At 63.7% G+C, this 115,343-nt stretch carries 95 protein-coding genes, 4 tRNA genes, 2 other RNA genes and 2 pseudogenes (1 of these 103 only partly in view); 62 read left to right on the forward strand and 41 right to left on the reverse strand.

The genetic code is table 11. The annotated features are described in order from the left end of the window. The 17 genes and pseudogenes from rlmE to M3O59_RS08650 all read left to right on the forward strand — a co-directional run. Nucleotides 1–484 carry the 3' portion of a 23S rRNA (uridine(2552)-2'-O)-methyltransferase RlmE gene (rlmE, locus tag M3O59_RS08570; protein WP_057678235.1) on the forward strand. Its footprint begins 149 nt before the window's first position, so only the last 484 of its 633 coding nucleotides appear in the window; its start codon lies off the left edge, out of view; its stop codon occupies nt 482–484. A gap of 58 nt (nt 485–542) precedes the next feature. Beyond that, nucleotides 543–2,483 (forward strand): ATP-dependent zinc metalloprotease FtsH, encoded by a 1,941-nt coding sequence (gene ftsH / locus M3O59_RS08575; RefSeq protein WP_010365695.1) that lies wholly within the window; start codon nt 543–545, stop codon nt 2,481–2,483. 128 nt (nt 2,484–2,611) lie between these two features. Continuing rightward, on the forward strand, nt 2,612–3,514 hold the full coding sequence (folP, locus tag M3O59_RS08580) for a dihydropteroate synthase (protein WP_116906260.1): 903 nt from the start codon (nt 2,612–2,614) through the stop codon (nt 3,512–3,514). Further along, the gene (miaA, locus tag M3O59_RS08585) at nt 3,514–4,497 is read left to right on the forward strand and encodes a tRNA (adenosine(37)-N6)-dimethylallyltransferase MiaA (protein ID WP_116906261.1); all 984 of its coding nucleotides are present in this window, start codon (nt 3,514–3,516) and stop codon (nt 4,495–4,497) included. The genes folP and miaA overlap by 1 nt, the downstream gene beginning before the upstream one ends. 77 nt (nt 4,498–4,574) lie before the next feature. Then, nucleotides 4,575–4,853, forward strand: coding sequence for an RNA chaperone Hfq (hfq, locus tag M3O59_RS08590; RefSeq protein ID WP_005915027.1), 279 nt, complete (start codon nt 4,575–4,577; stop codon nt 4,851–4,853). Nucleotides 4,854–4,864: 11 nt separating this feature from the next. Then, nucleotides 4,865–6,184, forward strand: coding sequence for a ribosome rescue GTPase HflX (hflX, locus tag M3O59_RS08595; protein WP_064628748.1), 1,320 nt, complete (start codon nt 4,865–4,867; stop codon nt 6,182–6,184). Between the two features lie 417 nt (nt 6,185–6,601). After that, on the forward strand, nt 6,602–7,096 hold the full coding sequence (locus M3O59_RS08600) for a CinA family protein (RefSeq protein ID WP_064628750.1): 495 nt from the start codon (nt 6,602–6,604) through the stop codon (nt 7,094–7,096). A 263-nt stretch (nt 7,097–7,359) separates the two neighbouring features. Next, nucleotides 7,360–9,909, forward strand: coding sequence for a TonB-dependent receptor (locus M3O59_RS08605; protein ID WP_116906263.1), 2,550 nt, complete (start codon nt 7,360–7,362; stop codon nt 9,907–9,909). Between the two features lie 243 nt (nt 9,910–10,152). Beyond that, the gene (gene ubiB / locus M3O59_RS08610) at nt 10,153–11,829 is read left to right on the forward strand and encodes a 2-polyprenylphenol 6-hydroxylase (RefSeq protein ID WP_249047074.1); all 1,677 of its coding nucleotides are present in this window, start codon (nt 10,153–10,155) and stop codon (nt 11,827–11,829) included. 87 nt (nt 11,830–11,916) lie between these two features. Next, a complete protein-coding gene (lexA, locus tag M3O59_RS08615) occupies nt 11,917–12,558 on the forward strand; it encodes a transcriptional repressor LexA (protein WP_064628756.1) in 642 nt (213 codons plus the stop codon). Nucleotides 12,559–12,731: 173 nt separating this feature from the next. Next, entirely contained in the window at nt 12,732–13,766 is a 1,035-nt protein-coding gene (recA, locus tag M3O59_RS08620; RefSeq protein ID WP_064628758.1) for a recombinase RecA, read from the forward strand. Nucleotides 13,767–14,036: 270 nt separating this feature from the next. Then, nucleotides 14,037–14,525: a recombination regulator RecX gene (gene recX, locus M3O59_RS08625; RefSeq protein WP_116906265.1), complete on the forward strand. Its 489-nt coding sequence runs from the start codon at nt 14,037–14,039 to the stop codon at nt 14,523–14,525. Nucleotides 14,526–14,626: 101 nt separating this feature from the next. Further along, on the forward strand, nt 14,627–17,275 hold the full coding sequence (gene alaS, locus M3O59_RS08630; RefSeq protein WP_116906266.1) for an alanine--tRNA ligase: 2,649 nt from the start codon (nt 14,627–14,629) through the stop codon (nt 17,273–17,275). Nucleotides 17,276–17,413: 138 nt separating this feature from the next. After that, a complete protein-coding gene (csrA, locus tag M3O59_RS08635; RefSeq protein ID WP_064628764.1) occupies nt 17,414–17,626 on the forward strand; it encodes a carbon storage regulator CsrA in 213 nt (70 codons plus the stop codon). Nucleotides 17,627–17,709: 83 nt separating this feature from the next. After that, a tRNA-Ser gene (locus M3O59_RS08640) sits at nt 17,710–17,802 on the forward strand. Between the two features lie 334 nt (nt 17,803–18,136). Continuing rightward, nucleotides 18,137–19,288 (forward strand): annotated as a pseudogene (locus M3O59_RS08645) (methyl-accepting chemotaxis protein); the annotation flags it as partial. A 162-nt stretch (nt 19,289–19,450) separates the two neighbouring features. After that, a non-coding RNA gene (locus tag M3O59_RS08650) (sX9 sRNA) lies at nt 19,451–19,524 on the forward strand. An 18-nt stretch (nt 19,525–19,542) separates the two neighbouring features. Here the strand turns inward: M3O59_RS08650 and M3O59_RS08655 are convergent. Beyond that, nucleotides 19,543–20,244 (reverse strand): pirin family protein, encoded by a 702-nt coding sequence (locus M3O59_RS08655; RefSeq protein WP_116906267.1) that lies wholly within the window; start codon nt 20,242–20,244, stop codon nt 19,543–19,545. A gap of 136 nt (nt 20,245–20,380) precedes the next feature. Between M3O59_RS08655 and M3O59_RS08660 the strand changes: the two genes are divergently transcribed. Together M3O59_RS08660 and M3O59_RS08665 are read left to right on the forward strand one after the other, a co-directional pair. After that, a complete protein-coding gene (locus M3O59_RS08660) occupies nt 20,381–21,328 on the forward strand; it encodes a LysR family transcriptional regulator (protein ID WP_064628768.1) in 948 nt (315 codons plus the stop codon). Between the two features lie 44 nt (nt 21,329–21,372). Continuing rightward, a complete protein-coding gene (locus M3O59_RS08665) occupies nt 21,373–22,365 on the forward strand; it encodes a DedA family protein/thiosulfate sulfurtransferase GlpE (protein WP_116906268.1) in 993 nt (330 codons plus the stop codon). Between the two features lie 167 nt (nt 22,366–22,532). Here the strand turns inward: M3O59_RS08665 and M3O59_RS08670 are convergent. From M3O59_RS08670 to M3O59_RS08710, 9 genes are all read right to left on the reverse strand, one after another. Beyond that, nucleotides 22,533–22,609, reverse strand: a tRNA-Arg gene (locus M3O59_RS08670). A 94-nt stretch (nt 22,610–22,703) separates the two neighbouring features. Continuing rightward, nucleotides 22,704–22,780, reverse strand: a tRNA-Arg gene (locus M3O59_RS08675). Nucleotides 22,781–22,820: 40 nt separating this feature from the next. Next, a complete protein-coding gene (locus tag M3O59_RS08680) occupies nt 22,821–23,708 on the reverse strand; it encodes an alpha/beta hydrolase family protein (protein ID WP_064628773.1) in 888 nt (295 codons plus the stop codon). Beyond that, entirely contained in the window at nt 23,705–24,514 is an 810-nt protein-coding gene (thiD, locus tag M3O59_RS08685; protein WP_181920601.1) for a bifunctional hydroxymethylpyrimidine kinase/phosphomethylpyrimidine kinase, read from the reverse strand. The genes M3O59_RS08680 and thiD overlap by 4 nt, the downstream gene beginning before the upstream one ends. 83 nt (nt 24,515–24,597) lie before the next feature. Continuing rightward, entirely contained in the window at nt 24,598–25,080 is a 483-nt protein-coding gene (locus tag M3O59_RS08690) for a hypothetical protein (protein WP_064628777.1), read from the reverse strand. After that, nucleotides 25,080–26,477 (reverse strand): PhoH family protein, encoded by a 1,398-nt coding sequence (locus tag M3O59_RS08695; RefSeq protein WP_116906270.1) that lies wholly within the window; start codon nt 26,475–26,477, stop codon nt 25,080–25,082. The genes M3O59_RS08690 and M3O59_RS08695 overlap by 1 nt, the downstream gene beginning before the upstream one ends. An 82-nt stretch (nt 26,478–26,559) precedes the next feature. Beyond that, entirely contained in the window at nt 26,560–27,042 is a 483-nt protein-coding gene (locus M3O59_RS08700; RefSeq protein WP_116906271.1) for a peroxiredoxin, read from the reverse strand. Between the two features lie 37 nt (nt 27,043–27,079). Then, on the reverse strand, nt 27,080–27,430 hold the full coding sequence (locus M3O59_RS08705; RefSeq protein ID WP_064628782.1) for a ribonuclease E inhibitor RraB: 351 nt from the start codon (nt 27,428–27,430) through the stop codon (nt 27,080–27,082). Between the two features lie 13 nt (nt 27,431–27,443). Continuing rightward, nucleotides 27,444–28,070 (reverse strand): glycine cleavage system transcriptional repressor, encoded by a 627-nt coding sequence (locus M3O59_RS08710; RefSeq protein WP_002813792.1) that lies wholly within the window; start codon nt 28,068–28,070, stop codon nt 27,444–27,446. A 93-nt stretch (nt 28,071–28,163) separates the two neighbouring features. Between M3O59_RS08710 and dapA the strand changes: the two genes are divergently transcribed. Beyond that, complete coding sequence (dapA, locus tag M3O59_RS08715) at nt 28,164–29,072, forward strand: 4-hydroxy-tetrahydrodipicolinate synthase (protein WP_116906272.1); 909 nt, start codon at nt 28,164–28,166, stop codon at nt 29,070–29,072. Nucleotides 29,073–29,088: 16 nt separating this feature from the next. Continuing rightward, the gene (locus M3O59_RS08720) at nt 29,089–29,604 is read left to right on the forward strand and encodes a hypothetical protein (protein WP_064628786.1); all 516 of its coding nucleotides are present in this window, start codon (nt 29,089–29,091) and stop codon (nt 29,602–29,604) included. Between the two features lie 123 nt (nt 29,605–29,727). On the opposite strand, the gene fdxA is transcribed toward M3O59_RS08720, so the two are convergent. Further along, nucleotides 29,728–30,051 (reverse strand): ferredoxin FdxA, encoded by a 324-nt coding sequence (gene fdxA / locus M3O59_RS08725; RefSeq protein WP_039404267.1) that lies wholly within the window; start codon nt 30,049–30,051, stop codon nt 29,728–29,730. Between the two features lie 404 nt (nt 30,052–30,455). Here fdxA and M3O59_RS08730 point away from each other — a divergent pair, with 404 nt between their 5' ends. After that, complete coding sequence (locus M3O59_RS08730) at nt 30,456–31,376, forward strand: IS110 family RNA-guided transposase (protein WP_249062522.1); 921 nt, start codon at nt 30,456–30,458, stop codon at nt 31,374–31,376. A gap of 209 nt (nt 31,377–31,585) precedes the next feature. On the opposite strand, the gene M3O59_RS08735 is transcribed toward M3O59_RS08730, so the two are convergent. From M3O59_RS08735 to M3O59_RS08750, 4 genes are read right to left on the reverse strand one after another with little or no spacing between them, the layout of a single operon-like run. Next, nucleotides 31,586–32,464, reverse strand: a complete 879-nt coding sequence (locus tag M3O59_RS08735; RefSeq protein WP_116906958.1) for a 2-dehydro-3-deoxygalactonokinase — start codon at nt 32,462–32,464, stop codon at nt 31,586–31,588. Further along, a complete protein-coding gene (locus M3O59_RS08740) occupies nt 32,461–33,372 on the reverse strand; it encodes an SMP-30/gluconolactonase/LRE family protein (RefSeq protein WP_116906957.1) in 912 nt (303 codons plus the stop codon). The genes M3O59_RS08735 and M3O59_RS08740 overlap by 4 nt, the downstream gene beginning before the upstream one ends. After that, a complete protein-coding gene (gene dgoD / locus M3O59_RS08745) occupies nt 33,366–34,514 on the reverse strand; it encodes a galactonate dehydratase (RefSeq protein WP_064628793.1) in 1,149 nt (382 codons plus the stop codon). Before dgoD ends, M3O59_RS08740 begins: the two co-directional genes overlap by 7 nt. Then, complete coding sequence (locus M3O59_RS08750) at nt 34,511–35,143, reverse strand: 2-dehydro-3-deoxy-6-phosphogalactonate aldolase (RefSeq protein ID WP_116906956.1); 633 nt, start codon at nt 35,141–35,143, stop codon at nt 34,511–34,513. Before M3O59_RS08750 ends, dgoD begins: the two co-directional genes overlap by 4 nt. Nucleotides 35,144–35,557: 414 nt before the next feature. On the opposite strand from M3O59_RS08750, the gene M3O59_RS08755 reads away from it, so the two are divergent. Beyond that, a complete protein-coding gene (locus M3O59_RS08755; protein ID WP_064628795.1) occupies nt 35,558–36,529 on the forward strand; it encodes a LysR family transcriptional regulator in 972 nt (323 codons plus the stop codon). Between the two features lie 232 nt (nt 36,530–36,761). Here M3O59_RS08755 and M3O59_RS08760 read toward each other — a convergent pair whose 3' ends face one another. The 6 genes from M3O59_RS08760 to M3O59_RS08785 all read right to left on the reverse strand — a co-directional run bounded on the left by M3O59_RS08760 (nt 36,762) and on the right by M3O59_RS08785 (nt 41,912). Then, nucleotides 36,762–37,331 carry a relaxation protein gene (locus M3O59_RS08760; RefSeq protein WP_116906954.1) on the reverse strand — a complete coding sequence of 190 codons (570 nt, stop codon included), beginning with the start codon at nt 37,329–37,331 and terminating at the stop codon, nt 36,762–36,764. Nucleotides 37,332–37,361: 30 nt separating this feature from the next. Next, complete coding sequence (locus M3O59_RS08765) at nt 37,362–38,918, reverse strand: T6SS phospholipase effector Tle1-like catalytic domain-containing protein (RefSeq protein WP_116906953.1); 1,557 nt, start codon at nt 38,916–38,918, stop codon at nt 37,362–37,364. A 25-nt stretch (nt 38,919–38,943) separates the two neighbouring features. Continuing rightward, on the reverse strand, nt 38,944–39,519 hold the full coding sequence (locus M3O59_RS08770; protein ID WP_116906952.1) for a hypothetical protein: 576 nt from the start codon (nt 39,517–39,519) through the stop codon (nt 38,944–38,946). 142 nt (nt 39,520–39,661) lie between these two features. After that, a complete protein-coding gene (locus tag M3O59_RS08775) occupies nt 39,662–40,672 on the reverse strand; it encodes an IS630 family transposase (protein WP_082925906.1) in 1,011 nt (336 codons plus the stop codon). A 263-nt stretch (nt 40,673–40,935) separates the two neighbouring features. Next, a complete protein-coding gene (locus M3O59_RS08780) occupies nt 40,936–41,511 on the reverse strand; it encodes a hypothetical protein (protein WP_116906275.1) in 576 nt (191 codons plus the stop codon). 197 nt (nt 41,512–41,708) lie between these two features. Continuing rightward, a complete protein-coding gene (locus M3O59_RS08785) occupies nt 41,709–41,912 on the reverse strand; it encodes a hypothetical protein (RefSeq protein ID WP_147308522.1) in 204 nt (67 codons plus the stop codon). Between the two features lie 79 nt (nt 41,913–41,991). Here M3O59_RS08785 and M3O59_RS08790 point away from each other — a divergent pair. The 11 genes and pseudogenes from M3O59_RS08790 to M3O59_RS08840 form a co-directional block, all read left to right on the forward strand. Continuing rightward, nucleotides 41,992–42,150 (forward strand): annotated as a pseudogene (locus M3O59_RS08790) (galactose-binding protein); the annotation flags it as partial. Nucleotides 42,151–42,419: 269 nt separating this feature from the next. Next, nucleotides 42,420–45,353 carry a TonB-dependent receptor gene (locus M3O59_RS08795; protein WP_116906276.1) on the forward strand — a complete coding sequence of 978 codons (2,934 nt, stop codon included), beginning with the start codon at nt 42,420–42,422 and terminating at the stop codon, nt 45,351–45,353. Nucleotides 45,354–45,692: 339 nt separating this feature from the next. Beyond that, nucleotides 45,693–48,431, forward strand: a complete 2,739-nt coding sequence (locus M3O59_RS08800; RefSeq protein WP_116906277.1) for a TonB-dependent receptor — start codon at nt 45,693–45,695, stop codon at nt 48,429–48,431. 111 nt (nt 48,432–48,542) lie between these two features. After that, on the forward strand, nt 48,543–50,801 hold the full coding sequence (locus M3O59_RS08805; protein WP_116906278.1) for a beta propeller repeat protein: 2,259 nt from the start codon (nt 48,543–48,545) through the stop codon (nt 50,799–50,801). Between the two features lie 106 nt (nt 50,802–50,907). Further along, a complete protein-coding gene (locus tag M3O59_RS08810; protein ID WP_116906279.1) occupies nt 50,908–52,824 on the forward strand; it encodes a sialate O-acetylesterase in 1,917 nt (638 codons plus the stop codon). Nucleotides 52,825–52,835: 11 nt separating this feature from the next. Continuing rightward, nucleotides 52,836–54,578, forward strand: coding sequence for a GH35 family beta-galactosidase GalD (gene galD, locus M3O59_RS08815; protein WP_181920602.1), 1,743 nt, complete (start codon nt 52,836–52,838; stop codon nt 54,576–54,578). Between the two features lie 69 nt (nt 54,579–54,647). Then, nucleotides 54,648–57,551 carry a TIM-barrel domain-containing protein gene (locus tag M3O59_RS08820; RefSeq protein WP_116906280.1) on the forward strand — a complete coding sequence of 968 codons (2,904 nt, stop codon included), beginning with the start codon at nt 54,648–54,650 and terminating at the stop codon, nt 57,549–57,551. 91 nt (nt 57,552–57,642) lie between these two features. After that, complete coding sequence (locus M3O59_RS08825) at nt 57,643–60,003, forward strand: glycoside hydrolase family 95 protein (RefSeq protein ID WP_181920603.1); 2,361 nt, start codon at nt 57,643–57,645, stop codon at nt 60,001–60,003. Continuing rightward, the gene (gene xylB / locus M3O59_RS08830) at nt 60,000–61,493 is read left to right on the forward strand and encodes a xylulokinase (RefSeq protein ID WP_116906282.1); all 1,494 of its coding nucleotides are present in this window, start codon (nt 60,000–60,002) and stop codon (nt 61,491–61,493) included. Before M3O59_RS08825 ends, xylB begins: the two co-directional genes overlap by 4 nt. 50 nt (nt 61,494–61,543) lie before the next feature. After that, entirely contained in the window at nt 61,544–62,881 is a 1,338-nt protein-coding gene (gene xylA / locus M3O59_RS08835; protein ID WP_116906283.1) for a xylose isomerase, read from the forward strand. An 87-nt stretch (nt 62,882–62,968) separates the two neighbouring features. Then, complete coding sequence (locus M3O59_RS08840) at nt 62,969–64,396, forward strand: sugar porter family MFS transporter (RefSeq protein ID WP_249047070.1); 1,428 nt, start codon at nt 62,969–62,971, stop codon at nt 64,394–64,396. A gap of 124 nt (nt 64,397–64,520) precedes the next feature. Here the strand turns inward: M3O59_RS08840 and M3O59_RS08845 are convergent, their stop codons facing one another. Beyond that, nucleotides 64,521–64,766, reverse strand: coding sequence for a hypothetical protein (locus M3O59_RS08845; RefSeq protein WP_116906285.1), 246 nt, complete (start codon nt 64,764–64,766; stop codon nt 64,521–64,523). A gap of 99 nt (nt 64,767–64,865) precedes the next feature. After that, nucleotides 64,866–65,968 (reverse strand): IS3 family transposase gene (locus tag M3O59_RS08850; protein ID WP_373418981.1). Its coding sequence is split into 2 segments (ribosomal slippage): nt 64,866–65,719 and nt 65,719–65,968, totalling 1,104 coding nucleotides; the frame shifts between segments, so codons are not numbered across the junction. 24 nt (nt 65,969–65,992) lie between these two features. Between M3O59_RS08850 and M3O59_RS08855 the strand changes: the two genes are divergently transcribed. Next, nucleotides 65,993–66,844, forward strand: coding sequence for a hypothetical protein (locus M3O59_RS08855; protein ID WP_373419002.1), 852 nt, complete (start codon nt 65,993–65,995; stop codon nt 66,842–66,844). Here M3O59_RS08855 and M3O59_RS08860 read toward each other — a convergent pair. Next, nucleotides 66,789–67,259 (reverse strand): hypothetical protein, encoded by a 471-nt coding sequence (locus M3O59_RS08860; protein WP_116906287.1) that lies wholly within the window; start codon nt 67,257–67,259, stop codon nt 66,789–66,791. The two genes, M3O59_RS08855 and M3O59_RS08860, sit on opposite strands and share 56 nt — an antisense overlap. A gap of 215 nt (nt 67,260–67,474) precedes the next feature. After that, nucleotides 67,475–67,699: a hypothetical protein gene (locus M3O59_RS08865; protein ID WP_116906288.1), complete on the reverse strand. Its 225-nt coding sequence runs from the start codon at nt 67,697–67,699 to the stop codon at nt 67,475–67,477. Nucleotides 67,700–67,924: 225 nt separating this feature from the next. Between M3O59_RS08865 and M3O59_RS08870 the strand changes: the two genes are divergently transcribed. Together M3O59_RS08870 and folE2 are read left to right on the forward strand one after the other, a co-directional pair. After that, a complete protein-coding gene (locus tag M3O59_RS08870) occupies nt 67,925–69,082 on the forward strand; it encodes an N-acetylmuramoyl-L-alanine amidase (RefSeq protein WP_116906289.1) in 1,158 nt (385 codons plus the stop codon). A gap of 37 nt (nt 69,083–69,119) precedes the next feature. After that, nucleotides 69,120–70,037, forward strand: a complete 918-nt coding sequence (gene folE2, locus M3O59_RS08875) for a GTP cyclohydrolase FolE2 (protein ID WP_116906290.1) — start codon at nt 69,120–69,122, stop codon at nt 70,035–70,037. Nucleotides 70,038–70,529: 492 nt separating this feature from the next. Here folE2 and M3O59_RS08880 read toward each other — a convergent pair. Beyond that, a tRNA-Glu gene (locus M3O59_RS08880) sits at nt 70,530–70,604 on the reverse strand. A gap of 49 nt (nt 70,605–70,653) precedes the next feature. On the opposite strand from M3O59_RS08880, the gene pcnB reads away from it, so the two are divergent. The 8 genes from pcnB to M3O59_RS08920 all read left to right on the forward strand — a co-directional run bounded on the left by pcnB (nt 70,654) and on the right by M3O59_RS08920 (nt 77,525). After that, entirely contained in the window at nt 70,654–72,021 is a 1,368-nt protein-coding gene (gene pcnB, locus M3O59_RS08885) for a polynucleotide adenylyltransferase PcnB (RefSeq protein WP_116906291.1), read from the forward strand. Nucleotides 72,022–72,024: 3 nt separating this feature from the next. Then, complete coding sequence (gene folK, locus M3O59_RS08890; RefSeq protein WP_064628842.1) at nt 72,025–72,510, forward strand: 2-amino-4-hydroxy-6-hydroxymethyldihydropteridine diphosphokinase; 486 nt, start codon at nt 72,025–72,027, stop codon at nt 72,508–72,510. A 35-nt stretch (nt 72,511–72,545) separates the two neighbouring features. Next, nucleotides 72,546–73,361, forward strand: a complete 816-nt coding sequence (gene panB, locus M3O59_RS08895; RefSeq protein WP_116906292.1) for a 3-methyl-2-oxobutanoate hydroxymethyltransferase — start codon at nt 72,546–72,548, stop codon at nt 73,359–73,361. Beyond that, the gene (panC, locus tag M3O59_RS08900) at nt 73,358–74,200 is read left to right on the forward strand and encodes a pantoate--beta-alanine ligase (protein WP_116906293.1); all 843 of its coding nucleotides are present in this window, start codon (nt 73,358–73,360) and stop codon (nt 74,198–74,200) included. Before panB ends, panC begins: the two co-directional genes overlap by 4 nt. A 177-nt stretch (nt 74,201–74,377) precedes the next feature. Beyond that, nucleotides 74,378–74,758: an aspartate 1-decarboxylase gene (panD, locus tag M3O59_RS08905; RefSeq protein ID WP_003481969.1), complete on the forward strand. Its 381-nt coding sequence runs from the start codon at nt 74,378–74,380 to the stop codon at nt 74,756–74,758. Then, nucleotides 74,755–76,269 carry a glucose-6-phosphate isomerase gene (gene pgi / locus M3O59_RS08910; protein WP_116906294.1) on the forward strand — a complete coding sequence of 505 codons (1,515 nt, stop codon included), beginning with the start codon at nt 74,755–74,757 and terminating at the stop codon, nt 76,267–76,269. The genes panD and pgi overlap by 4 nt, the downstream gene beginning before the upstream one ends. Before the next feature lie 281 nt (nt 76,270–76,550). Continuing rightward, nucleotides 76,551–76,895, forward strand: coding sequence for a type II toxin-antitoxin system prevent-host-death family antitoxin (locus M3O59_RS08915; protein WP_064628854.1), 345 nt, complete (start codon nt 76,551–76,553; stop codon nt 76,893–76,895). A gap of 3 nt (nt 76,896–76,898) precedes the next feature. Next, nucleotides 76,899–77,525: an AAA family ATPase gene (locus tag M3O59_RS08920; RefSeq protein WP_116906295.1), complete on the forward strand. Its 627-nt coding sequence runs from the start codon at nt 76,899–76,901 to the stop codon at nt 77,523–77,525. A 380-nt stretch (nt 77,526–77,905) separates the two neighbouring features. Here M3O59_RS08920 and M3O59_RS08925 read toward each other — a convergent pair whose 3' ends face one another. Continuing rightward, nucleotides 77,906–79,861 carry a PhoX family protein gene (locus M3O59_RS08925; RefSeq protein ID WP_116906296.1) on the reverse strand — a complete coding sequence of 652 codons (1,956 nt, stop codon included), beginning with the start codon at nt 79,859–79,861 and terminating at the stop codon, nt 77,906–77,908. Nucleotides 79,862–80,295: 434 nt separating this feature from the next. Between M3O59_RS08925 and M3O59_RS08930 the strand changes: the two genes are divergently transcribed. Together M3O59_RS08930 and M3O59_RS08935 are read left to right on the forward strand one after the other, a co-directional pair. Continuing rightward, nucleotides 80,296–82,908 carry a glycoside hydrolase family 3 protein gene (locus M3O59_RS08930; protein WP_249047069.1) on the forward strand — a complete coding sequence of 871 codons (2,613 nt, stop codon included), beginning with the start codon at nt 80,296–80,298 and terminating at the stop codon, nt 82,906–82,908. A gap of 258 nt (nt 82,909–83,166) precedes the next feature. Then, a complete protein-coding gene (locus M3O59_RS08935; RefSeq protein ID WP_064628862.1) occupies nt 83,167–84,729 on the forward strand; it encodes a sodium/sugar symporter in 1,563 nt (520 codons plus the stop codon). A gap of 103 nt (nt 84,730–84,832) precedes the next feature. On the opposite strand, the gene M3O59_RS08940 is transcribed toward M3O59_RS08935, so the two are convergent. Together M3O59_RS08940 and M3O59_RS08945 are read right to left on the reverse strand one after the other, a co-directional pair. Next, nucleotides 84,833–84,909: non-coding RNA, sX9 sRNA (locus M3O59_RS08940), on the reverse strand. Between the two features lie 61 nt (nt 84,910–84,970). Further along, nucleotides 84,971–86,827 (reverse strand): putative bifunctional diguanylate cyclase/phosphodiesterase, encoded by a 1,857-nt coding sequence (locus M3O59_RS08945; RefSeq protein ID WP_116906299.1) that lies wholly within the window; start codon nt 86,825–86,827, stop codon nt 84,971–84,973. 695 nt (nt 86,828–87,522) lie between these two features. On the opposite strand from M3O59_RS08945, the gene M3O59_RS08950 reads away from it, so the two are divergent. Next, a complete protein-coding gene (locus M3O59_RS08950; protein WP_116906300.1) occupies nt 87,523–88,509 on the forward strand; it encodes a glycoside hydrolase family 5 protein in 987 nt (328 codons plus the stop codon). Nucleotides 88,510–88,971: 462 nt separating this feature from the next. Here the strand turns inward: M3O59_RS08950 and M3O59_RS08955 are convergent, their stop codons facing one another. Beyond that, a complete protein-coding gene (locus M3O59_RS08955; RefSeq protein WP_064628868.1) occupies nt 88,972–89,550 on the reverse strand; it encodes a response regulator transcription factor in 579 nt (192 codons plus the stop codon). Next, a complete protein-coding gene (locus tag M3O59_RS08960) occupies nt 89,547–90,773 on the reverse strand; it encodes an ATP-binding protein (protein WP_064628870.1) in 1,227 nt (408 codons plus the stop codon). The genes M3O59_RS08955 and M3O59_RS08960 overlap by 4 nt, the downstream gene beginning before the upstream one ends. A 120-nt stretch (nt 90,774–90,893) precedes the next feature. Here M3O59_RS08960 and ispG point away from each other — a divergent pair, with 120 nt between their 5' ends. After that, nucleotides 90,894–92,159 carry a flavodoxin-dependent (E)-4-hydroxy-3-methylbut-2-enyl-diphosphate synthase gene (gene ispG, locus M3O59_RS08965; RefSeq protein ID WP_249047068.1) on the forward strand — a complete coding sequence of 422 codons (1,266 nt, stop codon included), beginning with the start codon at nt 90,894–90,896 and terminating at the stop codon, nt 92,157–92,159. Next, nucleotides 92,140–92,871 carry a phosphatase PAP2 family protein gene (locus M3O59_RS08970; RefSeq protein WP_116906943.1) on the forward strand — a complete coding sequence of 244 codons (732 nt, stop codon included), beginning with the start codon at nt 92,140–92,142 and terminating at the stop codon, nt 92,869–92,871. The genes ispG and M3O59_RS08970 overlap by 20 nt, the downstream gene beginning before the upstream one ends. Here M3O59_RS08970 and M3O59_RS08975 read toward each other — a convergent pair. From M3O59_RS08975 to amaB, 7 genes are all read right to left on the reverse strand, one after another. Beyond that, on the reverse strand, nt 92,868–94,166 hold the full coding sequence (locus tag M3O59_RS08975) for an MFS transporter (protein WP_064628876.1): 1,299 nt from the start codon (nt 94,164–94,166) through the stop codon (nt 92,868–92,870). The genes M3O59_RS08970 and M3O59_RS08975 overlap by 4 nt on opposite strands. Before the next feature lie 174 nt (nt 94,167–94,340). Then, nucleotides 94,341–95,252, reverse strand: a complete 912-nt coding sequence (locus M3O59_RS08980) for a DMT family transporter (RefSeq protein ID WP_064628878.1) — start codon at nt 95,250–95,252, stop codon at nt 94,341–94,343. Continuing rightward, nucleotides 95,246–96,298, reverse strand: a complete 1,053-nt coding sequence (gene murB / locus M3O59_RS08985; RefSeq protein WP_064628880.1) for a UDP-N-acetylmuramate dehydrogenase — start codon at nt 96,296–96,298, stop codon at nt 95,246–95,248. The genes M3O59_RS08980 and murB overlap by 7 nt, the downstream gene beginning before the upstream one ends. Continuing rightward, complete coding sequence (locus M3O59_RS08990; RefSeq protein ID WP_064628882.1) at nt 96,295–97,350, reverse strand: quinone-dependent dihydroorotate dehydrogenase; 1,056 nt, start codon at nt 97,348–97,350, stop codon at nt 96,295–96,297. The genes murB and M3O59_RS08990 overlap by 4 nt, the downstream gene beginning before the upstream one ends. Nucleotides 97,351–97,355: 5 nt before the next feature. Beyond that, entirely contained in the window at nt 97,356–98,123 is a 768-nt protein-coding gene (locus M3O59_RS08995) for a class I SAM-dependent methyltransferase (protein WP_162841551.1), read from the reverse strand. Between the two features lie 2 nt (nt 98,124–98,125). Further along, the gene (locus tag M3O59_RS09000) at nt 98,126–98,410 is read right to left on the reverse strand and encodes a DUF4190 domain-containing protein (RefSeq protein ID WP_064628888.1); all 285 of its coding nucleotides are present in this window, start codon (nt 98,408–98,410) and stop codon (nt 98,126–98,128) included. Nucleotides 98,411–98,983: 573 nt separating this feature from the next. Next, nucleotides 98,984–100,516 (reverse strand): L-piperidine-6-carboxylate dehydrogenase, encoded by a 1,533-nt coding sequence (amaB, locus tag M3O59_RS09005; protein WP_116906944.1) that lies wholly within the window; start codon nt 100,514–100,516, stop codon nt 98,984–98,986. Nucleotides 100,517–101,031: 515 nt separating this feature from the next. On the opposite strand from amaB, the gene M3O59_RS09010 reads away from it, so the two are divergent. From M3O59_RS09010 to M3O59_RS09055, 10 genes are all read left to right on the forward strand, one after another. Continuing rightward, on the forward strand, nt 101,032–101,361 hold the full coding sequence (locus tag M3O59_RS09010) for a hypothetical protein (protein ID WP_283160965.1): 330 nt from the start codon (nt 101,032–101,034) through the stop codon (nt 101,359–101,361). Nucleotides 101,362–101,568: 207 nt separating this feature from the next. Next, nucleotides 101,569–102,367 (forward strand): IS5 family transposase gene (locus M3O59_RS09015; RefSeq protein ID WP_373419007.1). Its coding sequence is split into 2 segments (ribosomal slippage): nt 101,569–101,840 and nt 101,839–102,367, totalling 801 coding nucleotides; the frame shifts between segments, so codons are not numbered across the junction. A 24-nt stretch (nt 102,368–102,391) separates the two neighbouring features. After that, the gene (locus tag M3O59_RS09020; protein WP_116907047.1) at nt 102,392–104,239 is read left to right on the forward strand and encodes a KAP family P-loop NTPase fold protein; all 1,848 of its coding nucleotides are present in this window, start codon (nt 102,392–102,394) and stop codon (nt 104,237–104,239) included. A 282-nt stretch (nt 104,240–104,521) separates the two neighbouring features. After that, complete coding sequence (locus tag M3O59_RS09025) at nt 104,522–104,881, forward strand: hypothetical protein (RefSeq protein ID WP_181920694.1); 360 nt, start codon at nt 104,522–104,524, stop codon at nt 104,879–104,881. A 10-nt stretch (nt 104,882–104,891) separates the two neighbouring features. After that, nucleotides 104,892–105,655 (forward strand): IS5 family transposase gene (locus M3O59_RS09030; protein ID WP_330462227.1). Its coding sequence is split into 2 segments (ribosomal slippage): nt 104,892–105,207 and nt 105,207–105,655, totalling 765 coding nucleotides; the frame shifts between segments, so codons are not numbered across the junction. A gap of 218 nt (nt 105,656–105,873) precedes the next feature. Then, nucleotides 105,874–107,160: a Qat anti-phage system QueC-like protein QatC gene (gene qatC, locus M3O59_RS09035; protein WP_116907043.1), complete on the forward strand. Its 1,287-nt coding sequence runs from the start codon at nt 105,874–105,876 to the stop codon at nt 107,158–107,160. Nucleotides 107,161–107,183: 23 nt separating this feature from the next. Beyond that, nucleotides 107,184–107,885: a Qat anti-phage system TatD family nuclease QatD gene (qatD, locus tag M3O59_RS09040; protein WP_249047201.1), complete on the forward strand. Its 702-nt coding sequence runs from the start codon at nt 107,184–107,186 to the stop codon at nt 107,883–107,885. Nucleotides 107,886–108,195: 310 nt separating this feature from the next. Further along, nucleotides 108,196–109,041: a MobA/MobL family protein gene (locus tag M3O59_RS09045; RefSeq protein ID WP_116907041.1), complete on the forward strand. Its 846-nt coding sequence runs from the start codon at nt 108,196–108,198 to the stop codon at nt 109,039–109,041. A 119-nt stretch (nt 109,042–109,160) separates the two neighbouring features. Continuing rightward, nucleotides 109,161–110,519, forward strand: coding sequence for an IS5 family transposase (locus M3O59_RS09050; protein WP_330462507.1), 1,359 nt, complete (start codon nt 109,161–109,163; stop codon nt 110,517–110,519). Nucleotides 110,520–110,670: 151 nt separating this feature from the next. Continuing rightward, nucleotides 110,671–111,773, forward strand: a protein-coding gene (locus M3O59_RS09055; protein WP_330462444.1) for an IS3 family transposase whose coding sequence is annotated in 2 segments (ribosomal slippage) — nt 110,671–110,920 and nt 110,920–111,773 — 1,104 coding nt in all. Because the reading frame shifts where the segments join, the coding sequence is not laid out codon by codon here. 13 nt (nt 111,774–111,786) lie between these two features. Here the strand turns inward: M3O59_RS09055 and M3O59_RS09060 are convergent. The 3 genes from M3O59_RS09060 to M3O59_RS09070 form a co-directional block, all read right to left on the reverse strand. Then, a complete protein-coding gene (locus tag M3O59_RS09060; protein ID WP_116906819.1) occupies nt 111,787–111,969 on the reverse strand; it encodes a hypothetical protein in 183 nt (60 codons plus the stop codon). A 66-nt stretch (nt 111,970–112,035) separates the two neighbouring features. Beyond that, nucleotides 112,036–112,428, reverse strand: coding sequence for a hypothetical protein (locus M3O59_RS09065; RefSeq protein ID WP_116906818.1), 393 nt, complete (start codon nt 112,426–112,428; stop codon nt 112,036–112,038). Nucleotides 112,429–112,477: 49 nt separating this feature from the next. Beyond that, nucleotides 112,478–112,795, reverse strand: a complete 318-nt coding sequence (locus tag M3O59_RS09070) for a hypothetical protein (RefSeq protein WP_181920665.1) — start codon at nt 112,793–112,795, stop codon at nt 112,478–112,480. Between the two features lie 236 nt (nt 112,796–113,031). Here M3O59_RS09070 and M3O59_RS09075 point away from each other — a divergent pair, with 236 nt between their 5' ends. Further along, on the forward strand, nt 113,032–113,373 hold the full coding sequence (locus M3O59_RS09075; protein WP_017172667.1) for a helix-turn-helix domain-containing protein: 342 nt from the start codon (nt 113,032–113,034) through the stop codon (nt 113,371–113,373). Nucleotides 113,374–113,538: 165 nt separating this feature from the next. Further along, nucleotides 113,539–115,236 (forward strand): type IV secretory system conjugative DNA transfer family protein, encoded by a 1,698-nt coding sequence (locus tag M3O59_RS09080; protein ID WP_147308584.1) that lies wholly within the window; start codon nt 113,539–113,541, stop codon nt 115,234–115,236. Nucleotides 115,237–115,343 lie beyond the last annotated feature (107 nt).

Here is a 115,343-nt window from a genome sequence, read left to right on the forward strand (position 1 = left end):
CATGGTGGTGGTCGATCTGGGCGCGGCGCCCGGCGGCTGGTCGCAGCAGGTGCGCAAGTCCATGGGTGACAGCGGCCGGGTGGTGGCGCTGGACATCCTGGACATGCCGGCCCTGGCCGGTGTGGAGTTCCTTCACGGCGACTTCAGGGAGCAGGCCGTCCTATCGCAATTCGAAGCGATGCTGGGCGATGTGCCGGTGGACCTTGTTCTGTCCGATATGGCCCCCAATAAGAGTGGCATGGATGCGGTCGACCAACCGCGGATGATGCACCTGGCGGAACTGGCGATGGAATTTGCCGACACCCACCTCAAGCCGGGCGGGGCGTTCCTGATCAAGCTGTTCCAGGGTGTTGGGTCCGACGACTACATTCGCGAGCTTCGCCGCCGCTATGACAAGGTGACGATTCGCAAGCCGGCGGCCTCGCGCAAGCGCTCCCCGGAAGTTTATGCGCTCGGTCAGGGCAAGCGTGTCCAGATCAAGTAAGCTGCCAACGACCACCGTATTTCAAGCATAAGAGTAGAGGGCACCGGAGCCAATGAGGATGAACGACTTGACCAAGAATCTGCTGCTGTGGGTGGTCGTCGCAGTTGTGCTGATGGTTGTCTTCCAGAGCTTCTCGCCGCGGATGGCAGGCGGCGTCGGCCCCGACTCGATCACCTACACCCAGTTCCTGAAAGAAGTGGACTCCGGGCGCGTCAAGTCGGTGGACTACACCGATGAGACCAACCTCGCAGTCAATGCGATCCGCTTCAAGCGCACCGACGGCAGCGAAGCCACCGTTTACGGTCCGCGCGACGACAAGCTGGTCGACGTGCTGTACAGCAAGAACATCGAAATGACCCGCCAGAAGCCGTCCACCGGGCCGGGCTTCTGGTCGCTGGTGCTCAACTTCCTGCCGGTCATTCTCATCATCGGCTTCTGGCTGTTCATCATGCGCCAGATGCAGGGCGGTGGCGGCGGTGCCAAGGGTGCGATGAGCTTCGGCAAGTCGCGCGCCAAATTGCAGGGCGAAGACCAGGTCAAGATCACCTTTGCCGACGTCGCCGGTTGCGATGAGGCCAAGGAAGAAGTCGGCGAGCTGGTCGACTTCCTGCGCGACCCGACCAAGTTCACCAAGCTGGGCGGCAAGATTCCGCGCGGCGTGCTGATGGTCGGCCCGCCGGGTACCGGTAAGACCCTGCTCGCCAAGGCGATCGCAGGCGAGGCCAAGGTGCCGTTCTTCAGCATCTCCGGCTCGGACTTTGTCGAAATGTTCGTCGGCGTCGGTGCCAGCCGCGTGCGCGACATGTTCGAGCAGGCCAAGAAGCATGCGCCGTGCATCATCTTCATCGACGAAATCGATGCGGTGGGCCGTCATCGCGGCGCCGGTCTGGGCGGCGGTCACGACGAGCGCGAGCAGACCCTGAACCAGTTGCTGGTCGAAATGGACGGCTTTGAAGGCGGCGAAGGCGTGATCGTGATCGCGGCCACCAACCGTCCCGACGTGCTGGACCCGGCGCTGCTGCGTCCGGGCCGTTTCGACCGCCAGGTTGTGGTCGGGCTGCCGGACGTCAAGGGTCGCGAGCAGATCCTGCGCGTGCATATGCGCAAGTTGCCGCTGGCCGACGACGTGGTGCCGATGGTGATCGCCCGCGGTACTCCCGGCTTCTCGGGCGCCGATCTGGCCAACCTGTGCAACGAAGCGGCATTGTTCGCGGCACGCGGCAGCGAGAAGGAGGTCCGTATGGACCACTTCGACCGTGCCCGCGACAAGATTTTGATGGGCGCCGAACGTCGTTCGATGGCCATGAGCGAAGACGAAAAGACGCTGACCGCGTATCACGAAGCCGGCCACGCCATCGTTGGCCGCCTGGTGCCGGAGCACGACCCGGTCTACAAGGTCACGATCATTCCGCGCGGCCGCGCACTCGGCGTGACGATGTATCTGCCGGAAGGCGACCGTTATTCGATGAACCGCGTGGCGATCGAGTCGCAGCTGTGCTCGCTGTATGGCGGCCGTGTCGCAGAAGAACTGATCTTCGGCGGCGACAAGGTCACCACCGGTGCGTCCAACGACATCGAGCGGGCCACCAAGATGGCGCGCAACATGGTCACCAAGTGGGGCCTGTCGGATGAGCTTGGCCCGGTGGCCTACGGCGAGGAAGAGGACGAGGTGTTCCTGGGCCGTTCGGTGACCCAGCACAAGAACGTGTCCGACGAGACCGCGCGCAAGATCGACGAAGTGGTGCGTTCGATCCTGGACAAGGCCTACAGCAAGACCAAGACCATCCTTACCGAGAATCTGGACAAGCTGCATGCCATGTCGCAGCTGTTGCTGCAGTACGAAACCATCGACGTGCCGCAGATCGACGCCATCATGGAAGGCCGCGAGCCGCCGCCGCCGGCGGGTTGGGGCAAGTCCGACAAGGACGGTGGCAACAACAACGACAAGGGCAGCCCGCGTCCGTTGCCGCCGATCGCCGGCCCCGCCGAGCAGATCTAAGCCGGTCAAACGCTGATCTGCACAGGCATCCGTCAAGGCCGGGAAGCGATTCCCGGCCTTGATGCGTTATCGGGCCGCGCCAGCGCCCGCGTGCGAGCGATCGCAACCACCCCAGGAGACACTGCCCGATGTTCGATACCGCCCTCACACTCGATTGCGCCGGCCGCAGCCTGCGACTGGATGCGCCGCAGGTGATGGGGATCGTCAATGTCACGCCCGACTCGTTCTCCGACGGCGGCCAGCATGCGACCTGCGAAGCGGCGATTGCGCATGGGCTGTTGCTGGTGGAACAGGGCGCCGCGGTGCTGGATATCGGCGGCGAATCCACGCGCCCGGGCGCTACAGCGGTGTCGATTGAAGAGGAGCTACAGCGGGTGATTCCGGTGATCGCGGCGCTGGCGCAGCGTACCGGCGTGCCGATCAGCGTGGACACCTTCAAACCGGACGTCATGCGCGCAGCGGTCGCGGCCGGCGCCGGCATGATCAACGACGTCCATGCGTTGCGTTCGCCCGGCGCGTTGGAAGCGGCCTCGGAACTGCGCGTCCCCGTGGTGCTGATGCATGCGCGCAGCGCACCGCACGCCATGCAGGACACGCCGCACTATGAGGATGTGGTCGGTGAGGTACACCGGTTTCTGGCCGAACGCATCTTCGCCGCCGAGATGGCCGGCATCGACAAACGCCGGCTGGTACTGGATCCGGGTTTCGGCTTCGACAAGACCACCACGCATAACCTCACCTTGCTGGCGCAGCTACAACGACTGCAGGAATTCGGCCTGCCGGTGCTGGCGGGGCTGTCGCGCAAGCGCAGCATCGGCGAGTTGACCGGCCGCGAGATCGCCGCCGAACGCATCCACGGCTCGGTGGCTGCACATCTGATCGCCGCACAGCACGGTGCGCTGCTGCTGCGCGTGCACGATGTGGCGGCGACCGTGGATGCGTTGAAGGTGTGGAACGCGATGGCGGCCATTCCCGTCCCGCGTGTCAGCGCCCCGGCCGCGCCGACGATCCGTTGGCCGGACGAGGACTGATGCCTGCCGACCAACGCCCCTTGGCGATCGCCCTGATGGGCCCCACTGCCAGCGGCAAGACTGCGCTGGCGCTGGAAGCTGCACAGCGCTGGGATGGGGAAATCGTCAGCGTCGATTCGGCATTGGTGTATCGCGGCCTGGAGATCGGCGCGGCAAAACCGGACGCGGCGATGCGCGCAGCAGTTCCGCATCATCTGCTCGACCTGCGCGATCCCTGGCAGGTCTACTCGGCCGCGGAGTTCGCCACCGATGCGCGGCGGGCGATCGCGCAGATCGTGGCGCGCGGCAAGTTGCCGATTCTGGCTGGCGGCACCGGGCTGTATTTTCGTGCGCTGCTGGACGGCCTATCGCAATTGCCAGAGGCCGACCAGGCGGTGCGCGCGTCCATCGCGGCCGAGGCCGAGCAACTCGGTTGGGCCGGCTTGCACGCGCAGCTGGCACGCGTGGACCCGGTCGCGGCGGCACGCATCCACGCCACCGACCCGCAGCGGATCCAGCGGGCGCTGGAGGTCTACCGCGTCAGCGGGCGGCCCATCAGTTATTGGCAGGCGCTACCGCCGGGGCCGCGGCTGCCGGTGCGGGTGTTGAAGGTGGTCCTGGCGCCACGCGAGCGTGCGGTGCTGCATGCACGCATCGAACACCGCCTGGACGCCATGCTGGCGCAGGATTTTCTGGCAGAGGTGCGGCAGTTGCGGGCGTTACCACAGATGCAGGCGGTGGCCGCACCGCTGGATCTGCCGGCAGTGCGCGCGGTGGGCTATCGGCAGGCCTGGGAGTATCTGGACGGCGCCGGCAGCCTGTCCGAGTTCCGCGATAAGGCGGTGCAGGCGACCCGGCAACTGGCCAAACGGCAACTCACCTGGCTGCGTGGCGAGCTCGACGCACGCTGGTTCGACCCGGAGCGTGATCGCCATCAATTGGAAGACGCACTTGTCGGCTTCCTCGGTGATCGTCCCGCTGTGCGGCAGGCTTCAGGCGTGTAACATCCCGTTTCCGGGGCCGGCTGGGGATGGCAGGTGTCGACCGGGACAATAAGAACAATAATGAAGAGGATTTTTCGATGGCTAAGGGGCAATCTTTACAGGACCCATTCCTCAATGCGCTGCGGCGCGAGCGGGTGCCGGTGTCGGTGTATCTGGTCAACGGCATCAAGCTGCAGGGCACGATCGAGTCGTTCGACCAATTCGTGGTCCTGCTGCGCAATACCGTGAGTCAGATGGTGTACAAGCACGCCATTTCCACGGTGGTGCCGGCGCGCAACGTGCGCGTGGGCCCGGGTGGTGGGTATGTGCAATCCAATGAAGGCAATCAGGCGGAAGATGACGACGTCGAGCAGTAACGGAGTAGTGCGTGTTTGATCGGTCCCGCAAGGGTGAACACGCGTTGTTGATACAGACCCACTCCGGTGGGCCTGCCGAAGACGATGTGCTTGAGGAGTTCGCCGACCTTGCAAAGTCGGCGGGCGCCACGGTGGCGGCCACGCTCACCGCGCGCATCGATAAACCTAGCCCGTCGACCTTGATCGGTAGCGGCAAGCTGGAAGAGGTCAAGGCCGCTGCCGAGGCCACCGGCGCGGATCTGGTGTTGGTCAATCACACCTTGTCGCCCGGCCAGGAGCGCAACCTCGAGCGGTATCTGGAGCGGCGCGTGATCGACCGCACCGGGCTGATCCTGGACATCTTCGCGCAACGCGCGCGCAGCCACGAGGGCAAGCTGCAGGTGGAGCTGGCGCAATTGCGTCACATGGCGACCCGCCTGGTCCGCGGCTGGACCCACCTGGAGCGTCAGCGCGGCGGCTCGATCGGCCTGCGCGGCCCCGGCGAAACCCAGCTGGAAACCGACCGCCGCCTGCTGCAAAAGCGCGTCGAGCAGTTGCAGGCGCGGCTGGAAAAAGTCGAGGTGCAGCGCACCCAGATGCGTCGCGCGCGGATGCGCAGCGAACTGCCGCGCATTGCATTGGTGGGTTACACCAATGCCGGCAAGTCGACGCTGTTCAATGCGTTGACCGGCGCAGGGGCTTACGTGGCCGATCAATTGTTCGCCACGCTCGATCCCACCGTGCGCCGCATCGCGTTGCCGGGCGGTAGCGCGATTCTTGCCGACACGGTCGGCTTCGTGCGCGATCTGCCGCACGAACTGGTTGCCGCATTCCGTTCGACGCTGTCCGAAGCGCGCGATGCCGATCTGTTGTTGCATATCGTCGATGCGGCCGACCCGCTGCGCGAAGAACGCATCCTGCAGGTGGATGAAGTGTTGCAGGCCGTTGGTGCCGGCGATCTGCCGCAGCTGTTGGTGTTCAACAAGATCGACAAGATCGACGGCGCCGAAGTGCGCCACGATGCGCAGGACGGCATTCCGGACCCGGCACGCCGCGAACGTGTCTGGGTGTCGGCGCGCGACGGGCGTGGGCTGGAAGAATTGCAGCATGCGCTTGGTCAGCGGCTGGACCTGCGCCATCTGACCGGCCAGCTGCGGCTACCGCCATCAGCCGGCCGCCTGCGTTCCAGGCTGCATCAGCTGGAAGTGGTGCGCAACGAGCAGTCCGACGAGGAGGGTTGGTTGCTCGATGTCGATCTGCCGATGGTCGAAGCCGAACGGCTGGCCGCTGGCGAGGACGGCGCGCCCTTGCGCGCGATGCTGCCGGATCGCCGCGAAGACTGGGAAGCCTGATGGACGCAGCACAGTCGGCATGGCGCCACTGTGCTGCTGCTTCGATGTAACAGGCAGGCAGGGCGTGCGTGTCTCCGTGCGGTAGTTGCGACCTCCGGTCTTGGTCTGGCCGGGCCGGTGGACCTGGGCGCTGCGGCAGATTCCATGCGTAACGGCGCCTCGAGCGCAGGTTTCCTCAGCAACGCTCCGCCATGGATGCGGCGCTCAAGTGACTTGGACGTTGCGGCCCTGCAGTGCAACGGCGTGCCGCAGGTAGGTCGCTGTACATCCGATGCCCACTGGTTTCGAACCGCCGCCGGTCGGCCGCACAGTGCCACTGAACCTGGGCCACCTTGCAGCACGCTGGAATCGACGCCAGCCGCAGACAGCGACGACGAATTGGGCTAAAACGTCCGCTGCTCCTCGATTACCGTGCCCATGTCCGTCTCCGCCGATTCCGAACTGCAGCAGCTGGCCGAAGTCCTCGGGCAGCAATTGCTTGGCGCGCGCGAGCGCCTGGTTACTGCCGAGAGCTGTACCGGCGGCTGGATTGCCAAGGCGGTGACCGATGTCGCTGGCTCCTCGCACTGGTTCGATTGCGGCATGGCCGCCTACAGCTACGAGGCCAAGCAAGCCTTGCTCGGCGTCCGCCCGCAGACCCTGGAAGTGCACGGGGCGGTCAGCCGCGAAACCGTGATCGAAATGGTCTCTGGCGCGTTGGTCAATTCCGGCGCGAGCATCGCGGTGGCGGTGACCGGCATCGCCGGGCCTGGTGGCGGCAGCGACGATAAGCCGGTCGGCACGGTATGGATCGGCTGGAAGCGCCGCGGCGGCTATGCCACGGCGCAACTATTTCAGTTCAACGGCGACCGCGATGCGGTGCGTCGTCAGACCGTGGCCGCCGCATTGCGTGGGTTGAGCGCACTGCTCTAACAGCCACGCACAGATGTGTCGGCACGCATTGGCGCGTTGCACAGAGTGTGCCCCTCAACGCTGCCATTCTCTCGTTCGGCTGAGTGGGGCGTGGCGTTGATGCATGTCTGCAATGCACGATCGGTTGCGGTGCATTCGTCGTGCGCGGCGCATGTTCTGCTGTTTGTGCTTTTTCGATGCGCTCAACCCGGTAAGGTGTGATCTCACGCGTGCGGTGGCGCTTGACGCAGCACGTCGCGTTCGCTCTCTTTCGGGGTACAAGCATGAGCACGGAACACCATCGCCGTGGCGCGCTCGCGCTTGCACTGTTTGCCGTTGCGCACGCAGCGCCGCTGTATGCGCAGACCGCAACGCAGGCAGGGCCGGAGGAACCGGCCACTTTGGCGGCGCTCACCGTTACCGCGCAAAAGCGCGAGGAATCGCTGCAAAACGTGCCAGTGGTGGTGTCAGTGCTGCCGGAGCAGCTGCTGCAGGACAGTGGCGTGCACGACATCAAGGAACTGCAGGTGCTGGTGCCGGGCCTGATCGTGACCAGCAGTCAGAGCGCTGCGCAAACCACCGCGCGCATTCGCGGCATCGGCACCGTTGGCGACAACGCCGGGCTGGAATCCTCGGTGGGCGTGGTCATCGACGGCGTGGCACGCGCGCGGAATGGCGTGGGTTTTGCCGATCTTGGAGAACTCGAACGTATCGAAGTCCTGAAGGGGCCGCAGGGTACGGTGTTCGGCAAGAACACCTCGGCCGGCGTCATCAGCGTGGTCACCCGGCGCCCCAGCTTCACCCGCAGCGCCGATGCGGAAATCACCGTTGGCAACTATGGTGCACGTGGTCTTGCTGCCGCGTTCAACGATGCCTTGGGCGACACCAGCGCCTTGCGGGTATATGCCGCCAGGCGGCAGCGCGATGGCTTCGAACAGGTGGTGACCGGCCCCGGCCCGCGTACCGCTGGCGACGACGGCGACCAGAATCTGCGCACCGCACGGGTGCAACTGCTGTGGGAGCCTAGCGACGATCTCGACATCAACCTGGCTGCCGACTACACCACGCGCGATGAAAACTGCTGTGTCACCGTGACCACCGAACGCGGGCCCACCGCCGCGTTGATCGATGCAGTGACGCCGGGCGGGCAGGGCACGATTGCGCGCGCCGACCCGCAACGCCGGCGCGCCTACAGCAATCGCAGCACTGGGCAGCGGATTGAGGACAAAGGCATTTCGGCGCATGTCGACTGGACCACGCCCTGGCTTGGCGAGGCGGTCCTGACCTCGATCACCGCCGTGCGCGACTGGAAGTCCGTCAATGGCCTGGATTTCGACTACGGCACCGCCGATATCCTGTACCGCGCCCCGCGCGAAGACGAAATGCTGACCGGCTTCAAGACCGTGAGTCAGGAGCTGCGCCTGGCCGGGACGAGCGCGCGTGTGGACTGGATGGTCGGTGCGTTTTATGCCGACGAAACCCTGCACCGCAACGAGTCGTATCGCTTCGGTACTGCCTACGAGCCTTACCTGTCCAGCGTGCTGCTTGCGCGCATCAACCCGGCGCTGGCAGCGCGTGCGGATGCACCGCGCTTTCTGGCCGATACCACCGGATTGCCGGCCGGCACGCTGTTTCGCGGCCAGGGCAGCCAGGACCGTTTTCGACAGGATGGACGCAGCATCGCGTTGTTCACCAACAACACCTGGCATGCCACCGATGCGCTGGATGTCCTGGTGGGGCTGCGTTACACCTACGAAAACAAGGCATTGCAGTCGGCATTTCAGAATCCTGACGGCAGCCCCGCCTGTGCGAGCTATTTCGCGCCCAATGGTCAGGTCAGCCCGCTCGCCGTGCAGCGGATTGGCGCCGCGCTGGTCGCACGCGGCGTGCCGGCATCGGCGGTGCCGGCATCGGCGGTGCCGGCCATCGCCCCGCAGGTGATCGGGTTTACCTGTCTGCCATGGGCCAACGTCGCCCAGGCAGGTCGCCTGACCGAACAGGAACGCACCGAGCGTGAGTGGTCCGGAACGGCCAAGCTGGCATACCGCTGGAACGATGCGCTGATGACCTATGTGTCGGCCGCGCGCGGCTACAAGGCCGGCGGTTTCAATCTGGATCGAGTGCAGTCGTCCAATGGCTTGTCCAGCGGCGTGCAAGGCATCCTGCCGGTCGACGACACCGCGTTCCCGGGCGAGTTCGTCAATAGTTACGAACTTGGCGCCAAGACCACCTGGCTCGGCGGCAACCTGCTGTTGAACGCCACGCTGTTCTATCAGGATTTCAGCGATTTCCAGCTCAACAATTTTCTCGGCACCAGTTTCGTGGTGCGCGCCATTCCCAGCGTGGTGTCGCGCGGTGTCGATACCGAACTTCTCTGGCAGGGCGCCGTGCCCGGCCTGATGCTGCAAGGCGGGCTCAGCTACACCGATACCGCGTACGGCGATGACCCACTGCCGGACGCGGACCTGGCCCTGCTGCCCGGCAGCCGTCTGAGTTTCGCTCCGCGCTGGTCGGCCAACCTGTCGGTGACCTACGAGCACGCGCTGGGCAATCAGCTGACCAGCCGTTTTCACCTGGGGGCAAAGTACAGCTCCGACTACAACGCAGGTACCGATCTGGATCCGCAAAAGGTGCAACCGGGCTACACCTTGCTCAATGCGCGGTTGGGCCTGGGTGCCGACAACAAGCGGTGGCTGCTGGAAGCGTGGGCGGAAAATTTGACCAATGAAACCTATCGGCAGGTCGTCATCGATGCGCCGCTGCAGGCCGGTTCGTGGAATGCATTTCTAGGCGCGCCGCGCACCTATGGCGTGACGCTGCGCTTGCGCTACTGAGGTGCGCGCATCTGGCTGATGCGCGCTGCAGATTGCGTAAGGCGTTGCAACCTGCGCTGAGCTTCGAACGGGCGAAGGCGCGACAGCGGCAGGCAGATCGGCTACAAACAAGGCCTCGTTGCCAACCAGTGTGCCAATGCGTTCGTTGCTTGCTCCCGTCTCATCTTCTCCAGCGCTGCGGGCCGCTGCGCAGTGCAGTGTCACGCCGCGTCTTAGTGCAACGCGTCTGCGGGCGGTGCGCTGATGTGGGAAGCGCTTGGCACTGTGCGTGATCTTGGGCGTCTGCAGGAAATCGCCTCGGTCCTGATTCGTTATGGCTTCGGCGATGTGGTGCGGCGTATCGGCCTGGCCGATGTGCTCGAACGCGCCGGCAGGTTGTTGCACTGGCATAACGCCGAGGGCCGGTTGCGCATGTCCGCGGCGATGCGGGTGCGGCGTGCACTGGAAGAGCTCGGCCCGACCTTCGTCAAACTCGGGCAGGTGCTGGCCACGCGCGTGGACCTGCTGCCGCCGGAGTGGATCGAGGAATTGAGCGAGCTGCAGAACGCGGTGCCGGCGCTGCCGTTCGAGCAGATCCGCCCGCAGTTGGTTGCCGCGCTCGGCATGCAACCGGAGAGCGTGTTCGCGCGCCTGGACGAACAGCCGCTGGCGGCCGCATCGCTGGCACAGACGCATCGCGCGTGGCTGGCCGATGGCACGCCGGTGGTGCTGAAGATCCGCCGCCCCGGGATCGGCGACACCATCGATGCGGACCTGCGCCTGCTCGCCCGGCTTGCCGAAATCGTCGAGACCCGCGCGCCGGATCTCAAGCGCTATCGCCCCGCCGAAGTGGTGCAACAGTTCACCGTCTCGTTGCGACGCGAGCTGGATTTCGCTGCCGAGTGCCGCAACGCCGAACGCATCGCAGCCAACTTCGCGCACGATGCGCAGGTGGTGGTGCCGGCGGTGTACTGGGAGTGGACCTGCGAGTCGCTCAACGTGCAGGAATTCATCGACGGCATTCCAGGCCGCGATCTGCTCGCCGTCGATGCGGCCGGCCTGGACCGCAAGGCGCTCGCACGTGCCGGCGCCGGCATCGTGCTGAAGATGGTGCTGCAGGACGGCTGCTTCCACGCCGACCCGCATCCGGGCAACATTTTCTATCTGCGCGACGGGCGCATCGCCGTCATCGATTTCGGCATGGTGGGGCGTGTCTCCGAGCAGCGCCGATTCCAGGTGGCGCAACTGCTGCACGGCATGGTCAGCTACGACGCCGAAGCGGTGATCGACGTGCTGCTGGAATGGGCTGGAACCAGCCTGGATATCGACGAATCGCGCTTGCAGCAGGACATCGGCGCATTTGTCGACGAGTATCGCGGCGTGCCGCTGAAAGAGCTGCGCATCGGCGCCATGCTGGGCGACGTCACCTCGATCCTGCGCGACCACGGGCTGACGCTGCCGTCGGATCTGGCGCTGATGATCAAGGCTTTTCTTACTCTCGAAGGCATGGGGCGTCAGCTCGACCCGGATTTCGACATGGCTACCGAGGCGCGCCCGTATCTCGAACGCGTGGTGCTGCAGCGCTATGCGCCGCGCGCAATCGTGCGGCGTGGCCGGCGTACCGTGCCTGGCGCGATCGATCTGCTTGGCGACCTGCCGCGCGATCTCAAGCGCCTGCTGCAGGCCGCACGCCGCGGCAAGCTGCAATTGCAGATCGAGACCCGCGCATTGCGCGAATTCGGCGAGCAGGTCGACCGCGCCGCCAACCGGCTCACGATGGGCATTGTCACTGCCGCACTGGTGATCGGCTCCTCGATCGTGATGAATAGTGTCGGCGGCAGTGCCAGCCGCTGGTTGCTGGCGCTGGGCGTGGGCGGCTTCATCGGCGCGGCGCTGTGCGGCATCTGGATCCTGTTCTCGATCTGGCGCAGTCGGCGCTAGGACGCTGCGCAAGGCACCTCGGGGCCATGTAACCAGGAAGTGGCCCAGCGCTTGCGCAGGCGCTCGTTAGTAGTAATACTACTAACCATGGACCTGACCGATACCCAGCAAGCAATCCTGGCCTTGATCGCCGAGCGCATCGATGCCGATGGCGTTCCGCCTTCGCAGACCGAAATCGCACGCGCGTTCGGCTTCAAGGGCGTGCGCGCCGCGCAGTACCACCTTGAGGCGCTGGAACAGGCCGGTGCGATCCGCCGCGTCCCAGGTCAGGCCCGCGGGATCCGGCTGGCCGGGCAGGGCGCGCATGCGCGCACAGCGCCGGTGAGCGAGCCGGTACGCGACGATGTGCTGCGTCTGCCGGTGTTGGGCCGCGTTGCAGCGGGGTTGCCGATCGGTGCCGACATCGGCTCGGACGATTTCGTGGTGCTGGATCGGGTGTTCTTCTCGCCCTCGCCGGATTACCTGCTCAAGGTGCAGGGCGATTCGATGCGCGACGAGGGCATCTTCAACGGCGATCTGATCGGCGTGCACCGCACCCGCGACGCGCGCTCGGGGCAGATCGTGGTGGCGCGGATCGACGAGGAGATCACGGTCAAGCTGCTGAAGATCGGTAAGGACCGGATCCGGCTGCTGCCGCGCAACCCGGATTACGCGCCGATCGAAGTGCTGCCGGATCAGGATTTTGCCATCGAAGGCCTGTATTGCGGGCTGTTGAGGCCTAACCGCTGAAGTCTGTGCCGATGGCAGCGCTGGCTTTTTCCCGAGCCGGCATTGCAGGATTTCCCGCTGCCGCGCGATATTTCGCCCCCCTTAATCTGAGTGTGTCGCCTGCAGTCTCAGCCTGTGCGATACACCGCCGCTACATTAGCCCCACACCGAAATCACTGACGAGGATCACCCAGATGGACGAGAACAAGAAGCGCGCCCTTTCCGCCGCACTGAGCCAGATCGAAAAGCAATTCGGCAAGGGCTCGGTCATGCGTATGGGCGACCGCGTCATCGAGGCGGTCGAAGTCATTCCGACCGGCTCGCTGATGCTGGACATCGCCCTGGGGATCGGCGGCCTTCCGAAGGGTCGCGTGGTCGAAATCTACGGGCCGGAATCCTCGGGCAAGACCACCCTGACCCTGCAGGCGATTGCCCAGTGTCAGAAGCTGGGCGGCACCGCAGCCTTCATCGACGCCGAGCATGCGCTGGACCCGATCTATGCGGCCAAGCTGGGCGTCAATGTCGACGACCTGCTGCTGTCGCAGCCGGATACCGGCGAGCAGGCGCTGGAAATCGCCGACATGCTGGTGCGTTCGAGCTCGGTGGATATCGTGGTGATCGACTCGGTCGCCGCACTGACCCCGAAAGCAGAAATCGAAGGCGAAATGGGCGACCAGCTGCCGGGCCTGCAGGCACGTCTGATGAGCCAGGCGCTGCGCAAGCTCACCGGCAACATCAAGCGCTCCAATACGCTGGTGGTCTTCATCAACCAGCTGCGCATGAAGATCGGCGTCATGATGCCGGGCCAGAGCCCGGAAGTGACCACCGGCGGCAATGCGCTGAAGTTCTACGCCTCGGTGCGTCTGGATATCCGTCGTATCGGCGCGATCAAGAAGGGCGACGAGATCATCGGCAACCAGACCAAGATCAAGGTCGTCAAGAACAAGCTGGCGCCTCCGTTCAAGCAGGTCGTGACCGAAATCCTCTACGGCGAAGGCATCAGCCGCGAGGGCGAACTGATCGACATGGGTGTGGAGGCCAAGCTGGTCGACAAGGCCGGCGCTTGGTACAGCTATGGCGATGAGCGCATCGGTCAGGGCAAGGACAATGCGCGTACTTACCTGCGCGACAACCCGCAGGTTGCAGTGCGGCTGGAAGCCGAGCTGCGCGAGAAGTTCCAGCCTGCCGAAGCGCCGCGCGAAGCCGGCGACGACGCAGAGAAGGAATAAGTTCTCGCTGCTAGACATCGTCCGTCGCCGGGAGTCGGCGATGGTGATGGATGGATCTTCGCGTGCCAGTGGTAGGCGACGCTTCCAGCAACCTCCGTTTGCACCCGGTGCCAGCGCTTGGGGCAGACGACATTTCAAGTTTTTCTATCGCGAGGACGGCGGAGTCAGTGCCGTCGCTTCTCGCGGTAGATCTATCGAAGGTCAGGAGGGCAGGCGCCAAGGATGGCGCATGTGCTGCTGTGTGATTTTGGCGATTCAGGACACCACACGATGGACGAGCAAGAGCCCGCACCGAAGCGGGGGCGACGGTTCAAGGAGCAGACGCCGGTCCAGCGCGCACTCGGTCTGTTGGTGCGGCGCGAGCATTCGCGCAAGGAATTGAACCGCAAGCTGCTGGCACGCGGGATCGAGCCGGACGCAGCGCAGGCTGCCGTCGACCGTCTCAGCGATGAAGGCTGGCAGGACGACACCCGTTTCGCTGCCGCCGTGGTGCGGAATCGCGCCGGCTCGGGTTATGGCCCGCTGCATATCCGTGCCGAACTTGGAACCCATGGCCTGGATAGCGACGCCATCAGTGCCGCCATGGCGACCTTTGAGGGCGATTGGACCGAAAATGCGCGCGATCTGATCCGCCGCCGGTTCGGTGAACACGGCCCGGTGGACCTTCCACAGCGGCGCAAGGCTGCCGATCTGCTGGCCCGGCGTGGTTTTGATGGCAACAGCATTCGCAGCGCCACGCGCTTCGACCTTGAGGACTGAGGGCGTCAGGCCTGCTACCCTTCGCGGATTCAGGTTGTTCCGCTCATCTGCGCCCACATCTCATTGGGTGACCGGGACTGCCGCCCGCCCAATGCCAGCTCATGAACGCACCTGCCAAATTCAGCACATCCCAGATCCGTAGTGACTTCCTCGCGTTTTTCGAGGGGAAGGGCCACACCATCGTGCCATCCGCGCCGCTGGTGCCGGGCAACGACCCGACCCTGCTGTTCACCAATTCCGGCATGGTCCAGTTCAAGGATGTCTTCCTCGGCGCGGAAAAGCGCAGCTATGTGCGCGCTGCGGATGTGCAGCGCTGCTTGCGTGCCGGTGGCAAACACAACGATCTGGATTCGGTGGGCTACACCGCACGTCACCACACCTTTTTCGAAATGCTCGGCAATTGGTCGTTCGGCGACTATTTCAAGAAAGATGCCATCGCCTGGGCGTGGGAGCTGCTGACCCAAGTCTGGAAGCTGCCGGCCGACCGCTTGCTGGTCACCGTCTACCACACCGACGAGGAAGCCTTCGCGTTGTGGCGCGACATGATCGGCATTCCGGAAAGCCGCATCGTGCGCATCGGCGACAACAAGGGTGCGCCGTACGCGTCGGACAATTTCTGGCAGATGGCCGATACCGGCCCATGCGGCCCGTGTACCGAAATCTTCTTCGACCACGGCGATCACATCGCCGGTGGTCCGCCGGGTTCGCCGGACGAAGATGGCGACCGCTTTATCGAAATCTGGAACCTGGTCTTCATGCAGTTCGATCGCCAGCCCGACGGTACCCTGGTGCCGCTGCCTGCGCCGTGCGTGGATACCGGCATGGGGCTTGAGCGCCTGGCCGCGATCCTGCAGCACGTCCACACCAACTACGAGATCGACCTGTTCCAGGCGTTGATCGGCAAGGCCAGCGCGCTGACCGGCATCACCGATCTGGAGAACAAGTCGTTGCGGGTGATCGCCGATCACATCCGTGCCTGTTCGTTCCTCATCGTCGACGGCGTGCTGCCCTCCAACGAAGGGCGCGGTTATGTGCTGCGCCGGATCATCCGGCGTGCGCTGCGTCATGGCTGGATGCTTGGCGTGCGCCAGCCGTTCTTCAGCAAGATGGTGCCGACGCTGGTCGAGCTGATGGGCGAAGCCTATCCCGAGCTGGTAGTGGCGCGGGACACCGTGGCGCGCGCGTTGCTGGCCGAGGAAGAACGTTTTGCCGAGACGCTGGATGCCGGCATGAAGATCTTCGACGAAGTCGCATCGCGCTCGCAGGAAGTCATTCCCGGTGCCGATGCGTTCCGCCTCTTCGACACCTACGGTTTTCCGGTCGATCTGACGTCGGACATTGCGCGCGAGCGCGGCTTGCGCGTGGACATGGAGGGCTTCGAGTTCGCCATGGAACGCCAGCGCGAAACGGCGCGTGCGGCTGGCAAGTTCGGCGGCGGCGTGGCATTGCCGGCCGACCTGGTTGCGAGCATGTCGCCGACGGTGTTTCTGGGCTACGAAGCGCACGATGCCGATGCACTCAAGGTCGTGGCATTGCTCAAGCAGGGCCGCCCGGTCGAACGTGCGGAGGCGGGCGACGAGGTAATCGTGTTCACCGACCGCACCCCGTTCTACGCCGAGTCGGGTGGCCAGGTCGGCGATAGCGGCCAGCTGAGCGGCCCCGGCGTATCGATCGAAGTCGCCGACACCCAGAAGTTCGCCGGTCAGTTCCATGGCCATGTTGGCCGCATCGGCGAAGGCGCACTCGCGCTTGGCGATGTGCTGGCGGGCGGTATCGATGCGCAACGTCGCGGCAAGACCATTCTCAACCATTCGGCCACCCACCTGTTGCACGCCGCGCTGCGCGAAGTGCTGGGAACGCATGTGCAGCAGAAGGGCTCGCTGGTCGCGCCCGATCGCCTGCGCTTCGATTTCTCGCACTTCCAGCCGATCAGCGCTGATGAGCTCGCTGTCATCGAGCGCAAGGTCAACGCCGAAGTGCGCACCAATCACGGTGTGGAAGTGCACAACATGGCCATGCAGGAGGCGCTGGATTTTGGCGCGATGGCGCTGTTTGGCGAGAAATACGGCGAAAACGTCCGCGTGCTGAAGATGGGTGGTTATTCCACCGAGCTGTGTGGCGGCACCCATGTCACCCGCACCGGCGATATCGGTCTGTTCAAGATCACCTCCGAAGGCGGCGTGTCGTCGGGTGTGCGCCGTATCGAAGCGGTGACCGGGCAGGGCGCGCTCGATTATGTGGCCGACGAAGAACGCCGCTTGTTCGAGGCAGCCCATCTGCTTGGCGGGAATGCCAACGAGGTGGTGGACAAGGTGCGCGCACTGACCGAGCGTCAGAAGCGGCTGGAGCGCGAGCTGGAATCGCTCAAGGCCAAACTGGCGTCCGGTGCTACGGCTGATCTGGGCGCTGGCGCGATCGAGGTGGCTGGGGTCAAGGTTGTCGCGGTGCGGCTGGAAGGCTTCGATGCCAAGGCGCTGCGCGATGCGATGGATCGCCTCAAGCAACAGCTTGGCGATTCGGTGATCGTGCTGGCGGGCGCGTCTGGCGGCAAGGTCGCGCTGGTCGCCGGCGTGAACGGCAGCCCAACCGGCAAGGTGAAGGCAGGGGAACTCCTCGGCCATATCGCCAGTCAGATCGGGGGCAAGGGCGGTGGCCGTCCGGATCTCGCCCAGGGTGGTGGCGAGGACGGGCCCGCCCTTGCGACCGCACTCGACGGTGTGCCCTCCTGGGTCAAGCAACACTTGGGCTGAACACTTGTCCTGCTATGCCTTGCTGGCTGGCAGGATGTCCCGCTACCATTTCCGGTCTATTCCCTTACCTAGGGCGCGTCTCACTCAGGAGGCCGTCGATGCTGGTGGGAAACCCACCGGTTCCAGGAGATTTGTAAAATGTTGATCCTCACTCGCCGGGTAGGCGAAACCTTGATGATCGGCGACTTGGTCACCGTGACCGTTCTCGGCGTCAAGGGCAATCAGGTGCGCATCGGTATCAACGCACCCAAGGATGTGGCTGTGCATCGCGAAGAAATCTATCAGCGCATCCAACGTGGGGATGAGCCGGTTGCCTCCGGCGCGCATCACTGCGACGATTCTTCGAATTGATGGTTGTAAAGGGTTTACGTTAGCCCCTCTTACCCGGTATTCTTCGCGGCCTGCCACGGACATCGCGGCAGGCAGCAAAAACTGGAGCGATGCCCGAGCGGCTGAAGGGGCTCCCCTGCTAAGGGAGTATAGGGTCAAAAGCTCTATCGAGGGTTCGAATCCCTCTCGCTCCGCCAGTGTTTTAGGCGCCCGCAAATCCCTGATTTGCGGGCGTTTTTATTTGTGCTGCAGGCACTTTCGTGGTGGCCGCATTGGCGGCTGCCGCACAGCATCCTGATGGCGGCAACCGTCGCCAACGCCGCTAGTGGACCCGCTGATACGCGCTGACGTTGGCGCATTTCTGCCAGTGTGTTCCGGGACCGTGCTCAGCTCGCTGCGTGCACAGCAACGTGGTCGTGCTCTTGCTTCGCGCGGCATCGTTTGTCGATAGCGCGTCTGGGCAACTTGATCGTTCGAACTGGCTGCGCTACGCGCTTGCATCGATTCTTTCCTGCGACGCTCGAGTCCTACATCGAGTTCTCGCTGGACGGCACGGTGCTCGCGGCCAATCAAAATTTCCTGCAGGTGATGATGGGTTACCGGCTGGAGGACATTCGCCGAAAACACCACGGCATGTTCGTGGATGCGAGCATGCGCCAGTCGCCTGCGTATCGCGCGTTCTGGGGTTCGCTCGGACGTGGCGCCTTCGATGCGGGCCGTTACCGGTGCATCGGCAAGGACGGCAGGGAAGTGTGGATCCAGGCGTCCTACAACCCGGTGCTCGACGAGCTCGGGCGGCCCTACAAGGTGGTCAAGTGCGCGACCGACGTGACCGATCAGGTGCGCTCGGCCGAGCGTATGCGCGATCTGATGCGGCAGACCATGAGCATTGCGCAGAACGTCCAGCGCGAGGCGCACCATATTTCGGCCAGCAACCAGGAGTTGGTCGGCCGCATGTCGCTGCAGTCCGCCGCGGTGGCGCAGACCTCAAGCACGATCGATCAACTGGCTGCGACCGTGCGCACCAATGCTGAAAATGCAGGTTCCGCGCGCCGCATGGCCGAAGAATCGGCCACGGTCGCGTGGCGCGGTGCCGATGTCATCGCCGATGTGGTCAAGACCACTGCCGGCATCCGCTTGGCGACCGATCGCATCGGGCAGATCATCGAGGTGATCGACGGCATCGCGTTCCAGACCAACATCCTGGCCTTGAACGCAGCGGTGGAAGCGGCGCGTGCCGGCGAGCAGGGACGTGGTTTTGCCGTGGTGGCGACCGAGGTGCGCAGCCTGGCGCAGCGTTGCAGCGTGTCAGCCAGGGAGATCCGCTCGCTGATCGACAACGCGACCGATCAGGTGGGCGATGGCTCGCGCCTGGCCGAGCAAGCCGGTGTGGTGATGCAGGACATGGTGACCTCGGTCCTGCGCGTTACCGCGACCGTCGAGCAGATTGCCGCTGCCAGCCATGACCAGGCCCAGGATATTTCCACCGCGAACACCGCGTTGCAGTCGATCGGTGTGCAAGCGCGCGACCAGGCGCAGATGGTCGACGATCTTGCGCGCTCGGCGTGCGTGCTGGAAGGCGATGCGGATGCGCTGTTCGCCTTGGTCAATGGCGATGCGGGCGGCGCTGCGGTGCATGTGGACGCGCCGGCTGCGCAGCATGCAGGCTCGAAGGCGGCGTGATTGCGTCGCGCGCACAAAACAAAACCCGTATACGCGGGCTTTGTCCGTTTCAGTGTCAGCTGGCGCATCGCGCACCAGGGCTGTGCACTGCGCGATTACCTTGGGCGGCTGACTAAGCTACTGCGCAGCGACCATGCGGGTGCGGCCGGTGCCCGGAGGTGCATGCACCCTGTGTGCACTGCGGTTCCTGTGTGCCGTCCACGCCCGCCTGATGATTGCGCGCTACGTTGGTAGCCGCTCCTGGCCGCAGGCGCTTACTTCGGCAGGTCGAACACCAGTACTTCGGCATCGCGGGCATCGGCTAGCACGATTTCCGGCTCGCCGAGGATCTGGACGGCATCGCCGGCCGCCAGTGCCTGCCCATTGACGCTCAGGCTGCCGCGGGCCACCTGCACGTAGCAGATGCGACCTTCCGCCAGCGGCTGCTGCAGGCGCACCTCGCCGTCGAGGATCGAGGCGTACAAGCGTGCATCCTGGTGCAGGCGCAGCGAGCCGGCGTCGCCATCGGGCGAGGCGATCAGGCGCAACTGGTTGCGCTTGCTGTCGGCATCGAAGTGCTTTTCTTCGTAGCTCGGCTCGATGCCGGCGCGATCGGGCATCACCCAGATCTGCAGGAAGTGCACCGGTTCGCTGGCCGAGTGATTGAACTCGCTATGGGTCACGCCGCTGCCGGCGCTCATGCGCTGCACATCGCCGTAGTGCAATACCGAGCCGGTGCCCATGCTGTCCTTGTGCTCCAGCGCGCCGCCCAGGACATAGGAAATGATCTCCATGTCGCGGTGGGCGTGGGTGCCGAAACCTTCGCCCGGCTGCACCTTGTCTTCGTTGATCACGCGCAGCGGGCCGATGCCCATGTGGCGCGGGTCGTGGTAGCTGGCAAAGGAGAAGGTGTGGCGCGAGGACAGCCAGCCGTGTTCGGCGCGGCCGCGGGTTTCGCTCTTGCGGACATTCAACATGCTGCTTCTCCTTGAAAGATTCGAATTGGCGCTGGGGGGGTAATCAGTGTCCCAGCGGCTTGATGCGTAGTCTCTGCCTCTGCGGGCCAGACAAAAAGCGAGTAGATTTGGCCGCTATCATCGAAAAAATCGAACAATGAAAATCAGCCTGGAAGCGCTGCAGATCCTGGATGCCATCGACCGCCGCGGCTCGTTTTCCGCGGCAGCCAAGGTGCTGTTCAAGGTGCCTTCGACGATTTCCTACACCGTGTCCACGCTGGAAGAGGATCTGGGCGTGCAGCTGTTCGAGCGGGTGGGGCCTAAAGCCATGCCCACCCAGGCGGGGCGCGAACTGTTGCGCGAAGGACGCCATCTGCTGCGTGCCGCGCAGGAGCTGGAGGTGCGCGTGCGGCGAGTGGCCTCGGGCTGGGAATCGGATTTCGCGATCGGGCTGGATGCGGTGTTGCCTGCGAGCCTGCTGCAACCCCAGATCCTGGACTTCTACACGGTGGCCGACAGCACGCGGTTACGCGTGTTGAGCGAATCCTTGTCTGGCGGCTGGGAAGCGCTGCTGGACAGGCGCGTGGACCTGATCGTGGCGGCGGGCGAAGGCCCTAGCGGCGGCGGCTATGTCGCCGAGCCGATCGGTCGCTTGCGCTTCGTGTTTGCGGTGGCGTCCACGCATCCGCTGGCGAGCGCCGGCGGCGTGCTGGGCGCGGCCGAGCTGGCCGAACACCGGGCGATCGCGGTGGCAGATTCGGCGCGGCGCCTGCTGCCGCGTACCGTCGGGCTGCTGTCCGGCCGCGATGTCCTCACCGTGCCGGACATGCGCAGCAAGCTGCTGCTGCAGTTGGCCGGTGCCGGCTACGGCTTCCTGCCCGAGCCGTATGCGCGCGGGGCGCTGCAGGATGGCCGGCTGCGCGAGGTGCAGGTGGAAACCCGCAAGCCCGACGAAACCTTCTACCTGGCGTGGCGGCCGGGCGAAGAGGGCGAAGCGCTGGGGTGGTGGCGGCGTGCCTTGCGCGGCGAAGGCCTGTTCGACCGCTGGCTGGATGCTTTGGCCGCAACGTATCGTTCCGCTGCTGCCGGGCGGTCGCAGTTGTGACGGAAGGCGGATAATGGCCGCTCGCCGTCGCGCAGGGTCGTCGCATGCAAGGCTTGATCGAGCAGTACGGATTGGCGCTGGTGTTCGCCAACGTGCTGGCATTGTCGCTCGGGCTGCCGGTGCCGGCCTTGCCGACCCTGGTGCTGGTGGGAGCCGGCTACGCCTTGCAGGGCGGTAGCGACGCCTGGCTGGCCGGGCTTGCAGCGTTGGCGGTGTCCGTGGCCGCCAGTCTGTTGGGCGATCTGGCCTGGTATCTGGCCGGGCGTCGCTTCGGGAACCGCACCTTGCAGTCGCTGTGTCGGCTGTCGCTGTCGCGCGATACCTGCATGAAGCAGACCGAGCGCTTCTTTTCGCGTTGGGGTGTGCGGGTGCTGGCAGTCGCCAAATTCGTGCCGGGCTTGTCGATGGTGTCGGTGCCGATGGCCGGTGCGATGCGGGTGCGCCCTGCGGCGTTTCTGCGCTACGACGCCTTCGGTGCATCGCTGTGGGCGCTGGTCGGCTTGAGTGTGGGCGCTGTGTTCGCGCATCAGGTGCAGGACGTGCTGGCCTTTCTGTCCGAGCTCGGTTCGGGCGCGGTGGTGGTGCTGGCGGTGTTGCTTGCCGGCTATGTCGGTTGGCGCTGGTGGCGGCGGCACAGCCTGCTGCGATCGCTGGAGCATGCGCGGATCGGGGTGGATGAGCTGGTGCCGTTGCTGGACGGCGACGAAAGCCTGCGGCCGACCGTGCTGGATATCCGTGCGCCGGGTTATCGCGACCTGCAGCCGTACACGATTCCTGGCGCCGTGTTTGCCGACGAGCGCCAGCTGGCGCAGATCCTGGCCAGCGTGCCGCGCGATCGCAGTGTGGTGATCTATTGCGCGTGTCCGGACGAGGTGTCTGCGGCGTGGCTGGCCGGGCGGATGCGCGAACGCGGATATGGCGATGTGCGGCCGTTGCTGGGCGGTCTGGATGCATGGCGCGACGCCGGGCATCCGGTGACATCGCTGTTGCCGGTGGTGGTGGTGGCCGAGGCGAGCGCGGTTGCGGCCACGGTTTGATTGCGCTGCATGCAGTGCCCGCGGCGGCGTAGGCGAGCGTTTTGCTATGGCATCGGTACCGTGCGATGGAGCGCCACCATGCGATGCAACGCGATTGCGCAGCCATCTGCATCAACAAAAACCACAGGCAAAAAAAAGACCAGCAAGCTGGTCGTTTTCTTCAAGATTGGTGCGCCCGGAGAGATTCGAACTCCCGACCGCCTGGTTCGTAGCCAGGTACTCTATCCAACTGAGCTACGGGCGCATATCTTGTTTGGCTTGCAGATCTGAGGCAGTGCGATCGGATCTTTTTGACTGAAAAAACCGCGGTCGATTGCCGTCTTTTCGTATTCTGAAGATGGTGCGCCCGGAGAGATTCGAACTCCCGACCGCCTGGTTCGTAGCCAGGTACTCTATCCAACTGAGCTACGGGCGCCTCGTCAGGAGCGGAATTATGCGCATGGCCAGCGTGCCCGTCAATCCCTTTGTGAACTTCGATCGCCGTTGACGGCATCGCCAAGCGCACTGCGCAGCGCAGCGGCCACGGCCGCAGGCGTTTTCATCCAGGCGAAATGATCGCTGCGTGTTCCCAGTTGCATGGCATCCAAGGTCACGCTGTTTGCGCGTGCCCGCGGCATCTTGTCGAGCAGTGCACGCAGCGCAGCTGCCGGGCCGAAATTGTCGCGCGCAAGAGTGACCGCGCGGATCGGCACGCGCAGCGCACCCAGCGCCTGTTCCAGATCCCAAGGTGCGCCTGCCGCGCGATAGCGGTTGCTGCGGCCGACCTGCGCCCAATCGGCAATCAAGCTGCGTGCTTCGGTGCCGCCGAAGCCGAGCTGGCGGCCGTGCAGAACTCCCTGCATGCGTGCCAGCCACGGCAACAACCGAAACGCCACGGGCAGGCCGTAGCGCATTGGCGCGGGAAAATTGCGCCAGTACGGCGAGCCGCTGGCAACCAGCCAAAGCTGGGCAAGCTGCGCCGATTGCAGTGCGGCATGGCAACACGCGAGCTGGCCGCCAAGGCTGTGTCCGCCCAGCACGCGCGGCAGCTGCGGGTCGTGCCGATCGAGCAGGACATGGCTGGCGGGGAGATCGTCGGCAAGCAGCGTGCGATAGCCCCAATCGTGCTGACGCGATGGGCGCAGCGTGCTGCTGCCATTGCCGCGCCATTCGTGCAGATACACCGCGATGCCGGTGGAGGCGAGCGCCTGTGCGAAGGGGTGGTAATGCCGTGCGGCCACGCCCAGCGCCGGCAGCCACAGCAGCGCTGCAGTTGGCTGCAGTGGCGCGCAACGGATCACCTGCCAGCGATGTCCATCTGCAGCGCTGGCGAGCAAGCTGCCGGTGTGCACGTGCTCGCTCATGCGCCGGGCGCAGCGCCGAAGTGGTCGAGCACCAGCACATCGCCATGGCCGGGGCGCTGGCCGAGACGGATGGCGCATGCAACGTAATCGATCGCCGCTTCGCAGGCATTGAGCAAGGACAAGCCCTGACACAGCTGCGCGGCGATGGCCGCCGACAGGCTGCAGCCGGTGCCGTGCGCGTCGACCTGCAGGCGCGGATGCATGAACACATCCTGGGTGACGCCGTCATCGAAGCGGTCGATCACGCGTGTGCCTTCGTGCAGATGTCCGCCCTTGAGCAGCACTGCGTTGGCGCCCAGCTCGAGCAAGGCGGCGGTGGCGTGTTCGGCGGCATCGGCGCTGTCGATGCGGCGGCCGGTCAGCAGCTCCGCTTCGGGCGTGTTGGGGGTGATCAACGTGGCCAGCGGCAGCAGGCGCGTGCGCAACGCGTCCAGCGCAGTATCTTCGAGCAGGCGCGCGCCGCTGGTGGACACCATCACCGGGTCGAGCACCACGAACGGCGGGCGATGGCGTTCGAGCAGGTCGGCCACGCAATGGATAACCTCGGCATTGGCCAGCATGCCGAGCTTGACCGCCTGGATCTCGAAATCGGCAAAGCACGCATCCACCTGCGCCTGCAGGAACGGAAGCGGCGGGATGTGTACGGCGGTGACGGCGCGGGTGTGTTGGGCGGTCAGTGCGGCGATGGCAGACAGCCCGTGCACCCGATGCGCGGCGAAGGTCTTGAGGTCGGCCTGGATACCGGCACCACCGCCGGAATCGGAGCCGGCGATGGTCAATGCGGACAGCGTGCTGGGCGTGGTCATGCGCCGATTCTGCACTGCCCGATTGCGGCTGTGCAGACTCGGTATCTCAACGCTGCCCGCACCTGCCGGTGCTTACCGCGGCGTCACGGCGATCCATTCACCGCAATCTGCGAAAACGCACCGGTCTGCGGGTCGTACAACGCGCCCCAGAAGGCACCGCCGCCGTCGCAGACCTTGATCGCTTCGCGCGCCGGTTTCACCGGCGGGTCGTTGGGCAGCTTGAACGCATTGATGTAGATCAGTTGCTGGCCCTGGATCACCACGCCCACGTACTGGCGGTCGAACTCGCGCGGCTCGGCAATGGTTGGCGTCAACGCATCCTGCCGGGATTCGAGCTGCTCGATCTGTTGATGGCTCGGCTCCCAGTAGCCGGTGATCCGGCCCGGATGACGCGCCGGACTATCGCGCGAGCAGGTGTCCAGCACCTGCTCGGCGACGCTCTGGCGGGTGATGATCCACGACTGCCCGTTCTTGAGATTGGTCGGCACGCTGGAGGGACCCTGCGTGGTGGCGCAGCCGGCCAGCGCGAGCACGGCCAGCGCCACCGCACCGCGAAGTGCGCGCATCACAACACCTCCGAGGCGAAGTCGGCCAGACGCGAGCGCTCGCCGCGCCGCAGCGTGATGTGCGCGCTATGCGGCCAGGCCTTGAAGCGGTCCACCGCGTAGGTCAGGCCCGAGGTCGTTTCGGTGAGGTAGGGCGTATCGATCTGTTCGACGTTCCCCAGGCACACGATCTTGGTGCCGGGGCCGGCACGGGTGATCAGCGTCTTCATCTGCTTCGGGGTGAGGTTCTGCGCCTCGTCCAGAATCAGATATCGCGACAGGAAGGTGCGGCCGCGCATGAAGTTCATCGAACGGATCTTGATGCGGCTGGCGAGCAGGTCGTTGGTGGCCGCGCGGCCCCAGGAGCCGCCATCCTGATTGTGGGTCAGCACTTCCAGGTTATCGGTCAGCGCGCCCATCCACGGGGTCATCTTTTCTTCTTCGGTGCCGGGCAAAAAGCCGATGTCTTCGCCAACGCTGACGGTGGCGCGGGTCATGATGATTTCGCGGTAGCGCTGCTGGTCCATCGTCTGCGCCAGGCCCGCAGCCAGCGCGAGCAGGGTCTTGCCGGTGCCGGCGGTGCCCAGCAAGGTGACGAAATCGATCTCCGGGTCCATCAGCGCATTGAGTGCGAAGTTCTGCTCGCGGTTACGCGCGGCGATGCCCCACACCGCATGCTGGGTGTGGCGGAAATCGTCCACCAGGCACAAGGTGGCCTTGCCGCCGCCGATCCTGGCCACGCGCAGTTCCACTTCGTCCTCGCCCGGCAGATACAGGTACTGGTTGTGATGCCAGTCTTCGTCGTCGGCCAGCACGATTTCGTAATGGGTGCGGCCACGCTCGTTCCAGCTGCGCAAGTCTTCGTTGTGCTTCTGCCAGAAGTTTTCCGGCAGCTCGATGGCGCCGGTGAACAGCAGGCTGAAATCGTCCAGCGCGCGATCGTTCTGGTAGTCCTCTGCATTCAGGCCGCTGATGTAGGCCTTGATGCGCAGGTTGATGTCCTTGGACACCAGGATGACCGGCATGTCGGGGTGTTCTTCGCACAGCGCCAGCACCGAGGCCAGGATCTTGTTGTCCGGAATCATCGCGCCGAAAGTGCGGCCCGGGTCGATCGGCTTGATCTGGAAATACAGCCGGCCGATCGCGGCCTGGCCCTTGAGTTGGATGCCCTGCGGATGGCTGAGCAGGATGCCGGCCTGGATCTGCTCGGCGTTGGTGTTTTCCAGCAACTCATCCAGGAAACGGCTGACCTGGCGCGCGTTGCGGCTGACCTCGGAGGTGCCCTTCTTGGCGTTGTCGAGCTCCTCGATCACCTGCATCGGCAGGAATACATCGTGTTCCTCGAATTTGAACAGCGCGGTGGGATCGTGCATCAGCACGTTGGTGTCCAGCACGTAGATGCGCTTGCCTCGGGTCATTGGGTCTTCCAAGTGATGGAGCAGGGGCGAGCCATCACGCCTGCAGGTGCAGGGTGATGGAGGACGCGGGAAGCGAGGGGTGTCACTGTTTGGCGCGCGCCTTTACTGCGGCCAGCACGGCCTCGGCATGGCCGGCCACCTTGACCTTGCGCCAGGCCTGCACGACATGCCCCTCGGGCGACAGCAGGAAGGTGCTGCGCTCGATCCCGAGCACCTGCTTGCCGTACATGTTTTTTTCCTTGATGACGTCGAAGGCGCGGCACAGCGCTTCATCGCCGTCGCTGATCAACGGGAAGGTGAAGCCTTGTTTGGCGCAGAAATTGTCGTGCGACTTCACCGAATCGCGCGAGACACCCAACACCACCGCGCCGGCTTTCTTGAACTGCGGCAGCAATGCGTTGAAGTCCAGGCCTTCGGTGGTGCAGCCCGGTGTGCTGTCTTTCGGATAGAAGTACAGCACCATCCAGTTGCCGGCATAGTCGCGCAGGGTGGTCTGGGTGCCGCCGGACAGCGCCAGCGGCAGATCGAAGGTTGCAGCGGGCAATTCCAGTACAGCGTCGGTCATCGTTGCTCAGCCCAAAGTGGAGGGGCGTACGGCGCGGTCATGCCGGGCCGACGTCCATCCCATCATAAGCAGCCACATGGAAACGTTTGGCAAGTGCGTCGAACTGCGCATTGCGCTGATTCAGCGACTCGATGGTGTGGTGCTCTTTCTTGTCCACATGCAGGAAATACGACTCTTCATCGTCGCCATCGTCTTCGTCGCGTTCGCCGAGAAAGATGTCGATGACGCGGTAGCCGTCCTGGGTCAGCTGCTCGGCAAGTTTCTGCAACGGTTGCTGCGCCGGGTCGGCGAAGAAATATTCCCAGCGCAACGGGCCGTCGAGATTCCAGTCGGTCTCGGAGCGGATGTGGTCGAACATCTGTTTCAGCGCGGATTGGGCGATGGCCATCGGTGCGTCTGCCTTAGAACTTCATCGGGTCCATGATCGCGTCGAGATTGAGGTGATCACAGAATTCAAGGAAATCATCGCGCAACGCGGCGATGTGCATGTTGGCCGGCACCCCGATGGTCACCTGCGCAGAGAACATCTCCGCGCCGGTCTGCATGGCGCGGTAACGCGTGCTCTGCAGGTTTTCGATGGTGATGCCCTGGCGGTCGAAGAAATCGGCCAGCTGGAACAGGATGCCGGGCTTGTCGGCGGCAATCACTTCGACGATGTAGGGCAGCAGATTGGATTGGGTCTGCTTGGGGCCGGTGCGGTACCACACCAGCTTGAGGCCTTCCTCGCGTTCGAGCCGGGTCAGCATGGCTTCGAGCTTGGCGACCGAATCCCAGGAGCCGGTCGCCAGTGCGGTGACCGAGACATCGCGTCCCACCGTGGCCAGGCGAGCGTCCACGAGATTGCAGCCGCTGTCGGCGATGCGGCGGGTGACGGGCAACAGGGGGGACTCCGGATGCGTCGTGTAGGCGTTGATCAGGAGGTGATTTTCGGTCGGCGAAGGCCGGGGTGTAGAGTCGGTCAAAGGGGCTTCCGGCATTGCATCAGGCTGAATGGCCGCCCGGGCAGGCGCCCTGGCGGTGACCAGCATACTTGCCCGTGGTTTCGCGCCGCAAGTAACATGCAGGCGTTAGCAACCCGCGCGTGCGCGGGCCTTTTCCCGTCACGTAAGAGCAACAGAATCTTGTCCCTTTCCGGCATCATCACCGCGCTGGCGAGCCCCTTCGGGCCGGACGGCGCACTCGACCTGGATGCCTGGCGGCGGCTACTGGAGCAGCAGCTGCATGGTGGCGTGCAGGGACTCGTGGTTGCCGGCTCCACCGGCGAAGCCGCCGCATTGAGTGACGACGAATACGACACGCTGCTGCGCGCGGCGGTGGCCCAGGTGGCCGGCCGCGTGCCGGTGCTGGCCGGGACCGGCCTGTCGGGCACGGCAAAAACCATTGCGCAGACACGCCGCGCCGCCGCGCTGGGCGCGCAGTACGCGCTGGTGGTGACGCCTCCATACGTGCGTCCGACCCCGGCCGGCTTGAAGGCGCACTTTCTGGCGGTGGCCGATGACGGTGGGCTGCCGGTGGTGCTGTACAACGTGCCCGGCCGTACCGGCTGCGATCTGCTGCCGGAGACGGTGGCCGAACTGGTCGATCACCCGAATATCGTCGGCATCAAGGAAGCGCGCAGCGAGCCCGAGCGCGTGGCTGCGCTGGTCGCGTTGCGCAGCGACAGCTTCGTAGTGCTCAGTGGCGACGACGGCAGCGCGGCGCAGTCGATGCTGTCCGGCGCTGCCGGGCTGATTTCGGTGGCCTCCAATGCGCTGCCGGCGGCGTACCGGCGCCTGTGCGATCTGGCCCGCGACGGCCAGCGCGACGCCGCCCTTGCCTGGGACGCGCGTCTGAGCGAGTACCACAGCTTTTGCGGGATCGAATCCAATCCCATCCCGGTCAAGGCGCTGCTGCAGCGCGCCGGGATCGGCCACGGCCTACGTTTGCCGTTACTGCCCCTTTCTGCGGCGCACCAGCCTGCCGCCGACCGCCTTGCCGCCGACGCGATTGCGTTGGAAGCGCTTTCCAGCCGCGAAATGCTCGCGGCCTGACTCAGGAGATCTATCGATGCGTCATTCCGTTTCCCCCGTCCGCGTGCTGTCGCTCGCGTTGCTGGCGACCGCCACCGTCGCCGCCACGAGTGGTTGCAGCTGGTTTCACAAGGGTGCGCGCGGCGACTATGCGCTGGCCCCGGAAGCCCGCCCGCTGGAAGTGCCGCCGGATCTGAACCTGCCCGACACCTCCGGTGCGATGAAGGTGCCAACCCTGGCATCGACCACCCAGCAGAACAACACGCCGCCATCGGCAAGCGCCAACAGCGGTTTCACCGTGCCGGGCGAACGCGATGAGGTGTTCGGCAAGGTCGGCACGGCGCTGGCCGAGATTCCCGGCCTGACCATTGCCAGCAAGGCGCAGATGCTCGGTTCCTACGACGTGAGCTACGAGGGTTCCAGCTTCCTGGTGCGCGTGGTCAAGGTCGATGCCGGCAGCTATGTGTCGGCCGTGGATCCGCGTGGCATGCCGGCCACGGCGGCGGCGCCGGTGGCGGTGATCAGCTCGCTCAAGAGCAAGCTTGGCGGCTGAGGCTGGTTCAGTTCGCTGGATAGCAAAATGGGCGCCGTGGGCGCCCGTTTTGCGTTATGCGGTGCTGGTTGCGGCTGCGCGTGAAGCGCTGCGTCGGGGCGACGCTGGGGCTGATCGCTTCGGTCAGCGCTGCAGCAGCGGCAACTTGTTCGGTTTGCCATCCCATTCGGCGGCATCGGGCAATGGTTCCTGGCGCACGGTCAGCACCGGCCAGGCCTTGGCGAGTTCGGCATTGAGTGCGACGAAGGCTTCCTGGCCTGCCGGGACGTCGTCTTCGGGATAGATCGCGTTGGCCGGGCATTCCGGTTCGCACAGGGTGCAGTCGATGCACTCGTCCGGGTCGATGACCAGGAAGTTCGGGCCGACGTGGAAGCAATCCACCGGACAGACCTCGACGCAGTCGGTGTATTTGCACTTGATGCAGTTTTCGGTGACAACAAAAGGCATGGCGGAATCCGGCGTTTAGCCTATCAATTCTAAAGCAGTCGGGTGATGGGTGTGGGGTTGACGCGCTTCTGCGTTGGGCTGATTCCTTCTCCCGTCGGGGGACGGTGGCGCGCAGCGCCGGATGAGGGTGCGCGCGAAGCCTCCGGGTTATCCACCATTCTTAGAGGCTTCGCCCCCGTACCCTCACCCCAACCTCTTATCTCTTGGCGATCTGCCAGATTAGGTGTCGAGAGCCGGCGTGGTCGACCGATAACCCACAGGTCTAAACAACCGCGGGAGAGCGAGGTCGCCACGCCGGGATCTCCTGGCAAACGCCCGAACAGTTGCTGGAGTTGGCACTCGTAACGATCAGGCTGGGCAGCCCAGGAGAGCTCTCGACCCTTCGAGCATAGCGGAGTTTTTCCATGGCATACGGCGTAGGTATCGATGTCAGCAAGCAGTGGTTGGATGTGCATGTGCATGGCTGCAAAGGCGAACGGCGCTTCCCCAACACGGCGGCAGGTCTGCGCCAGCTGCGCAGCTGGCTGGGACACATGGAGCTGCACCAGGTGGTGCTGGAGGCCACGGGCGGCTACGAACTGGCAGCGTTGGATGCGCTGCATGCGGCCGGCCTGCCGGTGGCGCGTGTGAACCCTCGCCAAGCGCGTGACTTTGCCAAGGCCATCGGCCAACTGGCCAAGACCGACACCTTGGATGCGCGTGTGCTGGCGCAGATGGCGATGGTGGTATCACTCACGCCCTACCAGCCGCTGGAAGGCTGGCGCCGTCAGCTGCGCGAGTACCAGCAGCGCCGCACGCAGGTGTTGGCGACGGTGCAGCAGGAGCGCCAGCGGCTGTCTCAACTGACCGATGCGTGGCTGCGCAAGCGGGCGCAAGCCGGCGTGCGGCAATGGCAAAAAGAGCTGGCGGAGCTAGATGCGCGCATCGCCCAACAGGTGGCTGCACGTGCCGAGCTGGAGGTGCTGGTCCAGGTCAAGGGCGTCGGCCCGGTGCTGGTCGCGACCTTGGCGGCGCAGCTGCCCGAGCTGGGCCGTCTCACCGGCAAGGCGATCGCCAAACTGGTCGGGGTGGCGCCGCTGGCACGCGACAGCGGCACGTTGCGCGGTGCCCGCAGCATCTGGGGAGGACGCGCCTGCGTGCGGCAAGTGCTGTACATGGCGGCGCTGGTGGCGGTGCGCTTCAACCCGGCCCTGCGCGAGTTTTACCAGCGGCTACGCACGCAGGGCAAAGCGGGCAAGGTCGCCCTCGTGGCGGCGATGCGCAAATTATTGGTCATCCTCAACGCCAAGATGCGAGATCAACTGGCGGCTAGCGCCGCCAGTTGATCAAGACAGTTGCTCTCCCGGCGGGAGAGGGGCTTTAGTTCCTTCTCCCGTCGGGAGACGGTGGCGCGCCAGCGCCGGATGAGGGTACGGGCGAAGCCTCGTGCAGCTGAAAACACGATGGCGGGCTGCGATCACCTGCGTCTCCCCCGCGGCCTCCTCCAGCCCCTTCCGCAAGCGAAGCCGGGGGCTTCATGCATCGGGATTGCCGGTCAAACCAGCCCGCGCTGCCTGGCCAGCGCGAACAACCCTGCCGCAGCCAGATCTTCCGGATGCCGCTGGCTTTCGACGCCCAGATGCTGCAGCCCCACTGCATAGCGCTGGGCCAGGGCGGGGCTGCCGACCAGGTGCACGGTGGCGTGATCGCCGCGGTGTTCGCGCAGTTCGTGGCCGATCAACAGGCCCGAGAGGTAGGACGGCAATGCCTTGGAGGACAGGCGTTCGAACAGGCCGAGCGTGCGGGTGCCGAACAGGTGGTGGCTGAGGCCGCCGGGAGCGGCGCTGCGCTCGACACCGTGCAGGAATGCAGCGGTGTCCAGCTCGGCGTGATCGTCGTCCATCAGCTTGCCGAGAATGCTGTGTTGACGCAGCACGGCATACAGCTCGCCGGTCATGACGGTGGCGAAGCCGGTCAGTTGGCCGTTGCCGATCCGCGCCCACTTGCTGTGCGTGCCTGGCAGGCAGGCAACATGCTCGCCGTCGCCAAGTGCGGCGATCAGGCCGACCAGCTGGGTTTCTTCGCCGCGCATCACGTCCGGCACGCCGTCGTATTCGCCGGTGCTCACGCCCGGCACGAACCACAACATACGGCCGGGCAGCAGGCTGTCTTCGCGGCGCATGGCCTGGGCGAGCGCGGCGGTGTCGGCCGGGCAGGGCAGGTAGGCCTGTTCGACCCAGCCGTTGCGGCTGCCGATCATGCCCGAGAGCAGCAGCGGGCCGTCCCAGCCGGCGATCAGGGGGGTGAGCACCTCGGCGAAGCGGCCCTGACAGGCCAGGATGCCGTCGCTCCCGCGGCGCTGTTCCAGCACGGCGCCGGTCGCGTCGAGCAGGTAGGCGCGCAGGCTGCTGGTTCCCCAATCGATGGCGATCATGCGCTGGCCACCCGGCTTTCGGGCAGGCCGGCGATGGCGACGTCGCAGACGAACAGGCTGCCGGCTTCGGGCATGCGTGCGAGTTCTTCGGCGCTATGGTCCAGTCGCGAGCTGATCACGTGCAGACGGTCCAGCGCGGCGCCACCGAATGCGCTGCAGGTGGGGTGCTTGACCGGCAGTTGCACGATGCGCTCCACGCTGCCATCGGGGCGATAGCGCACCACCCGCCACGCACGCCATTGCGCATTCCACAGGTGGCCTTCGGCATCGATGATCGAGCCGTCGGGTTCGGCATCGTCGCGGTCCAGTGTGGTGAACACGCGGCTGTTGCTGGTCTGCGCGGTTTCGGCGTCGTAGTCGCAGCACAGGATCTGCGGGCGCACCGAATCGCAGTAGTACAGCGTGCGGCCGTCGGGGCTGAAGCAGATCGAGTTGGGGATCGATACGCCCGGCAACGGCAATGCCCGCAAGCCATGCTGCAGCGAGAACTGGTACATCGCTCCGCGTGCGGCCTTGGCGTCGTGCTCGTCCATGGTGCCGAACACGAAGTTGCCGTTGCGATCGGCGCGGCCATCGTTGCTGCGGGTGAGCGGGTTGTCCGCTTCCACATCGGCCAGTTTTTCGAAGGGCAACGCGTCGGCTTCGGTATTGTCCGGATCGACAAGACCAATCGCCTTGGCCAGCGCGATCAACACGCGGCCATCGTCCATCAGGCCGATGCAGCCGGGGCGGTCGGGCAGGGTCCAGTAGCGCGTGTGCGCACTGGCCGGATGCTGCCGCCACAGGCGTTTTTCGCTGATGTCGACCCAGTACAGCGCCTCGCGCTGTGCGCACCACAGCACGCCTTCGCCATGCGTGCAGCGGCTGTCGACCGCCAGCACGGCGGTGTGTTCGGGCGTGCTCACCATTCGGCGATGCTGCCATCGGCGTGGCGCCACACCGGGTTGCGCCAATCGGGCGGATTTTCGTTTGCGCGCTTGAGCATGTCTTCGTTGATTTCCACACCGAGCCCGGGCTTGGGCAGGGCGGCAATGCTGCCATCGATACACTGAAAATCGTCTTTATTGATGACGTAATCGAGCAGATCGGCGCCTTCGTTGTAATGGATGCCGATGCTCTGTTCCTGCAGCACGGCGTTGTGCGAGACGAAGTCCACATGCAGGCACGCAGCCAGCGCGATCGGGCCGAGCGGGCAGTGCGGGGCGAAGCCGACATCGTAGGCTTCGGCCATCGCGGCGATCTTGACGCATTCGGTAATGCCGCCGGCATGCGAGAGATCGGGCTGCACCATGCCGATACCGCCGGCGCACAGCACGTTCTTGAATTCGAAGCGCGAGAACATGCGCTCACCGGCCGCCAGCGGAATCGAGGTGCTGGCGGCCAGGCGCGGGTAGTACTCGGCCTGTTCGGCCAGCACCGGTTCTTCGACGAACAGCGGTTTGAACGGTTCCAGCTCGCGCAGCAGCGCCTTGGCCATCGGCGCGCCCACGCGGCCGTGGAAGTCGATACCGAAGTCGATGGTGTTGCCGAAGGCTTCGCGGATTTCGGCCACCTTGACCACGGCAGCGTCGACCGCGCGCGCGCTGTCGATCAGCTTCATTTCTTCGGTGCCGTTGAACTTGAAGGTGTCAAAGCCCAGCGCGCGGTAGTCGGTGATCTGCTGGATGATGGCGCCGGGGCGGTCGCCGCCGACCCAGCGATAGGTCTTCATGCGGTCGCGCACCAGCCCGCCCAGCAACTCGTACACCGGCACGCCCAGCGCCTTGCCCTTGATGTCCCACAACGCCTGGTCGATACCGGCGATGGCGCTCATCAGGATGGCGCCGCCGCGATAGAAGCCGGCGCGGTACATGGTCTGCCACAGGTCGTTGATGCGCGCCGGGTCCTTGCCGACGACGTAGCCCGCCAGTTCGTGCACGGCAGCTTCCACCGAGCGCGCGCGGCCTTCGATGACCGGTTCGCCCCAGCCGGTGATGCCCTCGTCGGTTTCGACCTTGAGGAACAGCCAGCGTGGTGCGGCGTGGTAGGTGGTAAGGCGGGTGATCTTCATCCTTGCAGTTCCTGGTAGGCCTGCACGAAGGCGCGTGCATGCGTCTGGGTTGTTTCGAGCGATTGCGCAGGTTTGTACAGTTCGCCGCCGATGCCGGCGCCGGCCGCGCCCTGGGCGAGGAAGCCGGCCAGGGTCTGCGGGCTGACGCCGCCGACCACGTACACCGGGATGTGCTTGGGCAGCACCGAGCGCAGTGCGCGCACATGCGCGGCGCCATAGGTCGCTGCCGGGAACAACTTGAGAATGGTGGCGCCGGCGTCGATGGCGTCGAACGCCTCGCTGGCGGTGGCAAAGCCCGCCACCACGGTCAGCCCGCGCGATACCGCATGGCGGATCAGCGAGGGGCGCGTGTTGGGGGTGACGATGAAGCGCGCGCCGATCTCGGCCAGGGTGTCGACATCCTCATTGCGCAGCACGGTGCCGGCGCCGATCCAGGCGCGTTCGCCATACGTCTGCTGGGCCAGCGCAATGCTCTGCTCCCAGCGCGGCGAGTTGAGCGGGATCTCGATCGCATCGAAACCGGCGTCGATCAGCGCGCCGACGTGGGCTAGCGTTTCTTCCGGCGTGATGCCGCGCAGGATGGCGACCAGGGGCAGGGCGAACGGGCTGGCGGTGGTATCTGAAGTCATGCGGTTACTCGCGGTAGAGCCGGAAGCGGCCGTTGGCGACCGGGTGGCCGGCAACGTCGGGGGAAGTTGCGCGAACGCGCGGCGCAGCATGCCGGGCTGGCGCGCAGATCGTGGAGAAGAGTGGGGCCACAAAGATGGTGGTACGGGCAATGACGGCGCGCCATCGAGACAGGCGTGCGCTGTCCTACAGCCTGCAACCGGCGGGCAAGATGCCGTCATCGTCGTCCACCTCCGGATATAGGGCGTGCGTGTTGCCACCCGATGCCGGGCAGGTCACGTCTGTTCTGGCCGCGCCCGGGAGGTAGGGGCTCCTGCTGCGGCGTTCGATAGCCTCGCGCGGAGAGATATGTGCTGCAAATGAAATTTTCGGCATATTCTATTCCTCCGACGAATACACGGCCGCAATCGCACTCCATGGCAAATTCCGGTACTCCCTGGTTCAACGCAGCCCGGCTCAAGACGCGCCAGCTCCTGCTACTGCTGCATCTGCACGAACAGCGCTCGGTCCTGCGTGCGGCCGAGGCCGCCAGCATGACCCAGCCGGCGGCCTCCAAGCTGCTGGCAGAAATGGAAGACATGCTGGGGGTGAAATTGTTCGAGCGGCACGCGCGCGGCGTGGAGCCGACCTGGTACGGCCATGTGCTGATCCGGCGTGCCCGTGCGGCGATGTCGGAGATCGGCCGGGCGCAGGAAGAAATCGCCGCGTTGCGCGCCGGGCGGATGGGCCAGGCCTCGATCGGAACCGTGGTCAACCCCGGTACCAACCTGGTGCCGCAGGCGATCGCCGAGGTCAAGCGCGAATTCCCCGACATCCTGGTGCGGGTGGAAATGGACTACAGCCGCCCGCTGGTGGCCAAGTTGCTGGACGGGCAGCTGGACATCGTGATCGGCCGCATCCTGGGGCCGGAAGGCGTGGGCGAGCTGGAATTCGAACCGCTGGCCGACGAGCCGCACTCGGTGATCGCGCGCGCCGGCCACCCGCTGGCCAGCCGTGCCGGCCTGCAACATGCCGATCTGGTGCGGCATGGCTGGATCCTGCCGCCGGCCGACAGCGTGCTGCGTGCGCGGCTGGATTCGATGTTCATGGAGCATGGCGTGCAGACGCCGACCAACGCCATCGAGACCTCGTCGCTGCCGGTGACCTCCACGTTGCTGCGTGGTACCGACATGCTGACCGCGTTGCCGGTGGAGTCGGTGGCGCCGCTGATCCAGGCCAAATTGCTAACCGTGTTGCCGATCGAACTGGGGGTACGGATGGAGTCGTTCGGCATCATCCGCCGGCGCGATTACATTCTTCCGCCGGGCGCTGAGCGCATTTTGCAGGCGTTGCGTACCACTGCCCGACGTTTGTATCCGGGGCTGCGGGCGCCGGAGTCGTCGGTCTAGTCGGTATCTTCTTCGCGCCGGCCTAATTGAAAATCCGCTTCATCGGGCGACGATGGCAACCGGTGCTGATGCTTACACCGGGGCCGCAGCATGAGCGGCCTGAGCCAGACTCGCAGCAGTGCGATCCGGCGCAGCAGCCAGCGCAAGATGTCGCCGACTGCCGCGCGACGGCGCGCAAGGCATCGCCCTGGTCCTTGAGACGATAGGGGGCATCGTGTACTTGCCGTCGGAGTCAGCGCGGTTTGACCTGCCGATACTGGCGGCGATCGCCGTAGGCCGGGCCCTTGGTCTCGACATTGGCGCATAGCCGGCCGTTGCACAGGGTCACGTCGGCGGCGTTGTAGGCGCGCAACAACTCCGCACGCAACTGGTTATCTTCGATTTGCTGGCGATAGTGGGCCAGCAACCATCCGCCGCCGCCCAGCAACACCAGCAGGCTTCCGACCACGACGGCCGCGCCTTTCCACAGCAACAGCCGCTGCGCACGTTCGATGCGCTTGAGTTGATCGGACAGGGACTGCGCACCTCCCCCGATCAAGCTACCGGCGTGCTGCAGCCGTTTCTCGAACCCGGCCACCGACTGGTCCATCCCCTGTTGGACATTTCTCACCAACGTATCGGGGACGCGCTGCAAGGTCTGCTCTGCCGAACGGGTCATCACCCCGGGCAAGGACTGCGCCACCTGTTCCAGCTGCTGCGCAAGGCGGCGTTGCTGTTGCTCGATTTCACTGCAGCGGCGCTCAAACTGCTCCATGAGCGCGGCGGCCTTGCTGACCGGCGTCAGTGGATCTTTTGCATCCATTGTGCCTCCTGCCTTTGCTGCTGCCAGTTGTTACATGCTGCGCCCACCGATGCGCATCGTTTCTTGCTGCTGTTGCTGCTGTGCCTGCATCGCCTGCTGCGCTGCCTGTTGTTCCTGCTGGTTTACCGTCTCGATGGCCTCTGCGCGCAACGCGCGGCCGGGTGGTTCACTGGCCAGGATCTGCGTCATCTGACGGAATTGATCGCGGTCGCCGCTCTGTGCGGCGATAAGCATGCGGTCCAGGAAAGCCTCCGGGTCGTCACGCAGGGAGGGCGGCTTGTCGGCCGCTGCCCGCGCCTGCGGTGCATCCGCCTTCATCGGCGCATACCACTGCTCAGGCGCATGGCTGCGCTCGCGCTGTTGCTGCAATTGCTGCATCTGCTGCTGCCAGCTTTGCGGCTCGGGAGCGCCGTTGTATCGCGCGAACGACGGCACCGAGGGATCGGTGCGTTCCGGCGACACCGCCACCGGGCGCAACGGAAACTGTGCGTGCAAACCGGTATCCAGGGCCTGGGCATCGGTGCGATTGACGCTGCCCGTGGTACCCGCCAGGTCCTTCACATGTGCGCGTTGGCCCAGCGTGGTCGCCACTGCGGTGGTGTAGAAGGACTGGTGCTGCTCGGACTGGTGGATGACGTTCATTTCAGGGGCGGTGGACACGGTGCGCGGTGTCAGGAACGGAGTGTCACTGAGGGTGTTGACGTAATCGGTGAGCAGGTTGCCGTTGCGCACGGACAGGCCATCGAGCCGGTAGGAACCGCCGATATCCGAATGCGCGCCCGGATTGACCAGATTGAGCAGGCGGCCATCCCGGGTGCGGCCCGGATCGATGATGTCCTTGGCCGGGAAGAGATCGCGGCGCTCGTCGCGGGCGGTGAGTTGCAGGCCCGACACCACCGACGGCGGCAGGCGCGTGTCGCGCAGGTTCATGTCGCCGGTAGCCACCGGGTCCATCAAGCCCACCACCTGCGCGGTCCGGCCGGGCGGCACCAGCGGCGGGTGGGTTGGGGTGAGTTTTAGGATTTCGCCGTTCGGGCCTTTTTCGATCTGCATGTCCCTTGGGTTTTGGATCCCACGCTCGTGGACCATGCGCGTGAACATAGCGGCGGTGACAGCGCCACGGCTGAAGCCGGTGGAGACGATGCTGATCTCGGCTTGGGGGTCTTCCTTTTTCCAGTCGTTGGCTTGATTGATGAATTCCAAATACATTTTTTCCATGCGTGGCCCATAGCTGTAGCCCAGACCACCGTCGAGATTGCGAGTGAAGGCATCGTCCTGGGTGCCCACTCCGGGGACATAATAGCCGCCGATATTGCGATTATTGGCTTTTTTTGCAGCCTGTACCTGATCGTGCAGAATGCCGATATTAGTGATGTGCTCAGGGTCCTTGTACTTATCATTGCCGGTGCCATCGAAGCTGGCTACGAACAAACGGCTGTGCGGATTGTTCTGGCTGACAAGCAAGGGAGTCTTGAACTGTGACAGCGCATCGCGGCTTTTTTGGTAAGCAGCCAAATCCTGCGCAGTCGCCAGATAGGTTTCCACACCATCGGCCCATTTCTTCTCGTCACTACGATCGTTAGCCATTACATGCTCCCTGGCGAAGACGCCATCAGTAGGTCTTGGTGTAGGCGAGGATCAGGTCGTTGCGAAAATAACTATATTCGTTGCCCGGCTTCTGTTGCACAGTCGTCTGCACCATCGCCTTCATATACACATTGATAGTGCGGTCATTCACTTCGAGGATGATATGCGGAGAGATATCCGCCTGCAGGATTGCCGGCAACTGCTCCTGCGGCACATGATGCAGTACCACCTTTTCCTTGAAGATGGCATTGAGGTCGACGAGGGCATAGTGCGGCTGGCCGTCCTTGGAACGCCACGTCACCTCAGAGGGAGGAGGGAAGCTCGGGAAGTTGCGAATGCCTATGGTGCCGGCGTCAAGGTTATTAGGGTAACCGTCTCCCACTGACGCCGACGAAATTTGTTTGACATCGTCGGGATCGTTTGCCTCATACCTGCCGTCGTACAGCACCTTGCAACCATAGGTGTCGTAGCAGAACGCGCCGAACGCATGGTTGCTAAACGGAATCGGTTTGCGGGTATCGATATGCACGGTGTTATGCGCATCGACCGGGATATTCTCAATAAGATGGGTGGCGGATGAATCGTAGGCAGGCGTGTTCATGCGTGAACATCCAGTCAGAGGGTGGGCAAAGACAGCGCACAACAGCAGGGGAAGCGCTGCACGGTGCTGCGGGATGCTGGGAGGTCGCATAGCCATGAAGCCACCTGTGGAAACGAAAGAACAGCCTACTATCCGCAGTGTGCTAGTGCACTGAATCCGAGGAATCGGATGTGATGCGTCGAGTTGGATCAGCGAAGGTCCATTTCAGCGGTTTTGGGTTTTTGTTGTACTGGCGGATGTAGCGCATGAGCTTCTTATCGAGGTCTTTGACTGAGGAGAAAACCCCGCGTGTGATGACATCACGCTGGATGCGGGCGAACCAGTTCTCGACCTGGTTCAGCCATGACGAGTAGGTGGGGGTGTAGTGCATATGAACGCGGGGGTACTCGGCCAGGAACGCATGCACGAGCGGCGTCTTGTGGCTGCTGACGTTATCGCAGATGACATGGATGTCCCGGCCGTTGGACTGACTGGCGACAACCTCTTCGAGGAAGGTCACGAACTGCTCGCTGGTGTGACGAGCTGCCGTTTTGCCCAGCACTTCGCCAGTGCCCGTATTGAGCGCGGCGAACAGGCTCAGTGTGCCATTACGCTTGTATTCGAATCCGTGGCTTTGCGCGCGTCCGGGTGCCAATGCAAGCATCCGGTCCTTGCGGTCCAGCGCCTGGATCGCGGTCTTTTCGTCCACGCAGAAGACCACCGCGTGCGCAGGCGGGTCCAGGTACAGGCCGATCACGTCTGCGGCCTTGGTCTCAAACTCCGGGTCGTTGGAGACCATGTGGGTGTCCAACCGATGCGGACGCACGCCGTGTTTGCGCCAAATGCGCTGGACGGCCGAGAACGACACATTGCCCAGCTCGGCAGCCAGCTTGCGACTGCTCCAGTGCGTCGAACCGTCCTTGGGCTTGTGCTTGAGCGTGCGGTTGAGCACACGCGCTTCCAGCTTGGCCGTCGGTATCTTCGGCGCACGCCCAGGATGCACCGACACCAGCCCGGCCAGTCCTTGCGCCTCAAACGCCGCCGTCCACTTCGAGACGAATGCGTCGTTGCAGGCAAGCTTAGTGCGTATGTGGACTCGACGTTCTCCATCGCTCCAAAGCACAACACACCGCGCGCGGCGCACCAAAGCGGCGTTGCCGTGACGCTTGCGCATCACCGCCTCCAATTCAGCACGCTGTTGGATCGTCAACTTCGTTCTTTGCATGACACACTACCTGGGGATCATGCATCCGATTTCAATGATTCAGTGGACTAGTGGTAGTGCGGAACCGTCGTGGAGCGGCTCAACGCATGGCGGCTGTGTTGGTGGTCTGCCAAAAATCCCGTGCAGTCGCCGGATAGGTTTCCACACCATCGGCCCAAGTCTTTGCAGTATCCCGATCACTACCCATTACATGCTCTCAGTCGAAGACGCCATCAGTAGGTTTTGGTGTAGGCGAGAACCAGATCGCTACGGAAATCGCTGTTAGGGTTGCCTGGCTCCGGTAACACCCTCGTCTGTACAAATGCCTTCATATACACATTGATAGTGCGGTCGTTCACTTCCAGGATGATATCCGGAGGGATATCGGCCTTCAGGATCGGCGGCAACTGCTCCTGCGGCACTTTGTGCAGCACTACCTTGTCCTTGAAGATGGCACCGAGGTCGACCAGCGCATGATGTGGCTGGCCATCCTTGGAGCGCCAGGTCACCTCAGCGGGAGGAGGGAAGTTCGGGAAGTTGCGAATGCCGATCGTATTGGCTTTAAGATTGCCAGGGTAGACGTCACCCAGCGAAGCCGATGAAATTCGCTTCTCATCTTCGGGAAAATTGGCTGCATACCTGCCGTCGTATAGCACCTTGCAGCCATAGGTGTCGTAACACATCGCCCCGAACGCGTGGTTGCTAAATGGAATCGGCTTGCGGGTATCAATATGCACGATGTTATGCGCATCGACCGGGATATTCTCAATCAGATGGGTGGCGGATGAATCGTTGGCAGGCGTGTTCACGCGTGAACATCCAGTCAGAGGGTGGGCAAAGACAGCGCACAACAGCAAGGGAAGCGCTGCACGGTGCTGCGGGATGCTAGGAGGTCGCATAGCCATGAAGCCACCTGTTTGAAGGGAACAGTAGCCTAGTGCAGCTTGCTTTCCGGCATGTGTTCAGCACACGCGGTTGCCCTTGTATTGCTGTGACCTGCCAGGCGTTACGTGGCAGTTCGCTCCCTCGCTTCCATCTGTGGGCCATCGCTATAGCTCAGGCCACCATCGAGGTTGCGGATCAAGGCGTCGTGCTGAGTGCCTATGCCTAAAACGGAGTAGCTGCCGATGTTCTCAACGCCGTCACGCATTACAGTCTGCACCTGATCATCCAGAGTGCCGATATGCTCGGGCTCCTTGCACTTGATCATTGCCGGTACCATCGAAGCCTGCCGCGCACAAGCAGGTGTAGGGATTCTTTTTGCTGACGGCCCAGTACCTCTACAGCACGTCCTGCCGATCGAACTGGGGGTGCGGATGGAGTCGTTCGGCATCATCCGCCGGCGCGATTACATTCTTCCGCCGGGCGCTGAGCGCATTTTGCAGGCGTTGCGCACTACTGCCAGACGTTTGTATCCCGCGTTGCGCGGGCCGGAATCCCGTACGTAACCGGGCTCTTCCATTCGTATTCCCTCACGGAATACTGGCCTGTGAATTTTTCATTGGTTGACGGTGGTGCGCACGCCTATATGTGTGCACCAGATCCCATGCTGAAGCGTACGTGAAGTCGGGCGGGTGATCGGTGGCCAAGCCGCCATGGAGTGAGCGGGTGGAGCGGGCGTCAGCGCCCGACCCCCACATGATCCTGCGGGTCGTTCGCATCATGCGACACCGCGACAACCTGTCTTCAGTCGTCTTGCGTCCTGGGAGGGATTCAGATGCATCAGTTTTCAAGCCATGCCCCGGCAGGTACGGGCGTGCGCGCGCGTCGTACCCCACGTCTGCATCATTCCGCCATGGCCATCAGCATCGGTTTGCTGCTTGCCGCACCGGTGTATGCACAGCAGGCGCAATCGTCCCAGAAGGCGTCTTCCAGTACCGCTGGCAGCAGCGCGGTGGACCTGGACACGGTGGAAGTGCGCGGTGTGCGCGCCAGCCTGATCAAGTCGCAGGTGATCAAGCGCGATTCCACCCAGATCGTGGATTCGGTCAGCGCCGAAGACATCGGTGCGTTGCCCGACCGCAGCGTCACCGAAACCCTGCAGCGCGTCAGCGGTGTGACCATCGACCACTTCGCCGCGCGCAGCGACCCGGATCACTTCTCGGCCGAAGGCAGTGGCGTGATGATCCGCGGCCTGACCCAGGTACGCGGCGAGCTCAATGGGCGCGACATCTTCAGCGCCGCCAGCGGCCGTGGCCTGAGCTTCGAAGACGTGCCGGCCGAGTTGATGGCCGGTGTGGACGTCTACAAGAATCCCTCGGCAGAAATCATCGAAGGCGGCCTGGGCGGCACGGTCAACCTGCGTACGCGCATGCCGTTCGACAACCCGGGGCGCATCGTCGGCGGCAATGTCGATTACAACTACGGCGACATGAGCAAGACGTACAAGCCGTCGGCCTCGTTCCTGTTCAGTGATCGCTGGCAGACCGGCATCGGCGAAATGGGCTTCATGATCGATATCGCCCATTCGGAGCTGGCGACCCGCTCGGACGGTATCCAGGTCGAGCCGTATGTGCGCCGCACCGACGACGCCGTGCTGGCCGGCAGCGGGCGCAGCGAAGTGTTCGTGCCGGGCGGGGTGAACTGGCGCCAGCTGGATTTCGAACGCAAGCGCGACGGCATTGCGGCCGCGTTCCAGTGGAAGCCGAGCGATCAGACCGAGATCTACGCGCAATACCTGCGCTCGCGCTACGACATGAACTGGCAGGAGCGCGCCGCGTTCTTCAACGACAGCAACAACAGCATCAGCCCGGCGCCGGGCACCACCTTCGAATACGACGACAACGGCGTGTTCCAGCGCGGATCGCCGGTGTCCAACTCGTGGCGCGGGCTGCTCACCGGCGATGGCGTGCGCTTCAATACCGACAACCGCTATTCCGAGCAGCGCACCACCACCTCGGACCTGTCGGTGGGTTTCAGCCACTATTTCAACGACAACCTGCAGATCAAGGGCGACGTGCAGCTGGTGCAGTCGGAGAACGACCAGCTGGATTTCACCGTGTTCAGTGCGACCTATCTGCCTGGGCTGACCTATGACGTGTCGGGCAAGTATCCGAGCGTGCAGATCGCCAACCAGGGCTTCACCCAGGACCCGTCCAATTACTTCTGGGCGGCGGCGATGGATCACCTGGGGCATAACCGCGGGCGGCAGCTGTCCACGCGGGTGGATCTGGAATACACCTTCCAGGACAGCAGCTGGTTGCGCTTCATGCGCTTCGGTATGCGCGCCACCGACCGCAACCAGACCAACAAGAACTCCGGTTACAACTGGGGCGTGCTGTCGGACAACTGGGCGGCCATTCCTGGCAGCGCGAACGGCTTGGCCAACATGTCGCAGTACCTGCCCAACGAGTCGTCGCAGTTCACCTTTTCCGACTTCTTCCGTGGCGGCGTGAACGTGCCCACCACCCTGGTGGTGCCCAACGGCAGCCTGGTCACCAACTACCGGCGCGCCTCGCAGCTGCTGCAGCAGCAGATCGTGGCGCTGCGTGGCTCTGGCTGGGCGCCGGACCAGTACCAGCCGCAGGACACCAACCGTCAGTTCGAACGTACCCAGGCGGCGTACGCGGCGCTGTACTTCGGCAATGACGAGGCCTTGGGCGTGCCGGTGGACGGCAATATCGGCGTGCGCCTCGTGCAGACCAAGACCCAGGCCGAAGGTTTCGGCCAGTTCCAGAATCTGGCCGGGCTCAATGTCTCGCCGGAATTGCAGGCCCGCTATACCGGCCAGTATTTCGACAACAACTCGCAGGGCAGCTACACCAACGTGCTGCCGAGCCTGAACCTGCGCTTCCGCTTCACCGACACGCTGCAGTGGCGTATTGCCGCCTCCAAGGCGATGGCGCGCCCGGATTACACCCAGCTGCAGCCCTTCGTGCTGTTGAACGTGGAAACCGACGACGCCGGCAACGCCACCAACTTCGTTGGCACCGCGGGCAATCCGACCCTCAAGCCGATGACCGCCAACCAGTTCGATACCGCGCTGGAGTGGTACTTCGACACTAGCGACATGCTGTACACCACGCTGTTCTACAAGAAGGTCAAGGACTACTTCTCCACCCAGACCCGCAGCGAGACCTACGACAACCGGCAGTGGCTGGTGACCCGGCCCTACAACACCGACGAGGGCACCATTCGCGGCGCCGAAGTGGGCTACACGCAGTTCTTCGACGAACTGCCGGGCTGGATGAGCGGGTTCGGCATCAATGCCAACTTCACCTTCGTCGACAGCAAGGGCGGGGCCAACACCGCCATCGACCCGTACACCCGCACCACGGTGGAAGGCGTCGAGCTGCCGCTGGAAGGTCTGTCGCGGCGCAGCTACAACCTGGCCGGCATCTACGAGAAGGGCCCGTTGTCGTTGCGGCTGGCCTACAACTGGCGCTCGCGCTACCTGCTGACCACCAGCGACGCGGCTACCCGGTTGCCGACCTGGGCCGACGACTACTGCCAGCTGGACGGCTCGTTCTTCTACCGCTTCAACGAACACCTGCAATTGGGTATCCAGGCCAACAACCTGACCAATACCGAGACCAAGGTATTGATGGGGCCGACCTCGTATGAGGGGGGCGAGGTGGATACGCGGCTGTACACCCGCAGCCAGTTCGTCAACGACCGGCGCTACTCGCTGGTGCTGCGCATGAATTGGTAAGTGCGGGCGATCACGCCGGCAGCGTGCGCGGGCTCGCAGAGTTGAGCCCGCCATGTCCAGCTCGGTCGCTTGGCCCCGCAATGCCAGAGCGGCCGGGTTTCCTGGTGTTGCTATAGCTTTAATGTATACCCTTCCAGGAATATTTCATTGGTGTGGCGTGATGGCTGCGCCCTATGCTCCGGCCGCAGCCGCCAGGTACGCCTCTTCGGGATTACCACGCATCCAGTCAGCCCCGGCCCTTGCCGTGGCCGGATGCCAGGCCAGCAACAACGACGGGCAGGGCGTTCGCGCACCGGCTCGCTAAAAACAAGCAGTACATGCGTCCTGGGAGGGAGCACCATGTCAGTGCAACATCGCCACATTCCGGCAGGCCGGGCTGTGGGTCAGCGTTCAATCCGTGATTTCCGCCGCTCCGTGATGGCCATCAGTGTGGCCACGCTGCTGAGCGCGCAGGCTTATGCGCAGGATGCGACCACCACTGCCGCACCGGCGTCGGATGCGACCACCCAGCAGCTGGACACGGTGCAGGTCACCGGCACCCGCAGCAGCGTCACCAAGGCGCAGCTGGTCAAGCAGAACGCCGAGCAGATCGTCGATTCCATCGTTGCCGAAGACATCGGCAAGCTGCCCGACAACAACGTCGCCGAGGCGCTGCAGCGCATCTCCGGCATCCAGATTTCGCGCAACTACGGCGAAGGCAGCTCGATCGCCATCCGCGGCCTGACCCAGGTGCGCACCGAGCTCAATGGCCGCGACATCTTCACCGCCAACGACGGCCGTGGCCTGAGCTTCGAAGATGTCTCGGCCGAGTTGCTTGGCGGCGTCAACGTGTACAAGAACCCGTCCGCCGACATGATCGAAGGTGGCCTGGGCGGCACCGTCGACCTGCGCACGCGCCTGCCGTTCGACTATGAAGGCCGCAAGATTGCCGGCAGCGTCCAGTACAACTATTACGACCTGGCCGACGACGGCAAGCCGGCGTTCTCGGGCCTGTTCAGCGACCGCTGGCAGACCGGCATCGGCGAGATCGGCATCCTGGTGAACTACTCGCAGCAGAAGAGCCCGTTCCGCCAGGACACCATCTCGATCGAGCCGTGGTACACCCAGACCGACCTGCCGGGCTATGAAGGCCAGGAAATCTCGGTGCCGCACGGTGCCGGTATCAACACCACCGTCGGTGAGCGCGAGCGCAAGACCGGCGCGTTTGCGATGCAGTGGCGTCCGAACGATTCGGTGGAGGTCTATACGCAGGTACTGCGTTCGGACTACGACTTCAGCTGGCACGACTATTCGTTCTTCGCGTTGACCGGCGCCAACCCGATGCAGGGCACGCCCGGCATCCAGGTCAACGACCGCAACGAGTTCGTCAACGGCACCTTCCAGAACGTGCCGGCCGACTCCAACACCAGCCTGACCGAGCGTCATTCGGTGACCACCGATTACTCGCTGGGCGCCAAGTGGACGGTCAACGAAAAGCTGACCCTGAGCACCGACTTCCAGTATGTCGATGCCACCACCACCGGCACGCGCTACATTGTGGCCACCGGCTTGAACAACACGCCGTTCTTCAACGTCGACTTCCGTGGCGACCTGCCCAAGTTGTCGGTGACCGACGCCAGCGGCGCCGAAGGCTTCCTGGCCGACCAGAACAACTACAACGGCTGGCGCTGGCACCTTGACAACAAGGATGACAACACGGGCACCGAGTTCGCCTGGCGTTCGGACATGGATCTGGCGTTCGACAGCGATTTCGTGCGCAGCTTCAAGGCCGGTGTGCGTTACACCGACCGCGATGCCGAGACCAAGGGGGGCGTGTTCCGCTTCATGTGCATCAACGGCTGCGCGGGCACGCCGTTCTCGCAGTTCCCCACCGTGGGCGTGGTAACCAACCCGATCACCGATTTCTTCCGCGGCGAGAGCAGCACCTTCGGCCCGACGCTGACCGCTTCCGATGCGGCCGTGGCCAACTACGAGCAGACGCTGGCCACCTTCGGCGGCACGCCCCTGGAGTTTGCGCCCAACAACATCAACACGCAGAACGAGAAGACCTACGCGGCCTACGGCGTGCTGCGCTTCGGCGTGGATGGCGACATCCCGTTCGACGGCAACATCGGCGTGCGCGTGGTGCGTACTGAGGTGAGTTCCATTGGTGTGCGTACCGGAACTGCTGGCGAAGGCGGTGGCTTGATTCCGGTGAGTGCGCAACAAACCTACACCGACGTCCTACCAAGCTTGAATCTGCGTTGGATGCTAAGCGATCAGTTGCAATGGCGCTTTGCTGCCTCACGCGGCATTTCGCGACCCACATTCGATCGGCTCAATCCTAATTTGACGTTGAGTAGCGGAACCTCCAATACAGGTACCGCAACGCGCACCGGCACTGCTGGTAATCCTGAGTTGGAGCCGGTCAAAGCCGACCAATTCGACACCGCGCTGGAGTGGTACTTCGGCCAGGGCTCGATGATGTACGGCACCTTGTTCTATAAAAAGGTCGAAGGCTTCATCGCCAATGCAGTTTTTAATGAGGACTATCTCGACGAGAACGGCAGCCCTGTTCCTTGGCAGATCACCCGTCCGGTCAACGGCGATGCCGGCAAGATCCGCGGTGCCGAACTGGGCTACACGCAGTTCTTCGATTTCCTGCCGGGCTGGCTGAGCGGCTTCGGCCTGCAGACCAACTACACCTATGTCGACAGCGAGGCGCCGAGCCCCACTGCCACCGACACCAACGGGCAGGCGCTGACGGTGCCGCTGGAAGGCCTGTCCAAGAACAGCTACAACGCGATCCTCAGCTACGAAACCGCGCGCTTCCAGGGCCGTGTGGCCTACAACTGGCGCAGCGACTGGCTGGTGACCACCGCAGGCAACGGCACCGGCAACCTGCCGGTCTACAACAAGGGCTTCGGCCAGCTGGATGCCTCGCTGCGTTTCAACATCAATGACACCTGGTCGATCTCGCTGGATGGCGTGAATCTGCTCGATACCCGCCGCGAGAGCTATCTGGGTAACGAGTCGCGCTACCGCGACTTTGTGATCAACGATCGTCGGTATGGCCTGACCTTGCGGGCCAGCCTGTAGAACGCGCCGTAGGAAGTGCGTCTCCGGTCCGGCGAGCTGTGCAGGCAGCTCGTTGGGCCGGTGTTTTTCCTATCGATGGCCAGGCCATCGATCGCGAAGGGAGCCGGAGGAATGATCGCCATGATCGATCCGCCTACTAAGCGCCGTCTTTCCGCAGCAGACGCATGCCAGGCCACGCTGGCCCTGATGCTGCTGTTGCTCTCCGCCACGTCCTGGGTGCGTGCGGCCGAGCCCGCCACGCAGGGTCCGTATCACTGGCGTAGCGTCGCCATTGGCGGTGGCGGTTTTGTCACCGGCGTGCTGTTTCATCCCGCCGAACGCGATCTTGCCTATGCCCGTACCGATGTCGGTGGTGCGTACCGCTGGGATGCGCAGGCGCAGCAGTGGGTGGCACTGACCGATTGGTTGGGTGCCGACGACTGGAATCTGATCGGGATCGATGCCTTTGCCGTCGATCCTGCCGACCCGAGCGCGCTGTATCTGGCCGCGGGTACCTATATGCACGAACGCGCCGGCAATGCAGCCCTGCTGCGCTCGTTCGACCGCGGCCGCAGTTTCGAGCGCGCCGATCTGCCGTTCAAGCTCGGTGGCAATCAATTGGGCCGCGCCAATGGCGAGCGGCTGGCGGTGGACCCGCACGATGGCCGTGTGGTGTTGCTGGGCTCACGTGATGCAGGCCTGTGGCGCAGCGACGATCGCGGCGCGCACTGGGCGCGGGTGGACGCATTTCCTGCCGATGCACTGGCTGGCGCCACAGCGCGCAACCATGTCGGACGCGAGCAGGCGGTGGGGATCGCCTTTGTCGTGTTCGATCCCGCCAGCGGCCGCGCTGGCAACCCGACACCGCGCATCTATGTGGGCGTTTCCACTGCGCAAACCAGTCTGTATGTTTCCGAAGATGCCGGCCGCAGCTGGTCGGCGGTGGCCGGGCAACCTGGGGGGTTGCGTCCCAGTCACATGGTCGGTGGCAGCGACGGGCAGTGGTATCTGAGTTATGGCGACCAGCCCGGCCCGGACCTGATGGCCGGCGGCGCGTTGTGGAAATACACCTCGGCGCAACGCCGTTGGCGCGAGATCAGCCCGATCCCGCAACCGGCCAGTGGCGATGGTTTCGGCTGGGGTGCAGTGGCGGTGGATCCGCAGCAGCCGCAGGTGTTGCTGGCCAGCACCTTCCGCCGCCGTAGCCCGCGCGATGAGCTGTTCCGTAGCAGCGATGGCGGGCGCAGCTGGACACCGTTGCTGGCGGGCGCGCAGTTCGATCACAGCGCAGCGCCGTGGACCGCGCAGGCCACGCCACACTGGATGGGCGCGCTGGCGATCGATCCGTTCGACAGCAACCACGCGCTGTTCGTCACCGGCTACGGCATCTGGGCCTCGCGCAACCTGCAGGATTTCGCTGCGCGCCAGCAGCCATTGCAGTGGTGGTTCCAGGACCGTGGGCTGGAAGAAACCGTGCCGCTGGATCTGCTGAGCCCGATGGCCGGGGCGCATCTGCTCAGTGCGCTGGGCGATATCGATGGCTTCCGCCACGACGACCTGGACAGCGCGCAGCTGCAATATGCAGGCCCGCGTCTGACCAATGGTGAGAGCATCGATGCTGCGGGCCAGGCGCCGCAGTGGGTGGTGCGCAGCGGCACCGTGCGCGATCGCCGCAACAACGAGATCCGCGCGCTGTATTCGCAGGATGGCGGCATGCACTGGGCCGCCCTCGCCAGCGAGCCACCGGGCGGGCAGGGCGCCGGCACGATTGCCATCGCGGCCGACGCGTCGCACGTGGTGTGGGCGCCGGAACACGGCGGCCATTGGCGTACCGTCGATTTAGGCAAGCACTGGTTGCGCGTGCAGGGGCTGACCGCTACCGCGGTTGCGGTGGCCGACCGCGTCGATGCGCAGCGCTGGTACGCGGCCGATCGCGTGAGCGGGCATCTGTACGAGAGCCGCGATGGCGCGGCCAGCTTTCGCGATACCGGGCAGCAGGTCGGCAGCCCGGCACGCGATGAACGCGCGCGCCCGCAACTGCGGCCCGACCCTTGGCATGCGGGCGTGGTGTATCTGGCCAGCCCGACCCTGGGCGTGATGCGCTGGCAGAACGGCCAATTGCGCTCGCTCTCCAAGCCGGACGAAGCGCGCTCGCTGGGCATCGGCAAGCCGCTGCGCGCGGGCGCGCCACCGGCCCTGTATCTGGCCGGGCGCGTGGAAGGCGTGGATGGCATCTTCCGCTCCGATGACGAGGGCGCCCACTGGCTGCGCATCAATGACGACGCGCATCGCTTCGGCAGGCCGTATAGCGTGACCGGCGACCCGCGTATTGCTGGCCGCGTGTATTTCGCCACCGGCGGCCGTGGCATCTTCTATGGCGACCCACGATGAGCGCTGCATGCCTGCGCGCGTCATCGCGCTGGCCTACTGTGTACGGCGGCGCATGCCGTCGCCTTGCTGCGCGCCGATTGGCTGCGCCGACTCTGGAGATCACTGCATGACCGTTTCTTTCGTTTGTCGTAGCTGCTTGCTGGGCCTGGTGCTGGCCAGCCCGGCCGCGTGGGCATTACCGACACTGCCACTGCTGTTCGCCGATGGCGCGGTGCTGCAGCGCGATCAACCGATGCCGGTGTGGGGTTGGGCGTCCCCGAATGCGGCGATCACCGTCAGCTTCGATGGCAAGCGCGCCACCACCAAGGCCGATGCGACAGGGCAATGGAAGGTCAAGCTGCCCGCGCACACAGCCGGTGGCCCCTACATGCTGCGTGTGCAAGGCGACGGTGGCGACGTGCAGGTGCGCGATGTGCTGGTCGGCGATGTGTGGCTGGCCAGCGGGCAATCGAATATGGAATGGCCGCTGGCCCAGGCCAGCGACGGTGCGCAGGCGGTGGCCGCGGCCAACGATGCGCAGCTGCGGCATTTCAAAGTGCCCAAGTCGTGGTCGGTGCAGCCGGAGGCACGCCTGACCGGCGGCGACTGGAAGGCGGCCACGCCGGCCAATGCCGGTGAATTCACTGCGGTTGGTTACTTTTTCGCCAAGGAGCTGCGTGCCAGCACCGGCGTGCCGATCGGTATCGTCAACAGCACCTGGGGCGGCAGTGCCATCGAAGCGTGGATGGATGCGGCGTCGCTGGGTTTGAATGCCACCCAGAATCAGGGCGCGATCGAAGCGATCAAGCAACGCGACGCTGCCGCGCAGGCCGCCACCGGCAAGCGCATCGCGCGCTGGCCCAAGGTCGATGGCGATATGCCGCAATGGCGCGAAGCGACGTTCGACGACAGCGATTGGGACAGCATCCCGACCACCCAACAATGGGAATCCAGCGGCTACGACGGCATGGACGGCATGGCCTGGTACCGCACCACGATGACCCTGAGCGCTGCCGAGGCCAAGGCCGGAGTATCGCTGGGCGTGGGCCAGATCGACGACTCGGACATCACCTACGTCAACGGCCAGCAGGTCGGCACGACCGAGAAGCAATGGAACCTGCCGCGCGTCTACCGCGTGCCGGCGTCCGCGTTGCATGCCGGTGTGAACCACATCGCGGTGCGCGTGGAAGACCTCAGCGGCGGTGGCGGCATGCATGGCCCGGACGAGCAGCGCTTCGTGCAGACCAATGCCGGCGACAAGCGCGCGTTGAGCGGGTGGAAGTTCCGTCCCGCCGCGGTGCGGGTGTCGTTGACCGACAACAAGAACCAGCTGCCCACGCTGCTGTACAACCAGATGATCCACCCGCTGCAGCCGTTCCCGGTCAAGGGCGTGATCTGGTACCAGGGCGAAACCGATGCCACCGACAGCGGTGCGGTGAAGTATCGCGAGCAGTTCGCGGCGATGATCCAGCAATGGCGCGCCGAACGCGGCGACAAGCAACTGCCGTTTTTGTGGGTGCAGCTGGCCAACTTCAAGGCCGGCGGCGACAAGGGTGAGCTCAGCCCGTGGGCGCTGTTGCGCGAGTCGCAGTCCAAGACCTTGGCACTGCCGGCGACCGGGCAGGCGGTGATCATCGATATCGGCAACCCCACCGACATTCACCCCACCAACAAGCGCGATGTCGGGCATCGCCTGGCGCTGGCCGCGCGTCATGTGGCCTACGGCGAAAGGCTGGTCTACAGCGCGCCGCTGTTCACGCAGGCACGTTTTGACGGCGGCAAGGCGGTGTTGCGCTTCGACCTGCAGGGCAGTGCGCTGCAGGTGCGTGGTGGCGGTGCGGTGCAGGGTTTCCGCATTGCCGGCGCCGATCAGCGCTTCCATCCGGCCACCGCGCAGATCGAAGGCGACCGCGTGACCGTGCGCAGCGATGCGGTAGCCGTACCGGTGGCGGTGCGCTACGGCTGGAGCGAGAACCCCGACGACGCCAACCTGATCAATCGCGACGCCCTTCCTGTTTCCCCCTTCCGCACCGATACCTGGTGACACGGAGTCTTATGTCCATGCATTCCCCCGTTACGCGTGTGATCCCTTCGTCCACTGCACGCCGTTGTTTGCGTCCGCTGCTGCTGTCTGCGTTGACGCTGGCACTGGCGGCCTGTCAGTCCGGCGAGCAGGACACCGCTGCAACATCCGCCGCAACCACGCCGGCCGCCAATACCGCCGCCACGCCGGCAAGCGGCGCAACAGCGCCGGCCGCGCAGACGCCGATGCCGCAGTTCGTCAGCAAGGACGGCAAGCATGCGTTGATGGTCGACGGCGCGCCGTTTTTGATCCTCGGCGCGCAGGTCAACAATTCCAGCAACTATCCGGGCGTGATGGACAAGGTGTGGCCGGCGATCCAGGTGCTGGGCCCCAACACCGTGCAGGTGCCGATCGCCTGGGAACAGGTGGAACCGGAAGAGGGCAAGTTCGATTTCTCCTTCGTCGACACGCTGCTCACCCAGGCGCGCGAACACAAGGTGCGCCTGGTGCTGCTGTGGTTTGCGACCTGGAAGAACAATGGCCCGGCCTATGCGCCGCTGTGGGTCAAGGCCGACAACCAGCGCTTCCCGCGTGTGGTGACGCGCGAAGGCAAGTCGATCGGCTCGCTGTCGCCGCATGCGCAGGCCACCCTGGATGCCGACCGCAAGGCGTTCGTCGCCTTCATGCAGCACCTGAAGAAGGTGGACCCGCAACGCACCGTGATCATGATCCAGCCGGAAAACGAGCCGGGCACCTACGGCAGCGTGCGCGACTTCTCGCCGATGGCGCAGAAGCTGTTCGACGGCCCGGTGCCGGAGGAACTGCTCAAGCGCCTGAACAAGCAGCCCGGCAGCTGGGCGCAGGTGTTCGGTGCCGATGCCGATGAATTCTTCCATGCCTGGTCGATCGGCCGTTACATCGACCAGGTGACCGAAGCCGGCAAGGCCGAATATCCGTTGCCGATGTACGTCAACGCCGCGCTGCGTGGCCCGTTCAATCCGGGCCAGCCCGGCCAGTACGCCAGCGGCGGCCCCACCGACAACGTGCTCGATGTGTGGAAGGCCGCCGGCCCGCATATCGACCTGCTGGCGCCGGACATCTACATGCCCGAATACCGCATGTACACCACGGTGCTGGAGCGCTACGCGCGGCCGGACAATGCCTTGTTCGTCGCCGAAACCGGCAACCGCCCCGAGTACGCGCGCTACCTGTTCCCGACCTTGGGCCACGACGGCATCGGCTGGTCGGCGTTCGGCATGGATTACACGCGCTATTCCAACTACCCGTTGGGTGCCAAGCACGTCAACGAAGAAACCCTGGCACCGTTTGCGCTGGGCTTTGATCTGGTCAAGCGCGGCATGCGCCCGTTCGCCAAGGCCGCGTCCGAAGGCAAGCTGCACGGCACCGCCGAAGAACCCGGCCAGGCCGTGCAGGAGCTCAAGCTCAACGACCGCTGGAGCGCCACCGTCACTTACGGTGTGCCGCAGTTCTGGTTCAAGGGCGAGCCGCCGGGCAACCCCGAGCCGATCGGTGCTGCGCTGATCGCCGAGCTGGGCCCGGACGAGTTCCTGGTCACCGGCTACCACGCGCGCGTGACCCTGCACCCGGCCAGCGAAGCGACCGCCAACATGATTTACGACCGCGTCGAAGAGGGCGTTTACGAAGGCAATGACTGGAAATTCGAGCGCAACTGGAATGGCGACCAGACCGACTACGGTGTCAATTTCTCCAGCGCCCCGCAGCTGCTCAAGATCAAGCTCGCCACCTACAAATAAGCAGAAAAAAACAGAAACCCATGCGCTGCCGCCCCCGCGGCAGCGCCTCGCAATTCAAAGGGAGTGACCATGCAAACCACCATCCGTTCCGCCGGCACCGTGCCTGCCAACCGGCGTACACCGCTGGCCCATTGCCTGGCGTTGTCGCTGGCCCTGCTGGCCAACGCCGCGCATGCGCAGGAAGTGCGCAAGGCCGCCGATGGCGTCACCGTGGTGCCGAGCGCCAAGGGCGCCGCACCGGTGCGCCTGCAGGTGGTCGATAGCGGCATCATCCGCGTCAGCGCGGACCCGGACGGCGACTTCGCCCGCAGCCCCAGCTTGATGCGCGTGCCGGTGCAGGGCGACACCGCCTTCCAGGTGGCCGAGCAGGGCGACAGCGTGCAGCTGAAGACCGGCAAGGTCACCGCCACCGTCTCCACTGTCGATGGCCATGTCAGCTTTGCCGATGCCAATGGCAAGCCGGTGCTGGCCGAAGTGGCCGGCGGGCGCAGCTTTGCCCCGCTCAAAGTGGAAGGCAAGCAGTACCTGAGCGTGCGTCAGCGCTTCCAGTCGCCCGATGACGAAGCGCTGTACGGCTTCGGCCAGCACCAGCAGGGCTGGATGAATCAGAAGGGCCGCAACGTCGAGTTGCAGCAGAACAACATCGACATGGCGGTGCCGTACCTGGTGTCCAGCCGCAACTACGGCCTGCTGTGGGACAACAACTCCATCAGCCGCCTGGGCGACCCGCGTGGCCTGCAGCCGTTGCCGAAGACGCTGAAGTTGTATGACGCCAAGGGCAAGGCCGGTGCGCTGACCGCGCGCTACGCCATCAATGGCAAGCAGATCGTCGAGCGCCGCGAGAGCGAGGTGAACTACCAGTACATCAGCGACCTGACCAAGTACCCGAAGAAGGCGATCACCAAGGACAAGAACAGCCGCATGCAGGTCACCTGGGAGGGCGAGATCGAAGCGCTCACCGGTGGCGAGCACACCTTCTCGCTGTATTCGAGCGAATATGCCAAGTTGTATGTGGACGGCAAGCTGGTGGTCGACCGCTGGCGCCAGAACTGGAATCCGTGGAATCACGAGTTCAAGCTCGATCTTGAGCCGGGCACGCGCCACACCGTCAAGATCGAGTGGGACCTGATCGACCCCAGCTACATCGCGCTGCTGCACCGCGACCCGCTGCCAGCTGCCGAGGCAAAGGACCTGTCGCTATGGTCCGAAGCCGGCCAGATGATCGACTATTACTTCGTGTCCGCCGATTCGTACGACCAGGCCGTGGCCGGCTATCGCGAACTCACCGGCAAGTCGGTGATGCTGCCCAAGTGGGCCTACGGCTTCTGGCAGAGCCGTGAGCGCTACAAGAGCCAGGACGAGCTGGTCGGCGCAGTGGCCGAGTACCGCAAGCGCAAGCTGTCGCTGGACAACATCGTGCTCGATTGGTCGTACTGGCCCGAAAACGCCTGGGGCTCGCACGATTTCGACCCGAAGCATTTCCCGGATCCGGATGGCATGGTCAAGGCCGTGCATGACATGCACGCCCAGATCATGATTTCGATCTGGCCCAAGTTCTATCCCACCACCGCCAACTACAAGGAACTGGATGCCGCCGGTTTCATGTACAAGCGCAACGTGGAAGTGGGCGAGCTGGACTGGATCGGCAAGGGCTACAAGAATTCGTTCTACGACCCGTATTCGGAAAAGGCCCAGGCCATCTACTGGCGCCAGATCAACGAAAAGCTCAACAGCAAGGGCTTCGATGCGTGGTGGATGGACGCCGACGAGCCGGACGTGCATTCCAACCTGGACATCGCCGAGCGCAAGGCACGCACCACGCCGAACGCGCTGGGCTCGTCCACCGAGTACTTCAACTCCTACCCGCTGCCGCATACGCACGGCGTGTATGCGGGCGACCGTGCGGCCGACGACAAGCGCGTGTTCATCCTTTCGCGCAAGGGCTATGCCGGCACCCAGCGCAATGCGGTGGCGGTGTGGAGCGGCGATATCGTCTCGCGTTGGGACGACATGCACGACCAGATTTCTGCCGGCGTGAACATGGCGCTGTCGGGCCTGCCCAACTGGACCTTCGACATCGGCGGCTTTGCAGTGGAGAAGCGCTACGAGAACCAGGACCCGGCGCATCTGCCGGAATGGCGCGAGCTCAATACGCGCTGGTTCCAGTTCGGTGCGTTCGTGCCGATCTTCCGCTCGCACGGCCAGTTCCCGTATCGCGAGATCTGGAACATCGCCCCCGAAGGCACGCCGTTCTACGACAGCATGGCCTACTACAACCGCCTGCGTTACGCGTTGCTGCCGTACATCTACAGCCTGGCCGGCGATACCTACCAGCGCGATGGCGTGATCATGCGCGGCATGATGATGGACTTCCCCAACGACGCGAAGGCGCGCGACATCAACGACCAGTACCTGTTCGGCCCGGCGTTCCTGGTCGCACCGGTGACCCGCTTCGGCGCCACCTCGCGGCAGGTGTATCTGCCGGCCGGCACCAGCTGGCTGGATTTCGCCACCGGCAAGCGCTACGAGGGCGGCCAGAGCATCGAAGCTGCCGCGCCGATCGAACGCATGCCGCTGTTCGTGCGTGCCGGCTCCATCGTGCCGACCGGCCCGGTGCAGGAGTACGTGGACCAGATCCCGGATGCGCCGCTCACCGTGGTGGTCTACACCGGTGCCGATGGCCAGTTCTCGCTGTATGAGGACGATGGCAAGGGCTACGGCTACGAGAAGGGCGAGTTCAGCCGCATTCCGCTGGCCTGGAACCAGGCCAAGGGCGAGCTGAGCATCGGCAAGCGCGAAGGCAGCTGGACCGGCATGCAAGCCAAACGCACCATCAACGTGCGCTTCGTCGATGGCCCGCGCGACGACGCCGGCGCACTTGCGCCCAAGACCGACACCAGCATCCAGTACGACGGCAAGCCGGTCAGCGTGTTGCAGCGCAAGATTGCGTCTGGCAAAGCACGTCGTCGATGATTGCAGGTTGTGGTCAGTCGATGAGCAAGCAGATGCCGGAACGCCGCAAGGCAGTCGCGGGCGGTTCCGGTGATGCAGCACGGCGGTGGCCGTGCTGACCCGTCGTGAACTGTGCAAGGCAACCGGGGCCGCGCTTGCGGTCCTGGGTGCTGCACAGGCGGCGGGCCCTGCAAAGGCCGGCGGTTTGCCAGCGGTGGCGCCCGCCGATGCCTTGCAGCTGTGGTATCGCGAACCGGCCAGCGAATGGGTGGAGGCCTTGCCGGTGGGCAATGGCCGTCTGGGTGCGATGGTGTGGGGCGGCATCGCCCACGAGCGCCTGCAACTCAACGAAGACACCTTGTATGCAGGCGGGCCCTACGATTCCACCAACCCGGAGGGATTGGCGGCGTTGCCGCAGGTGCGCGCGCTGATCTTCGCCGGGCGCTATGCCCAGGCCGAGCAACTGGCCGATGCCAAGCTGCTCTCGCGCCCGCTCAAGCAGATGCCGTATCAACCGCTGGGCGATCTGCTGCTGGATTTCGATCGTGCCGATGGCATCAGCGAGTACCGGCGTCAGCTGGATCTGGATACCGCCGTGGCCACCACCACGTTCCGCTCCGGCGGCGCGGTGCACACGCGCGAGGTGTTCGTCTCGGCGCAATCGCACTGCATTGTGGTGCGCTTGTCGTGCGACCGGCCACGCGCGATTTCCCTGCGCGTGGGCATCGACAGCCCGCAAAGCGGCGAGGTCACCGCGGAGCAGGGCGGGCTGCTGTTCAGTGGCCGCAACGGCAGCTTCGCCGGCATCGAAGGCAAGCTGCGGTTTGCCTTGCGGGTATTGCCGCAGGTGAAGGGCGGCACGGTTACCGCGTTGCGCGACCGTCTGCGCATCGAAGCGGCCGATGAAGTGGTGCTGCTGCTCACCGCCGCCACCAGTTACCAACGCTTCGATGCGGTCGATGGCGAACCGCTTGCATTGACCGCAGCAAGTTTGAAAAAAGCCGCCAAGCTGGATTTCCCGGCGCTGTTGCGTGCGCATCTGGCCGATCATCAACGCCTGTTCCGGCGTGTGGCAATCGACCTGGGCAGCAGCGACGCGGCAAGCCTGCCCACCGGCGAACGCGTGCAACGCTTCGCAGGCGGCAACGATCCGGCACTGGCCGCGCTGTATCACCAATACGGCCGTTACCTGTTGATCTGCAGTTCGCGGCCCGGCACCCAGCCGGCCAACCTGCAGGGCATCTGGAACGACCTGATGCAGCCGCCGTGGGAAAGCAAGTACACCATCAACATCAACACCGAGATGAACTACTGGCCCAGCGAGGCCAACGCGCTGCACGAGTGCGTTGAACCGCTGGAATCCATGCTGTTCGATCTGGCCAAGACCGGCGCGCACACCGCAAGAGCGCTCTACGACGCGCCCGGTTGGGTGGTGCACAACAACACCGATCTGTGGCGCCAGGCCGGCCCGATCGATGGCGCCAAGTGGAGCCTGTGGCCGATGGGCGGGGTGTGGTTGCTGCAGCAGCTGTGGGACCGCTGGGATTACGGCCGCGACCGCGCCTATCTGGGCAAGATCTATCCGCTGTTCAAGGGCGCGGCGGAGTTCTTCGCTGCCACCCTGGTGCGCGACCCGCAAACGGGCGCAATGGTCACCAACCCCTCGATCTCGCCGGAAAACCAGCACCCGTTCGGCGCGGCGGTGTGTGCCGGGCCCACCATGGATGCGCAGCTGTTGCGTGATCTGTTCGCGCAGTGCATCGCCATGAGCAAGCTGCTCGATGTGGATGCGGATTTCGCCCGGCAGCTGACCACGCTGCGCGAGCAGTTGCCGCCCAACCGCATCGGCAAGGCCGGCCAATTGCAGGAGTGGCAGCAGGATTGGGACATGCAGGCGCCGGAGATGCAGCACCGGCATGTTTCGCATCTGTATGCCCTGCATCCGTCCAGCCAGATCAACTTGCGCGATACGCCCGAGCTGGCCGCCGCCGCCAAGCGCACGCTCGAAATCCGTGGCGACAACACCACCGGCTGGGGCATCGGTTGGCGTTTGAACCTGTGGGCGCGGCTGGCCGATGGCGAGCATGCGTATCGCATCCTGCAATTGCTGATCTCGCCCGAGCGCACCTACCCGAATCTGTTCGACGCGCATCCGCCGTTCCAGATCGACGGCAATTTCGGCGGCACCGCCGGCATCACCGAAATGCTGTTGCAAAGCTGGGGCGGCAGCGTGTTTTTGCTGCCCGCATTGCCCGGCGCCTGGCCGCGCGGCAGCGTGCGCGGTCTGCGTGTGCGCGGCGGTGCCAGCGTCGATCTGGAATGGGATGGCGGTCGCTTGCAGCAGGCACGGGTGCACAGCGATCGTGGCGGGCGTTATCAACTGTCCTACGCAGGGCAGACCCTGGACCTGGAACTGGGCGCAGGCCGCACCCAGCAGGTGGGACTCAACAACAACCGATTGGTGAAGCAATGAGCTTGTACGTAGGATTGGACGTGGGCACGCAGAGCGTCAAGCTGGTGGCCTACGACGCGCAGGACCGCGCCGTGGTCGCCACCATCGCAGCGCCGATGGAGCTGATCAGCCGCGACGACGGCACCCGCGAGCAACAGGCGCAGTGGTGGATCGACGGCATCGTGCGTTGCTTTGCGCAGCTCGATGGCGAGCAGCGTGCGCGCGTGCGCGGCATTTCCGTGTCCGGCCAGCAGCACGGCTTTGTGCCGGTGGCCGCCGATGGCAGCGTCACCGCACCGGTCAAGCTGTGGTGCGACACCAGCACCGCGCTGGAATGCGACGAGATCATGGATGCGGTCGGCGGTGCGGCAGGCAGTGTCGCAACCGCAGGCAACCCGATCATGGCCGGCTATACCGCCTCCAAGTTGCCGTGGACGCGCAAGCACCGTCCCGAGGCGTACGCCGCAATGACCACGGTGATGCTGCCGCACGACTACATCAATTTCTGGCTCACCGGCGAGCGCTTTGCCGAAGTCGGCGATGCCTCCGGCACCGGCTGGCTGGATGTGCGCACGCGCCAATGGTCCGAGCGCATGCTCGGCGCGGTGGATGCGCAGCGCGACCTGCGTGAGGCATTGCCGCCACTGGTGGAAACCGGCGCGGTCTACCCATTGTCCGATGCCGCGGCCGAGGCACTGAACCTGCCGGCCGGCGTACGCGTCACCACCGGCGGTGGCGACAACATGATGGCTGCCATCGGTACCGGCAACGTGGTGCCGGGCCGCCTGACCATGAGCCTGGGCACCAGCGGCACCTTGTTCGCCTACGCCGATCACCCGGTGGTGGATGATGACGCACGCTGGGCGGCGTTCTGCTCGTCCAGCGGCGGCTGGCTGCCGTTGATCTGCACGATGAATTGCACCGTCGCCACCGAAGCGGTGATGCGCATGTTCGCCATCACCCGCGAGCAGACCGAAGCGATGATCGCCGACACCGCGCCGGGCGCCGATGGCCTGGTGTTGCTGCCGTTCTTCAACGGCGAGCGCACGCCCAACTTGCCCGATGCACGTGGCTGCCTGTTCGGTATGGATCTGCACAACACCACCGCTGCGCATTTCTATCGTGCCGCGATGGAAGGGGCGACCTACAGCCTGCGCAACGGCTTCGACGCCTTCGTGGCGGCCGGCCTGCAGTTCGACACCATCCTGCTCACCGGCGGCGGCAGCAAGAGCGCGCAATGGCGGCAGATGGTGGCCGACGTGTTCAACCTGCAGGTCGTGGTGCCGACCCAGCCCGAAGGTGCGGCCTTCGGTGCGGCGCTGCAGGCCCTGTGGGCCTGCGACCGCGACGATGGTGGTGATGCCGCGCTGTCGGACGTGGTGCTGGAGCACCTGCAGGTGGACGATGCGCTTGCCGCGCAGCCCGACCCGCAGCGCGTGGCCCAGTATCAGCAGCACTACCAGACTTTTCTCAAGCACCTGCAGGTCGTCAGCCCGCTCTACGCCGGCTGAGCGACACGCCTTTTTCTACAACTCCCCCAGCAGCAAGGACATCACACCCCATGAGCAACACCGTTTACATCGGCGCCAAGGAATATTTCCCCGGCATCGGCAAGATCGGCTTCGAAGGCCGCGACTCCGACAACCCGCTCGCGTTCAAGGTCTACGACGCCAACAAGAAAATCGGCGACAAGACCATGGCCGAGCATCTGCGCTTTGCCGTGGCTTATTGGCACAGCTTCTGCGGTAACGGTGCCGATCCGTTCGGTCCGGGCACGCGCGCGCATCCGTGGGATATCGGCAACAGCGCGCTCGATCGTGCCGAAGCCAAGGCCGATGCCGCGTTCGAATTCTTCACCAAGCTCGGCGTGCCGTATTACTGCTTCCACGACATCGACCTGTCGCCGGATGCCGACGATATTGGTGAGTACGAGCGCAACCTCACCCACATGGTCGGTATCGCCAAGCAGCGCCAGGCCGACACCGGCGTCAAGCTGCTGTGGGGCACCGCCAACCTGTTCTCGCACCCGCGCTACATGAATGGTGCGTCCACCAACCCGGACTTCAACGTGGTGGCGCGTGCCGCCGTACAGGTCAAGGCCGCGATCGATGCCACCGTTGAATTGGGCGGCGAAAACTACGTGTTCTGGGGTGGCCGCGAAGGCTATGCGTGTTTGCACAACACCCAGATGAAGCGCGAGCAGGACAACATGGCGCGCTTCCTCACCCTGGCACGCGACTATGGCCGCGCGATCGGCTTCACCGGCAACTTCCTGATCGAGCCCAAGCCCATGGAGCCGATGAAGCACCAGTACGACTTCGACAGCGCCACGGTGATCGGTTTCCTGCGTCAGCACGGCCTGGACCAGGATTTCAAACTCAATATCGAAGCCAACCACGCCACGCTGTCCGGTCACAGCTTCGAGCACGACCTGCAGGTCGCCTCCGACGCCGGCCTGCTGGGCAGCATCGACGCCAACCGCGGCAACCCGCAGAACGGCTGGGATACCGACCAGTTCCCGACCGACCTGTACGACACCGTCGGCGCGATGCTGGTGGTGCTGCGCCAGGGCGGGCTGGCACCGGGCGGGTTGAATTTCGATGCCAAGGTGCGCCGCGAATCGTCCGACCCGCAGGATCTGTTCCTGGCCCACATCGGTGGCATGGACGCGTTCGCACGCGGGCTGGAGGTGGCCAACGCATTGCTGACGTCTTCGCCGTTGGAGCAGTGGCGCGCCGAGCGTTACGCCAGCTTCGACAACGGCGCCGGTGCAGACTTTGCCAACGGCACCAGCACGCTGGTGGATGTGGCCAAGCACGCCGCCGGCAATGCGCCCAAGCAACTCAGCGGCCGCCAGGAAGCCTACGAAAACCTGATCAATCAGTATCTGACGCGTTGATGTCCCGTGGCCGGCGGCGCACTGCGCGTCGTCGGCCGATGTCGGCCACCCCCGTGGCCGCTCCTTTGCATGCTTCCAGGTGAACCCATGTCCAGTGTCTCCGTAAACGGCGCCCCCGATGCCGGTGAGAACACCCGTTTTATCGTCCTGATCAGTTGCGTAGCCACGATCGGCGGATTCTTGTTCGGTTTCGATAGCGGCGTGATCAACGGCACTGTCGACGGCCTGAAGCAGACCTTCAATTCCAGCGCCGCCGAGACCGGGTTCGAGGTCGCCTCGATGCTGCTGGGTTGCGCCATCGGCGCCTTCTTTGCCGGCCGCCTGGCCGACCGCTGGGGCCGCCGCGCGGTCCTGATCATTTCTGCGGCGCTGTTCCTGCTCTCGGCCATCGGTGCCGGTGCCTCGCACAGCTCCGGCTTCTTCATCTTTGCGCGCGTGATGGGCGGCTTTGCCGTCGGCGCGGCAAGTGTCATTTCGCCGGCGTATATCGCCGAGGTTGCTTCGGCGCGCTATCGCGGCCGGCTCGCCACGATGCAGCAGATCGCCATCATCAGCGGGCTGTTCTGCGCGTTCCTGAGCAATTACCTGCTGGCCAACGCCGCTGGCGCGTCCACCGAGCCGCTATGGGGCGGGCAGGCCGCATGGCGCTGGATGTTCTGGATGCAGGCGATTCCGTCGCTGGCATTTTTGCTGCTGCTGCTGGTCATCCCGGAAAGCCCGCGTTATCTGGTGGTCAAGGGCCGTCGCGAGCAGGCGCTGGTGGTGCTCAAGCGCCTGTACGGTAACGCGGCTGCGCAGACCAAGCTGAGCGAAATCTCCGGCTCCATGTCGGCCGACCAGCACAAGCCCAAGTTCTCCGACCTGATCAACAAGGCCACCGGCAAGGTGCGCCCGATCGTCTGGATCGGCGTCGGCCTGGCGGTGTTCCAGCAGCTGGTCGGCATCAACGTGGTGTTCTATTACGGCGCGGTGTTGTGGCAGGCGGTCGGCTTCTCCGAACAGGACGCCTTGCTGATCAACGTGCTCTCCGGCGGCCTCAGCATTGGCGCCTGCCTGGTCACGGTGATGCTGGTCGACAAGATCGGCCGCAAGCCGCTGCTGTGGATCGGCTCGGCAGGCATGGCCGTCTCCCTGGCCCTGGTGACCTACGCGTTCGCCACCGCCTCGCTGGACCCCAACGGCAAGCTCGCCATGACCGACGCGATGGGCATGCTCGCGCTGGTCGCCGCCAACGTCTACGTGGTGTTCTTCAACGCCTCGTGGGGCCCGGTGATGTGGGTGATGCTGGGCGAAATGTTCCCCAACCAGATCCGCGGCTCGGGCCTGGCCATCGCCGGTGCCGCGCAGTGGACCTCCAACTTCGCCATCACCGTCAGCTTCCCGATCCTGCTCGGCAGCATTGGTTTGGCCGGCGCATACGGCATCTATACGGTCGCCGCCTTCATCTCGGTGTTCTTCGTCCTCAAGTACGTCTACGAGACCAAGGGCAAGGAACTGGAACAAATGGAGGGCTGATCGCCTCTGTATGCCGATATCGGCATGGAAAACGAAGAAGGCCGCGCACTGCGTGGCCTTTTTTGTACTTCGGAGTTGCTATCTCAGCAGCCTGCTACATCTCTTGGCGGCGCAATCCCCGGTATCAGACCTGGGGCGCCAAGTACAGGGCGCTGCATCCGCCACCGACGAACTCGGCAATTACTTCATGTAACTCGCCTCGTCGCAAGGCGCGCAGCAACTTGATTTTAGAGGCGCTGTCGCGTACTGAAAGCAACATCACCAGAGGCCGCCATGCCATCGCAGCCGCCACCTTGAAATCCACGTCGCTTTCGGCCTCGCGCAGGAAGCCGGTGACCTGCCCGTCGGTCAAACGCTTGTTTACTTCCAATCTCCTTCGGGGTAGGGAATTGGACTCCAAACTGGGGTGCTACTCAAAATCGGGGGGACGTCGCTATCGACGTCCCCCCATCCTGAGTAGCGGCCGGGTCTAGAGTCCGGGGTTGATGATATCGGTGTTGGCCAGCTGTTGGGCATACGCGGACGGGGTCATGCCGCCAATTGCTTTCTTGGGTCGCTCCTCGTTGTATTCGCGTCGCCAGCGCTCGATCTCGGTGCGTGCGTGCAGCAGTGTCGGGAACCAGTGCTCGTTGAGGCATTCATCGCGCAGCCGGCTGTTGAACGATTCGACATAGGCGTTCTGATTCGGCTTGCCGGGTTGGATGAGTCGCAACTGCACGCCACGCGCATGCGCCCAGGCCACCATTGCCTTGCCGCAGAACTCCTTGCCGTTGTCGGTGCGGATCACCTGCGGCAAGCCGCGGCTGATGGCCAGCCGCTCCAGCACACGCGTCACGCCATGGCCCGAGATTGCACGCTCCACCTCGATGGCGACCGCCTCATGTGTGGCGTCGTCCACGATCACCAGGCACTTGATCGCCCGGCCGTCGGCGGTGCGGTCGAACACAAAGTCCATCGACCACACCTGGTTGGCCTGCGATGGCCGCAGCAGCGGCTGACGCTCGCCCACTGGCACTTTCTTGCGCTTGCGGCGGCGGACTTGCAGCTGCTGCTCGCGGTACAAGCGCTCCACACGCTTGTAGTTCACCAGGCGTCCTTCCTGGCGCAGCTTGAGATAGATCATCCCCACGCCGTAGCGCTTGTGGCGATGCGCCAGTTCCACGATGCGCTCGCGTAGCGCAACGTTGCGGTCCTCGCGCGGGCAATAGCGCAGCGCACTGGCGCTCATGCCGATCGCGGCCAACGCGCCACGCTCGCTGGCCCCTCGCCCGATCCACTCGCGCACCAGCGCACGACGCGCCGGTGCGCTCACCATTTTTTTTGCAGCGCCTCCTTGATCAGATCGTTCTGGAACACCTGCTCGGCGAGCAGCTTCTTCAGGCGCGTGTTCTCTGCCTCCAGGTCCTTGAGTCGCTTGGCATCGGGCACGCTCATCCCGCCAAACTTGCTGCGCCACAGGTAGTAGGAGGCCTCGCTGAAGCCATGGCGCCGGCACAGGTCCTTGATCGCCACGCCGCTTTCGGCCTCACGCAGAAAGCCGATGACCTGCTCGTCAGTAAAACGCTTCTTCACGTCCAATCTCCTTCGGGTAGGGAATTGGACTCCAAACTGCGGCGCTACTCAAAATCGGGGGGACGTCGCTATCAGGCCGGATTCTTTGATCAACAGGTCTACAATGTCCAATTGCTCTATGGGGTCATAACGACGGTTCTTTTTGTCTTCAACGCGCGCTTGCGTGATTTTGCTCGCAAGAATGTCTCAAATCTCGCGAATGACGACCAGTTTCTATTTGCTCGCGCGAGCTATTCCAGTGCAGAGCGCCTGTTGCGCAACCGCGTACTTGAATATTCTGATATCAATGTACAGATCAACAGGATGCGAAAAGACGTCGTGGCTGATTTGAGGGCGAAAGGACAGCACGCGGTTGCGATGGAAATGACACGGGTTGGTGTGCTCGAATCGCAGTTATTGCAGCAATACGTAGCCGCACTTTATCCTTTGGAAATCGAGACGCATGGGCTCTATCAAGCCTTGCGTTCGCCAGCACTTGAGCGTTTCTGTCAATCTCGGTTTCAACACGTGTTTCGCGGAGATTGCAAGAATCTGTCGTTGGAGTTACAGCTGAGCGCTTATCGCAGTGTGCTCAACTGTGTCGAGATATTGCCATCAGCTAGCAAGCATTTCATCCAGGCGCGTGCGTGGACCGGAAAAGGGGCTAGAGGAGTTGTGGTGCGCGTTATTGCGGATTCTTCGTCAGCTGAGCCGGCTGGACGCGACTCGGACGATGTCGAAGCCGAACTGGATGCGCGATTGAAAGCGCATGGCGGCACGAGTCGCCGCCGCCATGCGTTAGTGGTGACGTTCTTTGTTGCTGAGCCTGATTCCGTGGAGGTCAGGGGGAGACTATCCACCGGTCCCCAGTTGCTTCGCGCCGGGTTAGTACCGTGAAGTTCTTTGTTTTATAGACGAGTCGTGCTTGATCGCGTTGGATTGCATCAGGTGTTGCCGGGTCATTTGAGCGGGTGCTTGCAGAAATCTTGTTTGCTGAAGGCAACACGACGCGCTCTACATCCTTGCCCATTGGCAAGGTCCAGAGGGCGTTGTCCACTCTTGCAACTACCGCGCGGACTATGCCGGTGACATCGTTGATTTGCAAGTAGGTGACTCCATCGCGATGGAGTTCATATATGGCAAGAGATGAGTCAATGGCGAGGTTGGCGGCTTTGGGGTTGCTATCGCCAAGCCCTGTCATTGCATATGCGCCGATACCGCCAGTTCCACAGCATTGAGCCATCGCCGCGCTTGATACAAAAAGTCCGGCGATTAAGCAAAAACCCTTAAGCCAATTGGTTGCGTTTTTCATGATTTGCCTTCCCCCTGTACGGGGCAACTCCGCCTGCGATTCAGGCTCTTATACGTTACGTCCTGACGAAGAAGTTTTGTTGATTGTTTGTCGCAGAAAATCGTTGAGTAATACCTGGCTAGCAAGACAGCGATTAAAAAGCTATTTGGAACGTGTTCCTTAGGCCCTAGACCTATCTATCTTCCCAGTCTGTGTAGCACTCCAGACGGGCCAACTCACCGACTCAGCTTGAGTTCGTTGTCAGCGCGCCCAAACCACTCAATCACCTGCTGGTGATGCGCAGGCCCCCAGCGACGCAGGAACTGCTGAGTGTGGTGATCGGCAGGGTCTTGGAGCGCTGCGAGGCGCCGGGCAATGAAGGTTGCTGTCAGGGGCTGGGCGCAGTCGATCTCAATGCAGCGACGCCAGGCGTCGTAGGTCTCGGGGATAGGGTGGGACATGGGCGGCTTCTGGACGAGGAGATGAACACGGGGGCGCAGGAAGGCGGCAACAGGCTTGCTTTTGCTGAAGAAATGTTACTTTATAACACTTCATCTTCGCCGCGCAGTCTTACCTCCCGTGTTCTGCCTTCTCCTGTGGTGCAGCTGCTGCCCTGAATCGCACCGCGCTCTGCGCTGCCGTTTGCTGTGGCGGGTCGATTGCTTGAGTTGTGAGGGCAGGGCGTGATGAAGCGTCGGCATCTGTTACAGGGTGGAGCTGCTGCATTGATGCTTGCACCGACCTTCGGGGCTGCGCGGGGGCTCCCGGCCTTGCGGGGATACCGCGTGCAACAGCAGGGCGAGTTGCTTCTCCTGCGGCTGGAGCTGGGTGCGCAGGTGGCCTACCGCAGTTTCAGGTTGTCCGATCCTGAGCGCGTGGTTATCGATCTCTCTGGCGCGTCGCCGCAGTCGCCTCCTATCGATCCGATGCCCGCCGGCACTGCGGTAACCCGCATACGCAGCGCGCCGCATCTGGATGGTCTGCGCGTCGTGCTGGATCTGCAGCAGCCCTGTTCAGTCGACATGCGCTGGGATGGCAGTGCGCTGGTGCTGGAGCTGGCCACCATGCCCGGTGGCGCGGCCCTGACCGTCAGCGACCATGCTGCTGAAACAGCGCCCGCAGACCCGGCCCGTTCGCGCCTGCATCCCTATGTCGTCGCCATCGATGCCGGCCACGGCGGCAAGGATCCGGGCGCGGTCAGTGCCGATGCGCGTTACGAAAAACATGTCGCCATGGCGGTGGCCGGGCGGCTGCATCAACGCCTGGCCAACGATGCACGCTATCGGCCCACCATGATCCGCAGCGACGACCGCTTCGTGCCGTTGCATGAGCGCGTGTTGATTGCACATCGCCACAACGCGGATTTGTTCGTCTCCATCCATGCCGATGCCGCGCCAACACGCCAAGCGCGCGGCGCCTCGGTGTTTGCGCTCTCTCAGACTGGTTCCAGTTCGGCACTGGCGCGTTGGATCGCCGATAGCGAGAACGCGGCCGACGACATGGGCGACACCGCGCGCCGGCTGCGGGTGCCGAGCAATCCGGTGCTGTCGCAGGTGCTGGCCGACCTGTCGCTGAGCCGCACCATCGCCAGCAGCCTTGCGTTTGGCACGTTGATGCTGGCGCGCCTGCAGCAGGTGACGCAACTGCACCAACACCAGGTCGGGCAGGCCGGCTTTGCGGTGCTGAAATCGCCGGATATTCCCTCGTTGCTGGTGGAAACCGGCTTCATGAGCAATCGCGACGATTGCCGGCGCCTGTGCGGCGATACGCATCAGGACGAGCTGGCGCAGACGCTGCATGCGGGCATCGACGACTACTTCGCTGCCTTTCCCGGTCGCGCCTGAGCCGCGATCGCCACCTTTACCCTTTGACGAGCACCCGATGTCCGCCACGCTTCCCGATGTTGCCGTTACCGAACTCTCCGCCCTGAGTGCGCCGTTGCGCTGGGTGGGCATGCAGGACATCGCCATCCCTGTGCATCTGCAAGCTGGCGGCGCCGGGCTTGCCGCGCGCGCCAGCGTGCAGGTCGATCTGCCGCGGCCCGAGCTCAAGGGCATCCATATGTCGCGGCTGTATCGCCTGCTGGACCTGCATCTGCAGCAGCCGGTGTCGCCGGCCATGCTGTCGCAGCTGCTGCAGGCGCTGGTCGCCAGTCATGCCGATTGCGGGAGCCGCGCGGCGCGGCTGACGCTGTGCTTTGACATGCTGCTGCGCATGCCGGCGTTGCGCAGCGAAGGGCTGAGCGGCTGGCGTGCCTATCCGGTGCACATCGTCGCGCACCGCAGGGCAGGGCACACCACAATCCAGCTACAGGTCGATGTGCTGTACGCGTCCACCTGCCCATGTTCGGCGGCGTTGTCGCGGCAGTTGCTGAGCGATGCGTTCGTGCAGCAGCACGCCGGGCGCGAGGCGCTGCCGCTGCAGGAGGTTGCGCAATGGCTGCAGGAGCACGGTTCCTACGCCACCCCGCATAGCCAACGCAGCGTGGCGCAGGTGCGCATTGAGCTGGGCGCGGAAACGCAGCGCTTTGCGATCCGTGAACTGCTCGATCTTTGCGAGCAGGCGCTGGCAACGCCGGTGCAGGCCGCGGTGCGGCGGACCGACGAGCAGGAGTTCGCGCGCTTGAATGGCGCAAACCTGATGTATGTCGAAGACGCAGCGCGACGCCTGCGCAAGGCGCTGGCAGAGCACCATGCGACCTTTGATGTGGCAGTGCGCCATCTGGAAAGCCTGCATGCCCACGACGCCGTCGCCGAAACCGGCAGCGACGCCGAGTTACCTTCTTTAGCTGCCGTGTGAGCTGAGGCCATGTACTGCAAACTGCCGAGGCGTCCGGCACGACTGGCGCGCAAATCAGGTATGGCGACCGCCTCAGCAAGGCGCGACGAACGCGGCATGCGTGAGGCATTGCTGTTCGACCCGTCTGTGTTTCTTCTGCTTTTGTGGCTGATGTGAGCGACGCGACGGTGAGCGATGTGGCCCCTGGCATCTGCCGTGCGATGCCTGCATGCGCTTGAACCAGGAAGCGATGGCGGTCGTGCGGCATCTCATCCAGACCAGCACGGCCGCATGGGACCCACGTTCAACGCGAGCACTCCAGCAGCGCAGGACGGCAACCAATTTCGACCACTTGGTGCGCCCGGGCCGTGTCGTCCAGATCCAGGCATGCGCGCGAAGGCCGTCGCGGCCTGCCGCACAACGGCGCAGTCCACACCACATGCAAATTGCCTGCAACACAACGCAAAAGCCCCGCAATGCGGGGCTCTGGCGTTTCTGCAGTGAGACGAGAGGTGGTGCTCCCTAGGGGGCTCGAACCCCTGTTTTAGCCTTGAGAGGGCCACGTCCTAACCATTAGACGAAGGGAGCGCTTTTGTCACGTCTTGTGCAGCGCGCTAGTATAGTGAGGTAATAGCCGTTGGGCAATCCTGCAACACAAGACGGAAGCGCCATCATCGAACCCTCAGTTACATCTCCGTTCACGCTGCGCGTCATCCCACGCGATCAGCACACCATCTCGCGCAAGGACATCAGCCCCAACGCGCTGCGCGTGCTGTACCGCCTGCGCGAATCGGGCTTTGGTGCCTACCTGGTCGGCGGCGCGGTTCGCGATCTGCTGGTCGGCGGCCACCCCAAGGATTTCGACGTGGCCACCAGCGCCACGCCGGAAGAGGTCAAGGCGCTGTTCCGCAACTGTCGCCTGATCGGCCGACGGTTCCGTCTGGCGCACGTGGTGTTCGGCCGCGAAATCATCGAAGTGGCCACCTTCCGCGCCAACATCGACGATGGCAGCGGCGACCGCGAACTGGATAATGGCCGGCTGGTGCGCGACAACGTCTACGGCACCATCGAAGACGACGCGATCCGCCGCGACTTCACCTGCAACGCCCTGTACTACGCGATCGAGGATTTCTCGGTGCGCGATTATTGCGGCGGCTTCGAAGACGTGCAGGCGCGCCTGATGAAGTTGATCGGGCACCCGGAGCTGCGTTACCAGGAAGATCCGGTGCGCATGCTGCGCGCGGTGCGCCTGGCGGCCAAGTTGAATTTCGACATCGAAGCCGGCACCGCAGAACCCATTCCGCGCCTGGCCGGGCTGTTGTCCGAAGCCGCGCCCGCACGCCTGTTCGAAGAAATTCTCAAGCTGTTCCTGTCCGGGCACGGTGTGGCCAGCTTCGAGGGTCTGGAGCGTTATGGCCTGCTCGGCGCGCTGTTTCCGGAAAGCGCGGCGGCATTGAAATCCAACCGCAGCGGCGCGTTGCGCGCCATGGTGCTGGAAGGTCTGCGCAATACCGATGCGCGCGTGGCCAACGACGAGCCGGTGTCGCCGGCCTTCCTGTTTGCGCTGCTGCTGTGGCCGGCGTTCTGCCGCACCTTGATGGGGCTGCAGGCGCAGGGCGTGCAGCCGGAAGATGCGCAGCGCCGTGCGGCCGACCGCGTCACCTTGCATCAGCTGGAGCGCGTTGCATTGCCACGCCGCTTCTCGCTGCCGATGCAGGAAATCTGGCTATTGCAGACACGCTTCTCCTCGCGTCAGCGCAAGCGCGTATTCCGCACCTTGTCGCATCCGCGTTTCCGCGCGGCATTCGATTTCCTGGTGTTGCGTCAGTTCGCTTCGGCCGACCACGCCGCCGATGTGGAGTTCTGGCGCGAGGCGCAGAAGTCCTCCGGCCAGGAGCTGGTGGATGCGATCGAATCGGCGCAGGTCGATCACGAAGGCGACGAGGGTGCACCGCGCAAGCGTCGCCGCCGCCATCGTCGTTCCGGCGCGCCTTCAGGCGAGTAGGGCATGCAGACCGCCTTTGTCGGCCTGGGCGCCAACCTGGGCCCGGCCGAGGCCAGCGTGCGCGCGGCCATCGCCGCGCTAGGGGTGTTGCCGCAGACCACGCTGGTCGCGGCCTCGCGGCTGTACCGCACGCCGGCCTGGGGCCGCGAAGACCAGCCCGATTTCATCAATGCCGTGGCCCGGCTGCGCACCGATCTTGCCCCGCTGCCGTTGCTGGAGGCCTTGCTCGGCATCGAACAGTCGTTCGGCCGCGAGCGTCGGGCCGGCGAGCGCTGGGGCCCGCGCACGCTGGATCTGGACCTGCTGCTGTATGCGGACCAGGTGATCGATCTGCCGCAGTTGCAGGTGCCGCACCCGCATCTGCACGCCCGCGGCTTCGTGCTGCTGCCGTTGTCGGAGCTGGCACCGGAGGCGATCATTCCGGGCCATGGAACAGTGCGGCACGCCCTGCAAGCCATCGATGTCTGCGGGCTGGAGCCGATTGGGTAGATAATGGCGGGCTTATCACCCCACGTAATGACTTCATGAGCAGCCACGCCGACAGCAAGCCCTGGACCGTGCCCGCCTTGGCGCAGGCCAAGCGCGAGGGTCGAAAACTGGTCATGTTGACCGCCTACGACGCCGGCTTTGCGCGCAGCTTCGACGCCAACGGCGTGGACCTGATCCTGGTCGGCGACTCGCTCGGCATGGTGGTGCAGGGCCACGATTCCACCTTGCCGGTGACCACGGCCGACATGGTCTACCACACCGCTGCGGTGGCACGCGTGCTGGAGCGGGCCTTGCTGGTGGCCGATCTGTCGTTCCAGGCCGATGCCACGCCGCAGCGCGCGCTCGATGCGGCAACCCAGCTGCTGCAGGCAGGTGCGCAGATGGTCAAGATCGAAGGCGCCGGGCACAAGCTCGAGGTCATCCGTTACCTGGTCGAGCGCGAGATCCCGGTCTGCTCGCACCTGGGGCTCACCCCGCAATCGGTGCTGCGCTTTGGCGGCTACACGGTGCAGGGCCGCGGCGAAGCCGGCGAGCAGTTGCGCCGCGATGCGCAGGCGGTGGTCGACGCCGGTGCCAGCCTGGTGGTGCTGGAATGCGTGCCGACGCCGATCGCCGCACAGATCAGCACCGCGCTCGGCGTGCCCACCATCGGGATTGGTGCAGGCCCCGGTTGCGACGGCCAGGTACTGGTGATGCACGACATGCTGGGCCTGGACAGCGGTCACCGCCGGCCCAAGTTCGTCAAGGATTTCCTCGCCGAAGGCGGATCGGTCGCCGGCGCGGTGCGTGCCTACGCGCAGGCCGTGCGCGACGGCAGCTTTCCCGATGCAGGGCACGCGTACGCCGCATGATCCAGACGCTGACCGATCTTTCCGCACTGCGCGCCCTGGTTGCTGGCTGGAAGCGTGAAGGCTTGCGCTTGGCGCTGGTGCCCACCATGGGCAACCTGCACGCCGGCCATTATTCGCTGGTGATGCTGGCGCGCCAGTACGCCGACCGCGTGGTGTCCAGCGTGTTCGTCAACCCGACCCAGTTCGGCCCCAACGAAGATTTCGCGCGCTACCCGCGCACGCCCGAGGCCGACCTGCGCGGCCTGGAAGATGCCGGGTGCGATGCGTTGTGGCTGCCGGACGTGCACACCATGTACCCGCTCGGCACCGCGCTGGCCACGCCCATCCATGCGCCCGGCGTCAGTGACGTGCTGGAAGGCGAGTGCCGGCCGGGGCACTTCGATGGCGTGTGCACGGTTGTGGCGCGGCTGTTCAACCAGGTGCAGCCGGACGTGGCCGCCTTCGGCAAGAAGGATTACCAGCAGCTGGCGGTGATCCGGCAGATGGTGGCCGACCTGGCGTTTCCGATCGAGATCCTGGGCGGCAGCATCGTGCGCGAGGCCGATGGCCTGGCGATGAGCTCGCGCAACCAGTATCTGTCGGCAGAAGATCGCCCGACCTCGGCCAAGATCCGCAAGGTGCTGCTGCAGATGCGCGACAGCTATGCCGCCGGCACGCCGCGTGCGCAGGTGGAAGATGCGGCCAGCCATGCGCTGGAGCAGGCCGGTTTCCGGGTCGATTATGCGGTGCTGCGGCTGCCCGACCTGAGCGAGCCGGGCGACAGCCACGCCGGCGCGCGCGTGGCCCTGATCGCGGCCCGCCTGGGCAATACGCGTTTGATCGACAACCTGGAATTCTGAGCGGGCTTGCGCTGCGGACGCAGCGCCTGGCTTCAGCAGCAGCGCCAGCGAACCGATGCGAGTGCGTTTTCGCACCGCGCCGGCCTGAAGCCCTCACCACCGGCCGCAGCGCGAACCGGTGGGGGCGGGTGCTTTCCGCTAAAATGCCGGCTTTCCTTTTGTCGTTGCCTTCCGTCCATGCATCTGTCCCTGCTGAAAGCCAAGATCCACCGCGCCACCGTCACCCACTCCGAACTCAACTACGAAGGCTCGATCGCCATCGACGGCCTGCTGCTGGAAGCGACCGGCATCCGCGAATTCGAACAGGTGCATATCTGGGACGTCACCAACGGTGCGCGTTTCAGCACCTATGCCATTCGCGCCGAAGACGGCAGCGGCATCATGTCGCTCAACGGCGGCGCGGCGCGTCATGTGCAGGTAGGCGATCTGATCATCGTGGCGGCGTTCGCCAGCATGAGCGAAGACGAAGCCAAGACCTTCAAGCCCAATCTGGTATATGTGAACGCGCACAACGCGATCTCCCACACCAACCACAGCATCCCCACGCAGGCCGCATGACACAGACCAACGGATTCGACGCGCTTCACGCCCACGCCCAGCGCCTGCGTGGCGCTGCCATCCCCGCATTGCTTGCCGCCGAGCCGGAACGGCCGACGCAGTACGCCAGGCAAGTCGGTCCGTTGTATTTCAATTTCGCGCGGCAGAAGTACGACCGCGCCGCGCTCGATTCACTGTTCGCCATCGCCCGCGAGCGCGATCTGGCCGGTGCGTTCCAGCGCCTGTTTCGTGGCGAGCAGGTCAATGTCACCGAACAGCGCGCGGCCTTGCACACCGCGTTGCGCGGCGATCTGACCGACGCGCCGGTTGCCTCCGAGGCGTATGCAACGGCTGCGCAAGTGCGCCAACGCATGGGCGATTTGATCCAGCAGCTGGAAGCCACCGATGTCACGGACATCGTCAGTGTCGGCATCGGTGGTTCCGACCTGGGCCCGCGCCTGGTCGCCGATGCGTTGCGTGCGCCGTCCGGTGCGCGTTTCCGCGTGCATTTCGTGTCCAATGTCGATGGCGCGGCGATGCAGCGCACCTTGGCCACGCTGGACCCGGCGCGCACCGCCGGCATCCTGATTTCCAAGACCTTTGGCACCCAGGAAACCCTGCTCAACGGCGGCATCCTGCATGCCTGGCTGGGTGGCAGTGAGCGCCTGTACGCGGTGAGCGCCAACCCCGAACGCGCCGCCAAGGCCTTCGATATCGCACCCGGCCGCGTGCTGCCGATGTGGGATTGGGTGGGTGGACGTTATTCGCTGTGGTCGGCGGTCGGTTTCCCGATTGCACTGGCGATCGGCTTTGAGCGTTTCGAACACTTGCTGAAAGGTGCCGCGCAGTTCGATGCGCACGTGCTCAACACCCCGCTGGAAGAAAACGTCGCGGTGCTGCACGGGCTGACGGCGGTGTGGAACCGCAACCTGCTCGGTAGCGCCACGCACGCAGTGATGACCTACGACCAGCGCCTGGCACTGCTGCCGGCGTATCTGCAGCAGCTGGTGATGGAGAGCCTGGGCAAGCGGGTCAAGCTCGATGGCTCGGCGGTGGACAGCGACACCGTAGCGGTGTGGTGGGGCGGTGCGGGTACCGATGTGCAGCACAGCTTTTTCCAGGCGCTGCACCAGGGCACCAGCGTGGTGCCGGCCGATTTCATCGGCACCGTGCACAACGACGACCCGTATGCGGAAAACCACGTCGCGCTGATGGCCAACGTGCTGGCGCAGACCGAGGCGCTGGCCAACGGCCAGGACAGCAGCGACCCGCACCGCAGCTATCCGGGCGGCCGCCCGAGCACGGTGATCCTGCTCGATGCGCTCACCCCGCAGGCGCTGGGTGCGCTGATCTCGATGTACGAGCACAGCGTGTACGTGCAGTCGGTGATGTGGGGCATCAACGCGTTCGACCAGTTCGGCGTGGAGCTGGGCAAGCAGCTGGCGAGCCAGTTGCTGCCGGCGCTGAAGGGCGAAGCGGCCGAGGTGGCCGACCCGGTGACGCGCGAGCTGCTGTGCAAGCTGCGCGGCTGAGCCAGGCGCAGCGCGCGTGACAAGGAACGGGGCCTGCGGGCCCCGTTTCCGTTTGCAGCGGCCAACGAAACGCGTGCGCTCATCTCAGGCCGGCGAGGCCCGTGCTGGGGCGGCATGCACCGCGCGTGCGTTTGGGTCTGAGTGCGTCTGCGTCCACCTGATGACTGTCTGCTCCGTTGTTGTCAGCCTGAGTACCCTTGTAACCAGTCCAAAATAGACAAATTTCCCAAAATGGATGTTTTGGCGTAGGCTGAAATCACCCACTTCGCAGGATCGTCCTCATGTCCCGTCATCAGGACTTGCCCGAGCTTGAAAAAGCGCCAGCGGCCGACATCAAGATCAAGGGATGGCCCAGCCTGATGCGCAAGGTGCGCACCCACGGCGCGGTGGTCATCACCAATCACAACCACCCCGAAGCGGTGGTGGTGGATGCCGAGGAATACCGGCATCTGGTGCGGCAGGCCAGTGCGCTTGCCGATGCGGCCACACGCGCGCAGTCGCTGCAGGCCTTGCAGGCCAAATTCGACGCGCATCTTGCCGCGGTCACCGATGCCGCGGTGCTGGCCCAGGTGATCGCCAAGCCCGCACGCCGTGGTCGCAAGATTGCCTTGGGCCCGTCGCTCTGATCGATGGGAAATATCCTTGTACTGGCTGGCGTCAACGGCGCCGGTAAAAGTTCATTGCTGGGCACCTTGCTGCAGGAAGACGGCGCCAGCTGGTACAACCCGGATGCCTTCACCCGGCAACTGGTGGAGCAGGGCTGGACACTGGAAGAGGCCAATGCCCAGGCCTGGCAGGAAGGCGTGCGACGGCTGCGCCAGGCGATGGCCGACGGCAGCGATTTCGCATTCGAAACAACGTTGGGCGCGACCACCATTCCGCGCCTGCTGCGCGAGGCCAGCGTGCAGCACACGGTGGCGGTCTGGTTCTGCGGGTTGGCGACGGTGGACCTGCACGTCCAGCGCGTGGCAGCACGGGTCGCTGCCGGCGGCCATGCCATTCCCGAGCACAAGATCCGCGCGCGTTACGACACATCGCGCGCCAACCTGATCGCGTTGCTGCCGCATCTGGCAGTGCTGCATGTTTACGACAACAGCGCGCCGGCCGACGCGGCGGGTCAGGCGGCGCCGATGCTCGTGCTGGAACTGGACCGCAGCGGCCTGCACTACCCGCAAACACCGGCAGAGTTGGCGCAGGTGCCCGATTGGGCCAAGCCCATCGTGATGGCGGCATTGGAGACGCGCCGCGTGTCTTGAACTGCGCATCCGGGCTGGCCTGCGCGAGTCGCCTGCCTGACGCGCACCGCGCTGGAAATAAGAGCGGCTAGTAAAACGACGTCACACCGGTCTACCGCGGGCCGGCATGCCTCGTCTTAATAAGACCCGCCAGCCAACTGTCTGGTGCGGTGTCCTCGCCGATTGCGGGACCGTTGGCGGCATGGATGCCGCCACCGAGCTCCTGTGGACGGGTTGACGGCGTGTCCCGCGAGCGGTGAGGGCACCGCGCGCTCGACGCTGCGCGATGGCCATACATCAGCGCGCCCTCATGCAAGCGCCTGTCGCGCAGTCGATACGACCGACGAAACAAGATGCCGCTCGCAGCGCATTGCCAGCACTGCGAGCGACGACGCCTGCGCTTACGCCTTGCCCAACTGCACTGCCACCGGATCGCCGGTGAGATAGCCCACCGCTGCGCCGAAGCGGTTCTTGTAGTGGGCACGCACCAGCGGGTCCAGTACCGGCTTGACGATGTCGTGCAGCGGGCTTTCCCAGTCGCCGGGGTGCTGGAAGTTGCTCATCACGTAGGTCCAGCCGTGGATCTGGTCGACTGCGTGCAGGCCGGTCGATTCGGCACCGGCGGGCACCGACAGCACCCGCGTCAGCGTGCCGCTGTCCACGTTGTAGGCCCACAGGAAATTGTTGACGTGCAGGCTGCTGTCTTCGCCGATGAACAAGGTGCGCAGGGTTTCGGAGAACTTGAGGTTGTCCGGGTTGGCCAGGCGCTCCGGGTCGGCCAGGTTGCCCAGCGCGTCGGCCTTGGCCAGATCGTGGCCGGTGAGGGCCGCCGGGGCGGCCATGTCGATTGGCACCCAGTCGCTGTGGATTGGTGTGCCGTGGCTGTCGCGTTGGCCGCCGCGCAGATTCAGGGCATACACCGCACCGGCTTCCGGGCCCTGCACTTTTACATCGCCCGAGCCGTTGCGCATGCTGGTGACGATGTAGGACATCGCCATGTAGGCGATCTTGTCGCGGGCGTTGACGGTGGTGCCTTCAAGCTTGGTGAAGCCCAGGCTGCCGCCGGCCAGCGCCGCATAGCGATGGGTTTCCAGATAGGTGGCCGCCTTCTCCATGCCGGGTTTGATGCGGATCCAGTTGAAGGTGCCGTTGAACGGGATCTTGGTGAAGGAGGCATCGCCCGGGTCGCTCAGATGCACGTCGAGGATGTCGGCGGCAGTGAGGCGATCGGCCAGGGCCTGGATTTCGGCACTGGTGGCGTGGCCCAGCTTGATCCAGCTCAGCGTGGCCGCACCCGGGCCGATGCCGGAGGTCTGGTGCCAACGCCCGACGTACAAGGTGCCGGCCGACAGGTCGGCCTTGCGGTCGGCAATGAACATGAAAAGCCCACCATTGGTGGCGTCGTCGCCCATCAGCACGGTGCGCTGGTCGGGCATCACCTGCACCAGTTCGTGCGAGATGCGGCCCAGGCAATAGTGCTTGCGTACACTGCCGGTTCCGTCCGGGTGCACGGTGATTTCGGGTAGATGGCCGTAGTGATAGGGGTTGGCTTTTTCCGGGTCGCCGTACAGATGCGTGCTATAGCTGCGGAACTGGGTGTTGCCGGCCAGCGCGGTGGCGTCGGGCTCGTACTCTTCGCTGGACAGGTGGGTATTCCATGGCGACAGGCTGGCGCCGCAGGTAGTCCATAGCCCGTGCACCGGCGCGGTGTCGACATTGTGGTACTTCACCAGCGACAACTTGCCGGTGGCCGGGTCCTGGTCCAGCGTCAGTACCGCGATCGGCGCGGGCAGGTGGCGGTTGGTGTCGTTGCCGGCCTGGTCGCGGGTGGTGTATTCGAACTGCACCACCGCAAACACGTGGTTGCCCTTGACGCCGGGCACCTTGGCATTGGGCAGGGTCAGCAGCGAGGAGCCGTCCGGGCAATCGGAAAAGAACGGCCGCTCGGCACCGGGTTTGGAGCGGTCGATGATCGGTCGGTGCCGGATGTCGTAATAGCCGCCGGCCAGCACGGTGCCGCCCTTGCCGTCGGGCACCTGATCGCCGGTGACGAAGAACGGGTGATACGCCAACGCGTAGCGCTGGGTGCTGCCGTCGCTGCGCGCCACGCTCAGCGACGAGCCCACCGTGGTGGTCGCCATGGCCGCCGGGTTGGCCAGGCTGGGCGCGGGCATGCCGTGGAAGGTGGCCGAGACCAGGTGGGTCAGGGTTTCCGATGGCCGCAACGGGCGCGCGGCCAGTGCGGCACCGCCAAGTTGCTCGAATGCGGCCGCGCTGACATTGCCGAGCGGCAATAAGGGAACGGCTGCCAGCAGCTGCATCAGGCGGCGACGTGAGGGATCGGGGGAGGCGGACATCGAAACTCCAGGCAAAGGCAACGATCAACAACGGCAATGGCACATCGGCAAGCCGGTCACGCTAGGCCTGCGGTATGACAGTTGTTTGACGGCGAGCTCACCCATTGGCGTGCATTCGGACGCGCCCGCACAAGCGAGCGCAGCAGCAGGCCCGGCGTAGGCGGGGGCTGCGCACTGCCCGACCCTGCGGGTGGTGCGTTGCAGCAAAGTGCGGCTGCGCGGAATGCCAAGCGCTGCAGCGGATTCGGCAGTTTTCCGTGGTTTCACAGGTGCTGCCGGTATTCCAAGGCTATAGCCCCGGCCAATAAGTTGCCGGCCATTTGGCATATGGACAGCTGTTGTTGACAGGGTAGGGGAATCACGCAAGCGTACGCCGCCTAATGGCCTGCGGCGCAACGCATCGCCGTGGGAGAACCACCCTGGAGACCCGGATCTTGGACAAGCTGCTTCGTCGTACCGCCGCGCCCGTCGCGCGGCGTGCCCTCTCTCTGGCAACCGCTGCGGCGGTGCTGATGCTGGCCGCCTGCCAAGGCAAGGACACCGCTGCCGAGGCGAGCAAGACCGCCCCGGCCACCGCGCCTGCGGAGTCTTCGACCACCATCCATCCGAACCAGTGGCCCTCGCCGAAGTGGCCGTTCGCGCAGGACGCGGCGCTGGAACAGCGCATCACCGAGGTGATGGCCAAGATGAGCGTCGAAGAGAAGGTCGCCCAGACCGTCCAGGGCGACATCGCCAGCCTGACCCCGGACGATGTGCGCAAGTACCGCATCGGCTCGGTGCTGGCCGGCGGCAACTCCGATCCCGGCGGCAAGTACAACGCCAGCCCGGCCGAATGGCTGAAGCTGGCCGACGCGTTCTATGAAGCGTCGATGGACACCTCCAAGGGCGGCAACGCGATCCCGATCATCTTCGGCATCGATGCGGTGCACGGCCAGAGCAATATCGTCGGCGCCACGCTGTTTCCGCACAACATTGGCTTAGGGGCCACGCGCAACCCCGACCTGATCAAGAAGATCGGCGAAGTCACCGCTGCCGAAACCCGCGTCACCGGCATGGAGTGGACCTTCGCGCCCACCGTGGCGGTGCCGCAGGACGACCGTTGGGGCCGCAGCTACGAAGGCTATTCCGAATCGCCGGATGTGGTGGCCAGCTTTGCCGGCAAGATGGTCGAAGGCGTGCAGGGCACCCCGGGCACCCCGCAGTTCCTGGACGGCAGCCACGTGATTTCCTCGGTGAAGCATTTCGTCGGCGACGGCGGCACCACCGACGGCAAGGACCAGGGCGACACCAAGGTGTCCGAAGCCACCATGCGCGACATCCACGCCGCCGGTTACCCGCCGGCGATCGCCGCCGGTGCGCAGACGGTGATGGCCTCGTTCAACAGCTTCAACGGCGAGAAGATGCACGGCAACAAGGTCATGCTGACCGACGTGCTGAAGGGCCGCATGAACTTCGGCGGCTTCGTGGTCGGTGACTGGAACGGCCACGGCCAGGTCAAGGGCTGCACCAACGACAACTGCCCGGCCTCGTTCATTGCCGGCGTCGACATGGCGATGGCCGCCGACAGCTGGAAGGGCATCTACGAAACCGAACTGGCAGCAGTGAAGTCGGGCCAGATCTCGGCCGAGCGCCTGGACGATGCGGTGCGCCGCATCCTGCGCGTCAAGCTGCGTCTGGGCCTGTTCGAAGCCGGCAAGCCGTCCAAGCGTCCGCTCGGTGGCAAGTACGAATTGCTGGGCGCGCCGGAACACCGCGCCATCGCCCGCCAGGCGGTGCGCGAGTCGCTGGTGCTGCTGAAGAACCAGGCCGGCATCCTGCCGCTGGATCCGAAAAAGCGCGTGCTGGTGCTGGGCGACGGCGCCAACGACATGGGCAAGCAGTCCGGCGGCTGGACGCTGAACTGGCAGGGCACCGGCACCAAGCGCAGCGACTACCCCAATGGCAACACCATCTGGGAAGGCCTGGACAAGCAGATCAAGGCGGCCGGCGGCAAGGCCGAGCTGGCCGTGGACGGCGCCTACAAGACCAAGCCCGACGTGGCGGTGGTGGTGTTCGGCGAAAACCCGTATGCCGAGTTCCAGGGCGACATCGCCACCTTGCTGTACAAGCCGGGCGACGAGAGCGAGCTGGCGCTGATCAAGAAGCTCAAGGCCGAGGGCATCCCGGTGGTGGCAGTGTTCCTGAGCGGGCGTCCGCTGTGGATGAACCAGTACATCAACGCGGCCGATGCATTCGTCGCCGCATGGTTGCCGGGCTCGGAAGGCGAGGGCATTGCCGACGTGCTGCTGCGCAAGGCCGATGGCAGCGTGCAGAACGACTTCAAGGGCAAGCTCAGCTTCTCCTGGCCCAAGACCGCGGTGCAGTTCGCCAACAACGTGGGCCAGAAGGATTACGACCCGCAGTTCAAGTTCGGCTTTGGCCTGACCTACGCCGACAAGGGCGACCTGGCCGCGCTGCCCGAGGAATCGGGCGTGTCCGGCGAGCAGTCGGTGGGCGGGGTGTACTTCGTGCGCGGCAAGCCGGCGCTGGGCATTGCGATGCAGCTGTCCAATGCCGGCCAGGCCAATATGCCGGCCACCACGCTGCCGGTGGGTCTGTCCGATGGCAGCCTGAAGATGACCGCGGTCGATCACAAGGCGCAGGAAGATGCGCGGCGTCTGGTCTGGTCCGGTGCCAAGGCGGCCAGTGTGTTGCTGGTGTCCGGCAAGCCGGTCGATGTCTCGCGTGAGAGCAACGGCGATGTGCAGTTGCAGCTGACCCTGCGCCGCGACAGCGCGGTGACCGCGCCGGTATGGCTGGGCGTCGGCTGTGGCGACAAGTGCGGCGGCCGCGTCGATGTGCACAAGACCCTGGCCGCACTGCCGCAAGGCCAGTGGAAGGTGGTCGGCGTGCCGTTGAAGTGCTTCGCAGTGGCCGGTGCCGACGTGACCAAGCTGACCCAGGTGGCCAGCATCGAAAGCGCTGCGGCGCTGGACCTGTCGGTGTCGAAGGTGTCGCTGGGCGCGCTCAACGAAGCCGAAGTCACCGTCGACTGCGCGGTCAAGTAAGCGGCATTCCCGCAGGCACGCCTGCGGGAGCGCGGTAGATCAGACGAAACAGGTGCGTCGCCAGTGTTGGCGACGCGTTACAGCGGCCACCCTCATCGGTGGTGTCATCAGCCGCCGCGGGACGCGCGCGTCGATCGGCCGGGATGGCCTGCAGCTGCGGTTCGCCGCGCTGCCGTGGCGCACGCTGTGCGTTGCGGCGGCATTCTGCAGGCTTGTCCGGCGCTCGGCGCACACCCCAGAGCCAGACAGGAGAGTGCAGTGGGTTTGGCGACGTTGGATATCGTGATTGTGCTGGTCTACCTGACCGGCATCTTCGTGCTTGCGCAGTGGGTCTCGCGCGAGAAGGCAGGCCATAGCAAGAGCGCCGAGGACTACTTCCTGGCGAGCAAATCGTTGCCGTGGTGGGCGATCGGCGCCTCGCTGATTGCCGCGAACATTTCGGCCGAACAGATCATCGGCATGGCCGGTTCGGGCTATGCCATCGGTCTTGCGATTGCCTCCTACGAATGGATGGCGGCGCTGACGCTGCTGATCGTGGGCAAGTTCTTCCTGCCGATCTTCCTGCGCAACGGCATCTACACCATGCCGCAGTTCCTGGAGCAGCGTTACGGCAAGTGGATCCGCACGCTGATGGCGGTGTTCTGGCTGCTGCTGTACGTGTTCGTCAATCTCACCTCGATCCTGTGGCTGGGGTCGATCGCGGTCAGCCAGGTCACCGGCATGGACCAGACCCTGGCGCTGGCGCTGATCGGCGTGTTCGCACTGGTCTACCAGCTTTATGGCGGTCTTAAAGCTGTCGCGCTGACCGACATCGTGCAGGTCACGCTGCTGGTGCTGGGCGGCCTGCTGGTGGCCGGGTTGACCCTGGCGCGGATCGGCGATGGCGCCGGCGTGCTGGCCGGCTTCAAGCACCTGTGGAGCGCGCACCCGGAGCACTTCCACATGATCCTGACCAAGGACAACCCGTTCTACAAAGATCTGCCGGGCCTGAGCGTGCTGCTGGGCGGGCTGTGGGTGATGAACATCAGTTACTGGGGTTTCAACCAGTACATCATCCAGCGCGCACTGGCGGCCAAGAACATCGGCGAGGCGCAGAAGGGCATGGTGTTTGCCGCGTTCCTGAAGCTGCTGATGCCGCTGGTGATCGTGGTGCCGGGCATTGCCGCGGTGGTGCTGGCGCCGGATCTGGCCAAGCCCGACCAGGCCTATCCGACCATGATGCAGTTGCTGCCGACCGGCATCCTGGGCCTGGTGTTCGCGGCACTGGTGGCGGCGATCGTGGCCTCGCTGGCGTCCAAGATCAATTCGGTGGCGACCATCTTCACCCTGGATTTCTACGCCAAGTTCCGCCCGCAGACCGAGCAGAAGCAGCTGGTGCGTGTGGGCCGGATTGTGGCGGCGGTGTCGGTGCTGATCGGCATCCTCACCGCGCGGCCGTTGCTGGGCAACTTCGATCAGGGCTTCCAGTTCATCCAGGAATTCACCGGCTTCTTTACGCCGGGCGTGGTGGTGATCTTCATGCTCGGCCTGTTCTGGAAGCGTGCCAACGAAGCCGGCGCGCTGACGGCGGCGATCGGTTCGGTGGTGTTGTCGTTCGCGCTCAAGTTCGCCTGGCCGGAACTGCCCTTCATGGACCGCATCGGCGTGGTGTTCGTTGCGGCGCTGGTGCTGGCGGTGGTGGTGTCGTTGCTGACCGCGCCCACGCAGGCACGCGACCTGATTCGTACCGACGATGTGGCCTATGGCACCACGCTGGGCTTCAAGGTCGGCGCGGCGGGCGTGATCGCGATCCTGATCGTGCTGTACACGGTGTTCTGGTAAGCGCCGTCGCTGCAGATTGATGGTGTGAAACGCAACGCGGCGCGGCACCCGGGTGTCGCGCCGCGTTGCGTTTAACGCTTGCAGTTTGGCCATCGCTTGGAGCGGCTGCCAACACGTAGCGAGCAGTTGTCAGGTGGATGCGGACGGCGCACTCAGAATCGTGCTGTTCGCGGGGTACATGCCGATGCCGAGCAGTAGCCGCGCGCGGATGGCGACTGTGCAGTCGTGTTGGTCGCTGCGCTTAGACGCGTGCGGCGGCCAGGCTTTCGGCAAGCAGGTTGGTCGGCGCGGCGTGCTGATCGTGCCACGGCGTTTCCAGCCAGGTTTCCAGCGCTGCGGCCGGCATCGGCCGGGCGATCCAGTAACCCTGGCCTTCGTCGCAGCCCCAGGCGCGCAGCTGCGCGTAGGCCTCCGGCGATTCGATACCTTCGGCAACCACGCGCTGGCCCAGGCTGTGGCCGAGCTGGATCATCGCCGGCACCAGGGTGCGGTCGGTGCGGTTGTCCGGCAGCGAGCGGATGAAGGATTGATCGATCTTCAACGCGCTGGCCGGCAGCTGCTTGAGGTAGCTGAAATTGCTGTAGCCGGTGCCGAAGTCGTCGATGGCGATATGCACGCCCAGCGCCGCGATGGCGGCCAATTGCTCGGCCAGGTGCTCCGGGTGACGGATCATCGCGCTTTCGGTGAATTCGATTTCCAGCCGGCGCGGATCCAGCTTGTGGCGATCCAGGCCACGCCGCAGCAGGCCCGCAAAGCCGGGGCGATCCAGGTCGGCAGCCGACACGTTCAAGGCCAGGTTGAAGTCCAGGCCTTGCTGCTGCCAGCGCGCGGCCTGGGCGATGCCGTTGTCGATGACCCAGGCGGTGATGCGGTTGATCAGCGCGGTTTTCTCGGCCATCGGAACGAAGTCCGACGGCATCACCGGGCCGATCATCGGGTGTTGCCAGCGCAGCAGCGCTTCCACGCCCACGCAGCGGTGGTCATGCAGGTCCACGCGCGGTTGATAGTGCAGGCGCAGCTGGCTGGCGCTGTCCAGGGCGGCAGGCAGGGCGGCCAGCAGGCGGAAGGTATTGCGCTGGACCACATCGTGCTTGCGCTCGTACATGCTCCACGCCTGGCCGCGCTCGCGCGAAACATCTACCGCGGTGGTCAGCGAGCGGATGGTGTCGGCAGCGCCATAGCTGGTCTGCAATGCCACTGCGCCGATCGAGGCCACGGCGGTGTGCGGGATGCCTTGATGCTCCAGCGGCTCGGTGAAGGCTTTCGATACCTTGGTGCACAGCGTGGCCAGGCGCTGGGTTTCGGCCTGGGCCAGAAAGCCGAAAGTGGTCGGGTCGAGCCGGTACAGCATAGTGGTGGCGGGCAGGTAGGCCGCCAGGCGACGCTGGGCCAAGGCCACATAGCCGTCGGCGTAATCCCAGCCCAGCGCCTTGACCATGTCGCGGAAGTAATCGCTGCCGCAGATGTCGATGGCCACCGCCGTGGTGGCCGGAGCGGTGTCGCGTTGCGACAGCCAGGCATCCAGGTCTTCGCTGAAACGCGAGCGATTGGGCAGCCCGGTCGGGCCATCGCGGTAGGTGGTGCTGCGCAGGTTTTCCACGCGCAGCACGGCAAGGTCGCGCAGGCCTTCCAGCTGGGTGAGCGCCGCAGCATCCAGTCCGGGGCGCGGGCTGGTGCCGATCACGCACAAGGTGCCGATGCTGTGGCCGTCGTGCAGTTTCAGCGGCGCACCGGCGTAGAAGCGGATGAACGGCGGGCCCAGTACCAGCGGATTATTGGAAAAACGCGGATCCAGCTGCGCATCCGGCACCACCATCACTTCGTCCGAGCGGATCGCGTGCGCGCAGAACGCCTGGCTGCGCGGCGTCTCGCGCGCTTCCAGTCCAACGCGTGCCTTGAACCACTGGCGGTGTTCGTCCACCAGCGAGACCAGCGCAATTTCCGCACCCAGGCTGCGCGCCGCCATGGCGGCAACGGTGTCGAACACCGGGTCCGGCGGCGAATCCAGCAGGCACAAGCCTCGCAGCACCGCCAGCCGAGTCGACTCGTCGAGCGTGGGCGGAAGGAGGGATTCGACGGAGGCGGGCAGGGAAGGCATGTGCTCGTATCGGCCTGAAGCGCAATCCCTTGATCGGCAATGATTGACTCCGTTCAGTTGATGTCGGATGGGCCGGGGGGGATGCGCCGGTGCGGAACGTTGCGGCAAGCGAAAGAGCGCAAACGCATGGAGGCAACGACGCAGGCGTGAGGAAACGCCAAGTGGAAGAAGCGAAGCATCCAACGTGCCTGCGACGTCATGACGTTGCGACGTCGGGGCCACGCGACTTGAAGAGCGACTGGACCAGAGCAGCTACCGACAGCGCACCGGTTGGCAGAGCGCCGTAGCGACAGCACGATACAGCGACACAGCCGAAGAACGCCGCATCCGAAGCGCTAGAAAGACACTGCGCGCGTTGCGCAAATCAGATGGTCGATGCAACGGCGCGGCGCTGTCTCCACGAAACAATCGCTGATCCGCTTCAGCGGGAAAGTGTGATCACAACAACGCGCGTGGCGTATGCCGGTTGCGGTCACAGAGCTAAATATTGCGCGTGCGCTGCCGATCACTATTTGCCCGCAGCGGATTGCCGCTCGACGCAACTATCCGCCCTTGGTCAGCCGACCAACTAAGCGCCGATAGATATTTGCTTCTGTGATGCGCGTTTGACTCAGCTGCGGCGTGAATTGACACATTCTTCACTCGCGCTGTGAATCTCGCCATCGCGTTCTGTCATCCCCACGTTTGGAGTCGTCGTGAATTCATTGCTGTCTTTCGCACAACGCACGCTGCTGGTGATCGCCGGTCTGGCGCTGTCTTCTGTCGCCCATGCAGGGCTTACGGTGTCCGGGACGCAGCTGCGCGAGTCCAACGGCAATGCACTGGTGTTGCGCGGTGTCAATCTTCCGCATGCCTGGTATGCGGGCCGCACCGATGCGGCATTGGCTGCGATCGCGGCGACCGGCGCCAACAGCGTGCGCATCGTGCTCAGCTCCGGCTACCGCTGGACGCGCACGCCGGAAGCTGACGTGGCACGCATCATCGCGCGCTGCAAAAGCCTGGGCCTGATCGCGGTGCTGGAGGTGCATGACACCACTGGCTATGGCGAAGACACCGCGGCAGCCAATCTGGTCAACGCAACCAATTACTGGGTCAGCATCGGCAAGGCACTGGTTGGCAACGAAGACCATGTAATCATCAATATCGCCAACGAACCATTCGGCAACCGCCTGAGTGCAAGCGAATGGGTCAACGGCCATGCCACTGCAATCGCTGCCTTGCGCAAGAACGGATTGACCCACGCCTTGATGGTGGATGCGCCGAACTGGGGCCAGGACTGGCAGTTCTACATGCGCGACAACGCCGCCGCACTGCTCACGCGCGACAGCCGTCGTAATGTGATGTTTAGCGTGCACATGTACGAAGTGTTCGGTAGCGATGCGACGGTCAATAATTACTTGCGCGCTTTCAACGATAAAAAGCTGGCGCTGGTGATCGGCGAATTCGGCGGCGACCATCGTGGTGCGCATGTTGATGAAGCGGCCATCATGCGGCGCGCGCGCGAATACAACGTTGGCTACATGGGCTGGTCATGGTCGGGCAACGACAGCAGCACGCAATCGCTGGATATCGCAATGGGCTGGAATGCCGGGCGGCTGAGCACCTGGGGCCGCCGCTTGATCCTGGGTACCGACGGCATCGCAGCGACCTCGCGCAAGGCGCGTGTGTTCGGCCCGCGTTGAGATTCAAGCCCTGCGGTCAAGGTCTGTGGTTGGGTGGATAGCTCACTGCAAGGCAGTCGATCTGCGAGTGTCCTGCAGGTCCCTTGCCCGCCCACCATCGCGGGACACGCTACAAGTAGGTCCGTGTAACTCTGGCGCGGCATCCATGCCGCTCGAGGTCCCGCGATGGTGGGCGGGCAAGGGCCAGTCGAGATGGTCGGTGTGCAGAGTTTTCAAAACAGCGACCGATTAGATCGGCGGCGTGGTGTCTTCGCTCTTCAACAAAACCACCAGCCAACTGTCTGGTGCGGTGTCCTTGCCGATTGCGGGACCGTTGGCGGCATGGATGCCGCCACCGAGCCCCCATGGACGGGTTAACGGTGTGTCCCGCGAGCGGTGAGGGCACCGCGCCCTCGACCGGAATGTCCCGGTGAGGCCACGGCACATTCAGTCAGCGCGTCCTTGCGACAACCTCGCTATGTCTCAGCGCCCGGGCTCGCGCAATGGGCCCGGGCTTGGCCGCTTGGTCAACTTGCGCTGCAGCGAGCGGCGATGCATCCCGAGCAGGCGCGCGGCTGCCGAGACATTGCCGCCGGTTTCGTGCAGCGCCTGCTGGATGTGCTCCCACTGCAGGCGACTGAGCGGGGTCATCATTTCCTGTGCGGTTTCTTCTTCGTCCGGCTCGGGCAACTCGTCGTCTTCCTCGCCCAGCGCACGCATGATGGTGGGGATATTGGCCGGCTTGGGCAGGTAATCGTCGGCACCGAGCTTGATCGCCTCCACTGCGGTGGCGATGCTTGCGTACCCGGTGACGAGCAGGATGCGCATGTCGGCACGGATCTCGCGCAGCGGCTGGATCAGGCTCAGGCCCGAATCGTGGCCGAGCTTGAGATCGATCAACGCAAAATCCGGCAATGCGCGGCGTGCGGTTGACAATGCGCTGGCCGCATCGGTGGCGGTGAGCGTTTCCACACCGCGGCGCGCGAGGCTGCGTTGCAGCGTGCGCAGGTACAGGGTGTCGTCGTCGACCAGCAGGCCGGTGCGGATCGGGGGGCTTGTCATGCGAGTGCCTCGTGTTCGGAGAGCGGCAGACGGAAACCGACGCGCGCGCCGCTGCCTTCGGCGGGCAGCATCCACAACTCACCCTGCAGGCGTTCGACGGTGGCATGCGAGAGCGCCAGGCCTACACCCATGCCGTCGTGCTTGCCGCTGTTGAACAAGGTGCCCGGCAACATCGCTTGCGAGGTGTCGAAGCCGGGGCCGTAGTCGCGTACTTCGCCGCTGAGGTGGTCGTGTTCCACCCGCAGGGTCAGGTCGATCTGCGGCCGCCCGGCGCGTTCGCCGGCATCGGCGGCGTTGTTGAGCAGCACCATCAGCAGATGGCTGACGCCGGGCTGCAGCATCAGCCGCATCGGCGCATCGTCGTTGCGGCGCAGCTCGATGGTGGGGCGCACCAGGCGCCATTGTTCGAGGACTTCCTTCACTGCCACTTCGCGGCTCAGGTGGCCGTTGTCGGCAGGCGCGGCCAGGGCCAGCACGCGTTCGTGGCACTGCACCAGCAGTTCGCGCAGGGTGTCCAGGTCTTCGCGCAATTCGCCTTGCTCGCACTGGTCGGCGATGTCGTCCACCAGCAGGGTCATGGTCGCCAGCGGCGTGTTCAGTTCGTGCGCGACCGACGCCGCATGCGTGGCCAGCGCCACGATGCCTTCGTTGCGCGCGAAGCGTTCGCGCAGGGTGGATATCTCGCGCTCGCGTTCGCGCATCGACAACGCCAGCCGGGTGGCAAAGGTCAGCACCACCACCGTGGACAGCAGGAAGTTGGCCGCCATGCCCCACATGTGCAGGCTCAGCGGGTCGAAGCTGCCGTACGGCAGCGGCAGGCCGAATGCCGCGCTGATCACGTAGCCGGCCACGCACGATGCCGCCACCGCCATCGCCCAGCCCAGCGGCAGGGCCAGCGCGGCCAGCGCGATCAGCACCAGGAACAACGAACCGAACGGGTTGGCGATGCCGCCGCTCCAGCCCACCATCCAGGTCAGCACCGTCACATCGACCAGGATGTGGCCGAACTCGGTGGCCGGGCCCACCGCGCCACGGTGGGCCACACGCAGCTGCGCATACAGGTTGAACACCGCCAGTGCGGCCACGCCGGCCCACAACGGTTGCTGCGGCAGGTTCAGGCCCATCAGCCCAGTGGCGACCAGGATGGTGGCGGCCTGGCCGGCGGTGGCCAGCCAGCGCAGGCTGCACAGGGTCCGCAGGAAGGAAGCGTCGGAGGTGTTCATCACGGCAATGCTATGCGCTCGGGGAGGTGGTGGCCTGCGACAAACCGTCGCATCGGCCCGGAGGACGGCCGGTACGGCGCTTCAGCTGTGAGCGCACGGCGGACAGGCTAAAATACCGCGATGCATGACGCCGTGACCCGCCCAACCCCTCCCGCCGACGCCACCGCCTGGCCGCGCCGCATCACCCAGGCCGTCAAGGTCGGCAGTGTGATCGTGGGCGGCGGCCATCCGGTCGTCGTGCAATCCATGACCAACACCGACACCGCCGACATCGCCGGCAGCGTCAAGCAGGTGGCCGACCTGTGGCGCGCCGGCTCGGAAATGGTACGCCTGACCGTCAACAACGCCGAGTCCGCTGCCGCCATCCCGCGCATCGTGGACAAGCTGCGCATGATGGGCATCGAGGTGCCGTTGATCGGCGACTTCCACTACAACGGCCATCAGTTGCTCGCCGCCGAGCCGGCCTGCGCCGAGGCGCTGGCCAAGTACCGCATCAATCCGGGCAATGTCGGCTTTGGCAAGAAGAAGGATCTGCAGTTCGCGCAGCTGATCGAATTCGCCATCAAGTACGACAAGCCGGTGCGCATCGGTGCCAACTGGGGTTCGCTGGACCAGTCGCTGGCGGCGCAGCTGATGGACGAAAACTCGCAGCGCGAAACGCCCTGGGATGCCGGCCGCGTGCTGCGTGAGGCGCTGATCCGCTCTGCGGTGGATTCGGCCGAGCGTGCGGTGGAGCTGGGTCTGGCGCGCGAGCGCATCATTCTGTCGGCCAAGGTGTCCGGCGTGCAGGAGCTGATCGCTGTATATCGCGACATGGCCAGCCGCTGCGACTTTGCGCTGCATCTGGGCCTGACCGAGGCCGGGATCGGCAGCAAGGGCATCGTGGCCTCGGCGGCGGCGCTGAGCGTGCTGCTGCAGGAAGGCATCGGCGACACCATCCGCATCTCGCTGACCCCGGAGCCGGGACAGTCGCGTACCCAGGAAGTGATCGTGGCGCAGGAACTGCTGCAGACCACCGGCCAGCGTGCGTTTACCCCGATGGTCACTGCCTGCCCGGGCTGCGGCCGCACCACCTCCGAGTTCTTCCAGGAACTGGCGGGCGTGGTGCAGAACCACGTGCGCGCCAAGATGCCGGAGTGGAAAATCTCCAACCCCGGCGCCGAGAACATGACGCTTGCGGTGATGGGCTGCGTGGTCAACGGTCCCGGTGAATCGCGCCACGCCAATATCGGTATCTCGCTGCCGGGCACGGGCGAGTCGCCGTCGGCGCCGGTGTTCATCGATGGCGAAAAAAGCGTCACCTTGCGCGGCGAAAATATCGCCTATGAATTCATCGATTTGATCGATCAATACGTCGAACGCACCTATGTCCGCCGCGCCGGCTGAATCGCGGGCCGGATTCAAGCGGTGGCTGCGCAGCAATGCCTGGCGCATGGCGCTGCTGTTCGCCGGGGTGTTGCTGCCGCTGGGCTTGTTCGTGGACCTGGCCGATGAAGTCCATGAGCTGGAAAATTTTTATTTCGACGAGCCGCTGCTGTGGAGCATGCGCAGCATTGCCACGCCCGGGCTGGACGCGTTTTTCGGGGTGATCTCCAAGCTGGGCTACCAGTACGGCGTGATTCCGGCCGATATCGCCATCGTGCTGGTGCTGCTGGTCTTGCGCCGCTGGCGCGAGGGCACTTTCGCGGCAGCGGGATTCGCTGGCTCGGCGTTGTTGAACATGGGGGCCAAGCAGGTGTTCCAGCGCGACCGCCCCAGCCTGTGGGAATCCATCGCGCCGGAGAGCACCTTCAGCTTTCCCAGTGGTCATGCGATGGGCTCGATGACGCTCGCGGCGGTGGTCATCGCGCTGGCCTGGAACACGCGCTGGCGCTGGCCGGTGACGATCGCCGCCAGCGTGTTCGCGCTATTGGTGGGCACCTCGCGGATCTATCTGGGGGTGCATTACCCCTCCGACATCCTGGGCGGCTGGTCGGCCGCGCTGGTATGGGTGGTCGGCCTGTATCTGGTGATGTTTCGCGGTGCCCGGCGGCCGCATTGGCGCAAGCCGAGCGGGGCGGTGGCGGAGCAGCCCGGGCACTTGCCGTTCGCAGATTAAGAGCGGCCGGGAAGCTCCCGTCGCCATAGCCGGGCGCCAACGATGGTTCCGATGGAGGCCAGCAACATCACGTAATACGCCGGTCCCATTGGGTGCTGCTTGAGCAACATCACCACCACCAGCGGGGTCAGGCCGCCAAACACGGCGTAGCCCAGGTTGTAGGCGAACGACACGCCAGACAGGCGGATCACCGCTGGAAACGCTTCGACCATGACACGCGGGATTGCGCCCAGCACACCAAGCGCGGCGCCCAGCAGCGCATACAGCGGGAACAGCAACTGCGGGTCGCCGGCAAAGCGATAGAACAGCCATGCGCTCGCGCCCAGGAGCACGCTCCCACCCAGCAGCACGCGGCCGTTGCCCCAGCGATCCGACAGCGCACCGGCCACCACCGAGCCGATGGCCTGCAGCAGTACCGCCAGCAGATTGGCCTGCAAGGCGACCGCCGCTGGATAGCCATAGGCGCTTTGCAGCAGGGTAGGCGTCATCAGCGACACCACCAGCACCGCCGCTGCCACAATCCAGGTCAGCCATAACGACAGCGCCAGGCTGCGCGGGTGATCGCGCATCACCACCTTGAGCGGCGTCTCGCGCGCCAATGCACGCATCGCCACCATCTCGGCGAACACCGGGGTCTCGTGTAGCCAGCGGCGCAGGTACACCGACAACAGGCCGAAGATGCCGCCCGCCAGGAACGGCAGACGCCAGGCGTAGTCGGCGATCTCCTGCGGCGTGTACACGCGATTGAGCGCCCCGGCGCTGAGCGAGCCGAGCAGCACGCCGGCAGCCAGGCCCGCAGTCAGCGTACCGCAGGCCAGGCCTCGGCGCTGCGCGGGGACGTGTTCTGCGACGAAGACCCATGCGCTGGGCACCTCGCCACCGATCGCGGCGCCTTGCAGCAAGCGCATTGTCAGCAGCAACAACGGTGCGGCCAGGCCAATCTGCGCATAGGTCGGCAGCACACCGATGGCCAGCGTGGGCAATGCCATCAAGCCGATGCTGAGCGCGAACATGCGCTTGCGGCCGAGCAGATCGCCGAAGTGCGCCATCACGATCCCGCCCAGCGGACGGATCAGGTAGCCGGCCGCAAAAATGCCGAAGGTCTGCAACTGCCGCGTCCATTCCGGAATGCCGGGAGGAAAGAACAATTCGCCCAGCACCTTCGCGAAAAAGATGAAGATGATGAAGTCGTAGAACTCCAGCGCGCCGCCCAGCGCGGCCAAGCCCAGCGTCCTGTAGTCGCGGCGTGTCAGGTGGTTTGCTGCAGCGGTGCCAAGCGCGTTATGCGTGTTCATGCAGCTGCGTCCTGTTGCGGTTGGTGACGCGCCTTGCCAGTCACAGTGTTCGCGGCGTGACATCCAATGCTAGCGCGTCCTGCGGCCTCGCCCGGTATGCCGATTCTGTATCGCAGCCATGGCTATGCGGGCGTTTCGGTCGTCTGGACATGCCTGCGCGTCTGCGCCGGGGTGCTACTCGCCCGGCTTGGCGCCTTCCACCGGCGCATGCGTGGCGGCGCGGCGCGCCAGCACGGTTTCACGATGGGCGATGTAGACGTTGGCACCGATGATGATGGCCGCGCCGAGTACGGTGTGGCGTTCGATCGCCTCGCCGAACAGCCACCAACCCAGCAGCGCCACCAGCGGCAGCTGCATGAAGCTGATCGGCTGCAATGCAGAGACTTCGCCCAGCTTGAGTGCGCGCGTCCAGAACAACTGCCCGGCCGTGCCGAAGATGCCGGTGGCCACCAACCACAGCCAGTCGATGCCCTGAGGCCAGGTCCACTGGAACAGCGCCGGAATCAGCGACATCGGCACCCAGAACACGTAGGTGTAGAACACCACCGTGTCGGAGTCGTCGCTGCGCGAGAGCTGCTTGATCTGGATCGCAACGATGGCGCTGATCACCGCCGCCAGCAGCGCAATCAGCAAGCCGGGCGTAAAGGTGGATGAACCCGGCCGCAGGATCACCAGCACGCCGATAAAGCCCGCCGCCACTGCCAGCCAGCGCCGCATGCGCACCTGCTCGTGCAGCCAGATCACTGCCAGCACGGTGACGAACAGCGGTGTGGCGTAGGAGAGCGAGATGGCCTGCGACAACGGCAGATGGCCGATCGCCCAGAACCCGCACAGCATCGAGGCCAGACCAATCAGGGTACGGGCGAAGTACTGCGGCAATTGCCGGGTGCGCGGCAGCGCCTTGCCGGGCCGCACGATCAAGGGCAGCAACGCCAACAGCCCGAATGCATTACGAAAGAATGCAATTTCGGTCGTGGCAATGGTGCTCGATGCCAGGCGAATGGTGATCGCCATCAGGCCGAAGGCGAAGGTACTGGTGAGCATCCACAGCGCGGCACGTCGCGAGACCTGCGCTGCAGTCACCAATGCGCTCCGATGATGCGCGGTTCCGGCTCCAGAATGACCGAATAGCGCTCGCGCACCGACTCGGCGATGCGCCGCGCGAAATCCAGCAACTGCGCGCCACTGGCGGTGCCGTAATTGACCAGCACCAGCGCATGCTCGGGCGACACGCCGGCATCGCCCTCGCGGCTGCCTTTCCAGCCGCACTGCTCGATCAGCCAGGCGGCCGACAATTTGCCTTGGCCTGCATGCTCGCCCGGGTACACCGGCAGGTCGGCAAAGCTGGCCTGCAACGCGGCAATCTGCTCGCTCGGCAGCAGCGGGTTCTTGAAGAAGCTACCCGCATTGCCGAGCACATCCGGGTCGGGCAATTTGCGTCGACGGATATTGATCACTGCCTGCGCCACATCGGCAGAGCCCGCCAATTCAGCACCCATGCTGGCGAGTTCCTCGCGGATGCCGGCGTAGTCCAGCCGCAGCTCGTGCAGCAATGGCAGATTGAATTCCACCGCCACGATCAGATAACGCTCGGGCTGCTGCTTGAACACGCTGTCGCGGTAGCCGAACGCGCAAGCGGCCGCATCTAGCCGCACGAACTGCTGGCTGTGGCGATCGAAGGCTTCCACCACGTGGATGAAGTCGCCCACCTGCGCGCCGTACGCGCCGATGTTCTGGATCGGGCAGGCGCCCACGGTGCCCGGAATCAATGCCAGATTTTCCAGGCCAGACAAGCCTTGCTGCAGCGAATACAGCACCAGCGCATGCCAGTTCACGCCGGCACCGGCACGCACGATGGCGTGGTCAATACGGTGCGCGATGATGGCGGTGTCGCGGTTGTCGAAACACAGCACGCAGCCAGGCGGGTCGCCGGCCAACAACACGTTGCTGCCGCTGCCCAGCACCAGCAGCGGCTGGCCGGCGATCTCCGGCGCGGCGAGCGCCTGCGGCAGTGCCTCGGGCGTGTGGACGCTGAGCAACCAGCGCGCGGTGGCCTCCACATGGAAGGTATTGAGCGCGCGCAATGGTGCATGCTCGCTCAGCTGCCAGCCCACCTGCACGGCCTCGCTCATAACGGCGACACCGCGCCACCGCTCGGCGCTTCGCGGCGGCGCCGGATCGCGTCGACGCAGTCGCCGATGAGCTGCGGCCCGCGGTACACCAGGCCGCTATAGCATTGCACCAGGCTCGCACCGGCTGCCATCTTGGCCACCGCATCGGCGCCGGAGTTGATGCCGCCCACGCCGATCAACGGAATCGATTCCGGCAGGCGCGCGCGCAAGCGTCGCAACACCAGGGTGGATTGCCCCAGCAGCGGCGCACCGGACAGCCCGCCGGCTTCCGCAGCCAGCGGGTGATTGGCGATCAAGGTGCGCGTCACCGTGGTGTTGGTGGCGATCACGCCATCCACCGCCACATCGGCCAACACACGTGCAGCGGCATCGATGTCGCGGTCGTTGAGGTCCGGCGCCACCTTCACCAGCATCGGCACGCGCTTGCCGTGTTGCGCACCCAGCGCTTCCTGGGTTTCACGCAAGTCGGAAATCAGGCGGCGCAGCGATTGTTCTTCCTGCAATTCGCGCAAGCCGGCGGTGTTGGGCGAGGAAATATTGACTGTGATGTAGTCGGCCAGCGGATACACGCGCTCCATGCAATAGCGGTAATCGCTGGTCGCGTCGTCGTTGGGCGTGTCCTTGTTCTTGCCGATGTTGATGCCGAGCAGGCCGCCACGGCGGCGCGCGCGCTGCACGTTGGCCACCAGCGCATCCACGCCCAGGTTATTGAAACCCATGCGGTTGATCACCGCCTGATATTCGGGCAGCCGGAACATGCGCGGCTTCGGGTTGCCCTCCTGCGCACGCGGCGTCACCGTGCCGATCTCGACAAAGCCGAAGCCCAGCGCAAGCAACGCATCGATGTGCTCGCCATTCTTGTCCAGCCCGGCACCAAGCCCGACCGGATTCGGAAACATCAACCCGAAGGCCGGCGTGGGCAGCGGTACCGGGCGCTTGGCCAGCAGCGCCGTGGTGCCGGTCCGGTAGGCGGTGTCGATGGAGCGCAAGGCCAGCGCGTGGGCACGCTCGGCATCGAGAGAAAACAGGAAGGGGCGGGCAAGCGAATACATGCGGGTCAGTTCAATCTCCCGGCGAAAACGCGGGTTTGGTAGTGGAAGTCGATCAGCCCATCGTGCGCGTAGGCATCGAACAGCGTGCGCAGCGCGGCGAGCATCGGGGCATGACGTGGGTCGTGCGCAAGCGGGGCATACGAAGACGACAGCAGGCGGCCGCGCAAGCCATCGAAGTCCAGCCGCTGCACATTCGGGAAACGGGCCATTGCGCGGAAACCTTCGCCGAACCACGCCTGCATGGTGGCATCGTCCTGGTAACGCTCGGCCACTGCCGAGTAGTCGGTGCCGTAATCCAGCAGCACCTGCTCGTAGCCGCGCAGGAACGCGGTGCTGTCCAGCTCGCGCGAGTTCCAGTACACCAGCGCCAGCCCACCGGGCTGCAGGATGCGCGCCCATTCGTCGCGCACGGCCTGCATGTCGAACCAGTGGAAGGCCTGCGCAGCAGACACCACGCCTACGCTGGCATCGGCCAGCCCGGTGGCTTCGGCGGTGCCGTCGATTGCCTGGAACTTGGGGAATTCCGCCAGCCATTGCAGCGCTGCTTCGCGCATGGCCGGGTTGGGCTCCACCGCGGTGACCGCATAACCGGCTTCCAGAAACAGACGGCTGGAAATGCCGGTGCCGGCGCCGATATCGGCCACCGCTGTCGCCGGCGTCACACCCAGTTCTTCATGCAGCCAGCGCAGCAATTGCGGCGGATAACTTGGCCTGTAGCGCACATAGGCCGCCACACGGTCGTTGAAACGCTGGGCCGAGGAGGGCGCGGCCATGCTCAACTGTTTGCGGCCGCCAGCCACGCCATGCCGCCGAAGAACAGGATGAAAACCGCAACGCCCAGCACCCACAGCGCCACGGCCAGCCAGCCCAGGATCAGGCCGCCAATTGCCAGGCCGTCGCCGTCCAGCCCCTGCGGATTGCGCCGGATTTCCGCGCGCGCCAGATGGCCGGTGATGATGGCGCAGATGCTGCCCAGGAACGGGATCAGCGTCCAGCCGAGAATGCCTGCGACCAGGCTGACGATCGCCATGGCGCTGGTCTGTCGAACGACAACGTTCATCATGAACTCCTTGAAAGGCCGGCAGCCGGCGGCTGGCGTTGCCCGATTATCCCAGAGCCGCCGGGCAAAAGGCGTGCCGTTTGCGGCGAAACGCAGTTGGGTGGGCGTGCTGAGTCGAATTTGACGGGTTGAACAGGCCGATCTGGTCGTTTTGGTGCTCTTACCGACCGGCGACGTGGCGCGGCTGCGCCGGGTGGGGCAGGCCATGCGGTTCGCGCTTACGACGCTGCCATTGGTAGGTCGGCCAGCTGCTGCTGCTATCAGAGCTGATGGCGGTGGCCGGGGACGGTTTCGTGCAGGGATAGGCTCTGGGCTTCATGCCGTCCTGCATCAGCAGACCCAGCCAGTCCCTGTCAGCCTGGTGCATCCCCAGCACGGCTGCACGGCAGAACAGGCGCGCCGATGACTGCCAGGCGCGGCGTACAGCCTTCGCCTGGCCAGCGAAACGAAGCGAACAATCGTCGCGGCTGTGAGCAGCGCGATCAGCCCTGCAATGTCCGCATGGCAGGTGCGCCCCGCGCACCGACCGCGTCCGCCTGACGGCGGCGCGGTGCGCTTGCTAGCCGCTTCCGATCAAAGATCGAACTTGATGCCCTGCGCCAGCGGCAGCGAATCGGAGTAGTTGATGGTGTTGGTCTGACGACGCATATACACCTTCCACGCATCCGAGCCGGATTCGCGGCCGCCGCCGGTTTCCTTCTCGCCGCCGAACGCGCCACCGATTTCCGCACCCGAGGTGCCGATGTTGACGTTGGCGATGCCGCAATCGCTGCCGGCCGCCGACAGGAACTTCTCTGCCGCCTTCAGGTTCTGGGTGAAGATCGACGACGACAGGCCTTGCGGCACGCCGTTCTGCAGCTCGATCGCTTCGTCCAGCGTGCTGTACTGCATCACGTACAGGATCGGTGCGAAGGTTTCGTGCTGCACCACTGCATCGCTGTTCTGCAGCCCCGTGACAATCGCCGGCAGCACGAAATTGCCCGGGCGATCGATCGCGGTGCCGCCCACTTCGACCGTGCCGCCGGCCGCCTTGGCCTTGGCGATCGAGTCGAGGAACTGTTGGACCGCGCCCTGGCTGTTGAGCGGACCCATCAGGTTTGCCGGGTCGGTGGGGTCGCCGATCTTGCTGTCGAGCTGCTTGTACGCCTTGACCAGCGTCGCCAGCACATTCTCATAGATGGAGTCGTGCACGATCAGGCGGCGCGTGGTGGTGCAGCGCTGCCCGGCAGTGCCGACGGCGCCGAACACGATGCCGGGGATGGCCAGCTTCAGGTCTGCGGTTTCGTCCAGGATGATGGCGTTGTTGCCGCCCAGTTCCAGCAGGCAGCGGCCCAGGCGATGGGCGACCTTTTCAGCGACCACGCGGCCGATCTGGGTCGAACCGGTAAAGCTGATCAGCGGGATGCGGGTGTCTTCGACCAGCTTCTCCGACAGGGAAGTGCCGGCATCGTTGATCAGGAAGAAGATGTCTGGGAAGCCGGCATCCTTCAGCGCCGCGTTGCAGATCTTCATCGTGGCGATCGCGGTCAGAGGCGTCTTGTTGGACGGCTTCCAGATGCAGATATCGCCGCAAATCGCCGCCAGAAACGCATTCCACGCCCACACCGCCACCGGGAAATTGAACGCACTGATGATGCCGACCAGGCCCAGTGGCTGGTACTGCTCGTACATGCGGTGGCCCGGACGCTCCGAGTGCATGGTGTAGCCGTAGAGCATGCGGCTCTGCCCGACCGCGAAGTCCGCGATGTCGATCATCTCCTGCACTTCGCCATCGCCTTCGGGCTTGCTCTTGCCCATTTCCAGCGCCACCAGCGAACCGAGCGCATCCTTGTGCGCACGCAGCGCCTCGCCGCACAGGCGTACGGCCTCACCGCGACGCGGAGCAGGCGTGGTCCGCCATACCTTGAAGGCGGCCTGCGCGCGCTGGATGATCAGCTCGTAATCTTCCGCCGTGGTGGCCTGCACATCGGCGATCACCGCATTGGTGGTCGGATTGAGCGGCTGCAGCACTCCGGCGCCGGTGGCCTGCGACCAGGTCGCCTCGCCAAGATAGGTGCCGGAATTGGACGCAGCGAGGTCGAGCGCCTTGAGCAGGTCAGCGGACATGGGATCTCCTGGAAGCAGTGGCGGTCGCACGGCGGCAAAGCCAGCCCACGACACGGGTAGCCGGCGATTTTAGCAGGCTCCGCCGACCACCTGCCGGCTTGGCAATCGCAACGATCGTGCGACAATGCCGCCCTTGGCCCCGTAGCTCAGCTGGATAGAGCGTCCCCCTCCTAAGGAAGAGGGGAAATTGTGGGGTTGCCTCTATCTTGTCTAACCTGCTGTTTAATAAGGCCTGGGATCGGCCTTTCGGCGGGTGCGATGCAGGTCTAGACATCCCAAAGCAGCTTCCAACTGCGCTTGTTTGCCACAGCATTGCCACGGCTTCCAAGGTTTCCTAGGCTGCGCTATAAGACATGTGTAATGAGTCTAGGGATGGCCCATCTCGCATGTCTGCAAGCGCGCTTCAAACGCTTCGAGAGTTGTATCCGCAGCGCTATGCACTTCGGCCGGACGAGGTCGCACATGTGCTTCGTGGCCAAAGCACGAGAGGGGTCGTGCAACGCGTGCGCGAAGGCATGCAGTCGGGGCGCTATCCGGGTGCTCGCAAGATCGACGGATTGATCCAGATGCCCCTTGAAGCGTTGGCCGAGATCTTGGATCCAGCGCCCGCACCTCAGCCGGTCGCCCCCATCATCACTCCTTCATCCTCGCGACGCCGATCCGCCATTGGGCCGCGTCTCGGTTTTGTGCGGGCGGCAGGCTTCTGGGAGCAAGTGATGGGGGCGATTGGTGAGCAGGAATTGGCCGATGAGCTAGCTGAGGTCGCAGCGCAGGTGATACGAGAGCTTCGCTATCAGGAGGCTGAGGCCAGATCACGCGCTCAACGCTATGAACTTATGCGCTAGCAAGGGCATCATCTTTCGTATGCACATTACCCCTGCGCGAACTTGAATCGTCTGTCTGATGCTTGCTTGCAAGACGATCCGCAAGTTGAAGCAGTAATTTGCGACTAACAGGAAGGGTTGTCTCGCCAATTTTCAATAGTCATTGAACATCTTTGAATTTTCTAAGAACCTGTTCACGATCTTCGCAGATCAGTGCAGACTATGCGGATGCGCCAAAAGACCTATCCGAGTGACATGAGCCGGGAGCAGTTCGCACACGTGCTGCCGATCCTGGAACAAGCGCGCAAGCGCACCAAGCCACGCCGTGTGGATTTATATGAGGTGTGGTGCGCAGTGTTGTACGTGCTGCGAACCGGTTGCCAATGGCGAGCGCTACCCAGTGACTTTCCGAAGTGGCGGACCGTGCACTCGTACTTTGCCAAGTGGAGCGAGTGCGACGATGAGGGGGTGAGCCTGCTGGAGCGGGCGCTCAAAAAATCAGGTTGGCGTGGCCCGCGTGAGACAGGGGCGCAACGCTTGCACCAGGTTCTTGATCGTGGACGCGCAGAGCGTCAAGAACACGGACACAGCTGGGCAAAAGGGGTATGACGCAGGCAAGAAGGTGTCGGGCATCAAACGGCATATCGCTGTTGATAGTCAGGGGTTGCCCCACGCAATCGCGGTGACGACGGCGGAGGTGACCGACCGCAAAGGTGCGCTGCAGGCGTTGGAGCGCTGTCAGTCAAACCTGACGCTTGTACAAAGCTTACTGTGCGACGGCGGTTACACCGGAGTACCGTTTGCCAGCGGCGCGCGAGAGATTTTAGGCGAGCAGCTCACGGTGCAGATTGCCAAGCGCAGCGAACTGCACACCTTCAAGGTCATGCCCAAGCGATGGATTGTCGAGCGTAGTTTTGCTTGGCTGGAGAAGAACCGAAGGCTATGGAAGAACTGCGAGCGCAAACTCAACACCAGCCTGCAGTTCATCCATTTGGCCTTCTTGGCACTGTTACTCAGAAGATTGTGAACAGGTTCTAAGGTTGAGGTGGACATGTGGGCTGACAACGAGACAGAGCGCGATTTTCTTAACTTCTCTGGAATCGCAGATACAGTTGCGGAGATCATCGCGCAGGCCAACGGGCGCCCAGTATCGATTGGGGTATCGGGATCATGGGGTGTGGGCAAGTCTTCTATGATTAAGCTTACCCATGCCTCGCTCTCCGCCCGGCCGAGGCAGGAAGGCGATAGAGAATTCGTCGTCGTTGAATTCAATGCGTGGCTGTACCAAGGCTATGATGACGCGCGCGCTGCACTCATGGATGTCATCGCGGATAAACTTGCGGAAGAAGCCAAGAAGCGTGAGACGGCGGGGGATAAGGTCACGGAATTCGTCAAAAGGATCCGGTGGCTTCGCCTTGGCAAGCTCGTGGCGACCGATATGGCGGCATTGACATTGGGGTTGCCGCCAATTGGCGTTCTCGGCGGGGTGTTCAATACTGCCAGGGATATGGCCGATGGAGTCAACGAGGATGAGTTGAAGGCTGCCGATAAAGCAGTCAAGAAGGCAGGAAAGGAAGTCGCTGGTCTATTGGACCCTCGACTCGAAATCTCGCCGCCAAAGGAAATTCAAGCGCTACGCAACAGCTTTGAACAGGCGCTAGAAGAGCTAGGAATTACGCTGGTTGTTCTGATAGACGATCTCGATCGGTGCTTACCGCCGACGACGATCTCTACCTTAGAAGCAATCCGATTGTTTCTATTTCTTCGCCACACCGCATTCGTGATTGCAGCGGATGATGGCATGATCAAGCACGCCGTCAGGCGCCACTTTGAGGGCATCACCGATGACCTGGTCATCAACTATTTTGATAAACTGATTCAGGTTCCCATCCGCGTTCCACCTTTAGGGACCCAGGAAGTTCGCGCTTACATGATGCTATTGTTCGTAGACAACAGTAGCTTTGATCAAGAAGATAAGAATAAGATCCGTTTGGGTGTATGTGAGCAATTGCGGAAGACATGGCAGGGCAAACGGGTGGATCGAGGTTTCGTTGCAGGTCTGCATCCGGATTTGCCAGGCGAACTTGTCGGTAAGCTAGACACCGCCGACCGGCTGGCGCCCTTGATGGTTGGCGCATCGGGAATTTCGGGCAACCCACGTCTGATCAAGCGCTTTCTAAACGCACTCTCCATCCGGATGGCCATTTCCAACGCGCAAGGCGTTGGTGTTGACGAAGCAGTATTGGCCAAGCTGATGTTGTTTGAGCGGCTGGGGGACAGTAAGGCTTTCGCAGATTTGGTGTCTAAGGTGAGCACCAGCGACAACGGAAAGCCAGCGTTCCTCGCGGAGTGGGAAAAATCCGCGATTGCAGGTGCCGAGTTTGCTCTTCAAGATCCCTGGAATGCGCCGTTCATCGAAGAGTGGTTGCGACTGCCTCCTGCGCTATCAGATATTGATTTGCGTGGGGCTCTCTACGTAAGTCGTGAGCATGCGCCGCTAATTTCACCCGAGGACCGCTTGTCGTCGGATGCCGCCGAAGTTCTCACCGCTTTGCTTACTCAGCCGGAGATGGCAGGCAGCTTGAAGGCGCGCCTATCTGGTTTAGCTCGGGCAGAGACGACCGTGCTGATGGATCGCGTGTTAGAGAAGGCGCGCCAGGAGCAGGAATGGGGCGTTCCTGCCATTCTTGAATCTGCCATGGCGCTAGCTGAGTCCGATCCTGCGCTAGGAGCGCGCCTAGCTGCGTTTCTGCGAGATCGACCCGTAGCTCAGATCCGTCCGAACATCGTTCCGAGAATCGCTGATTACTCTTGGGCGAAAGACGTATTCGGCGCTTGGGACGCTGGGGACGCGAGTAGGCCTGTAAAGGCAGCCATCAAAACAAGGACAGTCAAGTAGATGGGCACTTCTCAAAGTAGCGGCGGACCACCCGCCAGCGGGCCAATGATTCCACCCTGGGCCGATGCGCCTCCCGCTGGCGGTGGCGACACACCTGCACCTCCGCCAGGCACCCCACCTGAACCGGACGCTCCGTCGCCGCAAGCTCAGCCCCAGCGATGGACGGGGGTGCGCCGGAACCTGGGGGATTTTGCTAGAAACGGCGATGGCCGCTCTTTAAGACGAGCCGTCAAACACTATGTGCGCTCTGGCTATGGAGGAGCTGCAACAGCGTCCCGCCGTATGAGTAGCACTGGCAGCACTGCAAATGCGCTCGGCAATGCGCTGGCAGGTCTAGGTGCTGGTGGTTTCGCGCAGACAGGCACCCCTCTTGAACGATCTCTCCTGACGGGTAGATCCGCCGAAGAGGTGATGGATCGTGTAGTAGATGCGGTTCGACCCGTCGATGGAACACAAGATGCCGAAGCCTCACGCGCGGCCATCCGAGACGCTCTTACCGACTTGCTGACGCAACATCAGGATGCAGATCTGATGGAACTGTCGATGGACCAACGAGAGTTCGCGATTGAACGATTCGTTGCATACGACGTTTTTCAACGCTTTGAGCTAGAGCCTGTTAACACTAATGATTTGAGCGGTTAAACTATTGCGCATGGAAATCACACCCGCACAATTTTCTCTCATCGAACAGTGTCTGCCGAGGCAGCGCGGCAATGTCGGCATGACCAACCTGCAAGTAGTCAATGCCATCCTTTATGTTGCCGAGCATGGCTGCAAATGGCGCGGCCTGCCCAAGCGCTTTGGCAATTGGCACACGGTGTACACACGCATGAACCGTTGGGCCAAGGCAGGTGTGCTGGACCGGATGTTTGCTGAACTGCAGAAGTCCCACATCGTGCGCATCAAAATCGAGGCGGTCTCGCTGGACTCTACCAGCATCAAGGTGCATCCGGATGGGACTGGTGCGTTAAAAAAAACGGCCCACAATCCATCGGTAAATCGCGCGGCGGATGGAATACCAAGATTCATATGGTTGCCGCAGATGCTCGAACAGCGATCACGTTCGGATTGACGCCTGGCAACGCCCATGACGCACCTGCGGGCCGCACGTTGCTTGAACACCTTGGGCCTGTGGAGCGACCGATTCATTTGTTGATGGATCGTGCTTACGAAGGCAATGAGACGCGCCAACTAGCGCTTGATCTTGGCTACGTCCCGGTGGTTCCGCCAAAAGCCAATCGGGTCGAGCCCTGGGAGTACGACCGAGAAATGTACAAGCGGCGCAACGAAGTGGAGAGGCTGTTTCGTCGCTTGAAGGGCTACCGCCGGATTTTCTCGCGCTTCGAAAAGCTGGATGTCATGTTCCTCGGATTCTTAAGCTTCATCCTTGTCGTTGATGGACTTCGGATGTGTTAACAGGCCCTAGATGTCGGCCAGCATATCCAAGACAACGCTCCCACGGTTAGTGAGGGGCTTGCCCGTTTGAAGGAGGTCAAAGACTACGTGAGGCAAACAGTGTCCGCGTCGTTTCGCAAGCTACGCGAGTCTGGAAGAGGGCTGACGGATGCGAACGTGTCGCAGGCGGTCAGAGAAGCGCTCAGGGACACTTTTGAAGTTTTCGAGGGATACATGGAATGAAAATCTTCTCCGCCCCTCGGGGCGTTGCAGTGCCAGCTGTCTCCGATCTTCAACTAATTCTCTACGGCCAGCCAGATCGGCACGCTGATGGGACTCGTTCTGTCGGGAGTGCAGGCGCGGCCATCGAGACACGAATACAGCGTTTGCGATATGCGCCTGCTCCAAGAGCATGGGACTTTCTTTCGCTTGCCCTCTCTGTCGTCGGGGCAGATCTTAGTGTTCATAGGGCGGGAAGCCCTGATGGCTGGACTCGTCAAATCGATTTGATAACAGCAGTTGGGGAGCCAGATTTCTGGAACTCCGAGGCCCACACAATCGAAGCGGCGCTTCGGTTCTTGTCGACAGACGTCTGGACGTTGGAGTTTGTTGGCAAAGGGCGGCGTCCTGATCCCCCGGACGAACTGTTCCGACCGACTGAAGACAGCGTGTGTCTGCTCTCGGGGGGGATGGATAGTCTAATCGGTGCTATTGACCTAGCTGAATCGGGGCGTCGATCAATCGCGGTCAGCAATACAGTGCCTGGCGATGGCCACAATCAGCACAGTTTTGCTGAGGCCGTAGGTTTCAAACATCTCGCTCTGAATCACAATGCTAGCCCGCCTTCCGATGGGGGGCGAGAACCATCACAGCGTGCTCGGTCGATCATCTTTCTGGCATTCGGAGTTCTAGCTGCGACCTCTTTGCAGGCTTACCAGGATGGCGCGCAAGTTCCGTTGTTCATCTGTGAGAATGGTTTCATTGCGCTCAATCCGCCACTTACAGGGACGCGGCTTGGCAGTCTGAGCACCAGGACAGCTCATCCAGAGTTCCTTCATGGCGTTCAGTCAGTGCTGGATGCCGCAGATTTGCGCGTGAAATTGGTTAACCCATATCAGCACAAGACGAAGGGTGAGATGTCGCGCGAGTGCGCAGATCAGGATTTATTACGTAATTTGGCAGCGTCTTCCGTAAGCTGCGGACGTTATCGTCGATATGGATACAATCAATGCGGGCGTTGTATTCCATGTCAAATTCGTCGTGCAGCCTACCTGGCTTGGGGGCAGCCAGATCCTACCGATTACACCTTCAAGGACATTGGTCGTCGAGAAGCGGATTACGCTCATTTCGATGATGTGAGATCGGTTGCAATGGCCATATCGCGAGTCAATAGAGAAGGTTTGGAAGCATGGCTGCGTTCCGCATTGTCTTACCCGCATGCGGGGCCACGAGCACCTCTTCGAGATGTGATACAGAGGGGGCTTGGTGAATTGATGGCGCTGCATCAATCGGTAGGGTTGCATTGATCGATTTTCACTGCCACCTAGACTTGTATGCCGACCCTCGTCAGGTTGTATCGCAATGCGTCGAGAGAGGTTTGTATGTTTTGTCAGTAACCACAACGCCGTCAGCTTGGGAAGGAACTTCTTCCCTGGCTGGTGCTGCCCCTCGTATACGCACCAGCCTAGGCTTGCACCCGCAGATTGCGCACGAAAGGAAATTTGAGCTGCCGTTGTTTGAGAAGCTCATAGGTCGAGTGAGATATGTCGGGGAGATCGGATTGGACGGCAGTCCGGAGTTGAAACAGCACTGGCATACGCAACTGGCTGTGTTCGAACAAATTTTGCATTTGTGCGAGGGTGTTGATGGTAGGGTCATGTCTCTGCATAGCAGGAGGGCCGCAAAGGCGGTCTTGGATATGCTTGAAAAGCATCCAAGATCAGGTGTTCCGATCCTGCATTGGTTTTCAGGCACTCAACGCGAGCTGGATCGCGCAGTCGAGATGGGGTGCTGGTTCAGCGTTGGGCCTGCAATGCTGCGCGGCGAGAAAGGTAGAAAACTTGTTGCGACTATACCGCAGGACCGTATTCTTACTGAGTCGGACGGACCTTTTGCTAAGATTGATTCTCGGCCGATTTGGCCCTGGGAGGCCGCGCAGGCTGTGGTTAGCCTTGCTGAGATTTGGCAGGTCAATGAGCAAGCCGCTGCAACACGCCTGAAAGCAAACTTGAAGCAAATTGGCGAATCATAGGGGGCTAAATCTAACTTTTAGCTGGGCATACGAGAATCCCTGCGCGTTTATAGTGTTTATTTTTCCAAAATAGACGCCTAAAGGGCGCCTTATTATATTTTATTATAAGAGCTAGATTAGGCGTTTGCGCGGAGTTCAATCCCGGCCATTCTTCGTTATTGAAATGTAAACGTTAAATAAATGATATTTGCGGGGCCTAAAAACCATCACTATTAGGCGTTCTATTGGACCGCGATTTTTATATTTATGTGCTCTGGCCAGGAGAAAACTTGAGGTCATACAGGAGTGACCTTCACTCACTGGACTACATATGGCTATCTTTCATGTTCGCGTCAAAACTTTCAGTCGTTCTAAAAATCAATCCGCCGTTGCGGCAGCCGCGTATCGCGGTGCAATGCTGCTCACTGACCCAGGCGGAAAGCTTCACGACTATAGAGCGCGCCGAGGCGTCCTCAGAAGTCGATGCTTTGTTCCAGCAGGTTCCCCGGTCTGGGCTGATGATCCTCAGATGCTTTGGACGGCTGCGGAAGCTGCGGAGAAGCGCAAGGACAGCACGCTGTGCCGAAACTTCTGCGTTTCGCTCCCGCACGAGTTGAATCATGCGCAGCGCTGGGATCTCATCGAAGACCTGGCTCAACGCTTGGTGGATCGGTATGGCTTTGCAGTCCAGGCAAGCTCACACGCGCCGGTCGAAGGCGATCCTCGCCACTTCTATGCCCACTTGCTGAGCACGACAAGGAAGTTGGGCCCGGAGGGTCTGGCCGCCAAGACCCGCGAGCTGGATGGGCCCATCAATGGAAGGGTTGAGGTGGAGTGGGTCCGAGCAATGGTCGCCGCTCAGATCAATGCTCACCTGTCGAAGGTGGATGTTCAAGACCGAGTAGACGAGCCTTATCCAGTAACAACGGCAACACAGGACATGCGTGCAGACAGTCCAGCACTGGTCGATGGCGAAGCCGGCTTCGCATCGCTGCTCACCCGCTACCGTTCTGGTGGAGTGCTCATGGGTGTCCCAGAAGGCCACACGGCGGAGCGAGCGTTTGCAGAAAGACTTCTTGCGCGCGGCGCCAATCGGGTGCCTGCGCCCCAGAATCAACGCAGTGATGTCAGGACGGGAGACCGAGCTGGTGAGGCGATGTCTGATCAATCAGTGTAGATAGTCGCCCCTGAAAAACCCCCAAACCACATCCATTGCAGGGCGTCCCCCGCATTTTCGGCGTGCTGGAACTGCCAGTTTTCGTTACTGTACGCGCTGGTTTCTGGCAGTTTTCGCCCATGCGTACACGCCGTCCTGCCGCCGAGCAGTTGCCTGCCGATGAGTTGTTTCGTTCGCGTCTGGAAAACCAGATCGACCTGCGCCATCCACTGGTTCAGCTGAGCCATCGGCTGCCGTGGAGTGCGTTGGAGCAGGCGCTATTGCCGCGATTGCCGGCCACAACTGCCAGCGGCGGACGGCCCGGCCTGCCGATGCGTCTGATCGCCGGGCTGCTCTACCTCAAGCACGCCTACGACCTGTCCGACGAGGCCGTATGCGCGCGCTGGCTGGAAAATCCGTACTGGCAGTTCTTCACCGGCGAGGTGGTATTCCAGACCTGCTTGCCGTGCGATCCCAGTTCCCTGACACGTTGGCGACAGCGTCTGGGCGAAGCGGGCATGGAAGAGCTATTGGCGCACACGATCAACACCGCGCATGCGATGAAGGCGGTGGATGCACGCGAGTTGTCGCGGGTGATCGTGGACACCACCGTGCAGGAAAAGGCGATCGCCCATCCCACCGACAGCCGGCTGCTGGAGGTGGCGCGCAAGAAGCTGGTGCTGCTGGCCAAGCGCCACGGCATCGCACTACGACAGACCTATGCGCGGCAAGGCCCGGTCTTGAGCCGCAAGGCCGGGCGCTATGCGCATGCGCGCCAGTTCAAGCGCATGCACAAGGTGCTGCGACGCCAACGCACGCTCCTGGGACGCGTATTACGCGATCTGCAACGCAAGCTGGACCCCTTGGTGCGTGAGCGCATCAGTGTCTGGCTGGAACGCGCACAACGGGTGTTGACACAACGCCCCAAGGACAAGCAAAAGCTCTACGCCCTGCATGCGCCGGAAGTGGAATGCATGAGCAAGGGCAAGGCGAGGACACCTTACGAATTTGGCGTCAAGGTCGGCATTGCGGTGAGTGCGCGCAAAGGCTTGATCGTGGGCGCGCGCAGTTTTTCCGGCAATCCTTACGACGGCGATACGTTGGCCGAGCAGCTGGAGCAGACGCGTGGGTTGCTGCAGGATGTGAATGTGACCCCGCAGGTAGCGATCGTGGACCTGGGGTATCGCGGACGTGAGGTAGATGGCGTGCAGATCCTGCATCGCGGCAAGGCCAAGACGCTGACACGACGGCAATGGAGCTGGATCAAACGCCGGCAAGCGGTGGAGCCGGTGATTGGACATCTGAAACAGGACTGCCGCTTGAATCGCTGCTATCTAAAGGGTGCCCAAGGCGATGCACTACACGTGCTCGGCTGCGCCGCCGGCTACAACCTGCGCTGGCTGATGCGCTGGATCGCCTTTTTGCGTGCCTGGTTGCAGGCGATGGCAGGGGCATCCTTGAGCCTGGTGCACCGGTCGCCGCTGACCTTTGGTGCTTGAAGGGGATTTTTCAGGGGCGACTAGATAAGGGCGCATGATCTCGCGCTGCAATGCAGGCATGTCGTAGCGGCCAGCTCGATATCCGACGTCCCCCCGATTTTGAGTAGCGCCGCAGTTTGGAGTCCAATTCCCTACCCGAAGGAGATTGGACGTGAAGAAGCGTTTTACTGACGAGCAGGTCATCGGCTTTCTGCGCGAAGCCGAAAGCGGCGTGGCAATCAAGGATCTGTGCCGGCGCCATGGCTTCAGCGAGGCCTCCTACTACCTGTGGCGCAGCAAGTTTGGCGGGATGAGCGTGCCCGATGCCAAGCGACTCAAGGACCTGGAGGCAGAGAACACGCGCCTGAAGAAGCTGCTCGCCGAGCAGGTGTTCCAGAACGATCTGATCAAGGAGGCACTGCAAAAAAAATGGTGAGCGCACCGGCGCGTCGTGCGCTGGTGCGCGAGTGGATCGGGCGAGGGGCCAGCGAGCGTTGCGCGTTGGCCGCGATCGGCATGAGCGCCAGTGCGCTGCGCTATTGCCCGCGCGAGGACCGCAACGTTGCGCTACGCGAGCGCATCGTGGAACTGGCGCATCGCCACAAGCGCTACGGCGTGGGGATGATCTATCTCAAGCTGCGCCAGGAAGGGCGCCTGGTGAACTACAAGCGTGTGGAGCGCTTGTACCGCGAGCAGCAGCTGCAAGTCCGCCGCCGCAAGCGCAAGAACGTGCCAGTGGGCGAGCGTCAGCCGTTGCTGCGTCCATTGCAGGCCAACCAGGTGTGGTCGATGGACTTTGTGTTCGACCGCACCGCCGACGGCCGGGCGATCAAGTGCTTGGTGATCGTGGACGACGCCACACACGAAGCGGTCGCCATCGAGGTGGAGCGTGCAATCTCGGGCCATGGCGTGACGCGTGTGCTGGATCGGCTCGCCATCAGCCGCGGCTTGCCGCAGGTGATCCGCACCGACAACGGCAAGGAGTTCTGCGGCAAGGCGATGGTCGCTTGGGCGCATGCGCATGGGGTGCAGCTGCGGCTGATCCAACCCGGCAAGCCAAACCAGAACGCCTATGTCGAATCGTTCAACGGCCGGTTGCGCGATGAATGCCTCAACGAGCACTGGTTCCCGACACTGCTGCACGCACGCACCGAGATCGAGCGCTGGCGACGCGAATACAACGAGGAGCGACCCAAGAAAGCAATTGGCGGCATGACGCCCTCCGCGTATGCCCAACAGCTGGCCAACACCCATATCATCAACCCCGGACTCTAGACCCGGCCGCTACTCAGGATGGGGGGACGTCGTATCCATCGAGTGCTTGTTCAAGGTGGGGGTCTAGGCCAAAGCCCTTTTCCAGGAATTCTTCGACGCAATGCGTCAGAAGCTCCTCGCGGAAATGCAGCTCGTCGCGGTCAAGCGACGAGCTGGCCTTCAATGTTCTTTTATGGATTTTTGAGTTCTGGTTCATACCATGATTCGTATCAGAGAATCACTAATCGTCAAGGCGGCGACGTCATGGCTGCACAGAAGTCGGTCAGAGCTTCTCGCCCTCATTGATCGCCTGACTCAAGATCTCATACCACTGGTTCATCTCGCGCTCGCTGCCGAACTTGATCGTCCAGACTGGATGATCCACATCCCGAACGCTGACTGTGATCGTTCCCTCCCGCCTTGAGTTGTGCCAGTGCTTCTCCCAAGAGCGGACATCCATCAACGGGTAGATCTTCACTGCCCTGCCGGCACGAATCTTCAACCGCGACCGCTCAATCGAGATCGCCAAAGCGCCTTGTCGCCCAAAATAGGAGCGATCAAACTCCCGCCCAAAGGCCTCCCGCTGGTTGCGCAATCGGTCAGCCCGATTGACGGCAACGGCGACCAGCACCGCTGTGCCCAGGGCAAGCAAGATGAGAAACGTGCTAACGGTCATGTGAACTCCTGAGAACAGAATGGGACCATCGTTGATTGCAAATGGATGGCTATTGGACGCGGCCGGTGATCTTCCAAGTGCCGCCCACCTTGGTGAAGGTGTAGACCCCATCCATTTGATGACCAAAGTCCCGCTCCATGGCTTCAATCTTGGCGCTTACGTCACAGGTGTAGCTGGGCGCACCTTCTGCCTTCGTGCACTGGTTACTCTCGAAGTCTTCGATACGCGCCTCTTCGTTGCTGTTCGCTTTGACGAACTGCAAAAAAGCGTGCTCCCGCTCAGTCTCAGCAGGGCCGCCGCCAGAGCAGCTGGCCAAACAGACCGACATCAGGCCAACCAGGGCCAAACAGAGCTTTGACATGTGCATCTCCAAAAGAGGAAGGGAAGAGCGCGTAGGGATCCACCAGACCGACAGATTTGGATGCCCTGATTGCCGGCACGCTCAATGACTGCAAGCCTCCGCACACCGGCAGGAATGACCGGTGTTGGTGCTTGGCAGTCGCAGTTGATTGGCTGACGGAACCATGTTACTGATAAAGTAACAGACAAGGCAAGTCGGAGACCTCATGCTCAAACACGTCATTGCATGTTTGTGGTCACATTTTGGATCTGGACGACGCTCGTCTCATCTTCGCCAACCGCCTCCGTCACGCGCGCCAGAAGGCCGAGCTGACCCAGGAAGCCTTGGGGGTTGCCGCTGGACTGGCACCTGAGGTGGCTAGGACGCGCATCAATCGTTACGAGAAGGGCGTCAACGAGTGCGATTTACGCACCGCCAAGCGCTTGGCCGATGCCCTCGGCATGCCACTGGCTGCTTTCTTTGCCGAGACCGATGAGGTGGCAGACGCCATCCAAGCGCTCGCCAAGCTCTCCGTCGAGGAGCAGCGAAAGGTCGTCGCCGAATTGCAGCTCAAAGCCCAGCGCAGCGATCCGCCTAGCCCATAGTGCATCGGACCTCGCTGCTGGTGTCTTGGCCTGCGTGCAGATCAGACAATTCCTACACGGATGCCAACGCCCATCCGATCTGGCCGGGCGGTGTGATCCTGTAATCTTGCGAGCGGACGGTCGTTTTCAAACAAGCCAGGGATCACAGATGGAAGGCAGCGCGTCATGACCGGCAAGATCAAGCTCAGTGTCGCCATCGCGCTCTTGCTCCTCGCCCTCATTGCAGGGGTCTACCTCTCCGGTCAGTTGATCCTGATGCTGTTGAAAGTGGCTGGGCCGCTCAGCTTCGACACCTACTGGTCTTACGTCAAAGCGCTCGACCTCCCGCAGTTCGCTCCCTATGCCAGCAAGATCAAGCTGGCTGGCGCCATTGGCTTCGGCGTGCCGCTCCTGGCCTGGATCGCGCTGCTGATTCCGCTGTTTAAGCCAAAGGCCGCCGCCTTGCATGGCGACGCGCGCTTTGCCTCCGGCAGTGATCTGGCCAAGAAGGACATGCTCAAGCCGTCGCCAACCGGCATCGTGGTCGGCAAGCACGGTGGCAAGTTGGTGCGCTTGCCCGGCCAGCAGTTTGTGATCCTGGCCGCGCCTACGCGCTCGGGCAAGGGTGTTGGCATCGTCATTCCCAATCTGCTCGACTACCAAGGCTCTGTGGTGGTTTTGGACATCAAGCAGGAAAACTTCGATCTGACTTCCGGCTGGCGCAAGAGCCAAGGCCAAGAGGTCTTTTTGTTCAACCCCTTTGCCGAAGACGGGCGCACCCACCGCTGGAACCCCCTGAGCTACATCTCACCCGATCCCGCCTTTCGCGTGTCGGATCTGATGAGTATCGAGGCGATGCTCTATCCAGACGGCTCTGACGCCCAGAAGTTCTGGGTGAGCCAAGCGCGCAACGCCTTCATGGCGTTTACGCTCTATCTGTTCGATAGCTTGGACGATCAGATCAAGCGCAAGCACCCGAAAGACACCTGGATGTTCCCAACCCTTGGGATGCTCTATCGCGTGTCATCTGGCGATGGAAGCGACTTGAAGGGCTACCTCAAAAAGCTCTCGCAGCGCGACTTCCTGGGTCGCGACGCCAAGATGGCGTTCGACAATTTGCTCTCGCAAGCCGAAGAGACGTTCGCCTCGATCATGGGCCCGTTCAAGGAGCCGCTCAACCAGTTCATCAACCCAATCCTGGATGCGGCAACCAGTGGCAACGATTTCTTGCTGACTGATGTGCGCAAGAAGAAGATGAGCATCTACATTGGCATCCAGCCGAACAAGCTTGCCGAAAGCCGTTTGTTGATCAATCTGCTTTTCAGCCAGCTCATCAACCTCAACACCAAAGAGTTGCCGCAGAACAACCCGGCGCTCAAACATCAATGCTTGCTGCTGATGGATGAGTTCACGTCCATCGGCCGGGTCGACATCATTGCAAGCGCGGTGAGCTACATGGCTGGCTACAACATCCGCTTGCTGCCGATCATCCAGAGCATGGCGCAGCTGGATGCGACCTATGGCAAAGATGTCTCGCGCACGATCATCACCAACCATGCCTTGCAAATCGTCTACGCCCCGCGCGAGCAGCAAGACGCCAACGACTACTCGGACATGCTCGGCTACACCACGGTGCGCAAGAAGAACAAGTCACACACCAGTGGCAAGCAAAGCAGTGTGTCCTACTCCGAGACCGAGCAACGTCGCGCATTGATGCTGCCACAGGAGTTGAAGGCGATGGGCTTTGACAAGGAGGTCTTTCTCTATGAAGGCATCCCAAGCCCGGTGCTCTGCGAGAAGATCAAGTATTACGAAGACGCCTACTTCACCAAGCGCTTGTTGCCGAAGGTGAAGATTGAAGCCTTACAGATGGTCTCCGCATGAGTGATAGCACACCTTCCAATGTGCCTCAGAATCGATTGAAGGCTGGTGGCAGTCACAGTCAACAGCTTCTGCGTGACCTGGCATTAATCAATGCGCGCACTGTGCAG

The sequence above is a fragment of the Xanthomonas nasturtii genome, from assembly GCF_023337365.3.
Lineage (GTDB): Bacteria > Pseudomonadota > Gammaproteobacteria > Xanthomonadales > Xanthomonadaceae > Xanthomonas > Xanthomonas nasturtii.

What these genes read in the sequence shown, in the direction of transcription:
- ftsH (WP_010365695.1), top strand. Translation starts at nt 543, where the DNA reads ATGAACGACTTGACCAAGAATCTGCTGCTGTGGGTGGTCGTCGCAGTT.
- folP (WP_116906260.1), top strand. Translation starts at nt 2,612, where the DNA reads ATGTTCGATACCGCCCTCACACTCGATTGCGCCGGCCGCAGCCTGCGA.
- miaA (WP_116906261.1), top strand. Translation starts at nt 3,514, where the DNA reads ATGCCTGCCGACCAACGCCCCTTGGCGATCGCCCTGATGGGCCCCACT.
- hfq (WP_005915027.1), top strand. Translation starts at nt 4,575, where the DNA reads ATGGCTAAGGGGCAATCTTTACAGGACCCATTCCTCAATGCGCTGCGG.
- M3O59_RS08600 (WP_064628750.1), top strand. Translation starts at nt 6,602, where the DNA reads ATGTCCGTCTCCGCCGATTCCGAACTGCAGCAGCTGGCCGAAGTCCTC.
- M3O59_RS08605 (WP_116906263.1), top strand. Translation starts at nt 7,360, where the DNA reads ATGAGCACGGAACACCATCGCCGTGGCGCGCTCGCGCTTGCACTGTTT.
- ubiB (WP_249047074.1), top strand. Translation starts at nt 10,153, where the DNA reads ATGTGGGAAGCGCTTGGCACTGTGCGTGATCTTGGGCGTCTGCAGGAA.
- lexA (WP_064628756.1), top strand. Translation starts at nt 11,917, where the DNA reads ATGGACCTGACCGATACCCAGCAAGCAATCCTGGCCTTGATCGCCGAG.
- recA (WP_064628758.1), top strand. Translation starts at nt 12,732, where the DNA reads ATGGACGAGAACAAGAAGCGCGCCCTTTCCGCCGCACTGAGCCAGATC.
- recX (WP_116906265.1), top strand. Translation starts at nt 14,037, where the DNA reads ATGGACGAGCAAGAGCCCGCACCGAAGCGGGGGCGACGGTTCAAGGAG.
- alaS (WP_116906266.1), top strand. Translation starts at nt 14,627, where the DNA reads ATGAACGCACCTGCCAAATTCAGCACATCCCAGATCCGTAGTGACTTC.
- csrA (WP_064628764.1), top strand. Translation starts at nt 17,414, where the DNA reads ATGTTGATCCTCACTCGCCGGGTAGGCGAAACCTTGATGATCGGCGAC.
- M3O59_RS08655 (WP_116906267.1), bottom strand. Translation starts at nt 20,244, where the DNA reads ATGTTGAATGTCCGCAAGAGCGAAACCCGCGGCCGCGCCGAACACGGC.
- M3O59_RS08660 (WP_064628768.1), top strand. Translation starts at nt 20,381, where the DNA reads ATGAAAATCAGCCTGGAAGCGCTGCAGATCCTGGATGCCATCGACCGC.
- M3O59_RS08665 (WP_116906268.1), top strand. Translation starts at nt 21,373, where the DNA reads ATGCAAGGCTTGATCGAGCAGTACGGATTGGCGCTGGTGTTCGCCAAC.
- M3O59_RS08680 (WP_064628773.1), bottom strand. Translation starts at nt 23,708, where the DNA reads ATGAGCGAGCACGTGCACACCGGCAGCTTGCTCGCCAGCGCTGCAGAT.
- thiD (WP_181920601.1), bottom strand. Translation starts at nt 24,514, where the DNA reads ATGACCACGCCCAGCACGCTGTCCGCATTGACCATCGCCGGCTCCGAT.
- M3O59_RS08690 (WP_064628777.1), bottom strand. Translation starts at nt 25,080, where the DNA reads ATGCGCGCACTTCGCGGTGCGGTGGCGCTGGCCGTGCTCGCGCTGGCC.
- M3O59_RS08695 (WP_116906270.1), bottom strand. Translation starts at nt 26,477, where the DNA reads ATGACCCGAGGCAAGCGCATCTACGTGCTGGACACCAACGTGCTGATG.
- M3O59_RS08700 (WP_116906271.1), bottom strand. Translation starts at nt 27,042, where the DNA reads ATGACCGACGCTGTACTGGAATTGCCCGCTGCAACCTTCGATCTGCCG.
- M3O59_RS08705 (WP_064628782.1), bottom strand. Translation starts at nt 27,430, where the DNA reads ATGGCCATCGCCCAATCCGCGCTGAAACAGATGTTCGACCACATCCGC.
- M3O59_RS08710 (WP_002813792.1), bottom strand. Translation starts at nt 28,070, where the DNA reads ATGCTGGTCACCGCCAGGGCGCCTGCCCGGGCGGCCATTCAGCCTGAT.
- M3O59_RS08720 (WP_064628786.1), top strand. Translation starts at nt 29,089, where the DNA reads ATGCGTCATTCCGTTTCCCCCGTCCGCGTGCTGTCGCTCGCGTTGCTG.
- fdxA (WP_039404267.1), bottom strand. Translation starts at nt 30,051, where the DNA reads ATGCCTTTTGTTGTCACCGAAAACTGCATCAAGTGCAAATACACCGAC.
- M3O59_RS08730 (WP_249062522.1), top strand. Translation starts at nt 30,456, where the DNA reads ATGGCATACGGCGTAGGTATCGATGTCAGCAAGCAGTGGTTGGATGTG.
- M3O59_RS08735 (WP_116906958.1), bottom strand. Translation starts at nt 32,464, where the DNA reads ATGATCGCCATCGATTGGGGAACCAGCAGCCTGCGCGCCTACCTGCTC.
- M3O59_RS08740 (WP_116906957.1), bottom strand. Translation starts at nt 33,372, where the DNA reads ATGGTGAGCACGCCCGAACACACCGCCGTGCTGGCGGTCGACAGCCGC.
- dgoD (WP_064628793.1), bottom strand. Translation starts at nt 34,514, where the DNA reads ATGAAGATCACCCGCCTTACCACCTACCACGCCGCACCACGCTGGCTG.
- M3O59_RS08750 (WP_116906956.1), bottom strand. Translation starts at nt 35,143, where the DNA reads ATGACTTCAGATACCACCGCCAGCCCGTTCGCCCTGCCCCTGGTCGCC.
- M3O59_RS08755 (WP_064628795.1), top strand. Translation starts at nt 35,558, where the DNA reads ATGGCAAATTCCGGTACTCCCTGGTTCAACGCAGCCCGGCTCAAGACG.
- M3O59_RS08760 (WP_116906954.1), bottom strand. Translation starts at nt 37,331, where the DNA reads ATGGATGCAAAAGATCCACTGACGCCGGTCAGCAAGGCCGCCGCGCTC.
- M3O59_RS08765 (WP_116906953.1), bottom strand. Translation starts at nt 38,918, where the DNA reads ATGGCTAACGATCGTAGTGACGAGAAGAAATGGGCCGATGGTGTGGAA.
- M3O59_RS08770 (WP_116906952.1), bottom strand. Translation starts at nt 39,519, where the DNA reads ATGAACACGCCTGCCTACGATTCATCCGCCACCCATCTTATTGAGAAT.
- M3O59_RS08775 (WP_082925906.1), bottom strand. Translation starts at nt 40,672, where the DNA reads ATGCGCAAGCGTCACGGCAACGCCGCTTTGGTGCGCCGCGCGCGGTGT.
- M3O59_RS08785 (WP_147308522.1), bottom strand. Translation starts at nt 41,912, where the DNA reads ATGATCAAGTGCAAGGAGCCCGAGCATATCGGCACTCTGGATGATCAG.
- M3O59_RS08795 (WP_116906276.1), top strand. Translation starts at nt 42,420, where the DNA reads ATGCATCAGTTTTCAAGCCATGCCCCGGCAGGTACGGGCGTGCGCGCG.
- M3O59_RS08800 (WP_116906277.1), top strand. Translation starts at nt 45,693, where the DNA reads ATGTCAGTGCAACATCGCCACATTCCGGCAGGCCGGGCTGTGGGTCAG.
- M3O59_RS08805 (WP_116906278.1), top strand. Translation starts at nt 48,543, where the DNA reads ATGATCGCCATGATCGATCCGCCTACTAAGCGCCGTCTTTCCGCAGCA.
- M3O59_RS08810 (WP_116906279.1), top strand. Translation starts at nt 50,908, where the DNA reads ATGACCGTTTCTTTCGTTTGTCGTAGCTGCTTGCTGGGCCTGGTGCTG.
- galD (WP_181920602.1), top strand. Translation starts at nt 52,836, where the DNA reads ATGTCCATGCATTCCCCCGTTACGCGTGTGATCCCTTCGTCCACTGCA.
- M3O59_RS08820 (WP_116906280.1), top strand. Translation starts at nt 54,648, where the DNA reads ATGCAAACCACCATCCGTTCCGCCGGCACCGTGCCTGCCAACCGGCGT.
- xylB (WP_116906282.1), top strand. Translation starts at nt 60,000, where the DNA reads ATGAGCTTGTACGTAGGATTGGACGTGGGCACGCAGAGCGTCAAGCTG.
- xylA (WP_116906283.1), top strand. Translation starts at nt 61,544, where the DNA reads ATGAGCAACACCGTTTACATCGGCGCCAAGGAATATTTCCCCGGCATC.
- M3O59_RS08840 (WP_249047070.1), top strand. Translation starts at nt 62,969, where the DNA reads ATGTCCAGTGTCTCCGTAAACGGCGCCCCCGATGCCGGTGAGAACACC.
- M3O59_RS08860 (WP_116906287.1), bottom strand. Translation starts at nt 67,259, where the DNA reads ATGAAAAACGCAACCAATTGGCTTAAGGGTTTTTGCTTAATCGCCGGA.
- M3O59_RS08865 (WP_116906288.1), bottom strand. Translation starts at nt 67,699, where the DNA reads ATGTCCCACCCTATCCCCGAGACCTACGACGCCTGGCGTCGCTGCATT.
- M3O59_RS08870 (WP_116906289.1), top strand. Translation starts at nt 67,925, where the DNA reads ATGAAGCGTCGGCATCTGTTACAGGGTGGAGCTGCTGCATTGATGCTT.
- folE2 (WP_116906290.1), top strand. Translation starts at nt 69,120, where the DNA reads ATGTCCGCCACGCTTCCCGATGTTGCCGTTACCGAACTCTCCGCCCTG.
- folK (WP_064628842.1), top strand. Translation starts at nt 72,025, where the DNA reads ATGCAGACCGCCTTTGTCGGCCTGGGCGCCAACCTGGGCCCGGCCGAG.
- panB (WP_116906292.1), top strand. Translation starts at nt 72,546, where the DNA reads ATGAGCAGCCACGCCGACAGCAAGCCCTGGACCGTGCCCGCCTTGGCG.
- panC (WP_116906293.1), top strand. Translation starts at nt 73,358, where the DNA reads ATGATCCAGACGCTGACCGATCTTTCCGCACTGCGCGCCCTGGTTGCT.
- panD (WP_003481969.1), top strand. Translation starts at nt 74,378, where the DNA reads ATGCATCTGTCCCTGCTGAAAGCCAAGATCCACCGCGCCACCGTCACC.
- pgi (WP_116906294.1), top strand. Translation starts at nt 74,755, where the DNA reads ATGACACAGACCAACGGATTCGACGCGCTTCACGCCCACGCCCAGCGC.
- M3O59_RS08915 (WP_064628854.1), top strand. Translation starts at nt 76,551, where the DNA reads ATGTCCCGTCATCAGGACTTGCCCGAGCTTGAAAAAGCGCCAGCGGCC.
- M3O59_RS08920 (WP_116906295.1), top strand. Translation starts at nt 76,899, where the DNA reads ATGGGAAATATCCTTGTACTGGCTGGCGTCAACGGCGCCGGTAAAAGT.
- M3O59_RS08925 (WP_116906296.1), bottom strand. Translation starts at nt 79,861, where the DNA reads ATGTCCGCCTCCCCCGATCCCTCACGTCGCCGCCTGATGCAGCTGCTG.
- M3O59_RS08945 (WP_116906299.1), bottom strand. Translation starts at nt 86,827, where the DNA reads ATGCCTTCCCTGCCCGCCTCCGTCGAATCCCTCCTTCCGCCCACGCTC.
- M3O59_RS08955 (WP_064628868.1), bottom strand. Translation starts at nt 89,550, where the DNA reads ATGACAAGCCCCCCGATCCGCACCGGCCTGCTGGTCGACGACGACACC.
- M3O59_RS08960 (WP_064628870.1), bottom strand. Translation starts at nt 90,773, where the DNA reads ATGAACACCTCCGACGCTTCCTTCCTGCGGACCCTGTGCAGCCTGCGC.
- ispG (WP_249047068.1), top strand. Translation starts at nt 90,894, where the DNA reads ATGCATGACGCCGTGACCCGCCCAACCCCTCCCGCCGACGCCACCGCC.
- M3O59_RS08970 (WP_116906943.1), top strand. Translation starts at nt 92,140, where the DNA reads ATGTCCGCCGCGCCGGCTGAATCGCGGGCCGGATTCAAGCGGTGGCTG.
- M3O59_RS08975 (WP_064628876.1), bottom strand. Translation starts at nt 94,166, where the DNA reads ATGAACACGCATAACGCGCTTGGCACCGCTGCAGCAAACCACCTGACA.
- murB (WP_064628880.1), bottom strand. Translation starts at nt 96,298, where the DNA reads ATGAGCGAGGCCGTGCAGGTGGGCTGGCAGCTGAGCGAGCATGCACCA.
- M3O59_RS08990 (WP_064628882.1), bottom strand. Translation starts at nt 97,350, where the DNA reads ATGTATTCGCTTGCCCGCCCCTTCCTGTTTTCTCTCGATGCCGAGCGT.
- M3O59_RS08995 (WP_162841551.1), bottom strand. Translation starts at nt 98,123, where the DNA reads ATGGCCGCGCCCTCCTCGGCCCAGCGTTTCAACGACCGTGTGGCGGCC.
- M3O59_RS09000 (WP_064628888.1), bottom strand. Translation starts at nt 98,410, where the DNA reads ATGAACGTTGTCGTTCGACAGACCAGCGCCATGGCGATCGTCAGCCTG.
- amaB (WP_116906944.1), bottom strand. Translation starts at nt 100,516, where the DNA reads ATGTCCGCTGACCTGCTCAAGGCGCTCGACCTCGCTGCGTCCAATTCC.
- M3O59_RS09010 (WP_283160965.1), top strand. Translation starts at nt 101,032, where the DNA reads ATGCAGTCGGGGCGCTATCCGGGTGCTCGCAAGATCGACGGATTGATC.
- M3O59_RS09020 (WP_116907047.1), top strand. Translation starts at nt 102,392, where the DNA reads ATGTGGGCTGACAACGAGACAGAGCGCGATTTTCTTAACTTCTCTGGA.
- M3O59_RS09025 (WP_181920694.1), top strand. Translation starts at nt 104,522, where the DNA reads ATGAGTAGCACTGGCAGCACTGCAAATGCGCTCGGCAATGCGCTGGCA.
- qatC (WP_116907043.1), top strand. Translation starts at nt 105,874, where the DNA reads ATGAAAATCTTCTCCGCCCCTCGGGGCGTTGCAGTGCCAGCTGTCTCC.
- M3O59_RS09045 (WP_116907041.1), top strand. Translation starts at nt 108,196, where the DNA reads ATGGCTATCTTTCATGTTCGCGTCAAAACTTTCAGTCGTTCTAAAAAT.
- M3O59_RS09050 (WP_330462507.1), top strand. Translation starts at nt 109,161, where the DNA reads ATGCGTACACGCCGTCCTGCCGCCGAGCAGTTGCCTGCCGATGAGTTG.
- M3O59_RS09060 (WP_116906819.1), bottom strand. Translation starts at nt 111,969, where the DNA reads ATGAACCAGAACTCAAAAATCCATAAAAGAACATTGAAGGCCAGCTCG.
- M3O59_RS09065 (WP_116906818.1), bottom strand. Translation starts at nt 112,428, where the DNA reads ATGACCGTTAGCACGTTTCTCATCTTGCTTGCCCTGGGCACAGCGGTG.
- M3O59_RS09070 (WP_181920665.1), bottom strand. Translation starts at nt 112,795, where the DNA reads ATGCACATGTCAAAGCTCTGTTTGGCCCTGGTTGGCCTGATGTCGGTC.
- M3O59_RS09080 (WP_147308584.1), top strand. Translation starts at nt 113,539, where the DNA reads ATGACCGGCAAGATCAAGCTCAGTGTCGCCATCGCGCTCTTGCTCCTC.